The organism is Microcoleus sp. D3_18a_C4 (assembly GCF_036702415.1).
GTDB lineage: Bacteria > Cyanobacteriota > Cyanobacteriia > Cyanobacteriales > Microcoleaceae > Microcoleus.
The window spans coordinates 20,163-101,973 of sequence record NZ_JAUBTI010000002.1 but is presented as its reverse complement, the minus strand read 5'-3'; the positions used below and the strand labels follow the sequence as shown (position 1 = coordinate 101,973).

68 protein-coding genes and 2 pseudogenes are annotated in these 81,811 nt (G+C 46.0%); 35 read left to right on the top strand and 35 right to left on the bottom strand.

Translation table 11 applies throughout. The annotated features are described in order from the left end of the window. Positions 1-2,612: glycosyltransferase (locus QUB16_RS01545; RefSeq protein WP_333313538.1), on the bottom strand; the 2,612-nt coding region annotated here is incomplete at its 3' end. Between the two features lie 470 nt (positions 2,613-3,082). Between QUB16_RS01545 and QUB16_RS01540 the strand changes: the two genes are divergently transcribed. The 3 genes from QUB16_RS01540 (at position 3,083) to QUB16_RS01530 (ending at position 6,631) form a co-directional block, all read left to right on the top strand. Beyond that, positions 3,083-4,756 carry a methyltransferase domain-containing protein gene (locus QUB16_RS01540; protein ID WP_333313536.1) on the top strand — a complete coding sequence of 558 codons (1,674 nt, stop codon included), beginning with the start codon at positions 3,083-3,085 and terminating at the stop codon, positions 4,754-4,756. A gap of 74 nt (positions 4,757-4,830) precedes the next feature. Beyond that, the gene (locus tag QUB16_RS01535; protein ID WP_333313534.1) at positions 4,831-5,700 is read left to right on the top strand and encodes a calcium-binding protein; all 870 of its coding nucleotides are present in this window, start codon (positions 4,831-4,833) and stop codon (positions 5,698-5,700) included. A gap of 40 nt (positions 5,701-5,740) precedes the next feature. Continuing rightward, entirely contained in the window at positions 5,741-6,631 is an 891-nt protein-coding gene (locus QUB16_RS01530) for a Uma2 family endonuclease (RefSeq protein WP_333313532.1), read from the top strand. Positions 6,632-6,720: 89 nt separating this feature from the next. Here the strand turns inward: QUB16_RS01530 and QUB16_RS01525 are convergent, their stop codons facing one another. The 3 genes from QUB16_RS01525 to QUB16_RS01515 all read right to left on the bottom strand — a co-directional run bounded on the left by QUB16_RS01525 (position 6,721) and on the right by QUB16_RS01515 (position 9,274). Continuing rightward, on the bottom strand, positions 6,721-7,524 hold the full coding sequence (locus tag QUB16_RS01525) for an MOSC domain-containing protein (protein ID WP_333313530.1): 804 nt from the start codon (positions 7,522-7,524) through the stop codon (positions 6,721-6,723). Positions 7,525-7,891: 367 nt separating this feature from the next. Next, a complete protein-coding gene (locus tag QUB16_RS01520) occupies positions 7,892-8,191 on the bottom strand; it encodes a putative quinol monooxygenase (protein ID WP_333313528.1) in 300 nt (99 codons plus the stop codon). A 405-nt stretch (positions 8,192-8,596) separates the two neighbouring features. Continuing rightward, positions 8,597-9,274, bottom strand: coding sequence for a hypothetical protein (locus QUB16_RS01515; RefSeq protein ID WP_333313526.1), 678 nt, complete (start codon positions 9,272-9,274; stop codon positions 8,597-8,599). 279 nt (positions 9,275-9,553) lie between these two features. Between QUB16_RS01515 and QUB16_RS01510 the strand changes: the two genes are divergently transcribed. Then, entirely contained in the window at positions 9,554-10,033 is a 480-nt protein-coding gene (locus tag QUB16_RS01510) for a hypothetical protein (RefSeq protein ID WP_333224042.1), read from the top strand. 117 nt (positions 10,034-10,150) lie between these two features. Here the strand turns inward: QUB16_RS01510 and QUB16_RS01505 are convergent, their stop codons facing one another. After that, positions 10,151-10,654 carry a hypothetical protein gene (locus tag QUB16_RS01505; RefSeq protein ID WP_333313524.1) on the bottom strand — a complete coding sequence of 168 codons (504 nt, stop codon included), beginning with the start codon at positions 10,652-10,654 and terminating at the stop codon, positions 10,151-10,153. 427 nt (positions 10,655-11,081) lie between these two features. Here QUB16_RS01505 and aroA point away from each other — a divergent pair, with 427 nt between their 5' ends. Next, entirely contained in the window at positions 11,082-12,437 is a 1,356-nt protein-coding gene (gene aroA, locus QUB16_RS01500; RefSeq protein WP_333313522.1) for a 3-phosphoshikimate 1-carboxyvinyltransferase, read from the top strand. A 136-nt stretch (positions 12,438-12,573) separates the two neighbouring features. On the opposite strand, the gene QUB16_RS01495 is transcribed toward aroA, so the two are convergent. Together QUB16_RS01495 and QUB16_RS01490 are read right to left on the bottom strand one after the other, a co-directional pair. Continuing rightward, positions 12,574-13,011 carry a CAAD domain-containing protein gene (locus QUB16_RS01495; RefSeq protein WP_333313520.1) on the bottom strand — a complete coding sequence of 146 codons (438 nt, stop codon included), beginning with the start codon at positions 13,009-13,011 and terminating at the stop codon, positions 12,574-12,576. 196 nt (positions 13,012-13,207) lie between these two features. Next, positions 13,208-14,215: a 2-hydroxyacid dehydrogenase gene (locus QUB16_RS01490; protein ID WP_333313518.1), complete on the bottom strand. Its 1,008-nt coding sequence runs from the start codon at positions 14,213-14,215 to the stop codon at positions 13,208-13,210. A gap of 283 nt (positions 14,216-14,498) precedes the next feature. On the opposite strand from QUB16_RS01490, the gene QUB16_RS01485 reads away from it, so the two are divergent. Next, positions 14,499-15,470, top strand: a complete 972-nt coding sequence (locus QUB16_RS01485) for an ion transporter (protein ID WP_333313713.1) — start codon at positions 14,499-14,501, stop codon at positions 15,468-15,470. Positions 15,471-15,567: 97 nt separating this feature from the next. Here QUB16_RS01485 and QUB16_RS01480 read toward each other — a convergent pair whose 3' ends face one another. The 3 genes from QUB16_RS01480 to QUB16_RS01470 all read right to left on the bottom strand — a co-directional run bounded on the left by QUB16_RS01480 (position 15,568) and on the right by QUB16_RS01470 (position 18,136). Beyond that, positions 15,568-16,302: an ABC transporter ATP-binding protein gene (locus QUB16_RS01480; protein WP_333313516.1), complete on the bottom strand. Its 735-nt coding sequence runs from the start codon at positions 16,300-16,302 to the stop codon at positions 15,568-15,570. A gap of 255 nt (positions 16,303-16,557) precedes the next feature. Further along, a complete protein-coding gene (locus QUB16_RS01475) occupies positions 16,558-17,214 on the bottom strand; it encodes an energy-coupling factor transporter transmembrane protein EcfT (protein WP_333313515.1) in 657 nt (218 codons plus the stop codon). After that, positions 17,207-18,136: an energy-coupling factor ABC transporter permease gene (locus tag QUB16_RS01470; protein WP_333313514.1), complete on the bottom strand. Its 930-nt coding sequence runs from the start codon at positions 18,134-18,136 to the stop codon at positions 17,207-17,209. The genes QUB16_RS01475 and QUB16_RS01470 overlap by 8 nt, the downstream gene beginning before the upstream one ends. 2 nt (positions 18,137-18,138) lie before the next feature. On the opposite strand from QUB16_RS01470, the gene QUB16_RS01465 reads away from it, so the two are divergent. Beyond that, complete coding sequence (locus tag QUB16_RS01465; RefSeq protein WP_333313512.1) at positions 18,139-18,378, top strand: hypothetical protein; 240 nt, start codon at positions 18,139-18,141, stop codon at positions 18,376-18,378. 154 nt (positions 18,379-18,532) lie between these two features. Here QUB16_RS01465 and QUB16_RS01460 read toward each other — a convergent pair whose 3' ends face one another. Then, a complete protein-coding gene (locus QUB16_RS01460) occupies positions 18,533-18,697 on the bottom strand; it encodes a hypothetical protein (RefSeq protein ID WP_333313510.1) in 165 nt (54 codons plus the stop codon). 72 nt (positions 18,698-18,769) lie between these two features. Between QUB16_RS01460 and QUB16_RS01455 the strand changes: the two genes are divergently transcribed. The 5 genes from QUB16_RS01455 (at position 18,770) to QUB16_RS01435 (ending at position 22,380) form a co-directional block, all read left to right on the top strand. After that, the gene (locus QUB16_RS01455; protein WP_333313509.1) at positions 18,770-19,405 is read left to right on the top strand and encodes a hypothetical protein; all 636 of its coding nucleotides are present in this window, start codon (positions 18,770-18,772) and stop codon (positions 19,403-19,405) included. Between the two features lie 125 nt (positions 19,406-19,530). Then, a complete protein-coding gene (locus tag QUB16_RS01450) occupies positions 19,531-20,004 on the top strand; it encodes a hypothetical protein (RefSeq protein ID WP_333256361.1) in 474 nt (157 codons plus the stop codon). Positions 20,005-20,019: 15 nt separating this feature from the next. Further along, positions 20,020-20,763: a hypothetical protein gene (locus QUB16_RS01445; protein WP_333313507.1), complete on the top strand. Its 744-nt coding sequence runs from the start codon at positions 20,020-20,022 to the stop codon at positions 20,761-20,763. 116 nt (positions 20,764-20,879) lie between these two features. Next, the gene (locus tag QUB16_RS01440) at positions 20,880-21,314 is read left to right on the top strand and encodes a ferritin-like domain-containing protein (RefSeq protein WP_333313504.1); all 435 of its coding nucleotides are present in this window, start codon (positions 20,880-20,882) and stop codon (positions 21,312-21,314) included. Positions 21,315-21,417: 103 nt separating this feature from the next. Further along, positions 21,418-22,380 (top strand): FTR1 family protein, encoded by a 963-nt coding sequence (locus QUB16_RS01435; RefSeq protein WP_333313502.1) that lies wholly within the window; start codon positions 21,418-21,420, stop codon positions 22,378-22,380. 356 nt (positions 22,381-22,736) lie between these two features. Here QUB16_RS01435 and QUB16_RS01425 read toward each other — a convergent pair. Continuing rightward, positions 22,737-23,930: pseudogene (locus QUB16_RS01425) on the bottom strand (RNA-guided endonuclease InsQ/TnpB family protein). A gap of 495 nt (positions 23,931-24,425) precedes the next feature. Here QUB16_RS01425 and QUB16_RS01420 point away from each other — a divergent pair. From QUB16_RS01420 to QUB16_RS01410, 3 genes and pseudogenes are all read left to right on the top strand, one after another. Beyond that, positions 24,426-25,163, top strand: coding sequence for a response regulator transcription factor (locus tag QUB16_RS01420; RefSeq protein WP_039886887.1), 738 nt, complete (start codon positions 24,426-24,428; stop codon positions 25,161-25,163). A gap of 548 nt (positions 25,164-25,711) precedes the next feature. Next, positions 25,712-26,203, top strand: a pseudogene (locus tag QUB16_RS01415) (chlorophyll a/b binding light-harvesting protein); the annotation flags it as partial. 471 nt (positions 26,204-26,674) lie between these two features. After that, complete coding sequence (locus QUB16_RS01410) at positions 26,675-27,190, top strand: transcriptional repressor (RefSeq protein WP_333313499.1); 516 nt, start codon at positions 26,675-26,677, stop codon at positions 27,188-27,190. Positions 27,191-27,437: 247 nt separating this feature from the next. On the opposite strand, the gene QUB16_RS01405 is transcribed toward QUB16_RS01410, so the two are convergent. Together QUB16_RS01405 and QUB16_RS01400 are read right to left on the bottom strand one after the other, a co-directional pair. Continuing rightward, the gene (locus QUB16_RS01405; protein WP_333313497.1) at positions 27,438-28,289 is read right to left on the bottom strand and encodes an Npun_R2479 family HD domain-containing metalloprotein; all 852 of its coding nucleotides are present in this window, start codon (positions 28,287-28,289) and stop codon (positions 27,438-27,440) included. A 207-nt stretch (positions 28,290-28,496) separates the two neighbouring features. Next, positions 28,497-28,700: a hypothetical protein gene (locus tag QUB16_RS01400; protein WP_333109740.1), complete on the bottom strand. Its 204-nt coding sequence runs from the start codon at positions 28,698-28,700 to the stop codon at positions 28,497-28,499. Positions 28,701-28,912: 212 nt separating this feature from the next. On the opposite strand from QUB16_RS01400, the gene QUB16_RS01395 reads away from it, so the two are divergent. The 6 genes from QUB16_RS01395 to rpsJ all read left to right on the top strand — a co-directional run bounded on the left by QUB16_RS01395 (position 28,913) and on the right by rpsJ (position 34,436). Further along, complete coding sequence (locus tag QUB16_RS01395) at positions 28,913-29,056, top strand: hypothetical protein (RefSeq protein WP_333108961.1); 144 nt, start codon at positions 28,913-28,915, stop codon at positions 29,054-29,056. Positions 29,057-29,155: 99 nt separating this feature from the next. Next, on the top strand, positions 29,156-29,536 hold the full coding sequence (gene rpsL / locus QUB16_RS01390; RefSeq protein WP_006632197.1) for a 30S ribosomal protein S12: 381 nt from the start codon (positions 29,156-29,158) through the stop codon (positions 29,534-29,536). Positions 29,537-29,681: 145 nt separating this feature from the next. Continuing rightward, positions 29,682-30,152 carry a 30S ribosomal protein S7 gene (rpsG, locus tag QUB16_RS01385; RefSeq protein WP_006632196.1) on the top strand — a complete coding sequence of 157 codons (471 nt, stop codon included), beginning with the start codon at positions 29,682-29,684 and terminating at the stop codon, positions 30,150-30,152. A 345-nt stretch (positions 30,153-30,497) separates the two neighbouring features. Beyond that, positions 30,498-32,570: an elongation factor G gene (gene fusA / locus QUB16_RS01380; RefSeq protein WP_333313495.1), complete on the top strand. Its 2,073-nt coding sequence runs from the start codon at positions 30,498-30,500 to the stop codon at positions 32,568-32,570. 101 nt (positions 32,571-32,671) lie between these two features. Next, positions 32,672-33,901 (top strand): elongation factor Tu, encoded by a 1,230-nt coding sequence (gene tuf, locus QUB16_RS01375; RefSeq protein ID WP_333313493.1) that lies wholly within the window; start codon positions 32,672-32,674, stop codon positions 33,899-33,901. Between the two features lie 217 nt (positions 33,902-34,118). Beyond that, on the top strand, positions 34,119-34,436 hold the full coding sequence (gene rpsJ / locus QUB16_RS01370) for a 30S ribosomal protein S10 (RefSeq protein ID WP_006632193.1): 318 nt from the start codon (positions 34,119-34,121) through the stop codon (positions 34,434-34,436). A gap of 76 nt (positions 34,437-34,512) precedes the next feature. Here the strand turns inward: rpsJ and QUB16_RS01365 are convergent, their stop codons facing one another. Beyond that, positions 34,513-45,258, bottom strand: a complete 10,746-nt coding sequence (locus QUB16_RS01365) for a DUF4347 domain-containing protein (RefSeq protein ID WP_333313492.1) — start codon at positions 45,256-45,258, stop codon at positions 34,513-34,515. 161 nt (positions 45,259-45,419) lie between these two features. After that, entirely contained in the window at positions 45,420-45,560 is a 141-nt protein-coding gene (locus tag QUB16_RS33450) for a helix-turn-helix domain-containing protein (protein ID WP_445251084.1), read from the bottom strand. Between the two features lie 227 nt (positions 45,561-45,787). Here QUB16_RS33450 and QUB16_RS01360 point away from each other — a divergent pair, with 227 nt between their 5' ends. Both QUB16_RS01360 and QUB16_RS01355 read left to right on the top strand, forming a co-directional pair. After that, positions 45,788-46,429: an LON peptidase substrate-binding domain-containing protein gene (locus tag QUB16_RS01360; RefSeq protein ID WP_015174045.1), complete on the top strand. Its 642-nt coding sequence runs from the start codon at positions 45,788-45,790 to the stop codon at positions 46,427-46,429. A 215-nt stretch (positions 46,430-46,644) separates the two neighbouring features. Continuing rightward, on the top strand, positions 46,645-47,583 hold the full coding sequence (locus QUB16_RS01355; RefSeq protein ID WP_333313490.1) for a PspA/IM30 family protein: 939 nt from the start codon (positions 46,645-46,647) through the stop codon (positions 47,581-47,583). 36 nt (positions 47,584-47,619) lie between these two features. Here the strand turns inward: QUB16_RS01355 and QUB16_RS01350 are convergent, their stop codons facing one another. Together QUB16_RS01350 and pheA are read right to left on the bottom strand one after the other, a co-directional pair. Further along, positions 47,620-48,261, bottom strand: coding sequence for a pentapeptide repeat-containing protein (locus QUB16_RS01350; RefSeq protein WP_333313488.1), 642 nt, complete (start codon positions 48,259-48,261; stop codon positions 47,620-47,622). A gap of 50 nt (positions 48,262-48,311) precedes the next feature. Then, positions 48,312-49,259, bottom strand: coding sequence for a prephenate dehydratase (gene pheA / locus QUB16_RS01345; RefSeq protein WP_333313486.1), 948 nt, complete (start codon positions 49,257-49,259; stop codon positions 48,312-48,314). 222 nt (positions 49,260-49,481) lie between these two features. Between pheA and QUB16_RS01340 the strand changes: the two genes are divergently transcribed. The 3 genes from QUB16_RS01340 (at position 49,482) to QUB16_RS01330 (ending at position 51,230) form a co-directional block, all read left to right on the top strand. Beyond that, on the top strand, positions 49,482-50,060 hold the full coding sequence (locus QUB16_RS01340; RefSeq protein WP_333313484.1) for a DUF1997 domain-containing protein: 579 nt from the start codon (positions 49,482-49,484) through the stop codon (positions 50,058-50,060). 77 nt (positions 50,061-50,137) lie between these two features. Further along, positions 50,138-50,641, top strand: a complete 504-nt coding sequence (locus QUB16_RS01335; protein WP_333313482.1) for a helix-turn-helix domain-containing protein — start codon at positions 50,138-50,140, stop codon at positions 50,639-50,641. After that, positions 50,571-51,230, top strand: coding sequence for an RNA-guided endonuclease TnpB family protein (locus tag QUB16_RS01330; RefSeq protein ID WP_333313480.1), 660 nt, complete (start codon positions 50,571-50,573; stop codon positions 51,228-51,230). Before QUB16_RS01335 ends, QUB16_RS01330 begins: the two co-directional genes overlap by 71 nt. A gap of 246 nt (positions 51,231-51,476) precedes the next feature. Here the strand turns inward: QUB16_RS01330 and QUB16_RS01325 are convergent, their stop codons facing one another. The 6 genes from QUB16_RS01325 to pgl form a co-directional block, all read right to left on the bottom strand. Next, entirely contained in the window at positions 51,477-51,929 is a 453-nt protein-coding gene (locus QUB16_RS01325; protein WP_333313478.1) for an FHA domain-containing protein, read from the bottom strand. Beyond that, positions 51,926-52,615, bottom strand: a complete 690-nt coding sequence (locus tag QUB16_RS01320) for a hypothetical protein (protein WP_333313477.1) — start codon at positions 52,613-52,615, stop codon at positions 51,926-51,928. Before QUB16_RS01320 ends, QUB16_RS01325 begins: the two co-directional genes overlap by 4 nt. Before the next feature lie 169 nt (positions 52,616-52,784). After that, a complete protein-coding gene (locus QUB16_RS01315) occupies positions 52,785-53,522 on the bottom strand; it encodes a PRC-barrel domain-containing protein (protein ID WP_333284384.1) in 738 nt (245 codons plus the stop codon). Between the two features lie 55 nt (positions 53,523-53,577). Continuing rightward, the gene (locus tag QUB16_RS01310; RefSeq protein WP_333313475.1) at positions 53,578-54,069 is read right to left on the bottom strand and encodes an FHA domain-containing protein; all 492 of its coding nucleotides are present in this window, start codon (positions 54,067-54,069) and stop codon (positions 53,578-53,580) included. Positions 54,070-54,151: 82 nt separating this feature from the next. Then, positions 54,152-54,943: an FHA domain-containing protein gene (locus QUB16_RS01305; protein ID WP_333313473.1), complete on the bottom strand. Its 792-nt coding sequence runs from the start codon at positions 54,941-54,943 to the stop codon at positions 54,152-54,154. Between the two features lie 207 nt (positions 54,944-55,150). Next, positions 55,151-55,870, bottom strand: coding sequence for a 6-phosphogluconolactonase (gene pgl / locus QUB16_RS01300; RefSeq protein WP_333313471.1), 720 nt, complete (start codon positions 55,868-55,870; stop codon positions 55,151-55,153). Between the two features lie 262 nt (positions 55,871-56,132). On the opposite strand from pgl, the gene QUB16_RS01295 reads away from it, so the two are divergent. The 3 genes from QUB16_RS01295 (at position 56,133) to QUB16_RS01285 (ending at position 59,066) form a co-directional block, all read left to right on the top strand. Beyond that, on the top strand, positions 56,133-56,963 hold the full coding sequence (locus QUB16_RS01295) for a transposase (protein WP_333313469.1): 831 nt from the start codon (positions 56,133-56,135) through the stop codon (positions 56,961-56,963). Then, complete coding sequence (locus tag QUB16_RS01290; protein WP_333313711.1) at positions 56,956-57,315, top strand: RNA-guided endonuclease TnpB family protein; 360 nt, start codon at positions 56,956-56,958, stop codon at positions 57,313-57,315. Before QUB16_RS01295 ends, QUB16_RS01290 begins: the two co-directional genes overlap by 8 nt. A gap of 383 nt (positions 57,316-57,698) precedes the next feature. Beyond that, positions 57,699-59,066, top strand: a complete 1,368-nt coding sequence (locus tag QUB16_RS01285; RefSeq protein WP_333313468.1) for a hypothetical protein — start codon at positions 57,699-57,701, stop codon at positions 59,064-59,066. A gap of 312 nt (positions 59,067-59,378) precedes the next feature. Here QUB16_RS01285 and QUB16_RS01280 read toward each other — a convergent pair whose 3' ends face one another. The 5 genes from QUB16_RS01280 to QUB16_RS01260 form a co-directional block, all read right to left on the bottom strand. Next, the gene (locus QUB16_RS01280; protein WP_333313465.1) at positions 59,379-60,545 is read right to left on the bottom strand and encodes an LptF/LptG family permease; all 1,167 of its coding nucleotides are present in this window, start codon (positions 60,543-60,545) and stop codon (positions 59,379-59,381) included. Positions 60,546-60,626: 81 nt separating this feature from the next. Continuing rightward, positions 60,627-61,355 (bottom strand): LPS export ABC transporter ATP-binding protein, encoded by a 729-nt coding sequence (gene lptB / locus QUB16_RS01275; RefSeq protein ID WP_333034782.1) that lies wholly within the window; start codon positions 61,353-61,355, stop codon positions 60,627-60,629. A gap of 173 nt (positions 61,356-61,528) precedes the next feature. Further along, the gene (locus tag QUB16_RS01270) at positions 61,529-61,999 is read right to left on the bottom strand and encodes an LptA/OstA family protein (RefSeq protein WP_333284367.1); all 471 of its coding nucleotides are present in this window, start codon (positions 61,997-61,999) and stop codon (positions 61,529-61,531) included. Positions 62,000-62,315: 316 nt separating this feature from the next. Continuing rightward, on the bottom strand, positions 62,316-62,723 hold the full coding sequence (locus tag QUB16_RS01265; protein ID WP_333313463.1) for a DUF309 domain-containing protein: 408 nt from the start codon (positions 62,721-62,723) through the stop codon (positions 62,316-62,318). Positions 62,724-62,870: 147 nt separating this feature from the next. Next, positions 62,871-63,233, bottom strand: coding sequence for a ferredoxin thioredoxin reductase catalytic beta subunit (locus QUB16_RS01260; protein WP_333146013.1), 363 nt, complete (start codon positions 63,231-63,233; stop codon positions 62,871-62,873). A gap of 679 nt (positions 63,234-63,912) precedes the next feature. On the opposite strand from QUB16_RS01260, the gene cas6 reads away from it, so the two are divergent. Beyond that, positions 63,913-65,037, top strand: a complete 1,125-nt coding sequence (gene cas6, locus QUB16_RS01255) for a CRISPR-associated endoribonuclease Cas6 (protein ID WP_333313461.1) — start codon at positions 63,913-63,915, stop codon at positions 65,035-65,037. 56 nt (positions 65,038-65,093) lie between these two features. Here cas6 and QUB16_RS01250 read toward each other — a convergent pair whose 3' ends face one another. Both QUB16_RS01250 and QUB16_RS01245 read right to left on the bottom strand, forming a co-directional pair. Then, complete coding sequence (locus QUB16_RS01250) at positions 65,094-66,530, bottom strand: DUF2079 domain-containing protein (RefSeq protein WP_333313459.1); 1,437 nt, start codon at positions 66,528-66,530, stop codon at positions 65,094-65,096. 9 nt (positions 66,531-66,539) lie between these two features. Next, positions 66,540-68,123, bottom strand: coding sequence for a DUF2079 domain-containing protein (locus tag QUB16_RS01245; RefSeq protein ID WP_333313457.1), 1,584 nt, complete (start codon positions 68,121-68,123; stop codon positions 66,540-66,542). A 127-nt stretch (positions 68,124-68,250) separates the two neighbouring features. Here QUB16_RS01245 and dxr point away from each other — a divergent pair, with 127 nt between their 5' ends. Beyond that, positions 68,251-69,441 (top strand): 1-deoxy-D-xylulose-5-phosphate reductoisomerase, encoded by a 1,191-nt coding sequence (dxr, locus tag QUB16_RS01240; protein ID WP_333313455.1) that lies wholly within the window; start codon positions 68,251-68,253, stop codon positions 69,439-69,441. Between the two features lie 488 nt (positions 69,442-69,929). Here the strand turns inward: dxr and QUB16_RS01235 are convergent, their stop codons facing one another. Continuing rightward, positions 69,930-70,442 carry a phosphoribosyltransferase family protein gene (locus tag QUB16_RS01235; RefSeq protein ID WP_333313453.1) on the bottom strand — a complete coding sequence of 171 codons (513 nt, stop codon included), beginning with the start codon at positions 70,440-70,442 and terminating at the stop codon, positions 69,930-69,932. Between the two features lie 54 nt (positions 70,443-70,496). Here QUB16_RS01235 and QUB16_RS01230 point away from each other — a divergent pair, with 54 nt between their 5' ends. Further along, positions 70,497-71,246 carry a pentapeptide repeat-containing protein gene (locus QUB16_RS01230; protein ID WP_333313451.1) on the top strand — a complete coding sequence of 250 codons (750 nt, stop codon included), beginning with the start codon at positions 70,497-70,499 and terminating at the stop codon, positions 71,244-71,246. A gap of 148 nt (positions 71,247-71,394) precedes the next feature. Here the strand turns inward: QUB16_RS01230 and QUB16_RS01225 are convergent, their stop codons facing one another. The 3 genes from QUB16_RS01225 to QUB16_RS33445 form a co-directional block, all read right to left on the bottom strand. Continuing rightward, positions 71,395-71,595 (bottom strand): hypothetical protein, encoded by a 201-nt coding sequence (locus QUB16_RS01225; RefSeq protein WP_333313709.1) that lies wholly within the window; start codon positions 71,593-71,595, stop codon positions 71,395-71,397. Positions 71,596-72,318: 723 nt separating this feature from the next. Next, the gene (locus tag QUB16_RS01220; protein WP_006632170.1) at positions 72,319-72,516 is read right to left on the bottom strand and encodes a hypothetical protein; all 198 of its coding nucleotides are present in this window, start codon (positions 72,514-72,516) and stop codon (positions 72,319-72,321) included. Between the two features lie 2,745 nt (positions 72,517-75,261). Then, positions 75,262-75,423, bottom strand: coding sequence for a transposase (locus QUB16_RS33445; RefSeq protein ID WP_445251083.1), 162 nt, complete (start codon positions 75,421-75,423; stop codon positions 75,262-75,264). Positions 75,424-76,303: 880 nt separating this feature from the next. On the opposite strand from QUB16_RS33445, the gene QUB16_RS01215 reads away from it, so the two are divergent. From QUB16_RS01215 to QUB16_RS01205, 3 genes are all read left to right on the top strand, one after another. Further along, a complete protein-coding gene (locus tag QUB16_RS01215) occupies positions 76,304-77,170 on the top strand; it encodes a calcium-binding protein (protein ID WP_333313449.1) in 867 nt (288 codons plus the stop codon). Between the two features lie 601 nt (positions 77,171-77,771). Continuing rightward, positions 77,772-80,687 (top strand): tetratricopeptide repeat protein, encoded by a 2,916-nt coding sequence (locus tag QUB16_RS01210; protein ID WP_333313447.1) that lies wholly within the window; start codon positions 77,772-77,774, stop codon positions 80,685-80,687. Positions 80,688-80,711: 24 nt separating this feature from the next. Continuing rightward, positions 80,712-81,811, top strand: a 1,100-nt coding sequence (locus QUB16_RS01205) for a tetratricopeptide repeat protein (RefSeq protein WP_333313445.1), incomplete at its 3' end; no start/stop codon positions are given.

Below are 81,811 nucleotides of genomic sequence, written 5' to 3'. Positions count from 1 at the left end.
GTTGTGGAACTAACAGGCAAGATGCCTGTTCCACCAGAAAATTCATCTTGTGTGGAAGCAACAGGCAAGATGCCTGTTCCACCAGAAAATTCATCTTGTGTGGAACTAACAGGCAAGATGCCTGTTCCACTAGAAAATTCATCTTGTGTGGAACGGGCATCTTGCCCGTTCTTGACAATGGCCCCACATCTCAGTTTAAAATAATTCGGCGACTGAAATAGGAATTTCAGAAAATCGTCAAAAAACCACTGGGGAATCGCTGCATTGTTATAATCAAGTGGCAACTGATAAGCGTCGCAGTACAGCATCGCTGCGAGGAGATATTCAATCTTCTCGGCAATTTCCCCTCCTTCAGCAAGTTTCGAGGATAACTGCTGGACAAAACTTTGTTCTGACTCAGTTAAAGTTTCATTTTTGATACCGCTATCTAGTAGCAATTTATGAGCTTTCCCCATGTCTTTCGAGTAAGCAGTTTCTAATTTTTCCGCTGGCAAATTCAGCCAATATTCAGCTAGCTGTTGGCGGTAGGGGCGCAGCGCGAGAAGAGGCTGTTTTGAGGGGAATTTCTTGTATTGATCGAGCATTGCTGACAATTCCGATAAACTCGGCTGGGTTCTCAATGCCAGCTTTTGGCGGATGGTCTGTTTGATTTGTTGATTCAGGAAACTGTAATCAGGACTATTTAGGAGTTTTTTGTAAAATCTGACTACATCCTTATGATTTTCCCCAGCCGCGAAGTTTTTCCAAGTTTGTTGTTCGGGATGAATCCGCAGGGAGGACAGTTTTTCGTCTACAAATCCGATGTGATAGTTCCCCATGATTCGCCACCACATATCTAAGTCTACATACTGAGATAATCCCGAATCAAATAATCCTATTTCTTCAAAGACTCGCGCGGCAATTAAGACGGTACTCGGTTCGCCAATTTTGTTGATGGGGTTGCTCAAGCACTTAGTATCTGCCAGTAATTCTTTTCCGGGTTGAATAGATTTTAAATTAGACCAACTTTTATGCAAATCTTTAATTGATTGGGAAGCTATCCGCAAAATCGGGTTAGATTCATCTTCAGCTATGGTGATGCCGCGCGGGGAGAAAACCATACCTATTTTGGGGTTGGGTTGGGCGATTGCGACCATTTTTTCAATACATTCTGGTGCGAGCAAGTCGTCTTGAAAGAGAAATTTAATGTATTGACCTTTTGCTTGGGATATGCAAAAATTCCAGTTTTGTGATAAGCCGTAGTTGCGGTGCAGTATGATGCGGAAATCGACTGAGGTTTGTGATTGGAATGATTGGGCGATCGCAATTGTGCGGTCTGTGGAGCCGTCGTCGGATATAATCAGTTCTATGTTAGGGTAGGTTTGGGCCAAAGCACTTTGAATTGCTTCCCCAATAAATGCTTCTCCGTTGTATGTCGGAATACAAATACTAACTAAAGGTGGTGCATTTTTTACTGTCGCCCCCTGAGAGAACTTTTTCCGTATTCCGCGCTCCAAGCTTTTGAAATTATCTGTATTTTCGGCAATATATTCGAGACGGTTTTGAATTTTTCTCCCGACAGCTTGCGGATTCAGTAAAGTCTTAATTTCATCAGCAGCTATCGCTCCAATTTGTTGAGCTTCCCGGTAATTGTTAAAGACGTGCCGCATTAAATCAGCAGCGTGTTCCACATCCGCTTCGGCCCAAACATTGCCTTTTTTGTAAGGCCCGCAATCTTTCTCAATTGGGATTAACTTATACTTGACTAAATAGCTGTTGCCGAAATTCATAAATTCTGTATTTGATGAATAGCCGGTGGCAATTACGGGTTTGCCGTAAAACATGGCTTCAGCCATTGTTAAGCCAAATCCTTCGCAGCGGTGCAGGGATACATAACAGTCGCAATTGTATAGCAAACCGTTAAGTTTATTTTTGGACAAATAGCCGTCTAGATGTTTGATGTTAGAATTATTTGCTATGGTTGAGTTTAAGGATGCTTGCGCCGCTGAAAATTGGTTGGAATTAGAAGATTTGATGACCAATAATACGCTTTTATCTTCCCCAAAAGCTTGTTTAAATGCTTGAATTGTCGCTAAAGTATTTTTGCGCTCGATGCGGCTGGAAAAGTCGAATACAAACAAGAAAATAAATTTATTTTTAGGTAAATTCAGTGCTTCTCTTTTCAGGGAAGGTGCGGGAAGAGCAATACTAGGCATGATTTTGATGACGGGAATGGGCGCAAGTGCAGAAATTGCCTCGGCGCAATAGTTGCTGTAAGTCCATATTTCGTGAAAGTGATTAAATGCTGGCTGCCATTCAGGGGGAAATGCGGGAAGTTCCCAAGCCCAAAAGCCGATATTGTATTTGTTTTCAAAATAGCTGGAACCTGTATGTTTGATAAAGGTTGCAACTTCATCGGCGTTGACTTGAATTAAGTTTACGGGATAGGGATTATCTTGGCTAAAATTTTGATAGGTGGTGTCTTTCTTGCGGTGGGGACTGCGGGTAAAATTGTTGATGACGAAGGGAATCCCGGCGGCTTCGGCGGCTCTGATGTTTGCTCTGACACCTTCTCCTATGCCAAATTCGCCGTTGATGTAGCCGGCGATGTTCATTCCTAGATTAGGCTTCATAGTTTCTAATGTATTTAGCAAATTGTTGTGTTGATTATTGGGGAAAAAGCAGAATTAATGGAACTCCTCAATCGCGTTAAATGAGGATATGGGTTAAGAATAAATTATAATTTTGCTCAATATTTGCTAAGATATAGCAATAATTGCAGGATGGGTGAATAAGATTAAGCTGTCGCGCCTTTAAATTGCATATTCAGGGCGGGCGGGACGCCCACCCCACAAGAGTTAGATTGTTTTTTGACAGACAATTTAAATGCAGAACAGCTTAAATGAACCGCAGAGGGCGCCGAGAACGCAGAGGAAGAGAAGAGAGGGAAAAGAAAGAGTTGGCAACAGAAAATTGGGTGCTTGACAAATGTGCCGATCGCCATTGTATACTGGCATCGCAATGCTAACCTTCGGCTGGTTGTCTGTCGGCATGGGTTGCTCTGTTTTATTTTACGATAAACTAATCAGGAATTTTAGAGAAAGTGATCGATCGCGTCAACCACGACCTCTTGAAGCTGCTACCGCCGGATGCTAAAGTCATTGTTGAAATTGGCTGCGGTACGGGTTCGACGGGCGAACAGTACAAGCTGATCAATCCCCATTGTCAGTATATTGGCATTGAATGCGATCGAGAAAAAGCTAAAATTGCAGTCGATCGGCTAAACTGGGTGACGGTAGCCGATATTGAAGAAATTGCTCTCGAAAGTCTCGACATCGCCCCAGGAACCGTCGATTGTTTGGTTTTTGGTGACTTGCTACCCTATCTCAAAAACCCTTGGGAAGTGCTCAAGCAGTACAGTGCTTTGCTGAATCCAGAGGGGCAAATTCTCGCTAGAATCCCTAATGTTCAATACTGGCGGCGAATTGTCAATCTGTTGCGGGGACAGTGGGAAAATCCCGACAACAAGATGCAGCACTGGTTTACCCTAGAAAGTATTAAATCACTATTTGCTCAAGCCGGATTGCAGGTTTATGAATTTCAAGGGAAGGGACACAAAACTGAAAATTTTGTTCAGTTTCAGGAATTACTGCATCCTATGGTAAAGGCTTTAGAGCTAACATCGAGCAGTTTTGCTACGGAAACCGGTGCTGAACATTATATCGTGCGATCGACCAAATCGACCGTACCTGCGCGCAGACTGCTGATTCAGACTATCATTATGGCTCCTACAGGGTGCGATCGCGTGCGAGTTTTGGAACCGGACAAATTTAGCGCTACAATTCCCGGTGTCCGCACCGTATCCGCCGTGAAAACAGCAGAATTAATTCCGCCGCTGCCGGAAGAAGAAAAAGTCTTTATCTGGCAGCGGACAATCATGCAATATCCCGGCTATATTCCCCAACTCAAAGAACTGCTTAAACAAGGCTATTTAATAGTAGCTGAAATTGACGATAATCCCATTCGTCGCCGCGAATATGCAGATAATAATTACCTCAGCTATCGCGGCTGTCACTGCGTTCAAACTTCTACAGAACCCCTCGCCAAAATTTTGCGCCAATACAATCCAAATGTGGCTGTATTTCCCAATCACTTAGCTTATCTACCTCCGGCGCGAATTTATCCGACAGAAGATACAGTCACAATTTTTTTTGGTGCACTCAACCGCGAAAAAGATTGGCAGCCGATTATGGCAGCACTCAATCGAGTTTTACTCGCACACAAACACCGGATTCGAGTTAAAGTAATCCACGACCGAAAATTTTTTGACTCATTAAAAATACAGCAAAAAGAATTTGAACCATTTTGCAGTTACGAACGGTATCAAGAAATTATGTACAGTTGTGATATAGCTTTGCTCCCGCTTGTTGCCAACCCGGTTAACGAAACTAAATCCGACTTAAAATTTATTGAATGTGCAGCGCGGGGAGTAGTGGTGCTGGCAAGTCCCACTGTGTACGAACATTCGATTGTCGAAGGTGAAACAGGAGTGATTTATAGATATGAAAAAGAGTTTGAAACCAAACTCAATTCCCTGATTTCTGACACTTCTCGGCGCCGGAAAATAGCCGCGAATGCTTACGAATGGGTGCGGGACAACCGCTTACTGTGCGGGCACTACCGGCAGCGCCGAGATTGGTACTTACAGATGCGCGACGAGTTGCCACGTTTAAATGCTGAACTGCGCGATCGCCTGCCGGAGTTATTTGGTGACTAAGTGCGGTAAGATTTATAGGCTATTGTGCGATCGTTCTGTTTTATTGTTTAATTTCTAATTGTTACTCCACACCAATGCGAATTCTATTCACTATTGCTCACTTTTACAATCCCAGCGGCGACGGGAAACACGCTTCCCAGCGAAATGATCCGCAACCACGACTAAATGCTTTAACCGCTTGCGTGACATCGCTGCAAGCCTTGTACGGCAAATCTCAGTCCATGATTGACATTAGCGAATGTGCAACTATCCCAGCCAATCAATCTCAACAGCACGAAATTGACATTGTTGTTTGCACTACTCAAGGTTATCATCTGTTGCCTCAACTGCCAGTGCAGCCCAGATGTTTTATGCACCACGCTACCAAATGCGAACCGCTGCTTTTGGGGTTTGAGTGTCAAGCAGTTTTGCGAGCGTGTCTTAACAAATACGATTATTTCTGTTATTTGGAAGATGATTTAGTTCTACATGATCCGTGGTTTTTTAGTAAATTAAAGTGGTTTACGCATCACGGAGGAAATGGGAATTTGCTGCAACCGAATCGCTATGAAATAGCGCCTAAAGGCGCGGTTTTTAAAGCATATGTTGATGGTGATTTAGCAGACTCAGCGACTTCTCCGTTTCAAAATGTAGAGGAGCAGCGGCAGTTAACGGGAAAAATCATGGAACAAAAAATCGCTTTTGAGCGGGCGTTGAATCCTCATTCCGGCTGCTATTTTTTGAATGCGGAACAGATGGCACACTGGGCTAAGCAGTCTCATTTTTTGGATAGGGATACTAGCTTTATCGGCCCGCTGGAAAGCGCGGCGACTTTAGGAATTATGCGGACTTTTAGAGTTTACAAGTCAACTCCTGCTTATGCTAATTTTTTGGAGATTCAACATTTTGGAACGAGTTTTCTGAACTTGATTGGTAATAAGGTGAGGGTGCCGGAAGCAGAATGAGTTAAGATATTCAGGTAAGCTGCAATATTTGAGAGGTCGCATGACTCAGGCAACCGAAAAAATTGTCCTTCCCTCTCCTTTTCCCGACCACACTCAACTGCCAGAGGAAGACGGCACTTTTGTGAAGAATTTTCAGGAGCATCCCCAGAGTATTATTTTGACTGATTCGATCGGGTCGGTGTTGCAAGGGCTTCATCCCGATGGACAATATGCTATAGGGCAAGACTGTGGCATCTATTGGCGAGAAACTGACCCGCTTGAAAAGGGAGCAGAAGCTCCAGACTGGTTCTACGTGCCGAATGTGCCACCAACACTAGGAAATCAGATCCGCCGCTCTTACGTGCTGTGGCGGGAATTCATGGCTCCGATGATTGCTTTGGAGTTCGCATCAGGAGATGGTTTAGATGAGCGGGACACAACGCCACTATCGTACTCGGAAGTTGGAGCGACGCAAAGGCCTGGGAAGTTTTGGGTATATGAGCGGATCATGCGGATTCCGTTTTATGGCATCTATGAGATTAATAGTGGCAGGCTGGAAGTTTACAGTCTGAACAATGGGTCTTATCAACTGTTGCTTCCGAACGATCGCGGTCATTATCCGATCGCGCCAATGGGCGTAGAATTAGGACTGTGGCAAGGTAGTTATCAAAACCAGACACTGCTGTGGCTGCGGTGGTGGGACAGCGAGGGCAATTTGCTGCTGACAGGTACAGAACGAGCTGTTGTCGAACAGCAACGAGCTGTTGTCGAACAGCAACGGGCTGATGTCGAACAGCAACGGGCTGATGTCGAACAGCAACGAGCTAATACAGAAGCGCAAGCACGGCGGGATGCCATCCCTAGATTGTTGGCAATGGGATTGAATACAGAGCAAGTGGCTGGGGCGCTGAGTTTATCGGTAGAGGAAGTTACCCAGTATTCACCATCTTGATGTCGCTTTTTTAGGATTTATTTACAGGGGCCGAGAAACCGGGAGATTCGGTCAAAAACCCGGTTTCTTTTGTCGGAGTACGAGAGTCCTCAAGAAGTCAAAACATCGCCGATTTTAACTGTGCCGCTGTTGATAATTTTGGCTAAAACTCCAGTTTGTGCGTGACCGAATTCCTTTTGCAGTAAACTGAGTAAGGAAATATCCCGATCGCCTGTTTCTGGATTCACTTCTATATTGACACAGCGACCGATTCGTGCTGTAACTTCTATGAGCGCCGTGCCTAATTGAAACTGTTTTCCGATCAACTCAAATTCTGACCAAGCTTCCATGCCTTCTAGCACAATGTTCGGGCGAAATCGGCCCACGTCAATGTTTTGAAGAGCGATTTCTGTTAATTGGTCTAATGTGGCTTGACTGAGTAAAGAAATGTGTACGGGTTCTCGATCGGGATAACGAGTTTCGCCGCTGGTGTCGCCGACTAATTGCAAAGGTGCAAACTGCGGGTGTCTCGCTTCTTTTGTGGGTTCAATTGCTGCCAAATATTCGGTGAAAAAACTGCCAATGCGATCGCGCCCCGCTGCTGTGTTCGTTTCTGCAGATAACACTGCAACTCCTTCACGCTTGACTGTTAAAACGGCCGTTTCCGGTTGATAATCACATTCTAAAGCTGCTAACAAAGGCCAATCGTTTTGGACAGCAAAATTTTTTTTGCTCATCCAAGGCATATTTTGGGCTGGCATCTTTGCAGCTTCCAGATTATCTGCAAACATTAAGGCAAAAGCTCGATCACCCTTAATTCCGTGTCCTTCTGTTAAAGCAAACTCCGACATTTCTTGCGGTGTCAGCCCTTTAATTGGATAAATAAATAACTGTTTTATTGTTGCTAATGTCATAAATTTTTCCGAAGTTAGTAAAATTTAATATCTTGCACCCTTGTCAATAATCCTTTTTTGAACAGGCAAGATGCCTGTTCCACAAGAAAATCTACTCTTTGTGGAACAGGCATCTTGCCTGTTCCGAAGTTAGTAGAATCTGAGATCTTGCACCCTTGTCAATAATTTTTTTTTGAACAGGCAAGATGCCTGTTCCACAAGAAAATCTACTCTTTGTGGAACAGGCATCTTGCCTGTTCAGCGAGAATAGTGCAAGATGTGAGTAGAATTGGACTTACGCAGAACCTATATATGTAGGGTTCCCCGCAAACTTTGGAGAAATAGAAGCTAATTCACAAACATTAATCAAATTGCTATAAAAACCCGATTAAGCTAGCAATTCATAGCGGCGGATATCGGGAGGCCCAACGGCCAAACCGTCTAATTTCTGCACTGCGGCTTGAATGTGAGTTGAACCGAGATGTAGTTCCAGCAAATCAGCACTTTCCCACTCTTCAACATAGGTAAAATCTGTGGGATCGGCTTGATTTTGCAGGAGTTCGTATTTGATGCAGCCTTTTTCTTTGCGAGTTGGTTCTATAATGCTCAGCAGCAGAGATTTAAGTTCTGCTACTTTGTCGGGAAAGGCGGCGAGGCGGGCGACTACTCGCAAGGTTGTTTTGGACATAGGAGAAAAAGAAACAGATATGACGATCGAACTTACCGATTTTTACTTGGCAAACTCAGCAAAAGACGATCTTACTTAAAATAACCTAAAGAGATCGCGCGGTCAATCGATTTTAGATTTTAGATTTTAGATTTTAGATTAAAGAATTGCAGCATTGACTTGCGCGAGATAAATACGTTCGGCAAGTTTCATCGGATACAGGTTTTTTATTTCTGGGTTCTGAGTCTGCTTTCGGAATGAATCACGTGGCGGGTATCCTGGATGCTTTCGGTCAACCGCAGTAAAATCAGTCCTGGACGCACTCAAGTCTCAGAAACCCGGTTTCTTGCCAAATTCTCCGTTAGCAACCGCAGAGCGTGGTATAAACCGGGTTTCTTGAGATATTTTGGTAAATACCGGAGGCACTCAATCTTTGGGATAAAATCGCTTGTTTTCTGTAGAATATTCCCAGGCGATATCCTCCGGGTCTTTTTCGCGGCTCCACTGAGCAAACTCCGGCTTAAGTTTCCACTTGCCGATCGTAGTTGCGTGAACTTTGAACCTGCGAGATAGTTCCGTCTGGGTAAAAGAGATTTTGGGCTTTTGAGGAGTCTTGGTTTGAGCAATGGGGAATAAATTTGGTTTTTTCTCTTGTGTTTTTTCCCGATTTGTGGGAGGCTCTTGAACAGCTATTGCCGCATTAGCTGTTTCGCTTTGATTGACAGTTGGAGCTATTTGAAAATAATACAAAATTCCGCCTTGTTCCGTCACCTCAAAATCCGCGGCAAACTCAGAGGCTCGTTCGTCGAGATACTCTTGAACCTTTTCTCCGGGCAGTTTTGCATTCATCGCCAAATCCAAAGCCGTAACTCGCCCTTGATTTTCCTTGATCAACTTGTAGAAAACCGAGTCTAAATGAGCGAGTTTGTGTTTTTGCTGCTGCTGATAGAGCTTGTAAGCCCAAGCAATGCCCGCTGTGGTGGCGATCGCCCAAAACATCCTTCCCGACTCGAAACTGGCAACCGCCGTCAAGGAAATAGGCAAAAGCAGGGTAAGATATCCCCAAATGCTTCCCTTCTTTAGGTTATTGCTGTTTTTGACCATAGTTCCTAAACAGGTACGTAGTTTAGCTTAGTAGAGCGTGTTTGAATGCCGCGAAAGTTGTTCGACAGTCGATATATCGGCTAATCGCTGACACACCCAAAAACGGATACTGTGCCGCGTACACTCGCCTTGTGGACAATCCCTAATTTTAGACCAAAGTTCGAGCTCCTTTGATTCAATGTCGCAAGTAAATCGAAAATCGAAAATCGAAAATCGAAAATCGAGTGACGCACTCTACGACAAAATCCCAGAATCTACTTTTTTTGCAACCGAGGGTTCATGTACTTTTTTCGCAAACAGATTGCCATCCTGCTGATAGTTGTTGCTTGCTGTACGCTGACGATTAGTTGCAGCAATAGCCGAGCTATCCAGTGTACTAAATTTACTGAAATTGTCAACAAAGGCAACGCTCTCATTGATGTTGATAAAGACAGCAACGATGCTGCCACGACCGACAACTTAGCTAAAAATTTGAACCTGATAGCAAAAGAAATTGAAAATCTGCGAATAACAGATCCCACCCTCAAAGAAATTCAGGAGCCATCGGTTAAATCCTTCCAGGAAATTAGTCAAGCACTCGGCGACATAAGCAAAAGTCTTCAGGCTGGAAATCTCGCTTCTACAAGTATAGAAGGTCGAGAGCAAATCAAAACAGCTCAAGCAGATATTATTAGAGCCGGCCAACAGGCGAATCAAGCAGCCGCCAATCAAGACGCTTTGACTAGCAAACTGATTAATTATTGTAAGGGCGATCGCTAAAGGCTAAGAGTTTTGAGTTTTGAGATGGTCACGCAAACCCCAACAACCCACGGGGGTGAATGAATTGGAGGAATGCGTCGCCTTCACCTACTATCTACCCCTTTGCAATTACCCAATTTAGTGATGAATTTCTAGATTCAAAATATAGCGACCGAGTTGTACTTTCTCCGACCACAACTCATATTCTAACCGCAAGTGTCCGGGTTCCGGCTTTCCTGTCAGCGTCAAGTTGCGGGTGAAGTTGCGGAGTCGCAACTGTTCGGGAGTCGCCAAGGATTCGCCCTGAAGCCAATAACGGCTCAGGCCGTACATTCCTCGTTCCCAGCAGTGGCGGTAACTGTATTTGCCGTTTCCTTGCATGGTCATAATGACTCGATAGGGCGAAACTTCTAACCAGAGCAACCGGGGTTTTGTAGTTGGGGGCAAGATTGTAACTTGCTCGGCAGATTGGTCGGAGCCGTCGGAAAATTCGCGCTCGATTATTGCTGGTTCGTGCAGCAACAAGTGAAAGCGATCCTGGTCTTTTTGATAAACCGTAGCAGCGGTTTCAACGACTGACCACAAAGGTAAATCTGTGGATACCAGCGATAAACTTACAGGCTTGCGGTGATGGGTCAGCATAAATAAAAGTTTAGGAGTTGTGGTGGATCGGGCGGTTTGAGATTTGAGATTTGAGACTTTAGATTTTAGATGGGCTGGGTTCCAAATTCCGGAGCTTTTGCTTAAAAAAATGAAAAATCTACAACTCGCAATCGAAAATCTAAAATTGTTCAGTCAAACTTCAATCATCGGGTCGATAACTGAGAGCAGGAGATGAAATCTAAGCAGATACACGGATAATATTTGTGAAATTAATGTGAAATCCGTGCCGTTGCGTCCGCACTCCCGTGTCATCGAGAACTGACAGCGGAGTCTCCGGACGAGTTTAATCAGGCTTTAAGTTAACCGGACACATTGGGAAAAAACCCGCAGGCCGTACAAAAGACGACTAACTTAGGACTGAGAAAAAGGTAGGATAGCTAACGCCATCTAATCCTAGTTTATCTCAATGCAAGCTGACATTATAACTACTACGCTTCTTGACAAAAACCAAACTTTAAGCATTCAAAAACCGGCCTCGGGCTTGTCGCTGGTGGGGAGGATTCGAGTTCCCGGCGATAAGTCGATTTCTCACCGAGCTTTGATGTTGGGTGCGATCGCCCAAGGTGAAACTACTATTGAGGGACTACTTCTAGGAGAAGACCCCCGCAGCACTGCTAAATGTTTCTCGCTCTTGGGAGCCAAAGTTTCTGAACTCAACGCGGAACGGGTGAGGGTCCGGGGCGTCGGAATTGGCGAGTTAGAGGAGCCTGTAGAAGTCTTGGACGCTGGCAATTCCGGCACGACGATGCGGCTGATGTTGGGAATTTTAGCCTCTCATCCGGGCCGTTTTTATGCGGTAACGGGTGACAGTTCTCTGCGATCGCGCCCCATGTCGCGCGTCATTAAACCGCTGCAACAAATGGGAGCGCAAATTTGGGGACGAAAAAGTAATTCTTTAGCTCCTTTAGGGATACTGGGACAGCAGTTAAAACCGATTCACTACCATTCTCCGATCGCCTCGGCTCAAGTTAAATCTTGCATATTGCTCGCCGGTTTGATGGCAAGCGGAGAAACTACAGTCACAGAACCCGCTCTGTCGCGGGATCACAGCGAGCGGATGCTGCGAGCGTTTGGAGCCCAATTGAGCGTCGATCCAGAAACTTGCAGCGTGACAGTCACTGGGCCGACACAACTGCAAGGGCAGAATGTGATTGTACCGGGGGATATTAGTTCGGCCGCATTTTGGCTAGTTGCTGGGGCGATCGTCCCCGGTTCCGAGCTCGTAGTCGAAAATGTCGGCGTCAACCCCACTCGTACAGGCATTTTGGAAGCTTTGGAGATGATGGGCGCCGACATTGAACTGCAAAATCAGCGAGAGGCGGCTGGGGAACCGGTAGCGGATATTTTGGTTCGCAGTTCCGGCCAATTGCGGGGATGCACCATTGCTGGCGACTTAATTCCCCGACTGATTGACGAAATCCCGATTTTGGCGGTAGCGGCGATCTTTGCGTCCGGTACTACAATAATTCGAGATGCGGCCGAGTTGCGGGTCAAAGAGAGCGATCGGCTGGCCGTGACTGCTGCAGAACTCAACCGCATGGGAGCCCAAATTTCCGAGTTACCCGACGGTTTAGAAATTACCGGGGGAACTCCTTTGACCGGCGCGGATGTTGACAGCTACACCGACCACCGAATAGCGATGAGTTTGGCGATCGCAGCGCTCAACGCCACAGGTATTACTAACATTCACCGGGCAGAAGCCGCTGCCATTTCCTACCCCGACTTTACCGCCACTTTGCAACAAGTTTGCCATCCAAATTGAGAGCGGGTATAGGGCATTGAGCATTGGCAAAACAGGGCATTGGGCATTGGTTGCTGGTTATGTGTTATCGGTGATTGGTAGACACTCACAAATAACAAATAACCAAGGACCAATGACTAATGACTAATGACTTCCTCTAAGAATCTTTACCTACAACTTGTTCTTTTAAAGAATCAATTTCCGTTAACAACTCTTGGCGATCGGAAGCCTTGAGCAGATAGCGGTAAACAAACCAACCCGTATATCCCATGCCAATCAACTCAAAAACTGGAGCTACCAAAGGGACATCATTAAGAGCACCTAAAACTCCCAGCATTACCTTAATACTAATACCGCCTGCCAGAATTAAACCAACAGTTATGAGGGGCTTTTGGTAGTCAGCAAAAAAATTGGATAGATAGGCTGGGAGTTCCGACAAAATTGTAAGAACTTGGTCTTTAATATCTTGGAACTGGCTGGCCGGTGTTTCTGTGGTTGTCACTGTAGTCATGACCCCCGGTTGGTCAGCCACCAGGTCTACTGTGACGATTTCAGTGACTGTTTGTGCGTCGTCAGAAAAGTTAGCTTGTGTCATTGAATACTTCCTCCGTTGTCAGGTAAAATTGCAGGCTGTGAATTGCTGCCAGTATAATTCTCCGGCAATTAGCACAGCATCCCCGCTGCAGGGACTAATTGATGAGACTAAGGCAGAGTTTCACAAATTGCAAGCAAAAATAACGATATGACTTGATTTTAAACAATTTCCCTCGTTGCCAAATCGCTCTTTTGACTCATTTTTTCACTCGATCGAGGTCGATTTGATTCGGGCAAGGGCGTCCTTGTTCAAAGTCGGTGATATTGCCGATCGTGGTTTCGGCGATATTTTTCAAAGCTTCCTCGGTGAAGAAAGCTTGATGTCCGGTAATCAGGACGTTGGGGAAAGTCAGCAAACGCTGAAAAACGTCGTCTTGAATGACCTGATTTGACAAATCCTCAAAAAACAGATCCGTCTCTTGTTCGTACACATCTAAGCCGAGGTAGCCAATTTTACCCGACTTCAGCCCTTTGGTAACAGCTTTAGTGTCAATCAACTGACCGCGGCTGGTATTGATCAGCATCATTCCCGGTTTCATTTGCTCGATCGCCTCTGCACCGATTAAATGGTAAGTTTCCGGTATCAGCGGACAGTGGAGGCTGACAATATCAGAGGCGGCGAAGAGTTCCGGGAGTGCGACGTATTCCATGCCTAGGGCGAGGCAATCCGGGTTTTGGTAAACATCGTATCCCAGCAGGCGACACCCGAATCCCTGCAGAATTTGAGCAGTAATTGCGCCAATTCTGCCTGTTCCGACGATTCCCACCGTTTTGCCGTGGAGGTCAAAACCCAACAAGCCGTCTAGGGCGAAATTGCCTTCGCGGACGCGGTTGTAGGCCCGGTGGATTTTGCGGTTGAGGGACAAAATCAGAGCGACTGCGTGTTCGGCCACTGCGTAGGGAGAATAAGCAGGAACTCGCAGGAGAGTTAAGCCTAAATCCTTCGCTGCTGCTAAATCGACGTGATTGAATCCGGCCGATCTCAGGGCCAGCAAGCGGACGCCTTTTTCGGCAATGCTAAGCAGCGTTTTCGCGTCCAAGGAGTCGTTCACGAACGCGCAGACTGCCGGAAATCCAGCAGCCAAAACGCTGGTTTCCAGGTTCAGACGCGGTTCAAAAAAAACTAAATCGTGTTTGCCGCCGACATTCGCTGCTTCCAGAAATGTGCGATCGTAGGATTTAGTGCTGAATACGGCTACCTTCATGATTTTTGCCTGCAAACCCAGTAATAGTGGGAAATTCTTTCCCGATCAACTCTAAATTTTACTAGAACGCCGTTGCCTCTGCCCCAAACAACCCACTTTCCATGAGAAATATTGAATTTCGTAACAAGAGCCTCTCTCAAGAAACCATTTTTTGAGCTTGAGGGCAACTCCTGCTTAATTTTTTGAATCCAATTGCTTAGACTGTAGTAAAGCGCGAGCATTAACTGCTAATTTTTTAGGAGAAACTCAGATGCGTAAACAACTCAAAACTATAATTTAGGAAATTTTAGAAACGTCAGACTCAAGCAATTTATACAGTTTAGCAGATGATGTTTTTATAACTTGTTTAATTCTGATAAACGTCGCAGCTTTTATTGCTTCTACTTCGCCCACATTGTCGCCAGAACACACATCGCTTTTGGCAAAAATCGAAATTGTTTCCTCCTTAGTATTTACAATAGAATATATTTGGAGACTGTGGGTGTCTACAGTCGATCGCAGATACAGCCACCCGCTTTGGGGAAGATTGAGATATGCTCTGACACCGCTAAGTTTGATAGATTTAATTTCCATCTTACCTTTTTACTTCTTGCTGTTATTTCCTAGTTTCAACTTCGTTAATTTAATTCGTGTTCTGCGCTTGTTGCGGTTGCTAAAACTGAGCCGTTATTCTGAGTCAATCAGAACTCTGGGAGCAGTATTGTACGATAAAAAAGAGGAGTTAATTGCCACCGCCTTTGCAGTTTTTATTCTGTTAATATTTGCCTCTAGCGTCATGTATTTTGTTGAATACGAGGCGCATCCCGAAACTTTTGCGAGCATTCCCGATGCAATGTGGTGGGGAGTTGTGACCTTAACTACTGTCGGTTACGGTGATATTTATCCAATCACTCCTTTAGGGAAATTGTTAGGAGCAATATTAGCATTTTTGGGAATTGGAATTTTTGCGTTACCTGCGGGGCTCATTGCTGCAGGTTTTTCCGAGGAAGTCCAAAGGAGAAAGCAGGAAAGAATGGCGGCAAATTTAGAGCAATCTGCGAATTGTCAATCGGTCAAAAGGCTGGCGGAAATCGAGGTCGGCTTTGACCAAAAGCAAAGGGCGATCGCACTTCACATCGAAAGTTCATCAGAGTTGATGAAAATGTGTGTTCAAACGGCAAAACAGAAGTTAGGAAGTGAGTTTCAAAATGAACAAATTATTTGCGATTTAGCTATTCACCTGTACAATGAAGCAGTCCGCAAATTCGAGCTGTAATTACAGATATATATTGCCTGTAATTGCCACCCAAGCGTTACCATCGCTTGTGGTTAGTTATCACTGCTTTATGTAATGACTAATGACCAATGGCTAATTACCAATCTGGCGGCAAATTGTAATATTCGAGAGTTGATTTATCTGCCAGCAAATCTTGGGTTTTTCTGTCAATTTTAATCTCACCATCCGCCAAAACTAACGCCCTTTGAGTCGTTTTTCCGATCCAATTCAAATTATGAGAAGCGATCAAAATTACCTCGATCGGCAATTGGGACAAAACCTTAGCCAAGTGACGCCGCCACGAGGGATCGAGTCCGTTGGTCGGCTCGTCTAAGATCAAAATTGCCGGCTCTAATGCTAAAATTGCTGCCAAGGCTGCTAACCTTCTTTGGCCTCCTGAAAGTTCGTGGGCCGAACGGTTGGCAAATTCTACTAAACCAAATTCGTCTAATAGCGATAAAGCTCGATCGCGCGCAACTCCCGGCGGCACTCCGTAATTGCGCGGCCCGAACATGACATCCTCTAAAATAGTCGGCATAAATAGCTGATCGTTAGCGTCTTGAAAGCAAAATCCAATCTGCCTGCGCGCCTGCGATAAAGTGGCCTCTTCCAACTTTTTTCCCTGCACTCTAATCTCGCCCGCTTGAGGCATTTTTAATCCGATCAAGTTTTCGAGCAAAGTGCTTTTACCAGCACCTGTCAGGCCGAGTAGAGCAACTCTTTCTCCCGGTTGCAAACTAAAAGAAATTCCCCGCAATACTGGCTTTTGAGCGGGATATCCGAATACTAAATTTTCTACTTCGATTGTTGGCACGGATTTGAGTATAGTCAATTTTTATTTTCCTCGATTTTAGGATTAAGAGTATTTAACCGCCGAGAGCGCAGAGGGCGCAGAGAGGGGAAGGGAGAAGGCAAAAGGTAGAGGAATGAATTAATCAATTACCAATTCTACTCGTTCACAGGCTCTGCCTGGGAACGCAGATCGGGAGGCTCTGCCTCCAATTTTCCTCCGCAAGAAGCGAGGCAGAGCCTCTGGATATGGATTCCCAGGCAGAGCCTGGGAACCAGTTAAATGCCCAATGCCCAATTACGAATAACCGTAAGAAGCTGTTGTTAATCCGGCTGCGATTAAAATTGCTAGTGTCAGCCAGAGTCGCTCTTTTGGTGTTGATTTTGAGTCGGCAGGTAAAGCTCCTTGATACCCGCGAATTAGCATGGCTGCGTGTACTCTTTCTGCCCGATCGAGACTTCGCAAATAAAGCGCTCCGATCATGGAAGCACTGGCGTAGCGCAGCCATCCTCCGGTACCGGACAAGCCCCGGAGTTGGGCTGATATTTTCATGCGGTTGACTTCGGACAGCAGGATTTCTAAGTATTGTCCTGTTAAAAGTACAATCTCTTGCAAACCTGCTGGTAGGGGTAATCCTTTGAGGGCGATTCCGAAACTGTGGGGTGGCAAAGTTAGCAGAAAACTGTTCATAATTAGCAGGCAAATTAGGGAACGCAGCAACAAAAAACTGGCACGTTCCCAACCTTGGGGCAGCACTAATAAGGAGAGAAAAATCAATTCTGCTCCCAACAGTTGCGCTAGGGTTCGCACCGGAGCCCTGAGCCAAAACGACCAAAAAAGTGCGATCGCCCCATAAATCCCCAGCCACAGCCAAGCGCCTGTCTTCATAAAACCAATGCCGATGACCATTGTCAAAGACAGCCGCAATCGAAAAGGTATGGAGAGTTTAGACATCTTTAGGTTTTACCACCAACTGAGCAATCCCAAAAGCCGCGCCGAAGCTGAAGGCAGACCCTAAAAGTCCAGCAATGCTAGTACCAATAGGCTGTTCTTCTAATCCTTTAACTGTGTAATCTGCTAAAGGAGTAGGATTTTCGATCGCCACAGCTTCTTTATCTTTAAAGCCGTATTTTTCCGCTACCGAATCTAACCCGTCGGGCCAACTTGAAGCGAACAGTGAAAGCACGCCCGAAATTAATAACACTCCGATTACTGGCACTACCCATTTCTGCAATTGTGGCTGTTGTCCCGGCAGTAAATCCGGCCGTACTTTGACGAGATAAGTTAACACGCCGCCTGTAATTACCCCTTCGCCAATGCCAATTAAAATATGTACGCCTACCATTGCTGGCAATGCGATATTGAGCCCTACTGTACCAGAAATTGCCAATTGGATCGCCACACTAATCGAAGCAGCCACGACGCTGAGGCCAGCGGCGATGCCCGCGGCTAGGGGCAAACGATTTCTGGAACCTCCCAAGAGTTGCTGCAATGGCTGCAACAGCCACCAGCCCACCCAAATGCCAACTAGCCCCATGTTAAAAATATTGGCTCCCAGGGCGGTGATGCCCCCGTCAGCAAACAAGACGCTCTGAATTATAAAAACCGTGCTCATTGCCAAAGTTGCCGCCCAAGGGTTCCCCAAAACGACGGATGCCAGCGCTCCTCCCAACAAGTGGCCGCTGGTGCCGCCGGCTACGGGAAAGTTGATCATCTGGGCTGCAAACACGAAAGCTGTGGTTAAGCCCATGATTGGGGCTTGTCGGAGTCCCAGACTCGCGCGGGTTCGATTCAGGGCAACTGCAATTACTGCTGCACTTGCTATGCCGGTGGCAACGGCTACTGGCGGTGAAAGAAAACCATCAGGTATGTGCATTGATGTATCCCAAACGAGAGAAGTTCCAGCCCTTTAGTCAACTATTTTTCACAAAAATTTACCATCCCCTGTGGGGGTATTTCTGGGATCGAGCGATCGGGGGATTGGTGGCGGGCGATCGCTTATTGGATATAGATTACCGCCTCACGGGCACAATTTTGAGGATGAGAAATTTTACATTAAATAATCCTGAAGAATTATTCGGATATTTTACAGACAGCCTGCACATTAAAGCTTTTTGATAAGAATTATCAATATTTGTTTAGCGATTCAACTCCAAAATTGTATTCACCGTCCAGCTAAAACAAGAATATTAAAAAAATATAAAGAATATACTGAAAATCTATCATTGGTTTTATTCTCAACTCTTGAGAATAAATAGCATTAAGTTTTTGACTACCGCAGCAGTGAAATTAGCAGATAGCTAGTCAAAGCCAAAGTATTGCGTGTTATAGAAACTAAAAAGAGCGATTTATTGCGACTCAATATAGTTAGCAGTAGGTTTGCAGTTGTCGATCGCGCCAAAGTGCGATCGATCGGCTTGGCCCGCACGAGCTGCATTATCAAGAAACTCAAAATACTAATGCGCTTATTCTCAAGTAATTTCCCGCACAACCTACAGGAGGTTTGCCAGTGGTGCAGCACTCACCCCAAGACTCAACTACCGATTTAGTTCCATCTGAATTTCCCAGACAGTTAGATATCGCTCAAGTTTCTATCTACGGACTGAGTTTTTTATCGGCTAGTATGTTTCTGTTTTTACCTTTAGTCAACCTACTGCATCCCAGCCATTGGCAACGATTGATGGGAACCATTCACGGCTTAGGCGCAATGTTTGCAATGGTAGTGATGGTTTACACGGGACATTTAGCTTTCCCCTTGCTGCGGGGTGCCGGTAAAATCTTGCCGCAAATGCGTACATTAGCCTTTTGGTCATCTATTTTGAGCTTTTTAGCCATAGCTACCGGCAATTGGGCTTATATGCGTTATCGGGCCGGCCTGGAATTTGGCGGAGCACGGGCTTGGCTGAAAGAAAACTCGCCTTTAGGGCAGTATGTTTTGATGGAATATCACGAGTTTAGCGTCCTATTTACCCTGCCATTAGCAATAGCTTGCACCTGGATTCTGTGGAGTTACGGCGATGCAATTTTAGAAAAGCAGAATCGCCCGGTTTTAACCGCAACCTGTGTAGCTTTGATGGCGCTAATGTTTTTTTCAATGGGTGGCATGGTAAGTGGAATTGGCGTTGCTAAAATTCATGCTTTGTAGTCAGCATTTGCCAATTATCAACTATCAATCGAGCGACTCTCAACTCTCAACTCTCAATCGATTGACTCTCAAGGCTGGGTGGCACTGCCCCTACCAACTATCAACTATCAAAGGAGATTTGTGAAATGACCAGACAATTATCCCGCCAAAGTCATGCGGGTGATGAACCTTTTTACGGAAAATTTTGGAGCAAATTAAAACACTTTCCTAACGGTTTAGCTGAGGGTTCGGCAACTGCGCCTAGCGTTTCGGGCCCAGCAGCCGCAGCAATAGTGAGCGCTGCTATTGGTTGTTTCACAATGATGGTGAGTCACCATTTAGGGGACACATCCAAAGAGATAAACGAAATGCTTTGGAACCTCGGTAGTTGGATTCCCGGAAGCAAGACTAATGATGAATTGTGGGGCAACATCGGCAGCTATACGGGCAAAGAAACTATGTTGCTTGTCGGTTGGCTTGTCAGTTGGCCAATTCTGCATCTGCTGTGGAAAAATCAGCAGATTAAAAGTCGCACCATATTTTTCTGGATGTTTGCTTTGTTAGTTGCTGCGACAGCTATGTCCTGGCATCCTCTCTTCCCATATTTGCCCTTAACTTAAGTAATGCGAGGTTTGATGATGGAAACAAAAAATAAGCCGATCCCAGCCAGGGAGATGCACAAAATAGTTTGGATTAGTATGGGAGTTTTGACTCTTTTCTTTGTCACTTTTCCTATCTCAATGTGGCGCGTCAGCCAAAAAGAAAAGTTTCTCGGTTCCCACGTCAAGTCTTTGACAATCGAGGGGCAAAATCCCCCTAATGCTGTTGCTAATGCTGTTGCTAAGGGACTGGCCCAACCAGCTATTGCGAGTAGCAGTGCGCTTCCGGCTGCAAATAATTCCTATTTAGCGGTTGACAGCCAAAAAAAGCTGCCTGACAAGTCTCCAGAGGTTGTACCTTCCACTAATACGTCTACTGAAACGGCTATTGCGAGTAGCCCTACAGATAAGACTGTCCAAGCTGTACCTGTATCAGCAGGCCAGCAGCAAGTTCAGGCGGTGGATGGAACAAATCAGACAGCAGAAATTACGGATCGCGTAAAACTAGATGAGCTAGCTCTAAAAGTCTACGATCGCATCGATCGAAGTTGGCAAACTAGCCCTACGTTCCATCAAAATCTAGTCTATCGAGTCACTACAAGTCAAGATGGGGCGATCGACAATTTCGAGCCCCTCAATCAACCAGCCAAGGATTACACCCAAGAAACTCCTTTGCCAAATCTGCTCAAATCTCCCGAAACTAGCAGCAACAGTGCAGCACCAGTCGCTAAGTTTACTGTAGTGTTTGCTCCTACTGGAACCTTAGAAGTTAACCCCTAACTCAGATACAACATCTCTCCGGTAAGGTGCGCCATCCGCACCTTACTTTTCATTTTTAACTTCAATGTGATATTATAAACAGCGCCCTCTAAGGCATTCTACATCTAAAACAACAAATGAAAGAACTTGACGAAAAAAAAACTCAGGAACTGCTATGCACCATCATGGAATGGGAACTTGCAGGTGTCGTGCGCTATACCCACTATTCACTAATGGTGACAGGGCCAAACCGGATTCCCATCGTGCAGTTTTTTAAAGCACAAGCAACGGAATCCCTACTCCACGCCCAACAAGCAGGAGAAATTCTCACCGGTTTAGAGGGGCATCCCAGTCAGAGAATTGCTCCCATCGAAGAAACCTACAAACACTCCGTGAAAGACTTATTGGAAGAAAGTTTAAATCACGAGAAAAAAGCGCTCAAAAAGTATAAATCTTTACTTGACGTTGTGACTGACTCCAGCGTTTATTTGGAAGAATATGCCCGCAATCTAATTGGACAAGAAGAATTGCACCAAGTAGAACTGAAAAAAATGCTGCGCGATTATAGTTGATTTAATCATTAGTTAGTTGTTATTGGTTGTTGGTTATTGGTTATTGGTTATTTCCAATCACCAATGACCAACGCCCCATGCCCATGCCCCAGGATTATAAAAAATGAATTTTAGTGAAGCCATACCAACTTTTGTAATTACCCTGCGCGAAGGTGTAGAAGCCGCCTTAGTCGTCGGAATTGTACTAGCTTGCCTCAAAAAAGCCGAGCAAAGTCACCTCAATTCTTGGGTGTATGCAGGTGTCGCAGCCGGCATTGCTGCTAGCGGTTTTGTGGGTGTTCTATTCAATGGATTGCTCGCAGCACTCTCAACATCGGAGCAGCCTTACGCACCAGTCATTAAACAGCTATTAGAGGGCGTATTGGGAATTGTGGCGATCGCAATGCTAAGCTGGATGCTAATTTGGATGACTCAGCAAGCGCGCTTTCTCAAAGCTGAAGTTGAAGGAGCAGTTACAGCAGCTTTGACAGAAAATAGCAATGCCGGCTGGGGCGTATTTGGCTTAATTTTTATTGCGGTACTGCGCGAAGGTTTTGAAACAGTTATATTTGTCAGCGCTCAATTTCAACAAGGTTTGAGTCCCGCTTTAGGTGCTTTGGGCGGTTTGACTGGGGCGGCAATCATTGGCGCGCTACTGTTCAAGTGGGGCGTAAAAATTGATATCCGCCTGTTTTTCAAGTTTATGGGGATTTTGTTGCTGTTAATCGTGGCAGGTTTGGCAGTATCTGCACTCAAACATTTTGACCAAGCCGCTGGAATTTTGTCGCAGATGAATAGCAAGTATGCAGCGATTTGTTTTTATTACGATCGCCTCGCACCAGTCCACTCTTGTATTTTAGGGCCGATGGTGTGGAATGCAGCGGCAATTTTGCCCGATCGACAATTTCCCGGAGTGATTCTCAAAGCACTGTTTGGATACAGAGATCGACTTTATCTCGTCCAAGCAGCGGCTTACACAATATTCTTAGCCACCATCGGCGGTCTTTATTTCCAAAAATTAGGCTCTCAGGCGACTCTTCCCAACAAAAATACTCAGCCCGCTCAAAAATCAACTCTTTCTCAGTAGTTCTGTCGGCTATGGTTACAGCTTATTTCACTGCTTTCACTGCTTTCACTGCTTCTGAGGCACCAAAAAAATTGCCTGATTTTCCAAAATCGGCCAAAAATTTTAGGGGTTTGGGATAGACTCTTTGACATTTGTATGATATTATTTAATAATGGGAATACTGATTTTTTTGAAAATAAATAGTTAGATTTATATTATTAAATAATACAGTCAAGAGCTAAAAAAAGCAAGGGCTAACCCTCAAAAAAAACAAAATTTTTCTCAACCTCACGAAGTTTATAAATCACAAGTCGTAGAGTGGGCGATCGTCGAAAATATTTGACACTCCCTGACCTGAAGGCGCAGGGATTCTTGGATCATCCAGTCGATTTGCTCGTTGATATCACCACCAGCGAGTAGAGATCGGTCTGTCCCCCAGCGTGAATTCCGGTGTGCCCCACCGTATTTAAATTGATTCCTGCCTGCTTCAAACCCTTTACCAAAATGTTTTTTCCGGCATTGCGATCGCGATCTAACACCGCACCACAACTACAAATATGGGTTCGAGTTGACAGAGTTTTCTTGACTAGGTTTCCACAATTTGAACAATCCTGGGAAGTGTACTGAGGTGGAACAGCAATTACTGTTTTGCTGTACACTTTTCCAAAATATTCCAACCATTGAGCAAACAATGACCACGCCACATCGCTAATTGATTTAGCGAGCTTGTGGTTTTTAACCATGTTCCGCACCTGAAGTTCGACCTAGGCTACGAAATCGTTAGATTTCACCGCGCACAATGCCGTCTTTATGGCGAAGTCTTTACGCTGCCGACTAACCTTTAGGTGCTTTCTTCCTAACTTGTTGAGCGCTTTTTTCCGGTTTCTGGAACCTTTCTTTTTCCGAGAAACTCGCTGCTGCAATCTCTTCAAAGCTTTTTCACTTTTTCTGAGATACCGAGGATTAGGAACTGTTTCACCGTCGCTGTCAGTATAGAAGTGGTTTAACCCGACATCTATGCCAATAAATTTACCAGTAGAAACGGGTTCCTCTTTTCGTTCAACGTTGATGCAGAATTGGGCGTAGTATCCGTCGGCACGACGCACAACCCTGATTCGTTTAATCTCATCGGGCGCATAGAAATGCAAATCCCGACTGCCGATTAACTTAAATCTCCCAGCAGCAAAACCGTCCTTAAATGTTAGACATCTTTTGTCGGTAGAAAGCGCCCAACCGGATTGCTTGTACTCCACGGAACGAGTATGTTTCTTGTACTGTGGATATCCCTTTTTTCCGGGTTTTTTCCTTTTGCAATTAGCAAAGAAACGTTGGATAGCAAAAATGGCACGTTCCGCTGAAGCTTGACGTGCCGTCGAATTAAGCTTGCCCGCCCATTCAAACTCTTTTGCCATAACCGCGCATTGTTTGTACAGGTCTACTAGCTTAATCCCTTGATTGTCTACCCAATGTCTAAGAGTTTTATTTCGGACAAATTGAGCCGTCCGAATCATGTCGTCTATGATTCGATATTGTTCCGCTTTGCCCTTCAACTTAAACTCTAAAACTATCATTAGAATAGTCTCTCACTTTTGCTAAAACTTTTACTTACAAGTCTGTATATTTAATAATTCTTCATATTACTTATAATTAAAGCCGTCCTATAAGGACGGGGATTTAGACCCAGTTTCTTGGTAACTTGCAGAGAGCAGAATTGGCAAGGTCAGCCCCGCAAAGGTGTCGATCGAGAACAGGGGCGATGACCCACTACGAGCAAACAAACGCAGGGTGGCTCTAAAATCTCAAATCCCATCCTCACTCGTCGCCACAGAAGTCGCGCCCGCCAACAAAAAATCTACTCCAGGCCAGATTTCTGGCGAACAGTCTTTCTGATAACCACTGAAGGCGCTTATAATTAATACAACAATTTTTACATAGCTCAAAAAGGTCTTAATCAACCTTATAATTCTTAAATGAAGCTTAAAATTAAAAAATTGCTTGTTAAAGTTACCTGGAACCCCCAGAAGGCTGTAGCCTCCCCAATCTGGTTAGCGGTGAGATAAATAATGATGCCCCGGATACTTGTTATTGATGATGACGCGGCGATCGCCGAACTCGTAGCCGTCAACCTAGAAATGGCTGGCTACGAAGTCACCCAGGCAGAAGACGGCATCAAAGGTCAGGCACTAGCAATACAACTGCTCCCCGACCTGATCATGCTAGACCTCATGCTGCCTAGAGTAGACGGATTCACCGTATGTCAGCGTTTGCGGCGTGACGAGCGCACCTCAGACATTCCCGTCTTGATGTTGACAGCCTTAAGTCAAACTCAAGACAAAGTAGAAGGCTTCAACTCCGGCGCCGACGACTACCTGACCAAACCCTTTGAACTAGAAGAGATGCTAGCGCGAGTGCGAGCTCTACTAAGGCGAACAGACCGCATCCCCCAAGCTGCCAAACACTCCGAAATTCTGAATTACGGCCCGCTGACCCTTGTCCCCGAAAGGTTTGAAGCTGTTTGGTACGCTCAGACAGTCAAACTGACCCATCTAGAGTTTGAGTTGCTGCACTGCTTGCTTCAGCGCCACGGTCAGACAGTCTCTCCCAGCGAAATTCTCAAAGAAGTGTGGGGTTACGACCCCGACGACGACATCGAAACAATTCGTGTACACATCAGACACCTGAGAACCAAGATGGAACCCGATCCCCGCCATCCTCGGTACATCAAAACCGTATACGGGGCTGGTTATTGCCTGGAGTTACCCAACAACGAGCAAGTAGCTGAAGAAACCAAATCCTCTGCTTGAGCTAGCCCGCCAGATGCAACAAGCAGTGAAAAATTCAGCTAGAAAAGCCTGAGAGCATTAGCTCTCAGGCTTTGTTGTTTGGAGTTTGAGTGAATATGTCAACAAGTAGGCATTGACTCTCTTGATTCGGAAAAAAACAATCCTGCACCCTCCTCCAACCGTACTTTTAGAGAAGCTTGTCCATAGGAAAGTACCGGATTTCTTTTTCCACCTTGTATTTTCCGAGAGGATGGGATAGCTACTTAAACAATAGTCTAGCCATCATACCCCTTAATAATACTATTTATCAATAAATTTAGAGGTATTCCTTTAGCTGCTATTTTTGCTAACGAGAGGCCAAACTCCGATCAAGCGCCAAAAACAGTCATCATCGTGATATAACGATGTTTTTTCCTACAGATTTACATACCTGAACTCCAATCAGTGAAAATTTTTCTCAAATACCCCTTGACGAAACTACTAAAATTGTTGATTATCTATATCAATAACCTGCGATCGCTTAAAACTCCACTGACATCTTTCTCAAGAGGTAAATCGCCGTGACCAGCATGGCAAAATCCTTCCCAGCCGAAGGAAAATCATTTCCCTGGTGGGTCGGCAAAGCCCGCTTAATCAACCTTTCGGGCCGTTTGCTCGGTACCCACGTCGCCCACGCCGGCCTCATCGTCTTCTGGGCGGGAACCTATACCCTATTGGAGCTTTTCCGCTTTAACCCAGAATTGCCCATGTACGAACAAGGCTTAATCCTATTGCCAAACCTAGCCAGACTCGGCTTGGGCGGTGGTGCGGGAGGCAAAATTGTCGATACTGATTTGTACTTCGCCGTTAGCGGGATTCACCTAATCAGCTCAGCTTTTGTCGGCTTCGGTGGCATCTTTCACTCGCTCAAAGGGCCAGCCACCCTCGAAGCAAGAACTTCTTTCTTTGGCTACACATGGGAAGACGCAGACAAAATGACCACCATCTTGGGCATCCGCCTAGTTTTGCTGGGTGTCGCTACCTTCTTGTTGGTGACCAAAGCTATGTATTTCCGTGGTTTATGACTGTCTTTTTCTAATATTTATGTATTGCCACTTTGATTATTTTTGTGGAGTCTGTCCGTAACATTGCCAGAAGGAGCGCATCAAATCAAGCGCTTGTATCCAATTCCTTGTTATTGGGATTTTTTTGCTAACGATTCCCGCCTCACATTTACAGTGGGCCCGTGCGTTGCTTGTACTGAAGATGCGATGGTTGCACTCACTTTGAACCTAAGACTTGTTTTACCAATGCTTCTCCGCAACATTGCTCTAAACTTCACAAAAATCACCCTGAATTAGCGAAAACCACTTTTTCACTTCCACTTGTAGCAAGGGGGATAGGTGGCTAGCAGATTACTTTGGGCTAAAGGGGGAGTCTAGAGTTATATGGATTCTCACGGAAAACATACTTTAGGAGCATCTAAAAAATAGCACGAATAAATAACAGATAATCCATGACAATCCTGGTTCAACTTTTTTATTTTTCCCGACATGAATTTATACAGTGCTAACTCACTCAAAGTCGAACTCAACCAAAGAGGCTGCCGCCTGACTCCCCAGCGAGAAACTATTTTGAGTGTCTTTCAAAATCTACCGCAAGGCAATCATTTAAGTGCGGAAGAATTATACAAGACTTTGCAGAATAAAGGAGAACGAATTGGCTTGTCTACTGTCTACCGAACGCTGCATTTATTAGCAAGGATAGGAATTTTGCGTGAACTAGAATTAGCAGAAGGACACAAACATTACGAACTGAATTTTCCCGAATTGTACCACCACCACCATCTGGTTTGCATTCAGTGTCACAAAACCTTTGAATTTAGCGAGGAATCTATTTTAAGAATTGGCAAAAAGCAAGTTGAAAAAGCTGGGGTAGAACTGCTTGACTGTCAATTAACTGTGCGAGCTGTTTGTTTGGAAGCGCTACGGGAGGGATGGCCTTCTTTAGTACCCAGCAATTGGTTGTGTCCCAGATATCATTCAGAAATTGATGAGGAAATTAGTTGATTTGGATGGAATACACTTAGGGAATGGGGAATTGGTAATTGGTAATTGGTAACTCTTGAACTCAGGTACGGCAATAGCGTTGCAAGGAATGCTAGCGAAGTGATTCTTAGGAAAGCAATCTCACGCATTCAAAACCCCTTCTGCTTATTAATAGCATTGGAAGGAATTTCAAGCAATGTTAGCTAAGCAATTATTAGAAAAGCAATGTCACGCATTCAAAAATTTTCGCCTTTCCCTTCCCCTTCCGTCAAGCAACCTCAGAATCGCAACGTTGGTGTTCCATCCGAAATATGTTAGCGTACAAACTAGCAACAATCTGTTTGCCTTCCTGCGTCAACTGCAAGTAACCTAGAGATTCACTGATGTGAGGATAAATGCCGCTCCAGTAAAACTTAGAGTAGCTTTGCAGCAAGTCGCCCGGATGTCGGTAGCCCAAAAGTTTAGTAGCACCGCTTTCTTCCAACTCGTAAAACAGCGCGCCAATTTTCTGCAAATATTGCGGGTTGCTGAGCTGACCTATCAAGTCAGCACCGCGAACTAAACTAGAGTAATTAACTGCATCCTCGTCAGTGTGGCCGTCCAGCACCGAGAAACGAGTCTGTTCTATGTTCTGCTTAATTATCTCAGCATTAATTAGCTTGTGGTTGCCGAAGCGCTCGTCAATGAACAATTTAGCTCTGTCAACTCGGTAAGGAGCTAGGCTGGCCGCTGTTGCACCGGGAGCCAGTGCAATTCTCATGCCATCTTTTCCCGTAGCATACAATCCTTCTGATTCTTGGTCTTGCCGGCAAACTCCTTTGACATATCCGATGTCTTGGCACAGCAAAGAAATGATGAAGTGCAGCCAATCTTCGCAGGAAACTCCGCCCTTGCGAATGTGTTTTCCCCGCAAGATTTCTTGACCGACTAAGCTAATGCAAATGGCGTGTTCTACATTGTGATAAAGAGCGTCGCTGTTGGCGATGTTTTCTAACGCCATTGCCCCCACCCAGGCAATAATGTCAGCATAGTCTGATTTGTAGCCTCCGTAAGTGCGGCTGTACCCGTTCTGAAGTTGTTCGATGAAAGCCTCGATCAGCAGTTCTGTAGAATTAAACATACCGTGTCCTTTTACCTTAATATTTCCTTTTAACAGCGGTGCATCTATTGGGGAGTCCTCTACTTTTATGGATAAGATTTTAGTTCACAACTCATGCACCCCCTGTGCGTTGTGCTCTGTGGGTGGCAATCTGAAAACTCATTGAGGCTGCTACGCCGGGGGAGTCACGAAGCAATCTCGCGCCCTGACTCAAAACTCCCAAGCAACTCAGTCCGTCACTGACACCCATCCCCGCCGTACTGCATACAGCAGCCTGCTGACAATTTTTCGATCGTCTGAACTTTTTAAACTGTGAGAATTAATTGCGTATTGAATTTGCTGGAACACCGTCCGATCGATCTTACCGGATTTCCAAATGTTCAAGTAAAGTTCGGAAATTTTATATTCAGGAATATAAGCTTTGGTTGTCATCTGCCGTCAACTCAATGTATATTTCTTATTGTCCGGCAATTTTAGATAACTTTATGTGATGTAGATCGGCTATAGACGGTGATGCGATCGCAGGCTGGAGTTAAGGCGCCTCTCCTAACAATGGTAATTCGATCGAAAAAGCGCGATATTGCGATCGTCATAAATTTTGCTGACGGCTCTGACAATCATCATAGTTGCGCCTAAATTATAGGATGTCACATACCATTCTCCCGTTGCGCTCGCCCCCTCCCAACTTGCAGCAAGGAAGGAAGTTCGATCGCCGATCGCGCAAATTTCTTGCCAAAGAAACGCGCGTCGTGTACAATACAGAGTCTGGTATCCTCACTTACCCATAATTATTTTCATTCATCCCGTCCCCCCAGAGGGGAAGGGACTTTCAGTGCGGATACAGCCAAATCACTATATTCAGCAAAAAGCTAGAAATGCCGTAACTCATGCCCACTATTCAGCAACTCATCCGTTCAGCACGGGAACAAACGCAGAAAAAAACCAAATCGCCAGCTCTCAAGAGTTGCCCCCAGCGCCGCGGAGTTTGCACCAGAGTGTACACGACCACCCCGAAAAAACCCAACTCGGCGCTGCGGAAGGTGGCTCGGGTACGGCTGACCTCTGGTTTTGAAGTCACCGCCTACATCCCAGGGATCGGTCACAACTTGCAAGAACACTCGGTAGTAATGATCCGGGGCGGTCGGGTAAAAGATTTGCCCGGAGTTAGATACCACATCATTCGGGGTACATTAGACACCGCTGGGGTGAAAGACCGCAAGCAGGGTCGTTCCAAATACGGGGCCAAGCGTCCTAAAGAGAAAAAATAACACGGAACTCGCCCGATCGCCGGGGTTGGGAAGCAAAAAAAAATCCGATCGCGCCGCTCAACTGCACGCTCGATCGTCATAAATCGAAATGTGATCCCAAAACCCCAAACTCAATCATTCAAAATCAAAAATCCCAAATAGAACTATGTCTCGCCGCACAGTTATTCAAAAACGTCCAGTTCCACCAGATCCAACCTACAACAGCCGGTTGGTAAGCATGATGGTGAGACGGATCATGCAGCACGGCAAAAAATCCGTTGCCTCCAGCATCGTCTACGACGCCCTCAAAACCATCCAAGAACGCACAGGGGCTGAACCGTTAGACTTGTTTGAAAAAGCAGTCAAAAACGCAACACCCTTGGTAGAAGTCAAAGCCCGCCGGGTAGGTGGCGCCACCTACCAAGTGCCAATGGAAGTGCGTTCCGATCGCGGTACCACCCTCGCCCTCCGCTGGCTGATCAGATTTGCCCGCGCCCGCACCGGCCGCTCGATGGCAGCCAAGCTAGCCAACGAACTGATGGATGCAGCTAACGAAACAGGGAGTGCTATTCGCAAGCGCGAAGAAACTCACCGCATGGCTGAAGCTAACAAGGCTTTTGCTCACTACCGCTACTAACTGCAACAACTGGCATGGAGAAGAGCGCGATCGTGCGGTATAAAAGCATCGGGTGAGAAATTGGCAAGTGTAAGTTTTGAGTGTTGAGATTGCTTCTCTTGGCGCAGTTGCGATTCGTGAAGCAAACTCAAAACTCCCAAAATCAAAATTTACGCACTCAAAATTTACGCACTCTCTGAATCCTCCATGTCGCATCCTTAATATTTTTGTAAACAAATCTTGCAAAAAATATTAAAATGTAACAATAAGCTCCCGAAACTTTTGTAAGTCACTGGGGAGTGCAAAATAGGGTTACTGTGTAGTATAATAGTATTATAACAGCAACACAAGATTAAGGAGGTAGCTGTGGCACGTACCGTCCCGCTAGAAAAAACTCGCAACATCGGCATCGCAGCCCACATAGACGCGGGCAAAACAACAACAACTGAAAGAATTCTGTTCTATTCAGGCATGGTTCACAAAATGGGTGAAGTGCACGAGGGAACAGCAGTCACTGACTGGATGGAGCAAGAGCGGGAGCGGGGAATTACGATTACTGCCGCTGCTATCACCACCAGTTGGAAAGATTACAAAATCAACATCATCGACACTCCCGGACACGTAGACTTCACGATCGAAGTCGAACGCTCGATGCGAGTGCTCGACGGAGTGATCGCAGTGTTCTGCTCGGTAGGGGGAGTGCAGCCGCAATCCGAAACAGTTTGGCGACAGGCAGATCGGTACAAAGTACCGAGGATCGTGTTCGTCAACAAAATGGATCGGATGGGGGCCAACTTCTACAAAGTCTACGGCCAAATTCGCGATCGAATGAGAGCGAACGCCGTACCCATCCAAATCCCGATCGGCAGTGAAGAAAACTTCCGGGGAATTGTAGACTTAGTGCACATGAAAGCCTATATCTACAACAACGACACGGGAACCGACATCGCGGAAGTAGAAATCCCCGATGAAGTAAAGGATCTAGCCGTAGAATACCGCACCAAGCTGATCGAGTCCGTAGCAGAAACCAACGACGCCCTCACCGAGAAATACCTTGAAGGCGAAGAGTTAACGGAAGACGAAATCCGCTTGGCCCTGCGTCACGGCACTGTCGAAGGTACGATCGTCCCCATGTTGTGCGGTTCGGCATTCAAAAACAAAGGCGTTCAGTTGTTGTTGGATGGAGTCATAGACTATCTGCCGTCGCCCTTGGAAGTTCCTCCAATTCAAGGACTCCTGCCCAACGGCGACACAGCAGAGCGGTTTGCCGACGACAACGCCCCCCTGTCAGCCCTGGCATTCAAAATCATGGCTGACCCCTACGGTCGCCTGACCTTTGTTCGCGTCTACTCCGGTATCCTCAAAAAAGGAACCTACGTCCTGAACTCCACCAAAGACAAAAAAGAGCGGGTTTCTCGCCTAATTGTACTCAAAGCGGACGATCGGATAGAAGTTGAGGAACTGCGCGCCGGAGACTTGGGAGCAGCCTTGGGTTTGAAAGACACCTTCACCGGCGACACCCTCTGCGAAGAAGGAGCGCCAGTGATTCTGGAATCTCTGTTTATTCCAGAGCCAGTCATCTCGGTGGCTGTCGAACCCAAAACCAAACAAGACATGGAGAAGCTCTCCAAAGCCCTCCAGTCGCTCTCGGAAGAAGACCCCACCTTCCGAGTCAACGTTGACCCAGAAACCAACCAGACAGTCATCGCCGGTATGGGCGAACTGCACCTGGAAATCCTGGTTGACAGGATGCTGCGGGAATTCAAAGTAGAAGCGAACGTGGGTCAGCCACAAGTAGCCTACCGCGAAACCATTCGCAAATCCGTCCGCGCCGAAGGTAAATTTATCCGCCAAAGCGGCGGTAAAGGTCAGTACGGTCACGTCGTGATCGAACTAGAACCCACCGAAGTCGGAAGCGGCTTTGAATTTGTCTCCAAAATTGTTGGTGGCACTGTACCCAAAGAGTACATCGGCCCGGCAGAACAAGGGATGAAAGAAGCGTGCGAATCAGGTATTGTAGCAGGATATCCCGTGATTGACCTCAAAGCTACTATGATAGACGGGTCTTTCCACGACGTAGACTCCTCAGAAATGGCATTTAAGATCGCCGGTTCAATGGCGATCAAAGAAGCCGTGATGAAGGCGTCGCCAGTGCTGCTAGAGCCTATGATGAAAGTAGAGGTTGAAGTTCCCGAAGATTACATCGGGAACGTCATCGGAGACCTCAACTCGCGTCGGGGTCAGATCGAAGGTCAAGAGACGGATCAGGGGATAGCCAAAGTTTCTGTAAAAGTTCCACTAGCAGAAATGTTTGGTTACGCCACCGACATCCGCTCGAAAACCCAAGGTCGAGGCATCTTCACAATGGAATTCAGCCATTACGAAGAAGTGCCGCGAAACGTGGCTGAAGCCATTATCGCTAAGAACAAAGGGAACTAATGATTATGGATTTTAGATTTTGGATTTTGGATTGAATCCAAAGTCTAGAATCTAAAATCTCAAGTCTAAAATCGCTAAAAGAAACAAGGAACAGATCAAGAATGGCACGCGCAAAATTTGAACGGAATAAACCCCACGTAAACATCGGCACGATCGGTCACGTTGACCACGGCAAAACAACTTTGACCGCCGCGATTACGATGACTCTCTCTGCACTAGGTCAAGCAAAGGCTAAGAACTACGCCGACATCGACGCTGCGCCTGAAGAAAAAGCACGGGGTATTACGATTAATACTGCTCACGTGGAATACGAAACCACAGGTCGGCACTATGCCCACGTAGATTGCCCCGGACACGCTGACTATGTGAAAAACATGATCACCGGTGCAGCTCAAATGGACGGCGGCATCCTAGTAGTGTCAGCGGCAGACGGCCCCATGCCTCAAACTCGCGAACACATCCTGCTAGCTAAGCAAGTTGGCGTTCCCAGCCTGGTTGTCTTCTTGAACAAAGAAGACATGGTGGATGATGCTGAACTGTTGGAATTGGTAGAACTAGAAGTTCGCGAACTTTTGAGTTCTTACGATTTTCCGGGCGATGACATCCCCATCGTCACAGGTTCGGGATTGAAAGCTCTCGAAGCGATGCTTGCTAATCCCAAGACTGTCAAGGGCGAAAATGAGTGGGTTGACAAAATCTACAAGCTGATGGAAGAAGTAGATTCTTACATCCCCACACCAGAACGCGAAGTTGACAAGCCTTTCTTGATGGCAGTTGAAGACGTATTCTCGATTACTGGTCGGGGTACTGTTGCTACTGGTCGGATTGAGCGCGGCACAATCAAAGTCGGCGAAACAGTAGAAGTGATTGGCATTAAGGACACTCGCAGCACTACGGTGACTGGTGTGGAAATGTTCACCAAGTCGTTGGAAGAAGGCATTGCTGGCGACAACGTGGGTCTACTGCTGCGGGGGATTTTAAAGGCGGATATTGAAAGAGGCATGGTAATTGCCAAGCCCAAATCCATCAGTCCTCATACTCAGTTTGAATCTGAAGTGTACATCCTGAAGAAGGAAGAAGGTGGCCGGCACACGCCCTTTTTCTCTGGATATCGCCCTCAATTCTACGTCCGTACCACTGACGTGACCGGCACGATCAACCAGTTCACCGCTGATGACGGTAGTGAAGCAGAAATGGTGATGCCCGGTGACCGGATCAAAATGACTGTTGAGTTGATTCACCCGATCGCGATCGAACAAGGAATGCGCTTCGCTATCCGCGAAGGCGGCCGCACCGTCGGCGCCGGCGTTGTTTCCAAAATCCTCAAGTAGGACTCCGATAACAGCTTAAATAGCAGAAAAGCCACCAAATGTCAATAGGCTTTTCTGCTATTTAGTGAGTAGTGAGTAGTTATAAGTTAGTGGCCAGTTGTTAGCAGTTATGGGTTAAATGTTCAATAACAAATAACAAATAACAAATGACTGATGACTAATGACTAATGACTAATGACTAAAAATAAACTGAACCTCGAAAATTCAAGAAACAAAAATGGCAACAATTCAACAGCAAAAAATTCGCATCCGCCTCAAAGCTTTCGATCGCCGAATTCTAGACGCATCCTGCGAAAAGATTGTAGATACAGCAAATCGGACAGCAGCCACAGCGATCGGCCCGATTCCCCTACCGACAAAACGGCGGATTTACTGCTTGCTGCGATCGCCCCACGTAGACAAAGATTCTCGCGAACACTTTGAAACCCGCACGCACCGCCGCATTATCGACATTCACCAGCCATCGGCGAAAACAATTGACGCTTTGATGAAACTGGATTTGCCAGCCGGCGTAGATATCGAAGTCAAACTGTAGATTGACTTATCGAAAACTCCGAAAGAAGGAACAATGGAAAAATACATTGTTCCTTCTTTTTTAGGAAAGTTCGTTATTAGTTTAAGGTGAACATTGCCGGAGTGATAGAACTAGCTGATGAGCCAGCCAGAGATGCTAAAACTGCCCCAGTGCTAACAAGACGGATCAGGGTATCCCCGGCTTGAGTGCCTGTACCTTGGGTAATAGTTAACTGCTCAAATTTGAGGCCGCCTGCTAATTCTAATAAGTCTTGACCAATAGTAAAATCTGCGATCGTATCAGTTCCATTTCCCGGCGTTAAAACAAAAATATCGCGTCCTTTGCCACCATTGAGCAAGTCGTCACCCGCACCTCCATTGAGAAGATCATTGCCTTTACCGCCAAAGAGAATGTCCTTGCCTTTGCCACCATTGAGCAAGTCGTCATCGGCATCTCCATTGAGAGTATCACTGCCTTTACCGCCAAAGAGAATGTCCTTGCCTTTGCCAGCAGAAACGAAGTCATTGCCTTTGCCACCCCACAGGGTATCATTGCCTTGACCGCCATAGAGAGTATCGTTCCCTTGATTACCATGGAGGAAATTGTCCTCTTCGTTGCCATTGAGTAAGTCATTGCCTTCAGTATCCATGACTGTATTGTTCCAAGTCGTACCAGAAAAAGGTAGCGAATACTGCAAGCCAAAGTCAGCAGCAAGTGCGTTGCTGTCGCGACGGAGAACGTTGGAATTGAAATGACGTTCGTACATTTCTCCATAGTTCCCTACTGCTTCGATCGCCTTCGCAGCAAAGTCCTTTGGCAAACCTAGCGCTTCACCTATATTCCCTTCCAACCCTAAGAATTGTCGAATGGCGGAGTTAGAGTTATTCGCGGGGTTGTCGTCAGTATTCTGGGTGATTAACTCCTCAATATTGCCTGAAGTAATGCCATATTCTTCTGCTTGAACTAAGGCATTATAAACCCAACGTACTACATCTGCCCACTTGGATTGATTTTCGTCAGTGATTAAGCCCAAAGGTTCTTTAGAAAGAACTTCATCGAGAATCCGATGCTGTGCGGGATTGGATAAGGTAGGAATCGTTGCACTCAGCAAGGGAAGGTCATTGGAGATAGCATCAACCTCACCGCGATCGTAAGCGGCAAACATTTCCTCTTTAGTGGGGAACATGACAGGAATAAATGTACCGCCCAACTCAGATAAAGCATCTTGAAGATTTTGTTGGGAAGTCGTATTTTCTACCAGTCCCACTTTACGACCATTCAGCATTGCTAAGGAAGAAATTCCGCTATTGTCTTTGACTAAAACTCCTTGGCCGGTATAGAGATAAGTGGGACTGTAATCAATGCCGAGACTTGCATCGCGAACTAAATTAACAGTCGCCTGACTTGCGGAAATATCCACAATGCCATTAGCCACGTTTGTAAAGCGTTCCAAATTATTTTGAGTCACCAACTCAACCGCATCGGGATTGCCAAACAAAGCGGCGGCGATCGCGTGCCCTAAGTCCACATCAAATCCTGCGAGTTTCCCGTCTGCTTGTGGATAAGAAAAACCAAGCGCTTCACCGTTCACACCGACTTTAACCACACCCCGTTTTAAAACGTCGCTTAAAACATTGCGATCGTCATTATCAATTAAAGTCGCATCAACCTTAGTACCAGAGAAAGGTTGAGAATACAACAAACCTCCCTCATTCCAGAGGAGATTGCGATCGCGATCTAGCCCAGGGAAGTGCCGATCGTATATTTCTGCGTAGTTGCCAACTTGTTTGATAACGTTTACTGCGAAATCATTGGCAAGCCCCAGAGAAGCTCCTAAATCGCCTTCTAAGCCCAGGAAACGACGAATCGCAGGGCTGGAGTCATTATTCGGATTATTATCGGTATTAGCCGCAATAATTTCGTCAATGTTTTCAGAGCTAATTCCAAATTCTTCCGCTTGAATCGGGACATTATTGACCCACCGCACCACATCGACCCATTGCGAGTCATTTTGGGGTAAGGCCAGGGCAATAGGTTCTTTGGAGAATTCTACGTCTAACAGACGGTGATTTTCTGGGTCGGCGAGGCGCTCCAGAATCAGGGCGCGGTCAGTGGCGTAGGCATCAATTTCACCTCGCTCGTAGGCGGCGACAACTTCTTCAAGGGTGTCAAACAATTTGGGTGTAAACTTAACCCCTTCAGGGCTTAATTGATTTTGTAAATCGTCTAATGAGTTAGTGCCTTCAATAATGCCAATGGTACGGTCCTGGAGGTCTAAAGCATTCTCAATGCCGCTATCTTTGCGAACGACGACCGCTTGGTAATCGTAGAAATAAATTGGACTGAAATCGATGTTATCCTCTGCATCCGCTTCTAGCTGGTGGGTAGAGCGTTGGGCAGCGATGTCTACAGTCCCATCCGCTACCTGTTCAAAGGCTTCTTCAAACGTGGTTGTTACCCGTTCTACTTTGCTAGCATCCCCAAATAACGCTGCCGCCAAAGTACGGACAAATTCAAAGTCAAATTCTGACCCAGAAGAAGAGGTGCCGAGTTTAATCTGACCCCGCTTGATAATGTCATCAAGAATCGTCTTTTCTGGTTTTTTTACTACATCGGGATTGGCAACACTGGGACTGGTTTGAGCGGAAATTTCACCAGCAGTCGGGGCAGGCTGGGCTGTGGGTGCGTCTACAATTTCAAGGATTTCACCTAAGTTAGGAAAGTTATTGTAGGTTTGCCCGTTGTTTTGAATCAGCGCGATTTCTTGTCCTTTGAATTCCAGAGTCCCAGCTAGGACGCTAAAGTCGGCTAGGGATTTAGTATTAAACCCAGTGGCGGAGATTTGAATTTTATCTCCTTGGGTGGGGTCAAAGTCGAGGATTAAGTCGCCGCCGTCGGAGGGTGCGTTGAAGTAGAAGATATCGGCACTGTCTCCGCCATTGAGTAAGTCCACACCCGCACCGCCGATGAGGATGTCTTGTCCCGCGTCACCCACTAACCAATCGTTTTCTTCGTTGCCTTCGAGGGTATCGTTGCCGAGACCGCCTTCTAGTAAGTCGTTTCCGGTGTTTCCTTTCAGTTGGTCATGTCCGGCATTTCCTTGCAGTTGGTCGTTTCCTTCGTTTCCTTCCAGGGTGTCGTTTTCTGCACCGCCTGCCATCGCATCATCTCCGGCGTTGCCTTGGAGGATGTCTGCACCGAAGTTTCCTTCTAATTTGTCGCTGCCTTCTCCTCCGAGGAGGCTATCATCGCTTGCACCGCCGCTCAGTTGGTCGTTACCAGCGAGTCCTTGCAGAACATCGTTACCCTCATTGCCAGAGAGATTGTCGTCGCCTGCGGTTCCGGTGAGGGTATCGTTGCCGAAGGTTCCGGTTTGGGGCGTCCCGTTTTGGCTATTAGCGCTGTTCTGTTGGTCGTTATCGGCAATTTTCAGGACGGCGGTTTGATACACCGGGTCGAGGGCGTAGCCAGTGCCGACATATTTGAGGTTGAGGGTTAAGGCTTCCGGCTTTTCTGGGAGGGTATCGTCTAACACCGAGAGGTCGATAACAGCTTCAGTTTCTCCAGGTGCGATGTTAATTTCCCCAAATTGACCGCCATTGCTGCTGTAATCTTGTCCCAGAGAGGCAGTACCGGAGAGGGTGTAGAGGATTTTCAGCCCTTGAGCGGGGGCTGCTTCACCCAGAGTGATGGTAAATTGTCCTTTGCTGTTGCTATCGCCTTCAGTGATGGTTGGGCTGGCGGTTACTTTCACAGTACGCTTTTCGTTCAGTGCGTACTGCACTAAGAAGGTGTCTGCCTTCAGTAATTCCTGGAGTTTAGTTTGGGATTCTTGGGCGGTAATTTTTCCTTCGATTAGCTGTTGGGTGACTTCGGGTAAGGTGCTGTAGACCGCTTTTTTGATTGGGCTGATGCTGGGTAGAACATCTGAAAGAGAACGAGTCAGCGCCTTTCCTACTAAGTCGTCAACTAAGTCGTTGCTTTGGGCAACTAATTCGGCGACTGCTTTTACAGGTTCGCTGGCAATAGAGAGATTGTGTTTTTCGGTTAATTGAGAAAAGAGTTTTTGCAGGTCATCGCCCTTGCTTAAGTCAAAGGTGTCAACCTTTTGCAATACTTCACCGAGGGCAACAATCACCTGAATTTCCGCATCTGAACCTTGATATTTTGCCGCTTTGAGGAATGCTGTGCCATTGAGCAACAGATTCATTACTTTGATGTGACCGGAGGCGATGTTAATGCCGGTGGTGTCATCTTTTCCAATAGCAGCGTAGGGGTCAAAGTTTTCTAAGGGTTGGGAGAGGGAAGCTAAGGGGAACCCTGAGATTTTTTCCAGCAAAGTTTCGACTTGTTCCGCCGCAATTCCTTGGCTTGAAAGAACTGCTTTGAGGGTGGTTAAGGGTGTCGTGGTTGTCGCTTCTGTAGCCGAACCGACTTGAGAAATTAGAGGTAATGTTGCAGGCAGGCCAGTGGTTGTGTCGATGCCGCCAATTCCTACAATTTGTCCTTCTTTGGAATCAATTTTTCCGTCTTTATTGATATCTAATGCAGCAATTTTGGACTCGTCAAAGTTGTATTCTCCGTTGTTGTCGGTGGTAGTTTGCAGTTCGCCTTCATCCGGTTTGAAGTTGCCGTTGGTATCTATGAATACTTTCGCGTCTGCTAAAGGGCCGTTGGAGAGACTGCCAACCCCCCGGAAATAGTTGCTACCTGAGTTACTACCTGAGTTGCTACCTGAGTTACTACCTGAGTTGCTACCTGAGTTGCTACCTGAGTTGCTGCCTGAGTTAGTACCTGAGTTGCTACCTGAAGTGCTGCCTGAAGTGCTGCCTGAATTGCTGCCTGAATTGCTGCCTGAATTGCTGCCTGAATTGCTGCCTGAGTTAGTACCTGAAGTGCCGGGAAAACTACTTGGGTTCAGAACTTGCACCGAATTATCAAACTCAAAATTCTCAACATCGGTGACGATTTTGACACTATTTTGACGAATAATTCTCCACCCTCTCTCTGTCTGGGTAAAGGTATAGTCATCCTTATTACCCCTCAAAATCAAGGTATCGTTACCAGAATCTCCATCGATGGTATCGTTATCTAAATCGCCAAACTCTAAGCTGCCGCTTCTTAAGATATCGTCCCCAATCCCGCCATCTAAGAAATCATTGCCTTCGCCACCAGAGAGAGTGTCATTACCACTAAACCCACGAATTTCATCGTTGCCGCCATCACCAGAAAGCTTATCATCGCCTTCGTCACCTACAATGTAATCATTACCCGCATTACCTGCGATGTCGTCATTTCCCTCCATACCTCCCAATAAATCTTTTCCATTTCCGCCTTGGATAAAATCATTGCCGGCTTGTCCCAAAATGAAATCATCGCCATCCTCACCAAAGAGCGAATCATTACCCACTCCACCTTCTAATGAGTTACTTTGAGCATCGCCTATGATTGAGTCGTTGCCGGTGGAACCAATAATTCTTTCAACCGAAACTAACTTTTCTTCGCCGCTGTCACCGGGAAAAGTGACTTTTTCTTGAGCTAAATTAGCAACAATTCCACCATTCCAAAAGCTATAGTCAACCGTATCGTTACCGGCTCCTCCATCCAGCAGATCGTAGCCTTTACCGCCGTTGAGGAAATCGTTGCCATCGCCACCATAGAGCGAATCATCGCCCTGCTCACCATAGAGGGTATCGTTGCCGGCATTCCCAAAAAAGATGTTCTTTTCATCAGCGCCATCCAACCTGTCGTTACCACTTCCACCAATGACGTTTTCAATTGAAACTAACCGCTCTTCACCACTGACTCGAAAAAAAGTGATTTTTTGCTGGGATAAATTAGCTTGAATACCACCAGTGGTATAGCTATAGTCGGCAAAATCGCTCCCATCTCCTCCATCGAGAAAATCTAACCCACTTCCTGGCCCTCCGCTGAGGGTATCATTGCCGTTGCCACCATAGAGCGAATCATTACCATCAACGCCACCGTAGAGTGAATCATCACCCTCACCACCTTGAAGGTAATCGTTGCCACCTTTACCACCAGAAAGAATGTTATTTTGATTATCGCCGGTGATTTGGTCATTTCCACTTGAACCGATGACATTTTCGATGGAAGTAAACCGATCAACACCACCAGAAAAAGTTGCTAGTAAGACTGATGCGAATCCCCGTCCTAGTGGAACAACTGTAACACCCCCGCTATTCAAAGAGCTATAGTCGGCCCAATCGCTTCCCTGTCCTCCCTCAAGCTCATTAGAGCCACTTCCACCAGAAAGAGTGTCGTTGTCTTCCTGACCATAGAGGGTATCATTCCCCTCATCACCAAAAAGCAAATCATTGCCCTTCCAGCCGTGAAGCTCGTCGTTGTGTTGGCCACCATAGAGGGAATCATTTCCGTCGTCACCAAAAAGCTTATCGTCTTCAGTCCCGCCCACTAGCACGTCGTTTCCATCAGCTCCTACCAGTGTGTCGTTTCCGTCTTCACCAAAAAGTTGATCGTTTCCATCGTTGCCTGCAACGTAGTCTTCCCCACCGTTACCAACGAGCACATCGTCGCCACCATTGCCAAAAATACGGTCTTTGGCGTGTCCTCCAAAGGCGGTATCGTTACCCAATCCGCCGTAAATTTCATCATCTCCCCAATCCTGCTGGTTTGGATCTCCTTCTCCATCAATGTAGTCGTTACCGGCCCCGCCGTAGAGCTTATCGCTGTGTCCTTGTCCGTATATCCGGTCATCACCATCGCCACCAGAGATACTATCTCGGCCGTTTCCACCATAAAGTTGATCGTTGCCAGTACCCCCATCAATTACGTCTGAAGGAAGACCACCAACTAGGGTATCATTACCTCCATTACCAAAGAAAACCTCGTTGTTATCCTTTCCATCTTTATATTCATTGCCCTCACCACCAACAAACTTCCCAGGTGGGATGAAAACCCTACCAGAGACAATCGCTGTGTCTGTGCTGGGCAACAAACCAGAGACAAAATTCTCAGCCCTTTTATACAAATCTGAAGCCACATCAACAACATAACTTCCTACTTTGCTAACTCCACCTAAACCTTCTTTTAAAAGGTCTTTTGCATAGTCAACAACGTCGCCGACAGCCCCCAAGAGTTTGTCTTTAACTTTAGTCGTTAAACTACCGAGACTTTTAAACTCATTAACAAAGGGATCTACCGATAAATCAACGATATTGTACCGATCTTTCAAGAAATCTACATCCATACGAATGCGATTTTCTTTTCCTAAAGTGAGCCCAACATCAATACCAAGGTTGTAGCCTGCTACACTAACCCCTAGCTTACCGGATATAGAAAGATTGCCGTTGTTAAGAGAGAAGCTTGCACTGGCTAGATCCATGCCAAACAGCTTAATTCCACCGGATGCTGACCCGCTCAGGTCTGAGGGATTCAAGGTAAATTTATCTAAATTAATTGCTAGAACGTCTGAAAAACCCAACTGAAAGTTTTTGAGGCTGATTTCTTTTGGGCTAAGACTCAGATCGAAGTTAGCTACTTTTTTGCCAAAAAGTTCTAACCCGGCATCGGCTTTTAATGATTGCTCTTTCGAGTTTAATTTCAGGTCTACACCTAATGTAGAATCTTTGCCTGTAGAATTTTTGCCGCTGGTGATTTTCAAAAATCCTAAGTCAATTTCAGGAATCTTCAAAGTTGCGCTTAAGCTGGGATCGGTAGAGAATGGATTTGCTGCCAAATTTATACTGGCTTCTTTACCCCAAAGATTTATTTGGCCATTGACTGCAATTCCTTGCGTTAAGGTAGTCTTCCCAAACGTGGTTGTCACCGGCACAAACTTGAGGAGGGGATCGAGCTCGGTACCTTCATCTGGGCCATCGATAGATACAATGGTGACATCTAAGGTCTCTTTCAAAAATTTCTTGGTTTTTTCGACAAAACCTGAGTTATCAACTCCTGCAACACTAAGGGGCACGGACAAAATGTCCACTAAGCCAATTGGTTGATAGACGGTTAATTCCATCCCAAATTTATCTGGTTCTTTGGGAGCTATGAATAAAACAGACTTGACATCCAAGCCGCCAACTTTGATATCTGCAAGGAGTCCAATATTATCTATGTAGGGCACTACATAAGTGCCGCCAAGCTGAAACGATAAATTTCTGACTTCTGAGTTACGCAAACCAAAGGGGTCTTTCCAAGCCGTACCTGAACCTAGTTGAAAGCTTGCTGTGAGTGACTTTGGATCTAAATTAAGTCCGCCTTTAAGCGTTAAGTCTGGTTCATCTTTTTGGAAAGGATCGTAGTTTTTGAGGAGGATATTTCCCTCAATACCAAAACTGGGTTTCGCCTTTTTGTCAACCCCTAATCCCAAGGCGGCGCCGGTGAGGGTGGCACTGAAGTCTGTCTGCGAGTTTTTATCTCCAAAAAGCGAAATATCAGTTGTAAACTTTCCTTTGAGGCTGGCTCCGTTTGAATCTACCTTTGTGGTTAGGTCTAATTGTTGAATTCCCAGTTTATCGTTAATGAATTTTCCGATACCCTCTGTGCTCTTTTCAAAGTTGGCAAGTCCAGAGATTTCATAAGTTTTATTGGGGGTATCAAGTTGCCCTATTCCGAAGCTGGGATTGGTTATAGGTACGGATAATGCTGTCGCAATTGTTTCTACACCAGGAACTCCTTTGAAGATATCAACTAGCGAGGTCTCTCCCTCATAGGTAATTTTTAACTCTTGACCTTTTTGATACTTGAATGTTATGTCTTTTCCGCTGACTTTTCCTGAGAAGCTATAAGCGGAATTTGGCTTGCTGGTGTCCACTGTGAAGCTGGGAGCGGTTATAGAGGTGGTTAATATCGCAATCCCTTGGGTTTCGGTGTCGGTCACTCCAACAGTTTTCAACAAATCAGCGATAGACAGGTCTCCCTTATAAGTGACTTTTAAAGCTTGACCCTTTTGATAATCAAATGTTACGGTTTTTCCGCTGATTGCTCCTGAGAAGCTATAAACGGAATTTGGCTTGCTGGTGTCCACTGTGAAGCTGGGAGCGGTTATAGAGGTGTTTAATATCGCAATCCCTTGGGTTTCGGTGTCGGTCACTCCAACAGTTTTCAGCAGGTCAGCGATAGACAGGTCTCCCTTATAAGTGACTTTTAAAGCTTGACCCTTTTGATAATCAAATGTTACGGTTTTTCCGCTGATTGCTCCTGAGAAGCTATAAACGGAATTTGGCTTGCTGGTGTCCACTGTGAAGCTGGGAGCGGTTATAGAGGTGTTTAATATCGCACTCCCTTCGGTATCGGTGTCGGTCACTCCAACAGTTTTCAACAAATCAGCTAGAGACACGTCTCCCTTATAGGTGACTTTTAAAGCTTGACCCTTTTGATAATCAAATGTTACGGTTTTTCCGCTGATTGCTCCTGAGAAGCTATAAACGGAATTTGGCTTGCTGGTGTCCACTGTGAAGCTGGGAGCGGTTATAGAGGTGGTTAATATCGCACTCCCTTCGGTTTCGGTGTCGGTCACTCCAACAGTTTTCAGCAGGTCAGCTAGAGACAGGTCCCCTGTATAAGTGACTTTTAAAGCTTGACCCTTTTGATAATCAAATGTTACGGTTTTTCCGCTGATTGCTCCTGAGAAGCTATAAGCGGTAGTGGGCTTGCTGGTGTCCACTGTCAAGCTGGGAGCGGTTATAGAGCCTGTTAATATCGCACTTTCTTGGGTGTCGGTCACGCCAACAGTTTTCAACAGGTCAGCTAGAGATACGTCCCCCGTATAAGTGACTTTTAAAGCTTGACCCTTTTGATAATCAAATGTTACGGTTTTGCCGCTGATTGCTCCAGAGAAGCTATAAGCGGAATTTGGCTTGCTGGTGTCCACTGTCAAGCTGGGAGCGGTTATAGAGCCTGTTAATATCGCACTCCCTTGGGTGTCGGTCACTCCAACAGTTTTCAGCAGGTCAGCTAAAGAAATATCACCCGTATATTTAGCTGTTACCTTGTCTTTAGTTACGCCAAATTCTACTTGTTTTTCACTGACGGTTCCAGTAAATTTATAAGTTGGCTGGTCGGTGTTTAAAGCGCCTATGATTAAGCTGGGATTGTTAATTGAGCCGGTTAATATCGGACTTGCTGTAGTGGTAGGAACTCCCACAGATTTCAATATATCTGCTAGAGAGCCAGCACCGTTATAAGTGGCTGTAATTGAATCCGCTAGAATCTCAAAAGTTAATGGTTTTAAAGTATCGAGGATATCTTGGAGGGCTTTTTGTGCGGTTGCAGATATGCTAACGTTGGCATCTTCTAAACTTTTTTCTACTTCTGACCAAGAAGAAGAGAGCAATAATACCGAAGCATAATTTGCCATCATTTCTGGAGTAAACGCAGAGGCAAAATTGCCTTCTCCTAGAGCGACTTCTAACTCCCAGTCACCGCCCAATGCCGCATTCCCAGTTAAGTTCGCTGAGGCCGCAATATTTGCGCCACTCAAAGTCCGTAATTTGGCGATAAATTCTGTACCTGCATCTCCTGCGGCGACTTGACAGCCATAAAGAAACAAGCTCGGTGATACACTTTCACGGGCTACAAACCACTGTTTCAGTTGTTGGGCATACTTGCTCAGAGTATCTAGGCTGAGTTGGGCATTTCCCAAATACACGCAACCGGGCGCACCGTGGGAAACAATATGCACTCCCGTAATATCGCGACGATTAGCAAGTTCTTCAGTAATTTGGCTAATGCCATCTTTTGTAGCGTCAAGAATAATTACTTCTGTTCCTGCTTCTACTCCTGCTGCCAATGTTTGATAATCGGCAATTTGAGCATCGATGAAAAGAATCGCCTTTTGGATGTTGGAATTAATCATGTTAATTAGGAACCCGTGTTTTTTCGGGTGATTTGTAAATTGAGAAAAATCAAACTTGCACTCTGTTCTAATTTTTTTTATTAGAAATAATTAAGTTGTTCCGTCACAACTAACCTGAACCGTTCCAACAACTTCTGCCCCATATCTCCTAACTGCTGGGTCTACGGCTCGATTTTCTGCATCGCCCGCGAGGAAGGCGTGGCCAGTCCGTTCTCCCAATTGTTCAGGTTAGAGAACACCACACCGAGACGTGCGGGAAACTGCTTTTGAATCACTCCCGTTTGTTGTCTCAGGTCACGCATAAAATCTGCCGATATAAAGTTGCTTTTTTAGCAGAAATCGCTTATGTGGGACACAACTCTACTCTTTCATTGTTAAAACCGTAGTACGGTGATCGTAATCACTCCGATCTGTGATAGCGATCGCCCGCGTCGCATTTCCCCCCGATCGCCCCTCACCCCGCCCGGAATTGCCTTTAATCAGTTAAAGTAAGAAAAATAAGCGCAAGTACCGTCACTTTTGAGCGACAATGGCATCCTCTTCCTCTGTAGCAGTTCGCGAACTCCCCTTATTTCCGTTGCCGGAAGTGGTTCTATTTCCAGGTAGGCCACTCCCACTGCAAATCTTCGAGTTTCGCTATCGAATCATGATGAATACGATTCTGGAGGGCGATCGGCGTTTCGGTGTGCTCATGTGGGACCCCAACCAAAACAAAGTCTCTGCCGTTGGCTGTTGCGCCGAAGTGATTCACTGTCAGCGCCTGCCGGACGATCGCATGAAAATTATGACTCTAGGTCAGCAGCGGTTCCGAGTGCTCGACGCCGTTCGCGAAAAACCCTATTTAGTCGGTCTAGTAGAATGGATCGAAGACGCACCGCCGCAACAAGACCTCAGACCTTTGGGAAAAGATGTCGAACAACTGCTGAGAGATGTAGTTCGCCTCTCCAGCAAATTGATGGATCAGCCGATCGACCTCCCGGAAGACATTCCCAGTTTGCCCACAGAATTGTCGTATTGGGTTGCCAGCTACCTTTACGGCGCAGCGACAGAACAGCAAACTCTTTTAGAATTGCAAGATACTGCTGCGAGATTGGAACGCGAAACCGAAATTTTGACTTCTACTCGCAATCACTTGGCAGCGAGGACTGTACTGAAAGATACACTCAAATAGTCAATGGGGCAGGCAAAAAGTACGATCGGTTTTGCCTGCATGGAAGCAAGAATCACACAGAGTCATACCATTTTCGATTTTCGATTTTCCCATTGGAGATTAAATAATTGAGAATTAATAGACCTTTTACACAAATATATAGCAACGGGCAAGATGCCCGTTCCACAAAAATAAATTATTCTGTGGAACGGGCATCTTGCCCGTTTCTAAATTAGATGCTTGTGTTAGAAAATCACGACCAACCGAAACCCTACGATGCAGTTAGAGGCGGTCAACTGCCACCTCCTGTGGGCGGTGTAGTGCTCGGCGGACTAGCAGGAGTTAAACATCGGCTGTCTAGTTCTGTCAACGAACATCGAATTGCCGCCCTGAGAGAGACCTTGAATTACGGCGATGCAGGCTTAAAAATAGTCATCAAGATTTGTCAAAGCGAAACAGGGACTGTGCAGCGGGCGGCCTGCGATTTGCTTCGACAAAGGCTGAATTCGATCGCCCGCGAAAAATTACAGGCCTTTGTAGCTTCAAGTTCAGATTCAGAAGCTGAGTTAGATAGCACGGAAAAAATATTAAAGCACTCATCCGGTGCAGTCTCAGAAAAAAATTACGATCGGCAAATGTCCGAAGCACAGTTAATATTTGAGACAATTACGCAGCAAATGCAACCAAATTTGTTGCTATTAGAAGCACTGGTAGCCTCTGTAGAACGCGAAGAATTTACCAGCGAACTGATGAATCTTTGGGAACTATTAATCTTAGAAATTCAGGAACCTCTCAAAGAACTGCGTCAGGCTGTTGGCAGTGCGATTTCCGCCCAACTGCGGATTCAGTGGCTGTACAATCAAGCTGAATCTCAAGCCAACCAGTGGCAGCAGCGAGCTTTGCTAGCTCTTCAGACACAGGAGGAGAATTCAATCCGCCTCGCCGTGGTTCGCAAGCAGGTTCAATTCGATCGGGCTGCAGAACTAAAAATTGACTTAGACTACCAAACTGTGCGAGTAGAAACTCTCAACCGCAACTTGCTGGCTTTGGAAAGTAAGATTGCTCAAGCTAATTCCAAGAAAGAGATCCTCAAAATGCAGCTTCATTTTGCTAAGGTACAGCAGCAAATAGACTTCACTTTCAGCCAAGTCAATAGTATATTTTTTAGTCCTTAGTTGTCGAATTCTGCGGTTATATATTATTGCGTGATCTCAAACTTGTCTGACGCAAAAATGTATTGCTCCACTTAAAATGGCCTTCTCTAGCTTAGCTCCATCCAGATTAGCGCCGCACAAAAATGCCCCGCTCAAATTAGCACCGCTTAAATCAGCTCCTCTCAAGTCAGCGCCCTCAAGGTTACTTTCACACAAAAAAGCGTTTCTCAAGTTTGCTTTTCTGAGAGTCGCTCCCCGCAGTTTAGCTTCGCTGAGATTGGCTTTTTCTAGGTTTGTATTGTCCAAGCAAGCATCTAGGAGGTTCGCTTCCATCAAGTTGGCGTTTTGCAAGTTTGCTCCGCTCAAATTAACACCTATCATTTTGGTGTCGCTCAAGTTGGCGTTTTCCAAGTTTGCTTCAATCAGGTCAGCTCCTGTTAATCTGGCGAAACTTAGATCGGCTCGGCTCAGGTTAGCCCCATTGAGTTTTGTCATCACCAGGCAAGCATTCTTTAGCTTGGCAGCTATTAAGTTGGCCCCCCTTAAGTTCGCCAAAGCAAAATTTATTTCCTTGAGATTTGCACAGGCTAAATTAATATGAATTAGGAAAGCTTCTCGCAAAGAAGCCTCTTTCAAGTTGGTTTCATGAAAATTTCTTTCTCCGGCTGCGTATCGCTTGAGAAGTTCATCAGCATTCATCTCGCCAGCCTCCTAAGTTTTACTTAAAAAGTATAGTACATAAAAAGAAATTATACTACTGACACTAAGCTGTAGCAACCAAAGATTTTTAAAGTTTCTGTGTGATTTTTTAATTCTTCGAGTGCCGAGCGAACAAATGCTTGGCAGGCGTTAGCCTCAACGTCCATAAAGAAAATATATTCTCCGAGCGATCGTTTAGTGGGTCTAGATTCAATCCGACTTAAATTAATACCGCGACTGGCAAATACTTGCAAAGGTTTTACCAGTGCTCCCGGCATATTGGCTGGTACGCTAAAAGCTAGCGAGGTATGGGTGCAATTAGACGCTGAAGCATCGAGGATCAACTTAGAAGCAGATTGGGTAATGGATTTAAGGGATGAGTGATCCCCTGGTTCTACGTTGGCGATTTCTCCCAAACTCCTGCTGAGTACCCAAAATCGAGTGTAATTATCGGGATAATCATTAATGGGGTGAGCTAAAACTGGCAAATGGTAAAGTTCAGCAGCTCTTGGCGAAGATATCGCTGCTACATTTCTATCTTCCAGATATTGCAATGCTTCCGTGGTAGAATTCGCCGGAATTAATTGAGCTGAGGGAATAAACTGCCCCAACCATACCTGACACTGAGCTAGCGCTTGCGGGTGAGAGTAAACTTTTTTAATCTCGTTAAAATTTTTAGCATTAGACACTAGGGCGTGGGAAATTGGCAAAACTAAGGCGTGTTGAATGCGGAGTTGATCGAGTCGCCACAGTGTATCTAATGTGACAGTGACGCTGCCTTCGATCGAATTTTCGACGGGCACCACTGAATAGTCAACCTGCCCTACGGCCGATGCCTCTAGCGCTTGAGAAATGGTGGAATAAGGACACAGGGTGCATTCCAAGTTAGTATTCAGGCTCAACCAATTGACATAAGCTAGAGCCGCTGTTTCTGCATTTGTACCAACAGGGCCGAGATGTGCGATCCTCTTCGAGGGCTTCGCTAACGAAATTTTCATTTAGAGGCAATTTTAGGTTACAAATGTTTGCTTTACTCTCATCAGCTAGGAAGTATGATGAAAAATTAGCGATGTCCCGAAAGGTTTTATCAGTGATTTCTCGGATGACATTGCTGGGTTAGCGACAAGCGTGCGCGACAAGGGTGCGCGACTGATGTCACCTTAAAAAAGGTGATACTTTATTAAGATATGCTTAGGAATCCTATATTTTGATATTTTCTCATGTATATCCGCTTTAATTCTTCCCAATCCGTTGAGCTCGCCGTACCAGAGGAACGGGTTCCCATTCAACATTATCTGCGCCAGCCGAGGCGACTGGTGAACGCCCTTGTCGATCGAAGTCGCACACAACAGCTAAACGATGACTGTTTCCGCCTGAAAATGCGACCGTTACAATTTATGATGCTGAGCATTCAACCCACAGTAGACATGAGGGTGTGGGCCCAGTCGGATGGCACAATCAATTTGGAGTCCGTCGCCTGCGAAATTCGGGGCGTGGGTTATATCAACGATCGCTTTGCTCTCAATCTCAAAGGAAAGCTTTGTGTACACCAAAGCAGCGGGGTAGCATACTTGAAGGGAAAAGCGGATTTGGAAGTGCAAGTAGAATTACCGCCGCCGTTTTGGCTGACGCCCAAACCCATTTTAGAAGCAACGGGGAACGCTTTGCTCAAGAGCGTACTGCTGAGCGTCAAACAGCGGTTGATGCACCAGTTGCTCTTAGATTACCGCCGCTGGGCAAGCAGCGAAAGTGAGCTAAGATCGATCGCTCTCCCCCCAATCTTATCTTTAGAAGGGTGAAATCCTACTAGAGCAAGACTTAAGTGCCAAATAGTTTACTGAACTTGTCCATAGTTAATCACCCTTGAGGAAGTTTTATGTTTGCTGTCAAGCGAGCGCTAAAACTAAATAACAGAGAAGCGACCTTGATGGCGAAACACGCAGGATTCCGGCGCGTAGTTTTCAACTTCGGGTTGAGCCTGCGGACTCAAATGTACAGCGAGGGGAAATTTACCGACTCGAAGGTACTCAACGAAGTCAAGAAAGTTCTCACCAATCATGTCAAGAAAAAGCCTGAATTCGACTGGATGAACCAGTTATCTAGTCGAGTTTATCAAAACGCTTTGATTGACTTAAAAGATGCGTTTAGTCGGTATCGTTCCGGGAAAGCAGGTCATCCGAGATTCGCCAGTCGCCGCTGCGGCCAATCTTTTACGGTTGATTCATCTAGCGGTAAAGTTTTGCTAGTCGCTGGGAAAACTATTAAAATTCCTACGCTGGGAACTTTTCGACTTTTTGAACCATTAGAGTGTGGCTTCGTCTCCCAAACTTTTACGGTTTCAAAAGAAGGCAATCGCTGGGAAAGTTTCCTTCTGCGTTGATGCAGATCGTTTACCCGTTCAGCAGCCTGAAAGTTCTGTAGGAATTGATGTCGGTGTTAACTGTTTTGCAACCCTGTCTAACCAGCAAGTCTTTAATGCACCAAAACCGCTAAAGCAAGCGAAAACCAAGCTTGCCACTTTACAGCGCCAGGCGTCAAAACAGGTACGGGGTTCTCAAAACCAGCGCAAGACCTACAACAAGATTAGGCAACTCCACGCCCGGATAGCTCGCATTCGCTTAGATTTTCTTCAGAAGTTGACAACTTATTTAGCCAAAAAATTTAAACTAATTAAGATTGAAGACTTGAATATAAAAGGCATGATGGCGAATCATAAGTTGGCAGGGGCAATATCTGACCTCGGATTTTACGAGTTCAAACGTCAACTCGATATGGCGTGCAAAATGTATGGAGCTAACTTAGTGTTGGTAGACCAATGGTTTCCTAGCACTAAAACTTGTTCCAATTGTGGTACAAAAAAAGATATGCCACTAAGTATTCGGACTTTTAACTGTCCTGCTTGTGGCATATCTTTGGATCGCGACTGGAATGCTAGCCTGAATATTGTGAATTGGGAACCCTCGGCTTGAGGGGGATAGCCTACTTATCTTGGGATTAGCCGTCTACCCAACAGCGTAGGAAGTGAACTCGAAATTGTGTCTAAAAATGAGTTTAGGCAAGTTTAGATAAGTTTTACAAAGCAGAAGCTGTTAATTAATGTATAGGGATATTTAGGCACCAATCAGGCGACTGACCACAATATTAGTTAGACGCTCGAATTGGGCATCGGTCGCTTTGTGGGAACTAGCCAACAGCGATAGATAGATAGCTGCCGGTCAGTCAAGATCGATTTGAGTGATCCCTCCAAGTTCATCGTCTTCGATTATTCCCACCCCCCCCGGCAAAGGAGTTGACCTGTCTTTTGAAACTTCGTCCTTTGGGCGGACTTCGCGCTGCGGTGGCTTGATTATTTTGCCCGGTTGATTCGTTGCGGCCACCCGAATCCTGATTTTTGGCCCGGAATTGCCCAAGCGAATGGTCATCCCGTCCACAACTGACACCTGAGCGATCGGTCTATCATTTACATAAGTGCCGTTAGCCCCAAAATTAATAATTTCCCAGCCGTGGGCGTGATTCCACAGTTCTACGTGGTGGCGGGAAACTACAGCGCTGTAAATAATTACATCATTGTCGTTCGATCGACCGATGCGAACCACCGGTTCTGATTCAAAACACCAACTTTGAACCGGGACAGACTGGATAGGATGTAAAAGAGTTAAGGTAATCACTGATGTTTTGACACTCCACCGCCAGACAGAAACGGGGATACTTCTAGAGAGATTTTTTGGGAGAAAACTGCAAAAAATTTGATTTTTAAAGCCGTCGTCAGTGGGCAACTATTCCGTCTATCGACCCTAAAAGTCGAACTTTTGGCTGCTTGAGGCATTTGAACAAACTTTTGATGGTTAGCTTTTGGCGCAGGCGCAAATTTTTGCTGTTGTCGGTAACAACCAAACACGATGTTATTAATCGGGTGAACTTCCCAGTGATGGACAGCGGTTTTAACCGCTTGATTAATTTGGTCGGTGAGGGAGCGATTGTGCCGATGGGTGAGCCGCTCAATTCGATCGGCCAAATCACCCTTTTCCGGCTGACGAACCAGAGAATTTAACTCAGACCCGCGCTGGTTGCAGCGCTGATTCGTGTTCTCGATCGGGCGACAGTCACTGCTCAACGTCTCGCTGTTTATAAAGAAAGAAGTTAACCAATTATTAATCCTGGGGTCTCTAGATAAAATACTTGTTGGGTGTATCTGAGATGTTGCACCATTCTCAATTACTTGTTTAGGAACAGGCAAGATGCCTGTTCCACAAGAAAATTCACTCTTTGTGGAACAGGCATCTTGCCTGTTCTTGAGAATGGTGCAAGATGTGAGTTGTATCAAACAGCATAGGTCTTTTTGAGTTGCTAACATTTTCCTTATTGATGCGATACCTTTAAAATACAATGCTTTGAGCAGCACTGGAATTTGGAGCGACAACGCATCACTCTCTCATAGCCAAAATACCGATCGACCTTCCTCGCGCGCGCCGCCCCAAAATGCGCTCGGCAATTAGTCCCCCGGCCAGGGGGAAGGCCAAACTTCAGCTCAAATCTGACTCAGGCGGCTCCGGTTTCGGCTCTGGTCGGACAGATTCTTGCCTTTGCCGCTTCAACTCTGCAACTTTTTCTTGAGCTACATCCCTGACTTCTAGAGCTTTATCTTGGAATTTTTCCGCCAGACTTTGAGCGCCCCGCTTCACACCTGCCACATTTTTGAGAGTTCTGTCGAAATCTTCGTGTAAAAACTCTGCTACCAGACCGACTTTTTTGTGCAGTCCGTCCGCGTACTGCACGGGTTCCGATACAGCAGCTTCAGAGACGATCGCCCGCTTGCTGCCAATGGTCGAAATAGCTGCCACAGGTAACAAGTAAATGTCGTCTAAAACACCGCGCCAGCCGCTCGATTTAAATAGGTAGTGGGTGACTGAACCCGTGCGGACATCAAATAGGTAGTCAACCACTGCACCTGCCTGATTCCCAGCATCCGTGAGTACCTCAAGCCCGATCGGACAAACAGCTTGTTCCGGCTGATGAAGTTCCGGCAGTTCCGGGTTAATGGTGACAAAAACATTTTCCCCCACCGTATCTACTTGCGCCCAAGCGAACCAAGTTTTTTTGCTGCCCAAAAGTCCCGACTTGCAAGTAAAGCCGATCGCCCGCTGGGAGTGAGCGTCTAGCCAAACCCGATCTACCCTGCCGACCTCTTCCGCCGTTCTGCGGTCGATGGTGCGGCGGTTGAGCAGTTCGCTGCGCCTAACAATTTGTGGTGATGTACTCATAAATAAACTCCTGAGTGCCGCCTTTGAAAAATCTCGATCGTCCAAAGAAGCCGATTTAATATTCTTCTTCCGAATAATGGCGATTATTATCTGCCTGGGTTAACTCCTCCTCATCCCTGGAAGTGCCAACTTCTTTTTGGTCGGGAACAGGAATCGTGCTAATGTGCACGCCGCCCGAGGGAGCGTGAATTTCCTTAGCCTCCCTGGGCTTGACGCTAAGAAGTCCTAACTGGACTGAGGACTGATTCGGGCCTACGTTGATTTGAATTTTCGGCCCTGAGCGAGCCAAGTGAACGATCAGACCGTCCACAATGGGAACCTTAGCGATCGGCTTACCATCGAGGTAAGTGCCGTTGGTACCTAAATTGATCAGTTCCCAAGTTATGCCGCTGCGCCGCAATTCGATGTGGCGACGAGAAACCACAGCGCTAAAAAGAACGACGTGGTTTTCCGTCGAGCGCCCGATCCGGACGACCTGCTCGTCTTCAAAGATCCAACTGCGGACGGGTATAGACTGGAGTGGATGTAGCAAGGTCAGCTTAATCACATTGGCAGAATTGAGTTTTGGTAGAGCGCCTCAAGATGCGATTTTAGATTTTAGACTTTCGATCGCCCAATCCAAACTCGATCTAAGAGATTTGAAATAAAAACGTAACCAGGTCTCCTTTGCCCAGAGAGATGCGGTCTCCCGGTCGCAACCGGTGGCGGTTTCCCTTGGGTAGTGGAGTATTGTTGACGTAAGTGCCGTTGGAACTGCCTACATCTTCTAGGTAGCAAGCATCTCCCTCCACCCGGAGATTTGCGTGTACCCGAGAAACTATCTCAGAATTAGCAAATCCCGAAACATCAATATCCGGCGGAACTAAGTCATTTGGCTTGCCTATGTGAACCACAGACAGACTGTGAGGTAATTCGATCGGCGTATTCGTCTGAACGTGTAGCAGGCGCGCCGACTGCTGTTGCAGTTGAGTTTTAGCTACACCTACTGGCTGTGGGCCCGGAACCGGAGGAGAGATATTTACTGGTGTTGCCACCGATTCAGTTGTAACAGGAACCGAGGGCGAAGGGGGGGGATCGGGAATCGTCGGAAGGCTGGCGGGAGTTTTTTCCAAGTTGAGCCCCTTATTCAGGGTAACTAGAGGTTCCATTGCCATCAAGGGATCGGGTGGCACTAAATCGGGCGCCGGTGACGATACCACTGTGGGGCCTACAGGCGAGGGGGACGTTACTGTCACCTCAACTTCTGGAACTATGGAACCCGGACGCAAGTTAAAGCCACACTGACCGCAAAATGCTGCATCTGTCTGAACTGCTGCACCGCAGTTCGAGCAACTTGCGGTAACAGGTAAAGGCGTGTAGCAAGCCTCACACTGGCTGGCCCCGTCGGGGTTCTGGTGATTGCAATTGGGACAGACAATCATCGATTTCTCCTTGCTATCGGCCAGATTTTCAAATCAGCCTCATAAAAATACTCGTCGTGTATATGGTCAAATTTTAACTTTAACCGCCACAATTCTTATATTGCTTCTAATACTAGCAACTGAGCTGACGCCGTGACGTTAGCTGTGATGGGCAAGATTGAGTTAGTGATAATGCTGACTGTGTTGGCACGCTGGCGGCTCTGTCGGCTATTTTACGGAGGAGCCAGCAGCCACATCGAGCAGCCACCAAAGTTCGCCTTCTGGTTGAACGAGTCTGGCTGGATAGGTCATTTCGTCGGCTGCGGGGGCAAAAATTTGAGCCAGGGCGGGTTGTTTGCTGGCTCCTGCGACCATGAAGATGACGCACCGGGCGCGGTTGATTAAGGGGACTGTAAAGGTGATGCGGGGTTGACCGTCTTTGTTGCCGACAGTTACTAGGGCGTCGCGGACTTGTAAGGCTGCTGTGCCTGGGAATAGAGAAGCTGTGTGGGCGTCGTCCCCTATGCCCAATAGAATGATGTCGAAAGCAGGAAACTCGCCCTCGGATACTTTGAAGAACTGCTGCAATTCGATTTGGTGCGCCGAGGCGTCGGCTGCGGGGTCGCCGGCGCCTGTGGGCATGGGGTGGATGTTGCTGGCGGGGATATTTACTCGATCGAGCCACGCGAGGCGCGCCATTTTTTGATTGCTGTCTGGGTGTTCTGGGGGAACGTAGCGTTCGTCGCCCCAGAAGACGTGAATTTTGTCCCAAGGCAGGTCTTGGGCTGCGATCGCTCTGTAGAGGGGTTCCGGTGTGCTTCCGCCCGCTGCGGCGATCGTACAAACTCCGCGTTCTGCTATGGCGGAGTGGATTTTTGACAGGACAATCCCGAGCGATCGATCTATTAATTCTTCCCGATTTGCTAATACTTCTACTATTTTTTTCATCAATTTCCTTTCTCTCTTTCCTTGGGTGTTGTTCTCAGCAATTGCCAATTTTACCTTGACATTTTGGTTTGAGGTCGAGCGGCTGACCGACCCGGCAGGCCGGGCACAGCATCCCATAAGATTTTATCATCAAAAAAATGGGCGGAGCGAAGCGGATGGCCCAAACCCCGTCCTAAAAGGACGGCTTTACATGAATTTTTGTTAAGTTATACCGTTTCACACAAGACGTGCTAGTCTGTGAAATAGCTTATTTAAGGTCAGCATGACACTAAAAGCCTTCAGCTATCGATTCTACCCAACGCCGGAACAAGAAAGTTTGTTGCGACGTACTTTGGGTTGTGTTCGTTTGGTCTACAACCGTGCTTTAGCCACAAGAACGGAAGCTTGGTACGCAGAACAGAAACGGGTAGGCTATGCTGAGACTTCTTCAATGTTAACCGAATGGAAGAAAACCGAAGAACTAGATTTTCTCAACGAGGTTAGTTGCGTACCGTTACAGCAGTGTTTGCGTCACCTACAAACGGCTTATACCAACTTTTTTGATGGGCGGGCAAAATATCCTAACTTCAAAAAGAAACGCAATGGTGGTAGTGCAGAATTTACCAAGTCAGCATTTAAGTTCAAAGATGGACAAGTCTACCTAGCAAAAAGCACACAAGCGTTACCAATTCGCTGGAGTCGGACACTACCTGATGGTGCAACACCATCAACCTTAAGCGTAAAGCTTGCACCATCAGGCAGGTGGTCAGTTTCTTTGCTGGTAGATGTTGAAATTGAATCATTACCCAGAACAGATAATCAAGTCGGTATCGACCTGGGAGTTACAAGCTTGCTCACTGTAAGCACTGGCGAAAAGATTGCCAATCCCAAAGGATTCAAGGCAAAATATCGCAAGCTTAGAAGAGCGCAGAAAGCTTTAAGCCGGAAACAGAAAGGGTCAAACAACCGTCATAAAGCACGGCTTAAAGTAGCGAAAGTGCATCAAGAAATTACTGATGCAAGGAAAGATAATCTTCACAAGTTAACAACACGGTTGGTGCGTGAAAACTTGCGCCATCGCCGTAGAAGACTTAGCTGTGAAGAATATGGTTAAAAACCCCAAACTTGCCGCTTCTATAAGTGATGCAAGTTGGGGGGAATTAGTCAGACAACTAGATTACAAGTGCGATTGGTACGGCCGTACTTTAATTAAGATTGACCGATGGTTTCCGAGTTCAAAACGGTGTGGCAATTGCGGACACATCGTTGACAAGATGCCGTTGAATATCCGGGAATGGAATTGTCCTAATTGCGGGACGCACCATGACCGAGACATCAACGCGGCAAAGAACATTTTGGCGGCAGGGCTTGCCGTGGCAGTCTGTGGAGCGACTGTAAGACCCGAACAGAGTAAATCTGTTAAGGCTGGTGCGAAATCCCCGTCAGGGACGGAAGCAGAAACCTAAGTCGTGAGTCTTAGGAATCCCCGTGCGTTTACGCCGGGGTGGATGTCAACTTATGCCCCTTGATTGGAGGAAAGCAAGACATATTCCTACCAGTGCTTTATGGATTTTCACCTGTTGCATTGAGCTGTCACAACTTTCAATCAAAAGTTCGATCGTACTCGGAGCATCTGGGCAGAAAGTAAAAAGCGTTTTTTGGGACTCCGATCCGTCCCGCACAGCAAAGTCTATAAATATAGCCAGCCGGACGATCGCACACCGACCGTAAAAGCCAAACCGAGATGAGCCCGATCGCACTTACCCCGGCCTTGCAAAAATAATCAAGATTGATGTGGTAGACTAGGAAAAATAGTTTTAAATCCGCACGCTCGGATGGAAGCAAAACTATGTCAAGTTTTAAGCGATTTCCTACATCTGTCCGCTATCTAATAGCGCGGTTGCGCCACTGGACGCAACCGGCGGTTTGGGCTCCGTTAGCCGTGCTCTGTGCCGGGGGGTTATTTATCTGGGAGGTATCTGTAAATCCAGAAAGGTTGAGCATAGATGGCGAAGAAGAAGCAGCCTCAAACAATTCAGGTTCGCTGCCGGGGCTGTCTGCCGAAGATAGCGCCATTGCGGCGGAAATCGACAGCTTACCAGTGCTAGTCAATCAGTTAAATGGCTCTACTGCTTCTGAACTGAACTTGTTAAATTCATCAGTAGTAAAAAGCCAAGGTTTATTCGAGGAACTTCGAGATCGGGACTTAGAAACTCCTCCGCCCTCTTCAGCCCCCAAGCGGGTAGGAAGCAGCGGATTTGTACCATTGCCAAATTTAGCAACTCCTGCTGTCGAGGCCGGAAACAATAACCCCCCAAATTCCAGCTTGCCAAGTTCAAACGCAACATCCGCGTTGAGTTTATCGGGCAGTGGGAGACTGACTTCCGGGATAAAAACGATCGAGCCTGAGTCTGGGGGCACAGCGACAGCAACTTTATCGCAGGCGTCGAGTGATGCTAATTCAGATAAACAAAACGAAAATTCTTTGCCTTTGAGTCCGCTGCAAGCAGCTATGAAAAAATACGTCGTTGCTAACCCTTCGGCAACGGTGGCTTCAGGTGAGAAAACTGCAGACGAGGCTACATTGCTCGATCGACCCGCTTCCGATCCGGCTGCTGTAAATGCGACAAATTTGCTCCCAACGACCGCTACAGCTCAAGGTGGAGCAAATCCTGTGAATGTTCCCACAGCACTTCCCCCACTGGTGGCTCCGACAAATACTGTGAGCAAGGAATCTCAAGAATTCTTAAAACCGACAGCTACAGTCGCTGAATCATTGGCTGGGTTAAATTCCAGAGTGCCGAACCTCCCCGAAATTAATGCAGGGGCTGCACCGGTGGCTTTGCCGAAAAATCCCTACCAAACTAATTTATCGGGCTCAGGCTTCGCACCTGAAGTTCAACCTGTGGCACTTCCAGTAGCCATACCTTCGCCAACACCTTTACTTCCCAATGTCGGTTCATCTCCCTTTCCAAATGGGATTGGGGGAAGCAAGATAATTAGCCCTCAATTCTCTCCCAATTCAGCGAATTCTCAATTTCAAACACCTCCACCGAGTCAGCTTAACTTGCCGCAGCAGCCTAACTTTGGAGTTGTTCCCCAAAACACAAATCAGGGCGTGGAGCCCATTCAACCTCAAACTTTTGCTACACCCCGCTCTCTGGCTCCGGGACGCTACATTGGCGGCGGCGAAATCAATACTTTTTCTAATCCTTAAATGAAGGAAGTTCGGCCACGAAAACGATATTATCAATTCCCAATACTTAGGCTATGCGGTTCCTGGCCTTCGACTTCGGTTCTACTCAGCGTCGTCGAAGGCAAAGGAGCCGAAGGCGGTCGAATTACAGTACAAGTTCCGAATTAGCCATTCCCAATGTTAGCGGTAAAACGGGAGCATCTCAATAAAAGCAGCCCAGCTAGAAATTGGAGTTTTGAGGCAGAAGGCAGGAGGCAGGAGGCAGAAGGAAAGAGGAAGAAGGAAGGAGCCAGAAGAAGTATTTTTACAAAGATGAGATGCTCCCGGTAAAACTTACCTAGCGGCGGCCCGCACCAACAACAATCCCCCGATTCCCAAGCCAAACACGATCGGCAGCCAAGCCGACAGAATCGGAGTCAAAACAGCTTTCACGCCCATAGAACTGGTGATGAAAGAAAATACGTAGTAAGTAAAAATCACAACTACGCTAATACCAAAACTCGTTCCTCGGCCGGAGCGGCGCGGTTGAGTTCCCAAAGCTGCTCCCACTACACCAAATACCATGCACACGAAAGGAAAAGCATATTTTTCTTGAATTCGCACCTTTAATTTGCGAATTTGCGGTTCGTCGCCACTGTTTTTAAGGATATCCAAACGCTCTAAAGCTTGGGCAATGTTCATTTCCTTGAAATCCCGCGCTCTCGCAGCTAAATCTAAGGGCGTGCGGGGGAGTTGCAACTGCTGGTGTTGAAATCTAACTATATTGCGGTAAGAGCCGTCAGGAGCAACTATATAAGCGGTTCCATTGAAAAAATCCCAGGTATTTTCTGAGGGATTCCAAGTAGCTGATTCTGAAGAAACGATTTGATTGAGGCCTGGGGTGGAGCGATCGATAATTGTTAAACCTTTCATTCGCTGGCCGTCAAACTGTTCTGCATAAAAAAAGCGGGCGAGGATTTCGTCGCCGCCTTGTTCTGGTTTGCGAAATTCTGTGTAGATAATATTTCTATCTTGAAATATCGGTTTTTCTCGCTTCAGGGCTCTGTCTAAAGTCAGAGTTGCTCTGTAGCTGGCGGCGGGTACAACTAACTCTTGCAAACCAAAGGTTAATCCTGCAACAATTAAACTCATTATCACAGCAGGCAGTATCAATCGGTAAACGCTGACTCCGCAACTGCGGAGGGCGATGAGTTCGCTGTCGCTGGACATTCGGCTGTAAGCCATTAAGGTTGCTAGCAGCATTGACATGGGGAAAGCCAATACTACGAAGTAGGGAATTTGCAGGAGAAAAATTTCTATTGCTGCGCCGTAGGGGAGGCCGGATTCTGCTACTCTGCGGACTAATTCAAATAAAGCTCCAACTGTGACGGCGACGGATGTAAAGAGTCCGACGCCAAATAAAAATGGGCCGATTAGTTCTTTGGTAATGTACCAGTCCATTACTGAAATTCTCGGCAGCCAGTTGATGGGATTGAAAGAATTGGATATTGCTATTTTCATAGTGGCGCGTTCTCGCAGATTGCTCCTCAATCTAAAATCTAAAATCTAAAATTCTGCCGTTTGCCGAATGCCTTCAAAAGACTATCGCACGAAGTTGTCGCCCAAGTAATACTGTCGCACTAAAGGGTTGCTGTAGAGTTCTTCTTCAGCCCCGGAGGCTAAAATTTGGCCGTCTCGCATGATGTAGGCTCGATCGGTAATTTCGAGGGTTTCTCGGACGTTGTGATCGGTGATGAGGATGCCGATTTTACGATCGCGCAGTTTAGCAATAATGGTTTGAATTTCGTCTACGGCGATCGGATCGACGCCTGCAAACGGTTCGTCTAAAAATAGGAACATGGGCCCGTCTCGCCCTGCGGCTAATGCTCTGGCTAGTTCAGTCCGCCGCCTTTCTCCCCCCGATATTTGAATTCCCAAACTAGATGCTATTTTTTCTAAGCGAAATTCTTGCAATAGGAAATCGACTCGCTCGCGCCATTCCCAGCGCGGCACTTGAGTTTGTTCTAAAACTAACAAAATGTTGTCCCGCACGCTCATGTTTCGGAAAATGCTTGCTTCTTGAGCGAGATAGCCAATTCCCAAATGTGCTCGCTGGTGCATCGCCAATTTAGTGATGTCTAAATCGTTTAGCCAAACGGTGCCTTGATTGGGTTTTTCTAATCCGGTTGCTATGTAAAATGTGGTGGTTTTGCCGGCACCGTTGGGGCCGAGCAGTCCTACGATTTCTCCTTGGGCTACTGACAGGTTGACGCGACTGACTACATTGCGTTTTCCGTAGGATTTGTGAATATTTTCGAGTACAATTTTCATTTTCGCTCCCGGCAACCTCTACAAGCTCAATTTCAGACTGCAGCTTTGTGCGATCGAGTCTCTAATTTAAATTTTACCTTTTCAAGTTTGTGAGTTTTATAAAGACGAAATTTCGCATCTATCCCAAGTAGTATGTTTTGGCTGAGGCGAAATTTCGCTGCTGCGAGCCACTGTTACCGGGGGGCTGTAGTTGGACGTGGGGAGCCCAATGTATTTTGGGCTGCCGCATCTTGTTCGGGGGCAACCAGATAAACAGATTCTACCTGTCCTGGGTTGTCTGGCAGGGCAATAAACCGCCCTTCGTCGATGAGGTATGTTATGGTTTCGCCGCGCAGGCTGTTGCCCTGCTGCAAGACGTAAACATCTCCGCTGAGAATGATCCGGCGCTCACGGCTGAAGTATTGAGCTTGAGCCGCAGTTGCTTGTATTTGGCGGGCTGGATAGTTGATTTGGACGTTGCCGCGGGCTGTCACGATGCCGGTTTTGGAGTCGGCTTCTTGAATGTCCGATCGCACGCTGAGGGTGCGGGGCGCGTTGGCTTGCGAATAGGTGGGAGAGGCGATCGCGCCTGCCAGAGTCAGGGGCAACAGCAGCGATAATCCTTTGAATATTCGCGAATTAAGTAGTTTAGCGGAGAGCATCATAAACTTGGAGCCTCAATATTTGTGAAATTGCTGAAGGGCATTATCTCCAGTTAGATATTTTATCTTAACGGTCAGAAAGATTTTCGTGAGGTCGATCGATTGACCCGAAAGTCTCAACCAATTATCCTAGCAAGACAACCGCGAATTTTATTGGCTGTTTTGCTCAGTGGCTGGAACTGTCTTAACCGGGAACGGGCAAGATGCTCGTTCCACAGCCAATCAATCTGCTTGTGCAGCGGGCAACAAAGCCAGCCCTCCTCTGTGTAGAGGCAAAGTCTACTGCACACCCTAATACAAACATTTATTTAACTTTTATTTAACTTTTCGGTACTTTGACAATTCGCGGCAATTGCAAGCCGGCAACTTCTGTTCCTGTTAACAACGGTACAAATTCAGCGACTTTTTCCGGCCCTGCTTGTTGCAAAGCGCTCAAAAGTTTAGCACTCTGTCCGAGCAAGTCTTCAACGGCAATTCCAGCATAACTGGGCTGATAATAACTGAGCCGATTTATTCCTTCTCCCAGCAATATTACTGCACCACGCCAGTTGTGATTTCCTAAGTGATAAAGCGCGACCGCAATTTGCAATATTCCCTGATAGAACCTTTTTTCCGGCTCGCCGGCTTCCATCCACAAAGCCTCTAAAATATCGTGACAAGCATAAAAGTCTTGGCTGTTAAACTGTTCGATACCTTGCCAAAACTCGATCGGCATTTCCTCTGTCATTCGATTGGGGATTGGGGATTTTCGATGGCGGATGTGTGTTTGAGTAGGCGGCGATCGATTTTTGTTAAATAGCTAAGTCTTAAAAATAGGAAAACTAACGACCTCTTTTCAAAACTACTGCCCTTTCACGACCGCCTACTTAACCGATTACATAGTGTCTCTGACAGCTTGAATCTGATCCATTCCTATTTCCTGAGTAGTTCCCGCGAAATCGTTATCTGGCGTCAGAAATAACATACAGTGACACTCTTTGCGCTCGCGCATGGGAATGCAGGGACAGTTCCAGTAGGCGGCTTTTACTTCGGCTTCTTTATCTTCGTAATGGCGACAAGGGCATAGGGGAGCACCTAGTTCATCCTTGTGTTTTGCTAGTCCTTCTATCACGACAGCAGTGACGGAAGGTTCAGAACAAAAGAAAGTTCCCGTGCGCTTGGCGTAGGTTTCGGAGAAATTCTTCATCGCCTCCAAAGTTTTTTCGTTGGAGAGTTTAGATTTTTCTGTTGTGTTCATAAAAAATACTCGGTAAGTGGGAAACTCAGTGGCTTCAGCCCTGAGAGGAAAACGACACGGCGATTTCAATCGCCTTGAATCCCCTCCGGCGAGGGTTAGAGGGGTATGGTTGCCCCTCTATGGAGATATGGTTGTCTCCGAGTCCCTTTCGGGTAATGTTAGCTTCGCCAAGGTTATAAGAGCTTTTTAGACCTGCAACACTGTCTCAGTGACTTTAAGACTGTTTAATTGCAGATGACAGAGCGGAAAACTAGCTTCGCATTCGCCGGTGTCGTGACTCAAAGAACGTAGTCAGTTAAGACTTAGGCTGGTCAGAATAGCTTGTAATTTCTTACAAGCTCAGTGGCTTTAGCCCGCTCGTTCCTGACAGTTTAGGATCGGAGTTGAGGATGCTACGAGCTTTTGACAATTGTAGCGCAGAATGTGATTTTAAACACTTGTATATTTCTGTTTACTTACAAGGAGGAAAACCTTGACAAAGATTGAGTTTTAGGTTGTTGGTTTTTTAGTGGTTTTTGTCTATCCCGGAGGGTGCGGGAAACTTGCAGCAGGGCGGGTTTTTGGAGCTGCCAAAAGATTTGGGCGATCGATCGCCCTCAACAATCATCCCCCAAAGGGGATAAAAATCGGATAAGATAGCACGGCGCTCTTTCTGTGACGGCTATAGGCACGGCATCTGATGGCAACTTCCCCGAACCGCACCCACAGCAAAAAATCTCCTCCGTCTGGGCTGATTTGGCCGGCTGACACCGAGTTAGTCGGATTAGTGTTTGAATTGACTCCCGCCGCTGCTAGCTATCTGTACGCGCAGTATGCTATAGGTTTGCACGCTTGGTTTTTAGGTCAAGTACAGCAAACTGACCCGGATTTATCGCAACTTTTGCACGATGAACAGTCAGAAAAAGCCTTTACTCTTTCGGGATTGGAAGGTGATTTGCTCCCCGGCGGCAAAGAATTTCAGCTTTTGGGCGATCGCATTTATCGCTGGTACGTAACAGGACTTTCAAAGCCAGTAGTGCAGTGGCTGAGTCAGTGGCTGCAAAATTTGCCCCAAGAGATAGATTTGCGAAATGCTCCGCTGCTAATTCGCTCTTGGGATATTGCTTTTCCTCCCACAACTTACCAGCAATTATTAACAGCGGAACCCCCATTTTCGCCAACCATCAAACTTAGTTTTGTCACTCCTACAAGCTTTCGTAGCAAAGGCCATCACTTCCCTTTGCCAGTTCCCGAAAATGTTTTTCACAGCTATTTGCGCCGCTGGAATAACTTTTCGGGGGTAAATTTTGACCAAGCAGAATTTTTGAATTGGATTGATGAAAATGCAATTATTAGCCGCCACAAATTGGAGTCGCAAAAGGTAGCGGCGGGAAAAAAAGGCATGGTAACGGGGTTCACTGGGGCTGTGGAATTTGGGCTAGGGCGATCGGCTCACAATCGCCCTGATTTTGTACAATTATTTTATGCTTTGGGGCGGTTAGCGCCTTATTGCGGCACTGGCCACAAAACAACTTTTGGATTGGGACAAACGCGATCGCAATGGTTGACTGAAGCGCTACCCGAAGTGTCGATACAAAGCGTATTGGCCGCGCGAATAGATGAATTGACACAGAAGTTTATGGCGCACAGAAAGCGTAAAGGCGGAAGTCGCGCTGCTGAGATTGCTGAAACTTGGGCGACGATTTTGGCGCGCCGGGAATTGGGGGAATCTTTGTTGGATATTGCTGCTGATTTGGAAATGCCTTATGAAACTGTGAAAACTTACGTGAAGTTGGCAAGAAGGGCTTTGAAAGTGGAGGATTAGTGCGAATTTGTTGACTGTTGACTGTTGACTGTTGACTGCTGACTGTTGACTGCTGACTAATGACTTTTAGTGAATAGATATATGTCGTCTCGCTGATATTTTAGTTGAAATTGAGGGGTGTTTTTTAGTTGAGTTACTAGGTTTTTAACAAATTCTCGATCGCTCATCCAGCCAGGATAGCGCAAATTCAGCAATACATAATCAAATTCTGCGAGATTTGCAGGCGGCGCGTGAGCCTCAGTAAATTTTACTACAGGGCGGTGCGCTAAGTGCGGAGCAATCTGAGCAGTTGTTAAAACACTGCCTTTGGTTTCAACAAGAGAAATTGCCTCTTTGGTAGCGGGCAAAGTGTCGAGCCCATTTAAATAAATAGTCCAAAAATAGCCGTATTTCGCTAAAGCTAAGAAAGCAATCAACGACCAAATTACAATGACTCTAGGCAATGGATAATTAGGAAGTGGCAATCTATCAAATATTGTCTTTCCCTTTTGCTGATTGCTAGCTGCTAAACTGGAAATTACGGCAACCAACAAAAACGGCAATATCGGCACAGAATATTGATGAACTAAATCCCGCTGAGCGGGCCTATCGGAAAGAATATTCATCGCCAACATCGGCACAGCACTAATTAAAGATGACAGATGACGCGGGGACAGCCACCAAATTACTGGTAATAGCAATAAGGCTAAATATTCAAAAGTCTCTAGAGAAAACAAACGCTCTAAAACTAGATGTGGTTTTAGTATTAAATTAATAGCAATTTCCAAAACCGAGTTTCCCAAATATTGATACCTCGCGATTCCCGCGTGTTCTCTTCCCTGATTAAAATACGGTATAACTGCCTGAGTAGCTACCAGGAACCAACCCGCGCCTAGAAATAGAGCTATGAGTCCACAATTGCGTTTTTTGTCAAAACACAACAGCCACAAACCCATCGCAGCCACAGTTAAAGATAGCACGGCTTTGCAGATCAAAACTAATACAAGAGCAGCACAAAACCACAAGGTTTTATTCAGCCTCGCGGCTAAGATTGCTGCTAGCAGTGCTGGTAAAGCAATTACTTCTGGGTGGAAGTCGAAGAGATTGACATTAAATACTAATGGATACAGGAGGTAAATACAGGCGATCGCCCAAGATATGCTATTATTTAATCCGGCTTGACGTGCCAAACTCCAACTCGGCCAAGCACCTAAAGCTAGGGAAACAGCTTGCACTAAAAAAAGCCAGTGAACATCGGGATATATTTTGTAAAGTAAAGCTAGTGGATAGAAAATAAAAGAGGCGTGATCGCCCCAAATATTTATGGCCATTAAAGAGGAAAATGGCGTTTGATTTTGGGAGATTAAATAAATTGCTTGGTCAAAAATTGCTAAGTCGAATACAGTTGACTGAAACAAAGCGTGCCGCGCGCTGCTGGCGGTAAATAAGACTATGGTTGTCACGACAATCATTAAAAATACTGGATGAGATTTTAGGGATTTTAAAGTTAGCATTTTATTGGTTTAATCAGCGATTCGTTTAAATAGCAGAACTTGGTTTTTTTGATAATTTAAGTGAAAATCGGGAGATTTTTTAAGTTGATTTGCTAAGGTATCACCAATTTTTTCAGTATCAGGCCAGGGATGGCCCAGGTTTAATAATATGTATTGAAATTCAGCTAAATTTGTTTGAGGCGAAATTTGTGAAAGCAATTTTACTATTGGGCGGTGGGCAAAGTGAGGGGCAAGTCTATTATCTGTTAAAATACTGCTTTGAGGTTGAACTTGTGCGACTGCTTCGCGTGTAGCTTGCCAGGTATCTAGTCTATTTAGGTACAGATAAAAATCTTTATATTCGCCCAGAAATAGGAAAATTATTAACGACCAAATTATCATGGTTCTCGGCAATTGAATTCCCCGCCCAAGTTGAGATATTCGGAAATTTTTAAATTGTTGCAGATTGACCCATGTTAAAAAATGTTGCTTATTTGCTTTATCCTCTTCCTTTTTGCCTTGTATTTCTTCCCTCTTTCTTGTTTCTTCCTTCGCGATTACTGCTAAAAATAAAAAGGGAATTACAGGCAATGAATACTGATAGGCTAAGCTGCGTTGAAATGGCAAGTCAGAGAGGATATTGATCGGCAGGGTAGGGAGGGCAGGAATTAGTGCTGTTAAATATTGTAGGCGTAGTTTCCCAGAAAATGGCAATAGCAGCCAAATCACAGGTAAGGTGAGGAGAAATAAATATTTGAATGTATCAAAGGAAAGGATTTTTCCTAATACTAACTGTGGTTTTAATATGAGATTGATGATAATTTCTAGTACCGATTTCCCTAAATAGCCGTAGCGCCCGACTCCAGCGACTTCGCTACCGCTAAAGAAGGGGATGATTTTCTGGGAAGCTATCAAAAACCAAGCTGCACCTAGCAAAAGTGCGATCGCCCCGTACCGTTGCTTTTTTTCGCAAAAAAACAGCCAGAAACCCATAGCAGCAACGGTTATGGACAAAACCGCCTTGCAACTGAGAACTAACAGAATAGCGGTACAAAACCACACAATTTTATTTAAACGCGCCGCCAAAATTGCTGCCAAAAGTGCGGGTAAAGCGATTACTTCCGGGTGAAAATCAAATAAATTGATGTTAAATACCACCGGATAGAGCAAATAAATCAATGCGATCGCACGGGATTGTTCTTGATTTAAACCTGCCAAACGCGCTAAACTCCAGGTAGGCCAAGCGCCAAGGGATAATGCAACTGCTTGTACCAACAGCAGCCAATGCACATCCGGGGAAATTTTGTACAGCCAAGCTAGCGGATAATAGATTACCGCTGCGCGATCGCCCAAAATATGAATCCCCATTAAAGAAGAAAAAGGCGTTTGGTTTTGGCCGATCAAGTAAATTGCTTGGTCAAAAATTCCCAAATCGAAAGCAGTTGATTGGAATAAAGCGTGCCGTAAACTGCTACACAAAAAGAAAATTGTCGTCGCAGTAGCGATCGCCACAACCAAACTCGACGGTAGCTGCGATCGACCTTCCTCTCTATTGTCGGCGATCGAGACACTGATGTCCTCACGGTCATCAGCAAAATTTTCCCTATTTTGCATGAAATCTGGCACTAACTGACCACTCAAAATATGATTCCATCGAATGTGCTTTCCACGCAATAGTTAACCACTAATTTTTATCCCCGCAATCGTAATATTAGAATAATCCACAAAACCTTAAAAAATTGTGAAAGCAATAACTCTTCTCGGCTCCACAGGCTCCATCGGCACTCAAACTCTGGATATTGTAGCTCAATACCCCGATCAATTTCGGATTGTGGGGTTAACCGCCGGACGAAATGTAACGTTGCTGGCCCAGCAAATTCGCCAGTTTAGACCGGAAATTGTCGCGGTTTGCGACGAAGATAAATTACAGGAATTGAAGGAGGCGATCGCAGACATCGACCCTCAACCTATTTTACTTGCTGGCGAGTCAGGCGTTGTCGAAGTTGCCCAATACGGCGACGCTCAAGCCGTCGTCACCGGCATAGTTGGCTGTGCCGGTTTGCTGCCAACAATTGCGGCTATCAAAGCAGGCAAAGATATTGCCTTAGCCAATAAAGAAACATTAATCGCAGGGGGCCCCGTTGTCAACCCCTTGATCGAAAAATACGGCGTTAAAATATTGCCGGCTGACTCGGAACATTCAGCAATTTTTCAGTGCCTGCAAGGTGTTATGGTTGGCGGGTTGCGGCGAATTATTCTCACCGCTTCGGGGGGGTCTTTTCGAGATTTGCCGATCGACAAATTAGCAGGAGTAACCGTAGCCGATGCTTTAAAACATCCGAATTGGTCTATGGGGCAGAAAATTACGATCGATTCTGCTACTTTGATGAATAAAGGATTAGAAGTCATCGAGGCTCATTACTTATTCGGAATGGATTATGACGACATTGATATTGTCATCCATCCCCAGAGCATAATTCACTCGTTAATTGAGCTGCAAGATACCTCGGTTTTGGCGCAATTGGGCTGGCCGGATATGCGATTGCCGCTGCTTTATGCTTTGTCTTGGCCGGAACGAATTCATACAGATTGGGAACGGCTGGATTTGGTAAAAGCTGGGGATTTAACTTTCCGAGAACCCGACCACGAAAAGTATCCTTGTATGCAGTTGGCTTATGCGGCGGGACGTGCGGGCGGTTCGATGCCTGCGGTGCTGAATGCGGCAAACGAACAGGCGGTAGCGCTATTTTTGCAGGAGAAGATTCAGTTTTTGGATATTCCGAAGCTGATTGAGAAGGCGTGCGACAAACATCAAGCCGATAACTGTGAAAGCCCTGGTTTAGACGATATTTTGGCCGCGGATAGGTGGGCGCGGCAGGAAGTTTTGGCAGATAGTATGGAATTGGGCGATCGGATTCTTTCGGTTCGCTAATTGTATCAGCCGACTTGCACTTACCCACAAGCCCTAGGAGTGCATTAATTCCCCGTCTCATAGCTAAAGTTGCTTGAAATTGAGATGTTGCACAATTCTCGCTTAACAGGCAAGATGCCTGTTCCACAAAGAATTAATTTTCTTGTGGGGAGTAGGGGTTGGGCTTCTAGCCCGCCCAAAAAAGGCTTATTGAGAATGATGCAACATCTCAGTTGAAATTGAGATGTTGTACCATTCTCGCTTAACAGGCTTTCTGGCCTGTTCCACAAGAAAATTCACTCTTTGTGGAACAGGCCAGAAAGCCTGTTGCTGAGAATGGTGCAATATCAGAGTTGAAACAGACTGCCCAACCTTGATAAATATCCAGTCCTCTTTCAGAGGACTTTAGCTATGAGATAGGGGTTTCAACCCCTGACGGACTATGCCAAAAAGTGCAAAATATCGGCAAAACCATATTAAAGCTTGGCCAGGTTTTAGCTTTTTATTGACTAACTCCCAACTTGCGCCGCCAAATCAGCGGCACTCATCTTTTCGTACATTTCAAAAGGTTGGTGAATCCAAGGATTGTCAGCCAAATAATCTACATAATAATCGGGTTTGGCAACAGAACAAGCCTTGTACCAGAGTACAGCAGTCCGAATTTCCTGAATATCCTCGCCGTAGCGACTCTTCAGCCAAGCGATACCTTGCTCTAAACTAATTCCCGAATCCACCAAATCGTCAATCAGGAGAATGCGGCTGCCCAAATTATCGCCCACCATTGTCAAATCGCGGGCAAACTCGATCGCACCCCGGACATTTCCCTCGGCCCCACCATAGGACGAGGCCGCTAAAATCGCCAGAGGTTTGTCGAAAATCCGCGACAGAGTATCCCCAACCCGCAGCCCTCCCCTCGCCAGACAGACAATTCGATCGAATTTCCACTGAGATTTATCAATTTTTACAGCCAAATCCTCAATTTTTCGATGGTATTCAGACCAAGAAACGTAAAGGTCGCTCATGCCTAATATTATTGAAATATCAAAGGTATTATTAATTATTTTGGGGGAAATGACATGGATGCAGAGGAACTTCTCAGACGGTATGCAGCCGGAGAACGGGTTTTTCACAAAGTAGACCTGAGCGGTGCCAATATGTCAAGGACCAATTTGCGCGATATTGACCTGAGTCAAGCTAGTTTAAAGGGTGCAAATTCGATCGGTCTCACCCTGTACAGAGCTAATCTGTATCAAGCAGATATCAGTCAAGCCAACCTCTCCCAAGCCAACCTCATGTCCGCTAATTTTGGCGAATGCGAGGCGGTGGGAGCGAACTTGAGCGGAGCCATCTTGCGGAGTGTCGTCTTCAGCGGGGCCGATTTAACGGGGGCGAGTCTCAGGGGTGCAGACATTAGAGATGCCAACCTTCAGGGGGCAATTTTGATTCAAGTTTATGCAGTTAACGCTAACTTGCAAGGTGCAAACTTGACAGAAGTAAAGCTTTGCGGAATCAACCTGAGCAAAGCAAATTTAACCGACGCGAACTTAACACAAGCTGACCTCAGCCGTGCTAACCTAACTCAAGCAAATCTGAGTTGGGCAAATTTGACGGAAGCAAATCTGGAAAAAGCTGATTTGAAGGGAGCAGATTTGAGCGGAGCTAACTTGAGCTGTGCAAATCTCCATCAAGCAGATTTGAGCGGAGTTTCCCTTAAGGGAGCAAATCTCCGGGGAGCGAACTTGCATCAAGCTTCTTTGCGCGGGACAAATTTGAATGAAGCGAATCTGAGAGAGGCCATGATGCCTGACGGCACAATCTATGACTAAATAAGCTGACAAAATAGAAGCTAAAACAGCAGGGTGCTTGTGGCGCACCCTACATTTAGGCTAATGCCTGATTTTTTTAAGGGGATTTAATTCTGCCTTCAAGTGACAGTGCATTTAAAGAGTAGTGGCCAAAAATTTGGAACCCAGTTTAATCTACAACTTTCAGCCAGCCCCGGCGAACGGCGTGGAGCAAGCGGTTGATGGCTGTTTGATCTTCTTCGGTAAGACAGTCATTTAACAGGGCTGTCTTGAGCTGTTCTCGGTGAGTGGGAGTCAGCAGACCGGAGTGATATACCTGAAAGACTAGCTCTGCAATAGTAAATTGAGGTACAAGCGTTTGGGTGGTCATCATGTGTTTTTTTTTGAACTAACTCTTGACAGTATTGACTGATTTTCCCAATTTTTATGTGATTCAACTACGGGAGTAAATGTGATCGCTTGGCTCTTGATGAGTGATTTGTGTCAGCCGGACTTGGGGATCGGATATGTGCTGGATAGCCCCGCAACTTGAAACACCAACCCCGTCCCGATTCCTCGCTTTTGGTAACTCCGAAATCTCTAGTTTTTGTCAAGAGACTGTGACAAATTTCGGAATATTTATCTATTAATAGATTACTAATGACTGCTACCTAAATCGCTTGGCTTAATTCTACGTAAAACTTTTACGGTCTTTATAAACCCGCTTTTACCTACATTTACTTAGTTTCTTGGTGTGGTCTTTGTTCCGTGGATATACTTAATAACCCGCCCAAAAGCCGATACAAGTTTCCGACAGGAGCGGCCATCGGCCCAAAATTTTAAGCTCTAGTTCATGCTCCCACATTCATCTGTGAAGTCAATCTAAAATCTAACATCTAAAATCTAACATCTAAAATCTAAAATCTAAAATCGCCTGACTGCTTCAAATCAAAAATCCCGGCTTCTTCAAGAAACCGGGTTCGAGTTTTTCGATCGCAGTACAATTTTTTTGGAGAGGGTTAATGCAGCGACCTACTGACGAAAATCTTATTGTTGGCCAAGCTTGACAGGAGAGAAAGTAGAAATACTCATCTCAACTTCTTGTGTGAGGGGACTAATCGGAAATCCTGACCCATCCGCGGCGGATGGCGTGCAGCAGGCGGTTGACTGCATCTCTGGCGTCTTCGCTGAGAGCGCTTTGGCAGAGTTCGCGCAATCCGTGGCTTTCAGTGCGAGTCAGATTGCCTGAATGGGTGACTTGATAGAACAGTTCAGCGATCGCGCGATCGGATTTTAAAGTCAGAGCTTGCATGAAATCTCGTTGAACTCGACTATTATAATATCGAGCATTTGAGAAAAGAGTAGGGTGATTGCAGTCGGGTAAGCTGTGCGATCGTTATTGGCTCGATTTGTGACCGAGGTCTGCGAGTATACGTGATTTAAATCACAGAAAACCCAAGACCTCGATCGCATAAGCTATGATTGGGGTGGTAGCCTCAAGGTTTAACCCAACCTCTAAAAGCTCTGAACGCAAGGCTTTGAGTTCCCAAGACCGCCGCGCAGCGGGAGTAAGTCCGCTCAACATCGCAGGCTATGGACTTGGATAGCTGTGAAACTTTGGGTTTTAGACACTTGCAGCTTGCAGCTCAGGGCATAAAGTTGCGATCGGCGAGCCACACCCTGAGATACAATAATTATAAATACTTCTATCCCATCTATAGACAGGGAGGTCAAAAAATGATAATGATTAGCTACTTTTCTATTGCCTTAATCGTTTTTCTTGTTTGGTTCAAAAGTTTTTGGAATGATACTGCGACATCTAAAAAAGACATGATATCTTGGATAGCCTTAATAATCGGCCCTCTGTGTTGGCCTGTTGTTCTGCCCCTATCCCTTGTGCAAATTACCAGCACAAAGTCTGTTGTAAAAACAGCTCAAGGCGATCGATAATTATAATAAATTGTGGAAGTAACTGGCTTCAACACAGTCGCTTATCTCGTCCTAAATTATTCGGCGTGCATCGCTCCTGGCAGCGAGTAATTTACTTTGTTTAATTGTAAAAAAATGCAGCTAGAAGGTAGAATCCAATAAAAATTCTGAATCCTAAAACAGTATTTTTTTACCGCTATCAAATTCTGCCTTCTGCTTTTTGAACGAAAGCATCCAGGATACAAGCCTCCGGATTCATTCCGAAAGCAGACTCAGGACCGGTGAAATAAAAAACCTGTATCCGATGAAACTTGCCGAACGTATTTATCTCGCGCAAGTCAATGCTTCAATTCTTTAATCTAAAATCTAAAATCTAAAATCGATTGACCCGCCCAAAAACGGCTACAAGTTTCCGACAGGAGTCGGCTGCAGCGCAAAATTTTAGGCTTTTCTTCAAGCTCTCCGAGGACTCTGTGGAATAAATCTCAACTCTCAAATCGTTCAACTAAGCGAGATAGACTCAGCCCTCGCCAACGTCTCACGCCGAAGTCTCCAATCGACTGATGCCTAATTTTCTTCTGTCACACCGCGATTTAATGGTGTGGCTCAGTCAATCGATTAAAGATTAAAGATTAAAGATTAAAGATTAAAGAATTGAAGCATTGACTTGCGCGAGATAAATTCGGGGGCTCCTTTATCGGATACAGGTTTTTTATTTCTCCCTCCTGAGTCTCCGAAGGAATGAATCACGTGGCGGGTATCCTGGATGCTTGATTGTCAAAATTGTTTAGGCAAAACTGTCAGAGCGAAATTATCGGACAGCGACCACAACATTTTTTTACTCAAAAATTATCTGCCACCTCAACCAAGCTCAAAATTAATATGTAATTAAACATAGCCTGTTGCTTGCAAAAATATAACTTCAGACATATTTTCGCCTGCGGCTGACCAACTTAAGAATTTTCATTACCTCCGGCCACTGCGTACCATTAATCGAAGGTGGGAAAATCCTGCCTAGGCGTGGAAAAACAGCTAGGCTCTTTGCCCTTTAAGCTTTTCCAGCTCCCTTTGTTCTAATCGTAGCAGCTCTCAACCGGAAATTGTAGAGTTCGTTTGCGCGCAAAATGCCTAACTCTTACCGCAGTTAGATACACAATTCAAGGCAGAGACTGCAATATGAAATAGGCAACAAAAACTGTTTCAAATCTCAAGTACGACTTATTTTGGGCGATCGGGCATCAGGAGTGTATAACAGGAGCCAGCTAAATTTTTAGAGGTTCGAGATGTTTGGGAACTTCTAAAAAAAAGCGCCGTCACGGTATCCAAATTCGTTATTTCATAAAAAGTAGGAGTCCAAATGAACGAAGTATCTGAGAAACCAATTTATAGAGTTCTTAATCTCTTGTCGCTGCTCGCGTTGAGCTACTATGCAGCTACTTCCATCAATTATATTTTCGAGAGTGACGCTCAAATCTACAGGTACGATAGCCAGAGCAATTACAACGCGTCACCAGCGCAACTTGAAGCACACCGCTATGAATAAATAGTAGAGATTTTCTCTGAATGAAGACCGAACCAAATTTCGGGTAATTTGCTAATCGTTAACGCTCATCTCGAAGTTAACAACAATTAGTAAAAAACTATTGGCTAAAAAGTAAATAGTTTCACTCAGAGGTATTAGCGATCGAATGTACCACAAAAATTAACTATTTAACTTTGTTCTCAAAAGAGGCCAGAGTGATGAAAGGATGGCCAAGCATTTTCATCAGTTCATCAGTAAGAGCATTAGTAATCGCTTCATCCAGAAGATTTGAACGTAGATATAGCAATCCTAAATCATTTGCATAATTATTGTAGGGGCAATCCGACCCCTACTCCCCGTGGTTGCCCGATAGATAGGGGGTAGGCAAGGAGCATCTCAGTTTTGTAAAAAGCATTTTTTTATTGTAGTGCGAGCGTCCCCGCTCGCGTATTGTACAATACGCGAGCGGGGACGCTCGCACTGTAAATGCAAAACTGAGATGCTCCCGGTAGGCACTCTTGGCACTACCCTACAAATTTATCTGAATCATTTAGGATTGCTATATGCTTCACAAGGGAAAATCGCTTTGATTTTTGCCCAGTACAACTAGATGGGAGATAAATCCGGCGAGTATGGAGGTAAGAATTTGACCTTGGCTCCGATAGATACCATCAAAAAATTGACGGCTTCGGCATTATAAACAGGTAAATTATCCATAACTACAATTGCGCCAACCCATAACTGGAGCAGGAGTCGCCAGCAGCCCAAAATTTTATATCCTAGTTCCAGTTCCCTGATTCATCTGTGGACTAAATCTAAAATCTAAAATCTAAAATCTAAAATATAGTGACAGTACCCTCACAAATCTACCGGCCCACCGTTCATCCCAACTTCACCAAAAGAAGATCGCTACATTGTCAGATTGTGCGGATGGATGCGGCTCATGGTTGAAATGACGGAGTGTGGTTTAAAAAAGGGGTTTTTTAGCCAAAATCCTACATTGAGCGTGACTGATTTGGCGGGAAACATCAAGGTGATGAGGCTCGAAAGTCCGTCCGGGACTGTGTAGGGAGGCACTTTTGATTGAATGCGGCCTCCAGCGTGCGAGGGCTTGCTTTAAAAGCCAGCTAAAAAATTTTGATTTCTGGGGAACTATTGGGGAAAATCAAAAGTCAGGTCAACAACAGTGTACTTAAAAGAAATCGCAGCTCAGTTCCAGCCCCATTGCGGGCGATCGAACTCTCCGGCGATGACAGTGCCCGCGGGCCCGGTGCAAGTTCTCCATCTGGAGAGCATACTCCCATTAAAAATGGTCTCTGTGTATCTTCCGGGTATTGTTTTAATAATGACTAGCCACACCGACGGTCATTATGGTAAACTCGCAAACGTTTAAGTGGAATATTTTCGTGTTAGAGGAGGCAGTGGTGGAGTCGAGAGTCAAAAGCAGGAAACAACCGAGATTTGCTGCTCAACGAATACAGGATTCAACTCGCGCTCCGAGGCTCGCTGCTGACAATTTAAATTACATGACAGCTTATAGCAGCCGGGTCAATTAGGGTCTCAACCGATGTCCGGTTTCATTTATTGAATCCCTTTGGAGGGAAAAGTGTATTGTAGAAAAATGATAGATCTTTTAGGAGGAGTGTAAATGACACAGGTAACGAATCCAACAACAACACCAGCAAGTTCACTGCCAGGTGGTAATGGTGGCGGTGGCTCAACCGTTATCGGCATCAGCGGCGCCAACAGGTTGAACGGCAGCGAAGGCAACGATATTATCCTGACTTTTGCGGGCGCTGATGTCGTCGCCGGTGGCGGTGGCAACGACCTGGTTATTTCCGGCGGCGGAATTGACAGTATCGGCGGCGGTGACGGCAACGATAATATGTTGTCAGGCAGCGGCAACGATGTGGTAGCTGGCGCTAGCGGCGACGACCGGATCTTTTCTGGTAAAGGGGATGACCTCGTAGACGGCGGCGATGGCAACGACTTGGTTTCTGGCGACAGAGGCAACGACACCGTACTTGGCGGAAGTGGCAGCGATACAGTCTTTGGCGGCCAAGGCAACGATGTTGTCGGCGGCGGCGACGGCAACGACCTCCTCTACGGCGGTAAAGACAACGATACTGTCGATGGTGGCGCGGGCAATGACAGTATCTTTGGCGACAGAGGCAACGATGTCCTCACCGGCGGTGCTGGCAGCGATACGTTCTACTTCGTGAGTGCTGGTGGCGAGTTCGGCGTAGACACGATCACTGACTTTACCCCTGGCGAAGATAAGATCAAATTGAAACAGGGCGGTGTGTTCGCTGGTTTGGGCAACACGTTCGAGGCAAGCGAGTTTGTCGTCGTTTCTAATTTCAACGAAGCTACTCCAGGAGCAGCCACGACGAACAAGTTGGTCTACGACCCAACAAGCGGTAAGTTGTTCTTCAACGGCAGCAACGGAGTGCTAACTGTTGCTCAGTTGCAGCCTAACCTGACGATTACCTCGAACAACTTCGAGTTGTTCTAAAACAACTGGCTGTTGTGGGGCGGAACCGAATCTTATTCGGGGCTGTTCTCACAAAGCCGGTAGTTTTAAAGGATTTCAACCTCACTCTGCTACAAGCGGGGTGAGGTTGAAATATTCAGTGCAGGAACTGAAGCAGGGGCAGTAAAAAAAAATCGATCGACAGTTATTGATAAAATTAATCGATCGCCCGATCGGGCAAAATACAGCGTATTCCAGGTCGATCGAGTGTCGTAGGGACAAAGGCTTTCGCCCAAGGCGTGTCAACTTTCCACGTCAAACCGATAGTCCGGCAGGGGTTTAAACCCCTGCCTCAAAGCGAAAGTCCTCTAAAAGAGGACTGAAGAACTCATTAGTCCTATTTTAGAGGACTTTACCTATAAGCCCCGTGGAATTCATTCCCTGGCGGACTGAGGGGTGGGCGGGAGGACTGGTTGACTAAAAGCTTAAGTTGACACGAAGAAGGGATCTGCGAGTGTCCCTACGGGGAGCGATGGCGCGGTATACTTCATAAACGTGGAATCTGCTGTAAATACAAAGTTTTTAAATTACACTTTCTAGGTTTTACTGAAGCGGTAAAGAAACCGCAACTGCACCGCGAGCAATGAGCACTGAAGAATATATCCGGCAAGCCCAAATTTATTTGAACCGGGGGAAGTTAACTGAGGCGATCGAGTTTTGCAAAAAGGCGATCGAACTTCAACCATTTTCGCCCTCGGCTTACACGACTTTAGGCGAAATTCTCGACGCTCAAGGCGATCCGACGGCGGCAAGAGACGCTTTTGTGCAAGCTTTGGAGATTTCGCCGCAGTTTTTTCTGGCTCATGCTTATTTGGGTCAACTTTACAGCGACTATGCGTGGCTGGATGAGGCGGTTTTTCACTACCGACAAGCTCTGGATTTGAAACCAGACTGGGCCCAAGTTCATTATAACTTGGGAAATATTTTTCACAAGCAGGGTAATTTGTTGGGGGCGATCGACTGTTACCGAAATGCGATCGCCCAAAAACCGGATTATCTCGATGCTTTATACAATCTGGCTGTGGTTTTAGATGAAAATAGTCAGCTCGAAGCGGCAATGGATACCTACCGACAGGCCATCGCCGTGGCGCCGGATTACGTGGAAGCTTACAGCAATCTGGGTGTGATTTTGCTAAAGGACGATCGGGCTGCTGAGGCGATCGAAGTTTACCAGCGGGCGATGGAGATTAAGCCGGATTGGGCGACGCTGCACAATAATTTGGGTCAAGCCTTGCTGGACAAAAGTCCGGAAAGGGCGATCGCATCTTACCTCACAGCTATTGAGTTGGAGCCGGACATGGTTTTGGCTCACTACAATCTGGGGAAAGCGTGGCAATTACAGGGGGAACATTCGGCGGCGCTTGCTTGTTTCGAGCGGGCGATCGAGATTAATTCCGACTATATTTCAGGCTATACAGACGCCGGGTTTTCTTTGATGGTTTTGGGCAAAATTGCTGAAGCCATGCCTTATTTTCAGCGGGCGATAGCTCTGAAGCCTGATTTTGTTGAGGCTTACTGTCGCTTAGGAGACAGGCGCAGAGTTGCCGCGGTAGATGATGATGAATTGTCAAGGGCGATCGCTGCGTGCGATCGATTTCTCACAGCATTGATGGGCAGGAAGAAGGAAGGCACAACACCGATTTTGACACGGATACACGGATTAATTATCGAGAATGAGTCTGATGTTGAAGGAACAGGGAAGAAGTTCGAGGGAAGGCACGACACGGATTTTGACACGGATACACGGATAAATTCTCCACAACAGGGAAGAGGGAAGCAGGAAAAATTATCAATGCCCAATGCCCAATTCCCAATGCCCAATGCCCAATTACCAATTGCTGAAATTTGCGATTATTTAGCCGAAATTTACTTGCATTTGGGAAATGCTTTAACAGAGTATGGCGGACACGAATCTGCCGCCGCTTATTATCAAAAAGCTTTGCAAATTCAACCACAGAATGCAGAGATTTACTGGCGCGTGGGAAATTCCTTAGCCCAGCAAAAGCGGTTCATTGCAGCAATTGCAGTTTACCGCATGGCTTTGACGATTCAACCTGCTTTACCGCAGGTTTATTTTGAGTTGGCAAAACTGCTGGAAAAACAGGGGCGCTGGGAACGGGCGCTCGATTATTATCAAAAAGTTTTAGAGTTGCAATTGCACGGGTATGGGGAGCAGAAAAAGTGGAAAAAACAGAGCTTTATATTGCCAGATAGCACTTCTATAAAACCTCCTCACGCTATTTATTTATCGAGCTGGGATTGGCTGGTTAATGCTAAGTTAGATTCAGACAATTATGTGGAAATATTTTGGAAACCTGCACCCGAAGCAAGTGCAGAAAATATTCCGAATTCCCAATTTGCGAGATCCAATTCCAAATTGGCAAATTCCGATTGTGCCGGGTTAACTTGCGGGCTGTGTTTGCAGCGACTTTCTAAGTGGTTCGATCCGGTGCATTTGGGTTGGGGAGTTTGCCGTTTGTCCAACTCGCAACCGCTACCTGTGGAGTCGCCCAAGACTTTTGTGGCTGCAATTCCCAACGGGCGAGTTTGGATTGTGCCGCAGGAAAATTATTGGATGGTTTGCAAGGCGATCGCTGTAATTACTCCTGACAATTATTTGTTGGCTGATGTGTCGAGAGATTATCCGGGATTTTTGCCGGGATGCGAAAAGCATGATGTGAGGAAACACAGCATTTTTCAGTTAGAATCCTTTCCAGCTTTAAAGCAAATTGATGGTAGGGTGGCGGTGCTTTCTGGTTTGTCGGGAAATGTCTATTTTCACTGGATGGTTGATGTTTTGCCGAGGATAGAATTGCTGCGGCAAAGCGGTAGGGATTTGGCGGAGATTGATTGGTTTTTGGTCAATAGTTGTCAGCACCAATTTCAGCGGGAAAGTCTAAGAATTCTGGGCATTCCCGAAGAAAAAGTCTTGGAGAGCGATCGCGTGCCTCACATTCAAGCAACAGAGTTAATTGTGCCGTCTTTTGCGGGATATTTGGGCTGGCCTTCTGGGTGGGCGATGGATTTTTTGAGGCGCGAGTTTCTCAAGGGAATTCTACCTAGTTCGAGCTATCCCAAACGGATTTATATCAGCCGCAGCAAAGCAAGATATCGACGAGTTTTGAACGAGGAAGATGTGGTTGAGGTTTTGGAGAAATTTGGGTTTGTTTCTATTTTGCCGGAGTCGATGTCTTTGGCAGAGCAAATTGCTCATTTTTACCACGCTGAGGTAATAGTTGCTGCCCACGGCAGCGGCTTGACAAATACGATTTTTTGTGGGCAGGGAACTAAAGTGATTGAGTTGGTGTCGCCTCACTATATCAGCCATTATTACTGGGGAATCAGTCAATATTTGCAGTTGGAACATTACTTTTTAGCGGGCGAGGCTTTTGAATGCTATCCTATTAGACAGTTGATGTATCAGAATTCGCTGACTGAGGATATTTTAGTGAACTTGAGTTCGCTGAAAAGGATGGTTGAAGTGGTGGGTTTGAGTTAGTTGGTGTCTGGAGCAAGTTTAATTATGCCCTCGATTGAGAAGATGGACAAGGCAGCGGTTGATTTGAGTCGGCAAGCAGAAGTTTATTTAGCCGAAGGAAAGTTGAATGAGGCAGTTGCTGCTTGCGAGTCAGCGTTGAAAATTGAACCGAATTTGGCGGCAGCTTGCCAGACGCTGGGAAAGGTGATGCAGGTTCGAGGTGAAATCGAGCAAGCTAAGCAGTGGTATGAAACGGCGATCGATCGCAATCCAAATTTGCCGGAAGTTTATGCTAATCTCGGCATTTTGTATTCTCAGGGGAAACAGTGGGAAAAGGCGATCGCCAATTGTGAAAAAGCAATTTCGCTAGCGCCTAATTTTGCTGCGGCTTATCGGCAGTTAGCGAGAATTTGGACGCAGTTAGAGAAGCGAGAAGAGGCGGCAGACTGTTGGTATCAAGCTTTTAATATTGAGCCGAATTGGGCAACTGCTGAGGAGCACGTGACTCTGGGAAATAGTTTGGTTGAATTGGGAAAGTGCGATCGCGCTATTGAGTGTTATGCGCGGGCAATTAAGTTAAACCCAAAGCTGGCAACAGCTTATCACAATTTGGGGGAAATGCTGGTTGGTCAGAAGCGCTGGGATGAGGCGATCGCCAATTACCGACAAGCCATTGCCATCAATCCCAATTCGTTTGAATCTTACCACAGTTTGGGTAAAACTTGGGCGGAGCGAGGAGAATTGGATCGGGCGATCGCCTGTTACCGCAAAAGCATCGAACTCAATCCAAATTATGATCGTGCTTACGTGGGTTTGGGCAATGTTTTGGTGCAGAAGCGCGAGTTGGATGAAGCCATTAAATGTTACCGTCAGGCTCTTGAAATTAATGATAATTCCTACTGGGGATACAATTGTTTAGGGGACGCTTTGGCTCAAAAACAAGTGTGGCCCGAAGCTATTATTTGCTACCGCAAAGCTATTGCAATAAATCCCAATATTCCTTGGTTTTATGTCAATTTGGGAATGGCATTAACCAGTGAACAATCATGGGATGAAGCTGTTAGCGCTTACCTGCACGCGGTTCAGATTGAGCCGAATTTGACGGGAATAAATCAGAAGTTGGGATATGTTTTGCGGAAGCGCAG

What these genes read in the sequence shown, in the direction of transcription:
- QUB16_RS01535 (WP_333313534.1), top strand. Translation starts at nt 4,831, where the DNA reads ATGCGAATTCTATTCACTATTGCTCACTTTTACAATCCCAGCGGCGAC.
- QUB16_RS01530 (WP_333313532.1), top strand. Translation starts at nt 5,741, where the DNA reads ATGACTCAGGCAACCGAAAAAATTGTCCTTCCCTCTCCTTTTCCCGAC.
- QUB16_RS01525 (WP_333313530.1), bottom strand. Translation starts at nt 7,524, where the DNA reads ATGACATTAGCAACAATAAAACAGTTATTTATTTATCCAATTAAAGGG.
- QUB16_RS01520 (WP_333313528.1), bottom strand. Translation starts at nt 8,191, where the DNA reads ATGTCCAAAACAACCTTGCGAGTAGTCGCCCGCCTCGCCGCCTTTCCC.
- QUB16_RS01515 (WP_333313526.1), bottom strand. Translation starts at nt 9,274, where the DNA reads ATGGTCAAAAACAGCAATAACCTAAAGAAGGGAAGCATTTGGGGATAT.
- QUB16_RS01510 (WP_333224042.1), top strand. Translation starts at nt 9,554, where the DNA reads ATGTACTTTTTTCGCAAACAGATTGCCATCCTGCTGATAGTTGTTGCT.
- QUB16_RS01505 (WP_333313524.1), bottom strand. Translation starts at nt 10,654, where the DNA reads ATGCTGACCCATCACCGCAAGCCTGTAAGTTTATCGCTGGTATCCACA.
- aroA (WP_333313522.1), top strand. Translation starts at nt 11,082, where the DNA reads ATGCAAGCTGACATTATAACTACTACGCTTCTTGACAAAAACCAAACT.
- QUB16_RS01495 (WP_333313520.1), bottom strand. Translation starts at nt 13,011, where the DNA reads ATGACACAAGCTAACTTTTCTGACGACGCACAAACAGTCACTGAAATC.
- QUB16_RS01490 (WP_333313518.1), bottom strand. Translation starts at nt 14,215, where the DNA reads ATGAAGGTAGCCGTATTCAGCACTAAATCCTACGATCGCACATTTCTG.
- QUB16_RS01475 (WP_333313515.1), bottom strand. Translation starts at nt 17,214, where the DNA reads ATGTCTAAACTCTCCATACCTTTTCGATTGCGGCTGTCTTTGACAATG.
- QUB16_RS01470 (WP_333313514.1), bottom strand. Translation starts at nt 18,136, where the DNA reads ATGCACATACCTGATGGTTTTCTTTCACCGCCAGTAGCCGTTGCCACC.
- QUB16_RS01465 (WP_333313512.1), top strand. Translation starts at nt 18,139, where the DNA reads ATGTATCCCAAACGAGAGAAGTTCCAGCCCTTTAGTCAACTATTTTTC.
- QUB16_RS01460 (WP_333313510.1), bottom strand. Translation starts at nt 18,697, where the DNA reads ATGCAGCTCGTGCGGGCCAAGCCGATCGATCGCACTTTGGCGCGATCG.
- QUB16_RS01450 (WP_333256361.1), top strand. Translation starts at nt 19,531, where the DNA reads ATGACCAGACAATTATCCCGCCAAAGTCATGCGGGTGATGAACCTTTT.
- QUB16_RS01445 (WP_333313507.1), top strand. Translation starts at nt 20,020, where the DNA reads ATGATGGAAACAAAAAATAAGCCGATCCCAGCCAGGGAGATGCACAAA.
- QUB16_RS01440 (WP_333313504.1), top strand. Translation starts at nt 20,880, where the DNA reads ATGAAAGAACTTGACGAAAAAAAAACTCAGGAACTGCTATGCACCATC.
- QUB16_RS01435 (WP_333313502.1), top strand. Translation starts at nt 21,418, where the DNA reads ATGAATTTTAGTGAAGCCATACCAACTTTTGTAATTACCCTGCGCGAA.
- QUB16_RS01420 (WP_039886887.1), top strand. Translation starts at nt 24,426, where the DNA reads ATGCCCCGGATACTTGTTATTGATGATGACGCGGCGATCGCCGAACTC.
- QUB16_RS01410 (WP_333313499.1), top strand. Translation starts at nt 26,675, where the DNA reads ATGAATTTATACAGTGCTAACTCACTCAAAGTCGAACTCAACCAAAGA.
- QUB16_RS01405 (WP_333313497.1), bottom strand. Translation starts at nt 28,289, where the DNA reads ATGTTTAATTCTACAGAACTGCTGATCGAGGCTTTCATCGAACAACTT.
- QUB16_RS01400 (WP_333109740.1), bottom strand. Translation starts at nt 28,700, where the DNA reads ATGACAACCAAAGCTTATATTCCTGAATATAAAATTTCCGAACTTTAC.
- QUB16_RS01395 (WP_333108961.1), top strand. Translation starts at nt 28,913, where the DNA reads ATGTCACATACCATTCTCCCGTTGCGCTCGCCCCCTCCCAACTTGCAG.
- rpsL (WP_006632197.1), top strand. Translation starts at nt 29,156, where the DNA reads ATGCCCACTATTCAGCAACTCATCCGTTCAGCACGGGAACAAACGCAG.
- rpsG (WP_006632196.1), top strand. Translation starts at nt 29,682, where the DNA reads ATGTCTCGCCGCACAGTTATTCAAAAACGTCCAGTTCCACCAGATCCA.
- tuf (WP_333313493.1), top strand. Translation starts at nt 32,672, where the DNA reads ATGGCACGCGCAAAATTTGAACGGAATAAACCCCACGTAAACATCGGC.
- rpsJ (WP_006632193.1), top strand. Translation starts at nt 34,119, where the DNA reads ATGGCAACAATTCAACAGCAAAAAATTCGCATCCGCCTCAAAGCTTTC.
- QUB16_RS01365 (WP_333313492.1), bottom strand. Translation starts at nt 45,258, where the DNA reads ATGATTAATTCCAACATCCAAAAGGCGATTCTTTTCATCGATGCTCAA.
- QUB16_RS33450 (WP_445251084.1), bottom strand. Translation starts at nt 45,560, where the DNA reads ATGCGTGACCTGAGACAACAAACGGGAGTGATTCAAAAGCAGTTTCCC.
- QUB16_RS01360 (WP_015174045.1), top strand. Translation starts at nt 45,788, where the DNA reads ATGGCATCCTCTTCCTCTGTAGCAGTTCGCGAACTCCCCTTATTTCCG.
- QUB16_RS01355 (WP_333313490.1), top strand. Translation starts at nt 46,645, where the DNA reads ATGCTTGTGTTAGAAAATCACGACCAACCGAAACCCTACGATGCAGTT.
- QUB16_RS01350 (WP_333313488.1), bottom strand. Translation starts at nt 48,261, where the DNA reads ATGAATGCTGATGAACTTCTCAAGCGATACGCAGCCGGAGAAAGAAAT.
- pheA (WP_333313486.1), bottom strand. Translation starts at nt 49,259, where the DNA reads ATGAAAATTTCGTTAGCGAAGCCCTCGAAGAGGATCGCACATCTCGGC.
- QUB16_RS01340 (WP_333313484.1), top strand. Translation starts at nt 49,482, where the DNA reads ATGTATATCCGCTTTAATTCTTCCCAATCCGTTGAGCTCGCCGTACCA.
- QUB16_RS01335 (WP_333313482.1), top strand. Translation starts at nt 50,138, where the DNA reads ATGTTTGCTGTCAAGCGAGCGCTAAAACTAAATAACAGAGAAGCGACC.
- QUB16_RS01320 (WP_333313477.1), bottom strand. Translation starts at nt 52,615, where the DNA reads ATGTTAGCAACTCAAAAAGACCTATGCTGTTTGATACAACTCACATCT.
- QUB16_RS01315 (WP_333284384.1), bottom strand. Translation starts at nt 53,522, where the DNA reads ATGAGTACATCACCACAAATTGTTAGGCGCAGCGAACTGCTCAACCGC.
- QUB16_RS01305 (WP_333313473.1), bottom strand. Translation starts at nt 54,943, where the DNA reads ATGATTGTCTGTCCCAATTGCAATCACCAGAACCCCGACGGGGCCAGC.
- pgl (WP_333313471.1), bottom strand. Translation starts at nt 55,870, where the DNA reads ATGAAAAAAATAGTAGAAGTATTAGCAAATCGGGAAGAATTAATAGAT.
- QUB16_RS01295 (WP_333313469.1), top strand. Translation starts at nt 56,133, where the DNA reads ATGACACTAAAAGCCTTCAGCTATCGATTCTACCCAACGCCGGAACAA.
- QUB16_RS01290 (WP_333313711.1), top strand. Translation starts at nt 56,956, where the DNA reads ATGGTTAAAAACCCCAAACTTGCCGCTTCTATAAGTGATGCAAGTTGG.
- QUB16_RS01285 (WP_333313468.1), top strand. Translation starts at nt 57,699, where the DNA reads ATGTCAAGTTTTAAGCGATTTCCTACATCTGTCCGCTATCTAATAGCG.
- QUB16_RS01280 (WP_333313465.1), bottom strand. Translation starts at nt 60,545, where the DNA reads ATGAAAATAGCAATATCCAATTCTTTCAATCCCATCAACTGGCTGCCG.
- lptB (WP_333034782.1), bottom strand. Translation starts at nt 61,355, where the DNA reads ATGAAAATTGTACTCGAAAATATTCACAAATCCTACGGAAAACGCAAT.
- QUB16_RS01270 (WP_333284367.1), bottom strand. Translation starts at nt 61,999, where the DNA reads ATGATGCTCTCCGCTAAACTACTTAATTCGCGAATATTCAAAGGATTA.
- QUB16_RS01265 (WP_333313463.1), bottom strand. Translation starts at nt 62,723, where the DNA reads ATGACAGAGGAAATGCCGATCGAGTTTTGGCAAGGTATCGAACAGTTT.
- QUB16_RS01260 (WP_333146013.1), bottom strand. Translation starts at nt 63,233, where the DNA reads ATGAACACAACAGAAAAATCTAAACTCTCCAACGAAAAAACTTTGGAG.
- cas6 (WP_333313461.1), top strand. Translation starts at nt 63,913, where the DNA reads ATGGCAACTTCCCCGAACCGCACCCACAGCAAAAAATCTCCTCCGTCT.
- QUB16_RS01250 (WP_333313459.1), bottom strand. Translation starts at nt 66,530, where the DNA reads ATGCTAACTTTAAAATCCCTAAAATCTCATCCAGTATTTTTAATGATT.
- QUB16_RS01245 (WP_333313457.1), bottom strand. Translation starts at nt 68,123, where the DNA reads ATGCAAAATAGGGAAAATTTTGCTGATGACCGTGAGGACATCAGTGTC.
- QUB16_RS01235 (WP_333313453.1), bottom strand. Translation starts at nt 70,442, where the DNA reads ATGAGCGACCTTTACGTTTCTTGGTCTGAATACCATCGAAAAATTGAG.
- QUB16_RS01230 (WP_333313451.1), top strand. Translation starts at nt 70,497, where the DNA reads ATGGATGCAGAGGAACTTCTCAGACGGTATGCAGCCGGAGAACGGGTT.
- QUB16_RS01225 (WP_333313709.1), bottom strand. Translation starts at nt 71,595, where the DNA reads ATGACCACCCAAACGCTTGTACCTCAATTTACTATTGCAGAGCTAGTC.
- QUB16_RS01220 (WP_006632170.1), bottom strand. Translation starts at nt 72,516, where the DNA reads ATGCAAGCTCTGACTTTAAAATCCGATCGCGCGATCGCTGAACTGTTC.
- QUB16_RS01215 (WP_333313449.1), top strand. Translation starts at nt 76,304, where the DNA reads ATGACACAGGTAACGAATCCAACAACAACACCAGCAAGTTCACTGCCA.
- QUB16_RS01210 (WP_333313447.1), top strand. Translation starts at nt 77,772, where the DNA reads ATGAGCACTGAAGAATATATCCGGCAAGCCCAAATTTATTTGAACCGG.